The 115,343-nt window shown below is 44.2% G+C and carries 95 protein-coding genes, 1 tRNA gene and 1 other RNA gene (1 of these 97 cut by a window edge); 68 read left to right on the top strand and 29 right to left on the bottom strand.

All coding sequences use genetic code 11. The features are described 5' to 3' along the window. The 3 genes from J7I42_RS25720 to J7I42_RS25710 form a co-directional block, all read left to right on the top strand. Positions 1 to 1,181: the 3' portion of a RagB/SusD family nutrient uptake outer membrane protein gene (locus J7I42_RS25720; RefSeq protein ID WP_209141752.1), read on the top strand. It extends 451 nt beyond the left edge of the window; the window shows 1,181 of its 1,632 coding nt (coding positions 452-1,632); its start codon lies off the left edge, out of view; it ends in the stop codon at positions 1,179 to 1,181. 17 nt (positions 1,182 to 1,198) lie between these two features. Then, positions 1,199 to 2,323, top strand: a complete 1,125-nt coding sequence (locus J7I42_RS25715) for a SusE domain-containing protein (RefSeq protein ID WP_209141751.1) — start codon at positions 1,199 to 1,201, stop codon at positions 2,321 to 2,323. Positions 2,324 to 2,385: 62 nt separating this feature from the next. Next, entirely contained in the window at positions 2,386 to 3,546 is a 1,161-nt protein-coding gene (locus tag J7I42_RS25710) for a glycoside hydrolase family 76 protein (protein WP_209141750.1), read from the top strand. Between the two features lie 291 nt (positions 3,547 to 3,837). On the opposite strand, the gene J7I42_RS25705 is transcribed toward J7I42_RS25710, so the two are convergent. Further along, the gene (locus tag J7I42_RS25705; protein WP_209141749.1) at positions 3,838 to 4,701 is read right to left on the bottom strand and encodes an alpha/beta fold hydrolase; all 864 of its coding nucleotides are present in this window, start codon (positions 4,699 to 4,701) and stop codon (positions 3,838 to 3,840) included. A gap of 277 nt (positions 4,702 to 4,978) precedes the next feature. Here J7I42_RS25705 and J7I42_RS25700 point away from each other — a divergent pair, with 277 nt between their 5' ends. The 5 genes from J7I42_RS25700 (at position 4,979) to J7I42_RS25680 (ending at position 9,189) form a co-directional block, all read left to right on the top strand. Next, positions 4,979 to 5,884 carry an NmrA/HSCARG family protein gene (locus J7I42_RS25700; protein ID WP_209141748.1) on the top strand — a complete coding sequence of 302 codons (906 nt, stop codon included), beginning with the start codon at positions 4,979 to 4,981 and terminating at the stop codon, positions 5,882 to 5,884. Between the two features lie 125 nt (positions 5,885 to 6,009). Next, on the top strand, positions 6,010 to 6,594 hold the full coding sequence (locus J7I42_RS25695; RefSeq protein WP_209141747.1) for a Crp/Fnr family transcriptional regulator: 585 nt from the start codon (positions 6,010 to 6,012) through the stop codon (positions 6,592 to 6,594). A 246-nt stretch (positions 6,595 to 6,840) separates the two neighbouring features. Beyond that, positions 6,841 to 7,692 (top strand): SDR family NAD(P)-dependent oxidoreductase, encoded by an 852-nt coding sequence (locus J7I42_RS25690; RefSeq protein ID WP_209141746.1) that lies wholly within the window; start codon positions 6,841 to 6,843, stop codon positions 7,690 to 7,692. A 55-nt stretch (positions 7,693 to 7,747) separates the two neighbouring features. After that, on the top strand, positions 7,748 to 8,668 hold the full coding sequence (locus tag J7I42_RS25685; RefSeq protein ID WP_209141745.1) for a helix-turn-helix domain-containing protein: 921 nt from the start codon (positions 7,748 to 7,750) through the stop codon (positions 8,666 to 8,668). A 212-nt stretch (positions 8,669 to 8,880) separates the two neighbouring features. After that, on the top strand, positions 8,881 to 9,189 hold the full coding sequence (locus J7I42_RS25680; RefSeq protein ID WP_209141744.1) for a YdhR family protein: 309 nt from the start codon (positions 8,881 to 8,883) through the stop codon (positions 9,187 to 9,189). Positions 9,190 to 9,316: 127 nt separating this feature from the next. Here the strand turns inward: J7I42_RS25680 and trhA are convergent, their stop codons facing one another. Next, positions 9,317 to 9,943 (bottom strand): PAQR family membrane homeostasis protein TrhA, encoded by a 627-nt coding sequence (trhA, locus tag J7I42_RS25675; RefSeq protein ID WP_209141743.1) that lies wholly within the window; start codon positions 9,941 to 9,943, stop codon positions 9,317 to 9,319. A 148-nt stretch (positions 9,944 to 10,091) separates the two neighbouring features. Continuing rightward, positions 10,092 to 10,988, bottom strand: a complete 897-nt coding sequence (locus J7I42_RS25670) for a helix-turn-helix domain-containing protein (protein ID WP_209141742.1) — start codon at positions 10,986 to 10,988, stop codon at positions 10,092 to 10,094. Between the two features lie 226 nt (positions 10,989 to 11,214). On the opposite strand from J7I42_RS25670, the gene J7I42_RS25665 reads away from it, so the two are divergent. The 6 genes from J7I42_RS25665 (at position 11,215) to J7I42_RS25640 (ending at position 16,741) form a co-directional block, all read left to right on the top strand. After that, positions 11,215 to 13,497, top strand: coding sequence for a xanthine dehydrogenase family protein molybdopterin-binding subunit (locus J7I42_RS25665; RefSeq protein ID WP_209141741.1), 2,283 nt, complete (start codon positions 11,215 to 11,217; stop codon positions 13,495 to 13,497). A 25-nt stretch (positions 13,498 to 13,522) separates the two neighbouring features. Further along, entirely contained in the window at positions 13,523 to 13,987 is a 465-nt protein-coding gene (locus tag J7I42_RS25660; protein ID WP_209141740.1) for a (2Fe-2S)-binding protein, read from the top strand. Between the two features lie 38 nt (positions 13,988 to 14,025). Next, a complete protein-coding gene (locus J7I42_RS25655; RefSeq protein WP_209141739.1) occupies positions 14,026 to 14,667 on the top strand; it encodes a c-type cytochrome in 642 nt (213 codons plus the stop codon). A gap of 109 nt (positions 14,668 to 14,776) precedes the next feature. Beyond that, on the top strand, positions 14,777 to 15,628 hold the full coding sequence (locus J7I42_RS25650; protein ID WP_209141738.1) for an aldo/keto reductase: 852 nt from the start codon (positions 14,777 to 14,779) through the stop codon (positions 15,626 to 15,628). A 115-nt stretch (positions 15,629 to 15,743) separates the two neighbouring features. Beyond that, the gene (locus J7I42_RS25645) at positions 15,744 to 16,238 is read left to right on the top strand and encodes a nuclear transport factor 2 family protein (RefSeq protein WP_209141737.1); all 495 of its coding nucleotides are present in this window, start codon (positions 15,744 to 15,746) and stop codon (positions 16,236 to 16,238) included. A 44-nt stretch (positions 16,239 to 16,282) separates the two neighbouring features. Further along, positions 16,283 to 16,741: a (R)-mandelonitrile lyase gene (locus J7I42_RS25640; RefSeq protein ID WP_236065581.1), complete on the top strand. Its 459-nt coding sequence runs from the start codon at positions 16,283 to 16,285 to the stop codon at positions 16,739 to 16,741. Positions 16,742 to 16,953: 212 nt separating this feature from the next. Here the strand turns inward: J7I42_RS25640 and J7I42_RS25635 are convergent. The 4 genes from J7I42_RS25635 to J7I42_RS25620 form a co-directional block, all read right to left on the bottom strand. Further along, positions 16,954 to 17,026 (bottom strand) — tRNA-Lys (locus J7I42_RS25635). Between the two features lie 342 nt (positions 17,027 to 17,368). After that, complete coding sequence (locus J7I42_RS25630; RefSeq protein WP_209141736.1) at positions 17,369 to 18,175, bottom strand: hypothetical protein; 807 nt, start codon at positions 18,173 to 18,175, stop codon at positions 17,369 to 17,371. A gap of 195 nt (positions 18,176 to 18,370) precedes the next feature. After that, a complete protein-coding gene (locus J7I42_RS25625) occupies positions 18,371 to 20,281 on the bottom strand; it encodes a T9SS type A sorting domain-containing protein (RefSeq protein WP_209141735.1) in 1,911 nt (636 codons plus the stop codon). A 344-nt stretch (positions 20,282 to 20,625) separates the two neighbouring features. Beyond that, on the bottom strand, positions 20,626 to 24,237 hold the full coding sequence (locus tag J7I42_RS25620; RefSeq protein WP_209141734.1) for a T9SS type B sorting domain-containing protein: 3,612 nt from the start codon (positions 24,235 to 24,237) through the stop codon (positions 20,626 to 20,628). 211 nt (positions 24,238 to 24,448) lie between these two features. Here J7I42_RS25620 and J7I42_RS25615 point away from each other — a divergent pair, with 211 nt between their 5' ends. The 4 genes from J7I42_RS25615 to J7I42_RS25600 all read left to right on the top strand — a co-directional run bounded on the left by J7I42_RS25615 (position 24,449) and on the right by J7I42_RS25600 (position 27,666). Then, positions 24,449 to 25,138, top strand: a complete 690-nt coding sequence (locus J7I42_RS25615; RefSeq protein ID WP_209141733.1) for a hypothetical protein — start codon at positions 24,449 to 24,451, stop codon at positions 25,136 to 25,138. Positions 25,139 to 25,140: 2 nt separating this feature from the next. Further along, complete coding sequence (locus J7I42_RS25610) at positions 25,141 to 25,833, top strand: hypothetical protein (protein ID WP_209141732.1); 693 nt, start codon at positions 25,141 to 25,143, stop codon at positions 25,831 to 25,833. A 102-nt stretch (positions 25,834 to 25,935) separates the two neighbouring features. Then, positions 25,936 to 26,733, top strand: a complete 798-nt coding sequence (locus J7I42_RS25605; RefSeq protein WP_209141731.1) for an SDR family oxidoreductase — start codon at positions 25,936 to 25,938, stop codon at positions 26,731 to 26,733. 18 nt (positions 26,734 to 26,751) lie between these two features. Then, complete coding sequence (locus J7I42_RS25600) at positions 26,752 to 27,666, top strand: helix-turn-helix domain-containing protein (RefSeq protein WP_209141730.1); 915 nt, start codon at positions 26,752 to 26,754, stop codon at positions 27,664 to 27,666. Positions 27,667 to 27,760: 94 nt separating this feature from the next. Here the strand turns inward: J7I42_RS25600 and J7I42_RS25595 are convergent, their stop codons facing one another. Further along, entirely contained in the window at positions 27,761 to 28,078 is a 318-nt protein-coding gene (locus tag J7I42_RS25595) for a peptidase associated/transthyretin-like domain-containing protein (RefSeq protein WP_209141729.1), read from the bottom strand. A 501-nt stretch (positions 28,079 to 28,579) separates the two neighbouring features. On the opposite strand from J7I42_RS25595, the gene J7I42_RS25590 reads away from it, so the two are divergent. Next, positions 28,580 to 30,706, top strand: coding sequence for a M43 family zinc metalloprotease (locus tag J7I42_RS25590; protein WP_209141728.1), 2,127 nt, complete (start codon positions 28,580 to 28,582; stop codon positions 30,704 to 30,706). Between the two features lie 155 nt (positions 30,707 to 30,861). Here the strand turns inward: J7I42_RS25590 and J7I42_RS25585 are convergent, their stop codons facing one another. Next, positions 30,862 to 32,322, bottom strand: coding sequence for an ATP-binding cassette domain-containing protein (locus J7I42_RS25585; RefSeq protein ID WP_209141727.1), 1,461 nt, complete (start codon positions 32,320 to 32,322; stop codon positions 30,862 to 30,864). A 738-nt stretch (positions 32,323 to 33,060) separates the two neighbouring features. On the opposite strand from J7I42_RS25585, the gene J7I42_RS25580 reads away from it, so the two are divergent. The 4 genes from J7I42_RS25580 to J7I42_RS25565 are packed head-to-tail and all read left to right on the top strand — an operon-like array spanning position 33,061 to position 38,820. Continuing rightward, complete coding sequence (locus J7I42_RS25580) at positions 33,061 to 34,968, top strand: DNA topoisomerase IV subunit B (RefSeq protein WP_209141726.1); 1,908 nt, start codon at positions 33,061 to 33,063, stop codon at positions 34,966 to 34,968. Positions 34,969 to 35,024: 56 nt separating this feature from the next. Further along, a complete protein-coding gene (locus J7I42_RS25575; RefSeq protein ID WP_209141725.1) occupies positions 35,025 to 35,870 on the top strand; it encodes a DUF1835 domain-containing protein in 846 nt (281 codons plus the stop codon). A 7-nt stretch (positions 35,871 to 35,877) separates the two neighbouring features. Next, positions 35,878 to 36,246, top strand: coding sequence for a DUF4260 domain-containing protein (locus J7I42_RS25570; protein WP_209141724.1), 369 nt, complete (start codon positions 35,878 to 35,880; stop codon positions 36,244 to 36,246). Positions 36,247 to 36,297: 51 nt separating this feature from the next. Beyond that, positions 36,298 to 38,820 (top strand): DNA gyrase/topoisomerase IV subunit A, encoded by a 2,523-nt coding sequence (locus tag J7I42_RS25565; protein ID WP_209141723.1) that lies wholly within the window; start codon positions 36,298 to 36,300, stop codon positions 38,818 to 38,820. Between the two features lie 247 nt (positions 38,821 to 39,067). Here J7I42_RS25565 and J7I42_RS25560 read toward each other — a convergent pair whose 3' ends face one another. The 3 genes from J7I42_RS25560 to accD form a co-directional block, all read right to left on the bottom strand. After that, positions 39,068 to 40,060, bottom strand: coding sequence for a hypothetical protein (locus J7I42_RS25560; RefSeq protein ID WP_209141722.1), 993 nt, complete (start codon positions 40,058 to 40,060; stop codon positions 39,068 to 39,070). A gap of 357 nt (positions 40,061 to 40,417) precedes the next feature. Beyond that, positions 40,418 to 40,855 carry an SsrA-binding protein SmpB gene (smpB, locus tag J7I42_RS25555; RefSeq protein ID WP_209141721.1) on the bottom strand — a complete coding sequence of 146 codons (438 nt, stop codon included), beginning with the start codon at positions 40,853 to 40,855 and terminating at the stop codon, positions 40,418 to 40,420. A 130-nt stretch (positions 40,856 to 40,985) separates the two neighbouring features. Continuing rightward, positions 40,986 to 41,897, bottom strand: coding sequence for an acetyl-CoA carboxylase, carboxyltransferase subunit beta (gene accD, locus J7I42_RS25550; RefSeq protein WP_209141720.1), 912 nt, complete (start codon positions 41,895 to 41,897; stop codon positions 40,986 to 40,988). Positions 41,898 to 42,359: 462 nt separating this feature from the next. Between accD and J7I42_RS25545 the strand changes: the two genes are divergently transcribed. The 8 genes from J7I42_RS25545 (at position 42,360) to J7I42_RS25510 (ending at position 55,584) form a co-directional block, all read left to right on the top strand. After that, complete coding sequence (locus tag J7I42_RS25545) at positions 42,360 to 43,076, top strand: succinate dehydrogenase cytochrome b subunit (RefSeq protein WP_209141719.1); 717 nt, start codon at positions 42,360 to 42,362, stop codon at positions 43,074 to 43,076. 93 nt (positions 43,077 to 43,169) lie between these two features. Next, positions 43,170 to 45,176: a fumarate reductase/succinate dehydrogenase flavoprotein subunit gene (locus J7I42_RS25540; RefSeq protein ID WP_209141718.1), complete on the top strand. Its 2,007-nt coding sequence runs from the start codon at positions 43,170 to 43,172 to the stop codon at positions 45,174 to 45,176. A 32-nt stretch (positions 45,177 to 45,208) separates the two neighbouring features. Further along, positions 45,209 to 45,973, top strand: coding sequence for a succinate dehydrogenase/fumarate reductase iron-sulfur subunit (locus tag J7I42_RS25535; protein ID WP_236065580.1), 765 nt, complete (start codon positions 45,209 to 45,211; stop codon positions 45,971 to 45,973). A 183-nt stretch (positions 45,974 to 46,156) separates the two neighbouring features. After that, positions 46,157 to 47,671, top strand: coding sequence for a hypothetical protein (locus tag J7I42_RS25530; protein ID WP_209141717.1), 1,515 nt, complete (start codon positions 46,157 to 46,159; stop codon positions 47,669 to 47,671). Positions 47,672 to 47,872: 201 nt separating this feature from the next. Then, positions 47,873 to 49,378, top strand: a complete 1,506-nt coding sequence (locus J7I42_RS25525; RefSeq protein WP_209141716.1) for a hypothetical protein — start codon at positions 47,873 to 47,875, stop codon at positions 49,376 to 49,378. 85 nt (positions 49,379 to 49,463) lie between these two features. Next, the gene (locus tag J7I42_RS25520) at positions 49,464 to 51,086 is read left to right on the top strand and encodes an ABC-F family ATP-binding cassette domain-containing protein (RefSeq protein ID WP_209141715.1); all 1,623 of its coding nucleotides are present in this window, start codon (positions 49,464 to 49,466) and stop codon (positions 51,084 to 51,086) included. Between the two features lie 119 nt (positions 51,087 to 51,205). Beyond that, positions 51,206 to 51,928 (top strand): class I SAM-dependent methyltransferase, encoded by a 723-nt coding sequence (locus J7I42_RS25515; protein ID WP_209141714.1) that lies wholly within the window; start codon positions 51,206 to 51,208, stop codon positions 51,926 to 51,928. 146 nt (positions 51,929 to 52,074) lie between these two features. Beyond that, positions 52,075 to 55,584, top strand: coding sequence for a hypothetical protein (locus J7I42_RS25510; RefSeq protein WP_209141713.1), 3,510 nt, complete (start codon positions 52,075 to 52,077; stop codon positions 55,582 to 55,584). A 72-nt stretch (positions 55,585 to 55,656) separates the two neighbouring features. On the opposite strand, the gene J7I42_RS25505 is transcribed toward J7I42_RS25510, so the two are convergent. Further along, positions 55,657 to 56,634 (bottom strand): coiled-coil domain-containing protein, encoded by a 978-nt coding sequence (locus J7I42_RS25505; RefSeq protein ID WP_209141712.1) that lies wholly within the window; start codon positions 56,632 to 56,634, stop codon positions 55,657 to 55,659. A 258-nt stretch (positions 56,635 to 56,892) separates the two neighbouring features. Between J7I42_RS25505 and holA the strand changes: the two genes are divergently transcribed. Next, positions 56,893 to 57,891, top strand: coding sequence for a DNA polymerase III subunit delta (gene holA / locus J7I42_RS25500; protein ID WP_209141711.1), 999 nt, complete (start codon positions 56,893 to 56,895; stop codon positions 57,889 to 57,891). Positions 57,892 to 58,117: 226 nt separating this feature from the next. Here the strand turns inward: holA and J7I42_RS25495 are convergent, their stop codons facing one another. Continuing rightward, positions 58,118 to 59,128: a bifunctional riboflavin kinase/FAD synthetase gene (locus J7I42_RS25495; protein ID WP_209141710.1), complete on the bottom strand. Its 1,011-nt coding sequence runs from the start codon at positions 59,126 to 59,128 to the stop codon at positions 58,118 to 58,120. 13 nt (positions 59,129 to 59,141) lie between these two features. Here J7I42_RS25495 and J7I42_RS35460 point away from each other — a divergent pair, with 13 nt between their 5' ends. Beyond that, positions 59,142 to 59,264, top strand: coding sequence for a hypothetical protein (locus J7I42_RS35460; protein WP_262898157.1), 123 nt, complete (start codon positions 59,142 to 59,144; stop codon positions 59,262 to 59,264). A 132-nt stretch (positions 59,265 to 59,396) separates the two neighbouring features. Next, positions 59,397 to 60,560: an AIR synthase related protein gene (locus J7I42_RS25490; RefSeq protein WP_209141709.1), complete on the top strand. Its 1,164-nt coding sequence runs from the start codon at positions 59,397 to 59,399 to the stop codon at positions 60,558 to 60,560. A 112-nt stretch (positions 60,561 to 60,672) separates the two neighbouring features. Here J7I42_RS25490 and J7I42_RS25485 read toward each other — a convergent pair whose 3' ends face one another. From J7I42_RS25485 to J7I42_RS25475, 3 genes are all read right to left on the bottom strand, one after another. Beyond that, positions 60,673 to 61,422, bottom strand: a complete 750-nt coding sequence (locus J7I42_RS25485) for a DeoR/GlpR family DNA-binding transcription regulator (RefSeq protein ID WP_209141708.1) — start codon at positions 61,420 to 61,422, stop codon at positions 60,673 to 60,675. 196 nt (positions 61,423 to 61,618) lie between these two features. After that, positions 61,619 to 63,775, bottom strand: coding sequence for a M56/M15 family metallopeptidase (locus tag J7I42_RS25480; RefSeq protein WP_209141707.1), 2,157 nt, complete (start codon positions 63,773 to 63,775; stop codon positions 61,619 to 61,621). Then, a complete protein-coding gene (locus tag J7I42_RS25475) occupies positions 63,772 to 64,110 on the bottom strand; it encodes a BlaI/MecI/CopY family transcriptional regulator (RefSeq protein ID WP_378572491.1) in 339 nt (112 codons plus the stop codon). Before J7I42_RS25475 ends, J7I42_RS25480 begins: the two co-directional genes overlap by 4 nt. A gap of 473 nt (positions 64,111 to 64,583) precedes the next feature. On the opposite strand from J7I42_RS25475, the gene J7I42_RS25470 reads away from it, so the two are divergent. From J7I42_RS25470 to J7I42_RS25450, 5 genes are all read left to right on the top strand, one after another. After that, on the top strand, positions 64,584 to 65,441 hold the full coding sequence (locus tag J7I42_RS25470) for a sigma-70 family RNA polymerase sigma factor (protein ID WP_014217201.1): 858 nt from the start codon (positions 64,584 to 64,586) through the stop codon (positions 65,439 to 65,441). Positions 65,442 to 65,547: 106 nt separating this feature from the next. Then, positions 65,548 to 66,456 carry a DUF4249 family protein gene (locus J7I42_RS25465; protein ID WP_209141705.1) on the top strand — a complete coding sequence of 303 codons (909 nt, stop codon included), beginning with the start codon at positions 65,548 to 65,550 and terminating at the stop codon, positions 66,454 to 66,456. A 108-nt stretch (positions 66,457 to 66,564) separates the two neighbouring features. Further along, entirely contained in the window at positions 66,565 to 67,503 is a 939-nt protein-coding gene (trxB, locus tag J7I42_RS25460; protein WP_209141704.1) for a thioredoxin-disulfide reductase, read from the top strand. Between the two features lie 198 nt (positions 67,504 to 67,701). Then, entirely contained in the window at positions 67,702 to 68,061 is a 360-nt protein-coding gene (locus J7I42_RS25455) for a dihydroneopterin aldolase (protein WP_209141703.1), read from the top strand. Beyond that, the gene (locus J7I42_RS25450) at positions 68,054 to 68,818 is read left to right on the top strand and encodes a tetratricopeptide repeat protein (RefSeq protein WP_209141702.1); all 765 of its coding nucleotides are present in this window, start codon (positions 68,054 to 68,056) and stop codon (positions 68,816 to 68,818) included. The genes J7I42_RS25455 and J7I42_RS25450 overlap by 8 nt, the downstream gene beginning before the upstream one ends. Here J7I42_RS25450 and J7I42_RS25445 read toward each other — a convergent pair whose 3' ends face one another. Next, the gene (locus J7I42_RS25445; RefSeq protein WP_209141701.1) at positions 68,819 to 70,177 is read right to left on the bottom strand and encodes an MATE family efflux transporter; all 1,359 of its coding nucleotides are present in this window, start codon (positions 70,175 to 70,177) and stop codon (positions 68,819 to 68,821) included. Positions 70,178 to 70,285: 108 nt separating this feature from the next. Here J7I42_RS25445 and J7I42_RS25440 point away from each other — a divergent pair, with 108 nt between their 5' ends. The 13 genes from J7I42_RS25440 (at position 70,286) to J7I42_RS25380 (ending at position 82,970) form a co-directional block, all read left to right on the top strand. Continuing rightward, positions 70,286 to 71,137: a DUF3822 family protein gene (locus J7I42_RS25440; protein WP_209141700.1), complete on the top strand. Its 852-nt coding sequence runs from the start codon at positions 70,286 to 70,288 to the stop codon at positions 71,135 to 71,137. Then, positions 71,128 to 71,676, top strand: coding sequence for an RsmD family RNA methyltransferase (locus J7I42_RS25435; protein ID WP_209141699.1), 549 nt, complete (start codon positions 71,128 to 71,130; stop codon positions 71,674 to 71,676). The genes J7I42_RS25440 and J7I42_RS25435 overlap by 10 nt, the downstream gene beginning before the upstream one ends. Before the next feature lie 169 nt (positions 71,677 to 71,845). Beyond that, positions 71,846 to 72,475 carry a dethiobiotin synthase gene (bioD, locus tag J7I42_RS25430; RefSeq protein WP_209141698.1) on the top strand — a complete coding sequence of 210 codons (630 nt, stop codon included), beginning with the start codon at positions 71,846 to 71,848 and terminating at the stop codon, positions 72,473 to 72,475. Next, on the top strand, positions 72,472 to 73,041 hold the full coding sequence (locus tag J7I42_RS25425; protein WP_209141697.1) for a 5-formyltetrahydrofolate cyclo-ligase: 570 nt from the start codon (positions 72,472 to 72,474) through the stop codon (positions 73,039 to 73,041). Before bioD ends, J7I42_RS25425 begins: the two co-directional genes overlap by 4 nt. Further along, positions 73,031 to 74,107 (top strand): tetraacyldisaccharide 4'-kinase, encoded by a 1,077-nt coding sequence (gene lpxK, locus J7I42_RS25420; RefSeq protein ID WP_209141696.1) that lies wholly within the window; start codon positions 73,031 to 73,033, stop codon positions 74,105 to 74,107. The genes J7I42_RS25425 and lpxK overlap by 11 nt, the downstream gene beginning before the upstream one ends. Positions 74,108 to 74,116: 9 nt before the next feature. Further along, the gene (gene rnr / locus J7I42_RS25415; protein WP_209141695.1) at positions 74,117 to 76,159 is read left to right on the top strand and encodes a ribonuclease R; all 2,043 of its coding nucleotides are present in this window, start codon (positions 74,117 to 74,119) and stop codon (positions 76,157 to 76,159) included. 163 nt (positions 76,160 to 76,322) lie between these two features. Further along, the gene (locus J7I42_RS25410) at positions 76,323 to 76,694 is read left to right on the top strand and encodes a four helix bundle protein (RefSeq protein WP_209141694.1); all 372 of its coding nucleotides are present in this window, start codon (positions 76,323 to 76,325) and stop codon (positions 76,692 to 76,694) included. Between the two features lie 74 nt (positions 76,695 to 76,768). Then, positions 76,769 to 77,734, top strand: a complete 966-nt coding sequence (locus J7I42_RS25405) for a polyprenyl synthetase family protein (RefSeq protein WP_209141693.1) — start codon at positions 76,769 to 76,771, stop codon at positions 77,732 to 77,734. Between the two features lie 238 nt (positions 77,735 to 77,972). Further along, entirely contained in the window at positions 77,973 to 79,745 is a 1,773-nt protein-coding gene (locus J7I42_RS25400) for an APC family permease (RefSeq protein ID WP_209141692.1), read from the top strand. Continuing rightward, positions 79,708 to 80,382 (top strand): HD domain-containing protein, encoded by a 675-nt coding sequence (locus J7I42_RS25395; protein WP_209141691.1) that lies wholly within the window; start codon positions 79,708 to 79,710, stop codon positions 80,380 to 80,382. The genes J7I42_RS25400 and J7I42_RS25395 overlap by 38 nt, the downstream gene beginning before the upstream one ends. Before the next feature lie 222 nt (positions 80,383 to 80,604). Next, positions 80,605 to 81,636 carry a Smr/MutS family protein gene (locus J7I42_RS25390; protein ID WP_209141690.1) on the top strand — a complete coding sequence of 344 codons (1,032 nt, stop codon included), beginning with the start codon at positions 80,605 to 80,607 and terminating at the stop codon, positions 81,634 to 81,636. A gap of 15 nt (positions 81,637 to 81,651) precedes the next feature. Beyond that, positions 81,652 to 82,123: RNase P RNA component class A (gene rnpB / locus J7I42_RS25385), an RNA gene on the top strand. Positions 82,124 to 82,559: 436 nt separating this feature from the next. Continuing rightward, entirely contained in the window at positions 82,560 to 82,970 is a 411-nt protein-coding gene (locus J7I42_RS25380; RefSeq protein ID WP_209141689.1) for an OB-fold protein, read from the top strand. A 180-nt stretch (positions 82,971 to 83,150) separates the two neighbouring features. Here J7I42_RS25380 and J7I42_RS25375 read toward each other — a convergent pair whose 3' ends face one another. Together J7I42_RS25375 and J7I42_RS25370 are read right to left on the bottom strand one after the other, a co-directional pair. Next, positions 83,151 to 83,738: a porin family protein gene (locus J7I42_RS25375; protein ID WP_209141688.1), complete on the bottom strand. Its 588-nt coding sequence runs from the start codon at positions 83,736 to 83,738 to the stop codon at positions 83,151 to 83,153. Between the two features lie 197 nt (positions 83,739 to 83,935). Beyond that, the gene (locus J7I42_RS25370) at positions 83,936 to 84,403 is read right to left on the bottom strand and encodes a hypothetical protein (protein WP_209141687.1); all 468 of its coding nucleotides are present in this window, start codon (positions 84,401 to 84,403) and stop codon (positions 83,936 to 83,938) included. Positions 84,404 to 84,919: 516 nt separating this feature from the next. Between J7I42_RS25370 and J7I42_RS25365 the strand changes: the two genes are divergently transcribed. Together J7I42_RS25365 and J7I42_RS25360 are read left to right on the top strand one after the other, a co-directional pair. Continuing rightward, a complete protein-coding gene (locus J7I42_RS25365; RefSeq protein WP_209141686.1) occupies positions 84,920 to 86,497 on the top strand; it encodes a sodium:solute symporter in 1,578 nt (525 codons plus the stop codon). A gap of 146 nt (positions 86,498 to 86,643) precedes the next feature. Continuing rightward, positions 86,644 to 87,612: a dihydrodipicolinate synthase family protein gene (locus J7I42_RS25360; RefSeq protein WP_209141685.1), complete on the top strand. Its 969-nt coding sequence runs from the start codon at positions 86,644 to 86,646 to the stop codon at positions 87,610 to 87,612. Positions 87,613 to 87,923: 311 nt separating this feature from the next. On the opposite strand, the gene J7I42_RS25355 is transcribed toward J7I42_RS25360, so the two are convergent. Then, entirely contained in the window at positions 87,924 to 88,316 is a 393-nt protein-coding gene (locus J7I42_RS25355; protein WP_209141684.1) for a hypothetical protein, read from the bottom strand. A 213-nt stretch (positions 88,317 to 88,529) separates the two neighbouring features. On the opposite strand from J7I42_RS25355, the gene J7I42_RS25350 reads away from it, so the two are divergent. Continuing rightward, on the top strand, positions 88,530 to 88,958 hold the full coding sequence (locus J7I42_RS25350; protein WP_209141683.1) for a hypothetical protein: 429 nt from the start codon (positions 88,530 to 88,532) through the stop codon (positions 88,956 to 88,958). A 298-nt stretch (positions 88,959 to 89,256) separates the two neighbouring features. Here the strand turns inward: J7I42_RS25350 and J7I42_RS25345 are convergent, their stop codons facing one another. Continuing rightward, positions 89,257 to 89,805 carry a nuclear transport factor 2-like protein gene (locus J7I42_RS25345; RefSeq protein ID WP_209141682.1) on the bottom strand — a complete coding sequence of 183 codons (549 nt, stop codon included), beginning with the start codon at positions 89,803 to 89,805 and terminating at the stop codon, positions 89,257 to 89,259. 277 nt (positions 89,806 to 90,082) lie between these two features. On the opposite strand from J7I42_RS25345, the gene J7I42_RS25340 reads away from it, so the two are divergent. Then, positions 90,083 to 90,718, top strand: a complete 636-nt coding sequence (locus tag J7I42_RS25340) for a hypothetical protein (protein WP_209141681.1) — start codon at positions 90,083 to 90,085, stop codon at positions 90,716 to 90,718. Between the two features lie 408 nt (positions 90,719 to 91,126). Here J7I42_RS25340 and gcvP read toward each other — a convergent pair whose 3' ends face one another. Then, the gene (gene gcvP / locus J7I42_RS25335) at positions 91,127 to 94,057 is read right to left on the bottom strand and encodes an aminomethyl-transferring glycine dehydrogenase (protein ID WP_209141680.1); all 2,931 of its coding nucleotides are present in this window, start codon (positions 94,055 to 94,057) and stop codon (positions 91,127 to 91,129) included. Between the two features lie 262 nt (positions 94,058 to 94,319). On the opposite strand from gcvP, the gene J7I42_RS25330 reads away from it, so the two are divergent. Further along, on the top strand, positions 94,320 to 95,108 hold the full coding sequence (locus J7I42_RS25330) for a DUF3667 domain-containing protein (RefSeq protein WP_209141679.1): 789 nt from the start codon (positions 94,320 to 94,322) through the stop codon (positions 95,106 to 95,108). On the opposite strand, the gene J7I42_RS25325 is transcribed toward J7I42_RS25330, so the two are convergent. Together J7I42_RS25325 and J7I42_RS25320 are read right to left on the bottom strand one after the other, a co-directional pair. After that, complete coding sequence (locus J7I42_RS25325) at positions 95,109 to 96,047, bottom strand: sterol desaturase family protein (protein ID WP_209141678.1); 939 nt, start codon at positions 96,045 to 96,047, stop codon at positions 95,109 to 95,111. A gap of 90 nt (positions 96,048 to 96,137) precedes the next feature. After that, positions 96,138 to 97,037: a sterol desaturase family protein gene (locus J7I42_RS25320; RefSeq protein ID WP_236065587.1), complete on the bottom strand. Its 900-nt coding sequence runs from the start codon at positions 97,035 to 97,037 to the stop codon at positions 96,138 to 96,140. A 191-nt stretch (positions 97,038 to 97,228) separates the two neighbouring features. Here J7I42_RS25320 and J7I42_RS25315 point away from each other — a divergent pair, with 191 nt between their 5' ends. The 3 genes from J7I42_RS25315 to J7I42_RS25305 all read left to right on the top strand — a co-directional run bounded on the left by J7I42_RS25315 (position 97,229) and on the right by J7I42_RS25305 (position 100,726). Next, positions 97,229 to 97,741: a YkgJ family cysteine cluster protein gene (locus tag J7I42_RS25315; RefSeq protein WP_209141676.1), complete on the top strand. Its 513-nt coding sequence runs from the start codon at positions 97,229 to 97,231 to the stop codon at positions 97,739 to 97,741. 144 nt (positions 97,742 to 97,885) lie between these two features. Next, the gene (locus J7I42_RS25310; RefSeq protein WP_209141675.1) at positions 97,886 to 100,135 is read left to right on the top strand and encodes a cation:proton antiporter domain-containing protein; all 2,250 of its coding nucleotides are present in this window, start codon (positions 97,886 to 97,888) and stop codon (positions 100,133 to 100,135) included. A gap of 315 nt (positions 100,136 to 100,450) precedes the next feature. Then, the gene (locus tag J7I42_RS25305) at positions 100,451 to 100,726 is read left to right on the top strand and encodes a DUF4242 domain-containing protein (protein WP_209141674.1); all 276 of its coding nucleotides are present in this window, start codon (positions 100,451 to 100,453) and stop codon (positions 100,724 to 100,726) included. Positions 100,727 to 100,831: 105 nt separating this feature from the next. On the opposite strand, the gene J7I42_RS25300 is transcribed toward J7I42_RS25305, so the two are convergent. Then, entirely contained in the window at positions 100,832 to 101,452 is a 621-nt protein-coding gene (locus J7I42_RS25300; RefSeq protein ID WP_209141673.1) for a hypothetical protein, read from the bottom strand. 243 nt (positions 101,453 to 101,695) lie between these two features. On the opposite strand from J7I42_RS25300, the gene J7I42_RS25295 reads away from it, so the two are divergent. Further along, entirely contained in the window at positions 101,696 to 102,088 is a 393-nt protein-coding gene (locus J7I42_RS25295; protein ID WP_209141672.1) for a hypothetical protein, read from the top strand. On the opposite strand, the gene cysM is transcribed toward J7I42_RS25295, so the two are convergent. Further along, positions 102,085 to 102,957 carry a cysteine synthase CysM gene (gene cysM / locus J7I42_RS25290; RefSeq protein ID WP_209141671.1) on the bottom strand — a complete coding sequence of 291 codons (873 nt, stop codon included), beginning with the start codon at positions 102,955 to 102,957 and terminating at the stop codon, positions 102,085 to 102,087. The two genes, J7I42_RS25295 and cysM, sit on opposite strands and share 4 nt — an antisense overlap. A gap of 254 nt (positions 102,958 to 103,211) precedes the next feature. Here cysM and J7I42_RS25285 point away from each other — a divergent pair, with 254 nt between their 5' ends. Then, positions 103,212 to 104,468: an MFS transporter gene (locus J7I42_RS25285; protein ID WP_209141670.1), complete on the top strand. Its 1,257-nt coding sequence runs from the start codon at positions 103,212 to 103,214 to the stop codon at positions 104,466 to 104,468. A 99-nt stretch (positions 104,469 to 104,567) separates the two neighbouring features. On the opposite strand, the gene J7I42_RS25280 is transcribed toward J7I42_RS25285, so the two are convergent. Both J7I42_RS25280 and folK read right to left on the bottom strand, forming a co-directional pair. Then, positions 104,568 to 105,200, bottom strand: a complete 633-nt coding sequence (locus J7I42_RS25280; RefSeq protein ID WP_209141669.1) for a deoxynucleoside kinase — start codon at positions 105,198 to 105,200, stop codon at positions 104,568 to 104,570. A gap of 59 nt (positions 105,201 to 105,259) precedes the next feature. Next, complete coding sequence (gene folK / locus J7I42_RS25275; protein WP_209141668.1) at positions 105,260 to 105,748, bottom strand: 2-amino-4-hydroxy-6-hydroxymethyldihydropteridine diphosphokinase; 489 nt, start codon at positions 105,746 to 105,748, stop codon at positions 105,260 to 105,262. A 59-nt stretch (positions 105,749 to 105,807) separates the two neighbouring features. Between folK and sppA the strand changes: the two genes are divergently transcribed. The 6 genes from sppA to J7I42_RS25245 all read left to right on the top strand — a co-directional run bounded on the left by sppA (position 105,808) and on the right by J7I42_RS25245 (position 115,282). Further along, positions 105,808 to 107,565: a signal peptide peptidase SppA gene (gene sppA / locus J7I42_RS25270; protein ID WP_209141667.1), complete on the top strand. Its 1,758-nt coding sequence runs from the start codon at positions 105,808 to 105,810 to the stop codon at positions 107,563 to 107,565. Positions 107,566 to 108,032: 467 nt separating this feature from the next. After that, on the top strand, positions 108,033 to 109,130 hold the full coding sequence (locus J7I42_RS25265; RefSeq protein WP_209141666.1) for an ABC transporter permease: 1,098 nt from the start codon (positions 108,033 to 108,035) through the stop codon (positions 109,128 to 109,130). Between the two features lie 99 nt (positions 109,131 to 109,229). Next, positions 109,230 to 109,724: an SRPBCC family protein gene (locus J7I42_RS25260; protein ID WP_209141665.1), complete on the top strand. Its 495-nt coding sequence runs from the start codon at positions 109,230 to 109,232 to the stop codon at positions 109,722 to 109,724. A 31-nt stretch (positions 109,725 to 109,755) separates the two neighbouring features. Further along, positions 109,756 to 110,265 carry a DUF2911 domain-containing protein gene (locus J7I42_RS25255; protein ID WP_209141664.1) on the top strand — a complete coding sequence of 170 codons (510 nt, stop codon included), beginning with the start codon at positions 109,756 to 109,758 and terminating at the stop codon, positions 110,263 to 110,265. Between the two features lie 525 nt (positions 110,266 to 110,790). Next, on the top strand, positions 110,791 to 113,958 hold the full coding sequence (locus J7I42_RS25250) for a SusC/RagA family TonB-linked outer membrane protein (protein WP_209141663.1): 3,168 nt from the start codon (positions 110,791 to 110,793) through the stop codon (positions 113,956 to 113,958). 16 nt (positions 113,959 to 113,974) lie between these two features. Beyond that, positions 113,975 to 115,282: a RagB/SusD family nutrient uptake outer membrane protein gene (locus J7I42_RS25245; RefSeq protein ID WP_209141662.1), complete on the top strand. Its 1,308-nt coding sequence runs from the start codon at positions 113,975 to 113,977 to the stop codon at positions 115,280 to 115,282. Positions 115,283 to 115,343: the final 61 nt, after the last annotated feature.

Genomic DNA, 115,343 nt, shown 5'->3' with positions numbered 1-115,343 from the left:
ATGGCGATGTTCCCCATTTTACAGAGGACCTCAAGCTCACTGAATCAAAAGCAGTGGTGCGAAAATCACAGGGGGAGATCATGGCCTGGATTCACCAGGAGCTGGATGAAGTGGCGGCAGTTTTACCCAAACGCGAAGAGTACGCAGCGGCAGACAATGGAAGGATAACCAATGGAGCCGCCGTTGCACTGAATGCCCGCGCGTATCTGTTTGAAAATAACTGGGGCAAAGTGGCGGAATATTGCGATAAATTGATCAACAGCACTACCTATGGAACCTATACTTTGTTTCCCAACTATGAGCAATTATTCTGGGTAAAAAATGAATACAACCCTGAAATTATTTTAAGCCGTCAGTATGTACCGGTAAACAAAACATGGGGAAACCTGGTTGACTATGCGCCGCTTTCGGCCAATGCCCGCCTTTGCCTGGCAGCACCTACACAGGAACTGGTGAATACTTATCTGATGAAAAATGGTAAGAAGTGGACTACAGCTGATCCTGACTATACAGACCGCGATCCACGCATGGGTGCAACCATTGTGTACGACGGTTCTACATGGGTCGACAGGACCGGTAACGCTTATCCTATAGTCATTCACCCTGATGGAAAGACCCCAGCTAATAAAATATCAGATAAATATACCGGCGAAGGGACTGCACAAACATCAACAGGTTATTACTACCGTAAGTTCTGCGATCCTGATCCCGCATCTTATACTGGTGGCAGCTGGGAATCGAACCTGAACCTGCCTTTGATCCGTTTTGCCGATGTATTGCTGATGTATGCCGAAGCAAAGAACGAACTGAATGAAATGAATAGTACTGTTTGGGAGCAAACGATAAAGAAATTACGGCAACGAGCTGGCTTCGATAACACGCCTGAAGCAATGGACCTGCCTGGCACCGATCAGGTTGTCTTACGCGAAGTGATCCGCAATGAACGGCGCGTGGAGCTGGCACTGGAAGGGGTACGCATATTTGATATCCGCCGCTGGAAAACAGCAGAATCGGTACTGACACAGGAACGGCATGGCGCGAAATTCGATAAAAGCAGCGGCAGTTATGATTATATAAAGATCCCTGCCGGAAGCTTTAACCGCAATCGCGATTATCTCTGGGCCATTCCAAGAGCAGAACGATTGCTTAATTCAAATCTCACTCAAAACCCCGGTTACTAATTATTAATCAGCACAAAATGAAAATAAATATATCATCAATAGCTTTCTTTATCCTGTTATTGGCAGCCGCTGCCGGATGCAAGAAGGATAACAAATTCAAAGAAGTTACCGTAACTGAAGTAAGCACCCTGTATTCCCCTGACGATGGACGTAATATAGTGCTCCAATCTGCAGGCTCAGCCTCGCTGTATTTTGAATGGGAAAAGGCGGTAGCTGAAGATAATGGCGTAGTATATTATGATGTATTATTTGATAAGCCAGATGGCGATTTTTCCCATCCTGTATTTGTAGTGGCCGCCGATAACAACGGTACCAGCACGGGCGCGAGTATTACACATAAAATATTGAACAATATCGGTAAACTGGCCGGTATAGCCTCTGCGGAAGAAGGAAAACTGAAATGGACGATAGCTTCTTCGCGGGGATTGTCACAGGTGATCTCTCAGAAGGTTCGTACCATAAACATTACCAGGACAAATGGCATTGATGCACCCGACGTACTGTTTCTTACGGGCGAGGGTACGGAGGGCGGTACTACTTTAACGCAGGCATTAACGATGAAGGCGCTGCCAGGTGGAAACGAGTTTGAGATCTATACCAAACTAATTGCCGGTAAAAAATATGCTTTTGTTGATTCAAAGACCAACGTCTTCAGAACATTCTCGGTTAATGCGAATGGTACCAGCTTCAAAGAATCAACAGATGGCGCCACGGTTGCCAAAGACGGGATCTATAAGATCAAAATGGATTTTAGTACGTCATCCATTACCATCTCAGAGATCACCAAACTGGACTTTTTCATGTGCACACCTCAAAAGCGGGAAACACTTACCTACCAGGGCAAAGGCGTTTGGCGGGTGAATGACATCGTTCCTGACTTTACAGCGAGTTGGGGCAGCGACGACCGGTATTTCTTCTGGATAACCATTGGTGGAACAGAGCAAAAACTGGGCAGTTCCAATAAAGACAACCAGCCACCGACAACTACAACCGGCTCCTTCTTTTACTTGAACTTCTATGCCACAGATAAAAATCAATGGGATTATTCGTTCAAATTCCCGAACAGGTCAGTGAAGAAATGCAGCATCACTGTTTCATTCAGCTCAGATGCTACTAACTATTCCCATGAAATAATATACTAATGAACAATAAGAGTAATAGCAGGTATGGCCTTCTGCTCAGGTATTCAATAAAAAAATTGCAAATGCATAAAATCTTGCTCATTGCCGGCGCAGCACTCATACTTGCATGCGGCAAAATAAAAGACGTATATAACGATAGCAGTATAAAATATAATATCGACTGGACTACCGCTGCGGATAGCAGCAGCACCAGCTTCGTTAATGTGTATTGGAATACTACCAAACATCATTTTAATAACGACAATTTTGGCGCGGTAAATCAATTTGATTACTGGCCGGAAGCACACGGGCTGGATGTGTTGGTAGACGCTTATAAGCGTACCGGGAACGCGCTGTATAAAGACCGCATTAATGACTTTTACGAAGGGGTAAAAGCAAAGAATGGCGGCAGCTTCTATAACAATTACTATGACGATATGGGTTGGCATGGCATGGCGCACCTGCGCGCCTTTGAAGCCACCGGTGATGCTCGTTATGAGGCGTCAGCAAAGCAATTATGGCAATGGATCATTGCTGGGTGGAATGATAGTGACGGGGGCGGAGTGCCCTGGAATCATGAAAATACGGATGCCGGGCGCAGTAAAGGCATTCCCGCCAATGGACCCGCGGCCATTATAGCTGCACGCAGATGGCAGAAATATGGCACAGCAGAAGTAATAGGCGGGCTCAATGATCTTCAATGGCTCGATAAAATTTATAACTGGATGAAAGAGCACCGCGTGGTACAGCAATCGGGCCGGGTATATGAAAAATTGAATGATACCAAGGGCGATTGGACCTACAATGCAGGTACCTACATGGGAGCGGCGCTGGAATATTATAACATTACAGGTAATAAGGTGTACTTAAATGATGCTATTAAAACGGCAGATTGGACAACCAGCACCCTGATCAATGCTAATAACAAAGTACTAAGCGATTGGGCAGAACAACAGGACCATGACGTTAACCTGTTTAAAGGCATTTTTGTTCGCTACCTGACTTTACTGATCAGGCATAAAGACCTGCCTGAAACAAACAGAAAACGATATGTTTATTTTTTAAAGAACAGCGCCCAGATCTTATGGACAGCAGGCGCTGCTAAAAGTCCGGTTGTTTTATTCGGTTACCATTGGTGGCAGGCGCCCACCGAATCAAAGGTTGCTTTGCGCACCCAGTTAAGCGCCTGTATGTTGATGGAGTCGTTGGCATTACTGAAAGCGGAAGGATTTATAGAGCAATAAGATCATGAGAACTCCCCATAAGCCCCGACGATACCGTTGGGGCTTTTTTTTTATGTCGTTCACGGCAAATAGATGAGCCAGAAGAGAACAGCTGTTGTATCATTATCGAACAAATGCTGCCAGTAAAATGGTATAAATTTTTGAGTATTAGGACCTGTCTTGAATAAAAAAAGAGGCTACCAATTTTTGATAGCCTCATTTTTGTGTCCCTTAAGATACAGATTTCAAACTTTTTTCTATCGGATTTGAAACTTTTGGCCAATACGATTGCATAGCCAGTTTAGGAATTGCTTATTTGGTGTTCGTGCCTGCAGCATCCAAAAAAGCGGGAATGATCAAGGAAAGCAAAGATCTCTGATGCATGATGGAAATATGCGAAGTGCCTGGGAGTATCGCAAGTTGAGAAGCGGGAAGCCCCATCATGTCGCCAAGTCCGTGCCCGCCCAGTAGTTTATACATTTTTACAGCATGCTCAGGCTGGATAATATCAGCATCACCAATCATGACCAGGGCGGGTGCTTTGATACGCTTAATATCTTCGGCACTCCAGTCTTGCTTTTTCGAATTTAAAGTCTTCAGTTTATCAACCAGTAGTGCGAAATCCTGTTTTCTAGGCGCAAGACTGTCGTATTCCCGCTTGAAAGGCGACCCCTCCAGCATAGCAGGGGTTAGTTGGCTCATGCCTGCTGTAAGTTCCGGAAAAACGCCTTCAACAGTATAGCTGACAGATGTTAAAATCAATTTGTGAACATTCTCCGGGTGCCGGATAGCCAATTGTAAAGCAGCACCTGCCCCCAGGCTATAGCCGAAGACGTCGGCACTTGGCACCTGGAGGTATTTAAGTAATGCAGATGCATCATCAGCAAGTGCCTCGCAGCTGATAGCACGGTCTATATCTGCTGTTCTTCCATGACCCTGCATCTCTACTGCAATTACCGGCCGGTCTTTTGAAAGAAAGGGAATAAGCTCCCCAAAGGAAGTACCGATACCGGAAAAAGCCCCATGTAATAGAAGCAGCGGAGTGCCGGTTTTAGTACCATATACCTCATAATACATTTTCAGGCCATTAACAGGAGCATATCCCTTTTTTATGGGTTCTTCAGCCGAAACAGCGCCTGCCGACAGGCAGAAAATAACGGTAACAATAAATTTCAACTTAATTAGCTTTTGCATGCGATAGGTGTTAAAGGATGTTTAATTGATTTGCATGGCGAAGCTAAGTCAGCAAAGTTGCGGGCAGCGGGTGTGAAAACGACTTTAAGAGGGGTAAAAGTTACTATTACCGGAAACGTTTCCGTAAGCCTTCCGGATCCGGTTTGGTCTCAAATGAGGCGTAGTGACTTAAGTCGGGGCGCGTTTTATTTATTATCATTTGTCATCGTCCGCGTTAACCTCAGCTGGTAGTTTTGTATCTCAAACAAAGATTTGAGATATGACATCTGATATTAGAAAAGTGATCGCCGTAATTGGCGCTACAGGCCAGCAAGGTGGCGCTGTAGTACATGCCTTGCAAGCCAGTGGCGAATTTAAAGTGCGCGCTTTAACACGCAACCCAAACAAACACAGGGCGATTGCCCAGGAAGTCGTGGAGGCAGATCTGAACAGGCCTGATACCCTTAAAGCAGCCTTTCAGGGGGTATATGGTGTTTTCCTGGTTACTAATTTCTGGGAAAAAGGAACCGATGAAGGGAAGCAGGCAACAGCAGCTGTTCGTGCAGCCCGGGATGCCGGCGTTAAACATTTTATTTGGTCAACACTGCCGGATGTAGAAGCAATCAGCAAGGGCCTGTTCCGTGTTCCTCATTTTACTGGAAAGGCGAAAGTAGACCAGATCATTAAGGATGCCGGATTTGATTATCACACCTTCGTTATAGCCCCATTTTTTTACCAGAACTTTATGGGAGCGCTCGCACCTCAAAAACAGGAAAACGGAAGCGTTGGTTGGGCACTCCCTTTGGATCCAACAGTACGTGGCATTCATATGGGAGACATTACAGAGCTTGGTAAAATAGTAGCTGGTGCATTTGCAAAACCAACTGACGCCGGGAATGGAGCGTACCTGCCCCTGGTAGGCGAGCTAATGAGCTTTAACGAAATCGTAGATACACTCAATCAACAGGGACATGCATTTTCTTTCACGCAGGTGCCTTCAGACATTTTTACTAATCTCTTTGAAGGGGCCGACGAGATAGTCGCAACATTCAGTTATTTCCAGGCACATACCTACCTGGGTTCAGATGCATCCAAAGAGATCGCACTGGCAAACAGTATAGCTGGATCATCGATGACCAATTTTGCAGATTGGGCTCGGGTGAATTTGCCGGCACAACGACAATAAGGAGTCGAAAGCGCATTCAAATCAATACCGGTTAGGAAAATCCGTTTCCTAACCGGTTTTCCGTTCATAGAATCAATCAGTTGATTAAATTATATCTTTGTACTATAATTTTATTCGTAGAATGAATGTACGAAGCGCTTATAAACCATATAAACAGCTACAGTATAACACAGCTTAGTGAAAACGACATAGCTGCAATTAAAGACTCTTTCAGACCAGGGAAAATAAAGAAAAAGGAATTTCTGTTAAAAGAAGGAGAAGTCTGTAACATCACTGCCTTTATTATCAACGGAGCGCTGCGGCAATACTCGGTTGATGAAAAAGGAGCAGAACATATTGTTGGTCTGTTTATTGAAAATTGGTGGGCAAGTGACCGGGAAAGCTGGACGACGCTTATGCCATCCCATTATAATATTGATGCCTGGGAGGATACAGACGTATTGCTTCTTACAAGAGACACCTACTTTGAACGGATAAAATCCATACCCGCTTTTATTGAAATGAATTTAAAGTTACAGGAAAATAATTCTTTCTCCGTACAGAAGCGGGTCCATGCATTGATCAGTTTGCCGGCAGAAAAACGATATATCAATCTCATCAATGATTATCCGCAGTTCCTGCAGCGTTTTCCACAGCATATCATTGCTTCTTATCTTGGTATTACCAAAGAAACACTCAGCCGGGTACGGCGTCAGTTAAGCAATAAATAAACATGAAAGCCCTGGACAGATTCGAACTTCCTAAATAATTTGAAACTATTAGCTAATATGATTGAGTAACCACAATCGCCTTCTTACTAATTTTAAAATAGCGGGCGCGTTTCAATAGTGGCCGGGCGCACGATATCTTTCACTTTGATTGCAATAAATCCGTAGTTAGACTACAAATCTTCTCAATTAGACTACATCCGGTAAGTGGCGTCTCCTGATTTTTGTCCTATCAAAAATTGAAATGAAATGAGCAAGAAAAATCAAGGAAATAGTAAAGTTTGGTTTATTACCGGAGCTTCGCGTGGATTTGGAAACGTTTGGGCGCAGGCCGCCCTGGAACGTGGTGATAAAGTCGCCGCTACAGCACGTAGTGTAAATAGTTTAGCCGGCCTTAATGAAAAGTATGGCGAAAATGTATTGACCCTGGAATTAGACGTGACCAAACCTGGCCAGGCAGAAACAGCCATAACCCAGGCACATGCCCATTTCGGCAGGTTGGATATTGTGTTGAACAATGCCGGTTATTCACTGGTAGGTACCATAGAGGAGGCGAGTGCGGAAGATGTTAAAGCGATGTATGAAACCAACGTTTTCGGGGCAGTCAGAGTTATCCAGGCTGCTTTGCCATTGCTTCGAAAGCAAGGTAGCGGACATATACTTGGCACTTCCAGCAACCTGGGCCACGTGACGCTGCCTGTAATTGGCTACTATTGCTCGTCAAAATGGGCTTTTGAGGCTATACACGAAAGCCTGTCTGCGGAGATTAAAGATTTTGGGATCAAAGTGACCATTATTGAACCGGGCGCATATGCTACGGAATTTGGCAGTCCCGAATCTTTGAAATTTGCAGCCGGAATGGAAATATACTCGGATTTTAAAACGCAATTTTTCGGAAGATTAACAGATATGGAAAGAGGCGATCCGAATGCCACACCACAAGCGCTCTTTAAGGTCGTAGACTCTGAAAACCCGCCGTTACGGTTCAATCTGGGTAGTCAAAATCTGCCATGGGTACGTGCAGCTTACGAAGAACGTTTGGCCCTTTGGGAAAAATGGGACGCCGTTTCTAATTCTGCCCAGGCTTTATTTAAATCATAACTGAACATAACCGGTAATGATTAGAGTTACCGGTTATGATTATATTTGTTTTCAAATGAAAAAAGTCCAAAAAAGCCTTCACAAATTTGAGACTTTGTCCGATGCACATCGGGCATTTGGTATGCCTCAGCCAAAGCATCCCCTGATTAGTTTGATCAAAGGAGCACCATCCTGGTCGGAACTACACCAGCCGTCTCAACCGCATGTGCTCGGATTTTATAAAATTTCTTACAAACCAAAACTTGCCGGTAAATTAAAATATGGGCAGGGTTATTATGACTTCGATGAAGGAGGCTTGCTGTTCGCTGCGCCCGGCCAGGTAATAAGCGGTGCAGAAAACGAGGAAGCAATATGTTCTGAGTATACTTTGCTGATTCATCCTGATTTCTTTTTTGGTTATCCCATAGCTAAGAACATCAGTCAGTATGGATTCTTTTCTTATGCAGTGAACGAAACGCTGCACCTTTCCGAAAATGAAAAAGACTCAATCATTTCAGTTTTCAGGATCATGGAAGAGGAATTGAACGGCCGCATAGATGACTTCAGCCAGGATGTGGTTATTTCTCAGATCGAGTTATTGCTGAATTACGCTAATCGCTACTATAATCGCCAATTCATTACCCGTAAGACCGTCAGTCATGATCTTCTGCAAAAACTAGAAGACCTGCTGGCCGGTTATTTCAACAATGAATATTCTCTAAGCAATGGCATTCCGACCGTTCAGTATCTTGCCGAAAACTTACATTTGTCACCCAGTTATTTAAGCGATATGCTCCGAGTGCTTACTGGACAAAGTGCACAGCAACACATCCATGATAAACTGATTGAAAAGGCAAAGGAAAAACTTTCTACAACTACCTCATCTGTGAGTGAAATAGCTTATGCATTAGGTTTCGAACATCCGCAGTCATTCAGTAAGTTATTTAAAACAAAGACCAACCTTTCTCCTCTTGAGTTCAGGCGGTCTTTTAACTGAATAGCATTAAATTGTTACATGGCATTCGTTGGAATGATAAATGATTTTTATTACTAAGGCTTGACGGTGATCAAAACAACGCTAAAAAAAGCGCTCCCCCGACTGAACTAAAATAATGGCGTAAATTGAGACTAAAATGTTGGTACGCCTGAGGGAAGCTACTGACATCGATCGGTTGCACCCCTTGGGTGGTAATAAAAAAAATTTAAACAATGCACGCACAAATTATCACTTATCAATTAAACGATATTTCACAAGCGGAATATCTTAAGCAAATGGTTGAGCCAGATGCACCTATATTAGCGAATGTAAAGGGGCTTATTTCAAAGGTTTGGTTAACAGACAAAGAAAAAAACTCTTTTGGAGGATTTTATCTATGGGAAAGTAAAACTGCTATGGAAGAGTTTATGCACTCTGACCTTGTAAAGGCAGTGGTGAGCAGACCGTTTGTAAAAAATGTATCCTCCGTAGACTATGAAGTAAACGAAAAGGCATCTTTAATAACTCGTGGATTGAAATAAAAGCAATTTTTTTACGGAATTGCGTGTGAGCACTACAAACCTGGTGAAATTGAAAAAGTGAAAGATGGAATTTGGTTCTATTACTTAGAATATGCTACAATAGTTATAGAACCTGCGCCCTCTTTCCTCAAATCGTTAGTAATACAGCTATGTAATGACAAATAGCTGCTGCGAGTACAAAGCTGTGCCATACGGCATGTGTGTAGGTGTACTTGTCCCACAAATAAAAAAAAGAGCCCACGGTATATAGTACGCCGCCGAGGATGATAAATATCAATACATCACCTGGCATGGCGTTAAAGAATTTACCCCCGCCGACCAACATGATCCACCCCATTGCGAGGTATACTATTGTCGAAATAACGTCGAACCTGCCTGTCCAACGAATTTTAATAAAAACGCCTACCACCGCGAGACTCCATAAAATCACCAGGAGACTTATCCCAAAAGAATTATTCAGGAACACCAATAAGAAAGGAGTATACGTTCCTGCAATGAAGAAATAAATACTGATATGATCCAACTTCATAAAAAGCAGTCTGATAGCGGGGTCCCTGGTTATATGGAATATAGTGGAAGCTGAAAAGAGCATTAAAAAGCAAAACCCGTAAATGCCTGACCCTACGATGCCGGGTACATTATTATTGGTTGTGGCAATTGCAGTTAGAACAGGAATTGCACTTATTCCGAATAACATGCCGAAGCCATGTATCAGGCCGTTAACGACATCCTGCTTGCGCGTATAGCTTTCCATAATGTCAAATATTTATATCTCTATCCTGCAATTTATTTGCCGGGTTGGTTACCTCAGGTAATTTGGCTCCATTTGACGACCATAAAGCGACAGGATTGGTCATTAGCCGCACTCTTGATGTCTAGTATTTTCGTCCAAAATAAAAGTCCTAGTTATACTTTCTATACTCGTTTGGCGACACTCCGGTTCTCTGCTTAAATAAACGGGTAAAGTGCTGAGGATATTTAAATCCCAGATCAAAGGCAATTTCGTTTACTGTTATGCCTGGGTCAAAGATTTTTTCTTTTGCAACTTCAATAATTTTTGACTGAATATATTCCTGCGCTGTCTTGCCGGTTTCTTTCTTTATCAGGTCTCCAAAATAATTGGCTGATATATTCAATTCGCCAGCGAAATAAGCAACCGCAGGCAAGCCGATTGTTTGTGGTTTGTCAGAATGAAAATAATCGTTCAAAAGTTGCTCGAACTTTTCCAGTGTTCCTTTATGTACATTATCACGGGTGATAAACTGCCGGTCGTAAAAACGAACACAATAATCCAGGAAGAGCTCGATATTTGATACAATCAGCCTTTTACTGTGTTTATCTACTGCGTGCTCCAACTCATATTCAATTTTGGAAAAACAATCCAAAACAATACTTCTTTCACGCTCAGACAAATGAAGCGCTTCATTTGATTGATAGCCAAAAAATGAAAAGTCCTGAATACGTTTTCCCAGTGGAGTTCCATGTAACAATTCTGCATGAAATATCAGTGCATATCCTTTGGGTTGATAAATTTCTCCATTGCTATTGATGCCTGCTACCTGTCCCGGAGCCAGGAAAACCAATGTGCCCTCCTGATAATCGTACGTATGCCTACCGTAAGCCATATCACCACATTTCACCTCTTTTAGGAATATGGTATAAAAGCCGAAATACATTTTTGAGCCACTTCTTGGATTGGCTTTAGACAAATCTACCACACTGACTAACGGGTGCAATGTTTCATTATTATTAAATGCATTGTACTGGCCTATAGTCTCAAAACGACGCATATTATCCATAAATATCCGGTTTAATACATCCTAAAATTACCGCTTTATCAATGGTTTAAAATGTTCAGGAGCGCGAAATCCGGAATATTGGTAGATAAAACCGGAATATAGATACCAGTAGTGCAGGAAAAACAAGGAACTTAGAATATAAGGCGATCTAAACAGTTTCACTGGAAAGCCAACGGCAGAAATATTGCAGTGATTATCTTTTGTTTAAACGAAAAACCACTAAAAAATGGAACAATCCAGGTCAATTCCCAGCAGGCGTTCCTTTCTAAAATCTTCCTTACTTGCAGGTGGCGGTCTTTTGATCAGCTTCACCTGGTTTCCCGGAGCAGGAATCGCAGACCCTTCAAAAATGAACGATCTGCCGGAGCAATGGAATGAATTGAATGGGTATATAAAAATCACTCCGGACAATATCATAAAAATCCTTAATCCAAACCCGGAATTTGGGCAGAACGTGATGACCTCACTTCCTATGATCATTGCCGAGGAGTTGGAAGCAGACTGGCAACAGATAGTGGTAGAAATGGGGCCGCACGATAATGTAAAATTAGGGCCACAATTTACTGGGGGAAGCAATTCTGTGCGGATGTATTGGAAACCACTTCGCGAAGCAGGGGCCGCAGCACGCCAAATGTTGATCGAAGCAGCAGCTCAAACGTGGAATGTGCCTGTGGAAGAAGTGACCACTAAAGCAGGAATGCTATATCATGAAAAAACCGGTAAATCGGGAACGTATGGTTCCTTTGCATCAAAAGCTTCAGGCATTCCCATTCCCAAAAACATTACACTAAAAAAGGTAAAGGATTTTAAAGTAGTACGAAACTCCCAGAAAAATGTAGAGAGTTTGAAAATCGTTTCTGGTAAACCTCTCTTTGGACTGGATTATAAACACGAAGGGATGCTGATTGCCATGATCCAACATCCCCCAGCCTTCGGGATGAAACTTAAAACGTTTGATGCAGGGGAAGCCTTGAAAATGCCAGGCATTAAAGATGTTTTTAGGCAACAATTATATGAAGATGGTTATGAGCAGGCCGGTTTTGATACACGAACATTTAATGATCTGTTAGTGGTGGTGGGAAATACCACCTGGGAAGTGATGAATGCCCGTAAAAAACTAAAAGTAACGTGGGATCCTATCGAAGACTCTAAAGAAACTATAGCCGCCCGGGGTGGCAAGAAAGAGGTGGTAATTCCGGGCGGACTTGAAAGCACCAGCACGCATTTGGAAAAAATGCAGGAATATGCAAAGAAACCTGCTCAACAGCTAAGAAGAGACGGTGACCCGGAAACTGCCTTTAAAAACGCGGCTCAAGTCATCGAACGCACTTATAATGCACCGTTTTTGGCGCACAACTGCATGGAGCCAATGAATTTTTTCGCATATGTTACAGATGAAAAGGCTTTAGTGGTGGGTCCATTGCAGGCACCAGGTTGGACAGAACCTACTCTATCGAAGATTTTACAATTACCTGCTGACAAAATAGAAATTCAAATGACGCGTATGGGTGGAGGCTTTGGCCGCCGGGCATATGCACATTATCTGATAGAAGCGGCCCTGATCTCTAAAAAAGTAAAAGCCCCAGTCAAACTAATATATACACGTGAAGATGATATGACTTATGGCATTTATCGCCCCATGTATACGGCAACTTACCGGGCTGCTTTGGATGCAAACAAAAATTTGATCGCCTTTCATGTTAAGGGCGGTGGTATTCCTGAACATGCCATTCATGCCAATAGATTTCCTGCCGGGGCAGTTGACAATTATCTGGCTGAAGGTTGGGAAATACCCTCCAATATTACAATTGGTGCATTCCGGGCGCCGCGATCAAATTTCAATGCCGCAGCAGAACAATCATTTTTAGATGAACTGGCGGAAGTAATGGGTAAAGATCCAATCGATCTCAGATTGGAATTGTTGAAGAAAGCCAAAGAAAACCCGGTAGGCCAAAACAATGAATATGATGCCGACAGATATGCTGGTGTATTGAATCTGGTTAAAGAAAAATCAGGTTGGAATAATACTGAAAACAAAAAATACAGTCGGGGTGTGGCCGCTTATTTCTGTCATAATTCGTATGCGGCCCATGTGGTTGACATCGTTATGCAAAACGGCCGTCCTTATGTTGAACGGGTCTTTAGCGCAATTGATTGTGGTATTGTTGTAAACCCTGATGCAGCGACTAACATGGTCGAAGGAGCTGTTGTTGATGGCATCGGCAATTCATTTTATGGAAAGCTAAGCCATAAAGATGGCGCAGCAGAGCAAAACAACTTTAACCGGTACAGGATGATCCGGCATAGTGAAGTGCCAAAGAAAATAGAAGTACATTTTGTTCAAAACGATATCGATCCTACCGGTTTGGGCGAGCCGCCGTTTCCGCCGGTGTTTGGCGCTTTGGCTAATGCACTGTATAGGGGTACCAATAAAAGGTATTACAACCAGCCGTACTTTGACGAGTTTTTAAAGCAAGCTGGTAAGCCGGAAAATAAAAGGTCATTTTAATTATGCTTACTGTCAATTTTCAACTATGATCAAATTAAATATCAATAATAAAAATTACGAACTCGATATAGATCCTGATACGCCGTTGCTATGGGTACTCAGGGATACAATTGGGCTTGTAGGAACAAAATACGGATGTGGCGTGGCGCAATGTGGCGCCTGCGTAGTTCATTTGAATGGCGAAGCTGTTCGTTCCTGCGTGACAAAAATCAGCAGGGCTGCGGGACAAAACGTAATAACGATAGAAGGGCTCTCGGAAAACAATGACCATCCTTTGCAAAAGGCTTGGGTGGAATTGGATGTTGTTCAGTGTGGATACTGTCAGGCGGGCCAGATCATGTCAGCGGCAGTACTGCTAAGAGAAAATAAGAACCCGACAGATAAGGATATAGAGTTAGCAATGGAGGGAAATATCTGTCGATGTGGCACCTACCTGCGGATCAAAAAGGCAATTCATTTGGCAGCCGAAATTCAGCGCAATGGTTCTTAGTAAGAATAACATTTTCTGAGAGTTAAAATTAGATCAGCATGGAAATCAAACCTGGGAAAAAAAGGCTTAATATTCGATATGCAAAATTTGCAATTATTATAATATTTATTGTAAGCGTAAGTGGGCTGTTAGCCAGCGGGTTCAGGAGTAATACAAGTCATGAAAAGGCATGGGTCGTAGAAGTTAATAATAAAGATAGCATCGCATCTGTAGACGCCTTTATGAAGGTATACCAGGTGCTAAAAAGTCCCCGATGTATGAATTGCCATCCTGCCGGTGATATACCGCTACAAGGAGATGACAGCCATTTACACACCATGTCACCAATAAGAGGGAAAGACGGTAAAGGAGTTTACGCAATGAAATGTTCAAATTGCCATCAACCTACCAATTCCGCCGGATTAAACACACCGCCCGGTAATCCCAAATGGGGGCTGCCGCCCGATGATATGAAAATGATTTTTGAAGGAAAATCACCTCGTGAACTTGCATTACAAATTATGGACTACAAGCGTAATGGGCATAAAAATAAAGCGCAATTATTAGAACACGCCAGGGACACCCTGGTAAAGGCCGGATGGAATATGGGCGCGGGCCGCAAACCGCCCCCATTGTCGTATAAGGAATTTGTAGCAGCATGGGACAAGTGGATTAATAATGGCGGAGTAGCGCCTAAATAACACAATATATCTTATCTCCTGTACCCGGAACATTGGTAGAGAAATCCGTAATGTATATACTATAGGGCAGGAATATTGACCGCACCTTTGCATAACTAAATAAATAAGTATGCAAAACGTGACATTGAACAATGGCGTAGTAATGCCCATTCTGGGGTTCGGAGTTTTCCAGGTAACTGACCTGGCAGAATGCGAACGGAGCGTATTAGATGCAATAACTACAGGCTACCGCTTAATTGATACTGCTCAGTCTTATGGCAACGAAGAAGCAGTAGGAAAGGCCATTAAAAAAAGTGGTGTACCAAGAGAGGACCTGTTTATTACTACAAAACTTTGGATACAATCAAATGGCTATGACGGAACAAAGAAGGCTTTTGAAAATTCGCTAAAGCGATTACAATTAGATTACCTCGACTTGTATCTTATTCATCAGCCATTCGGAGATGTATATGGAGAATGGAGAGCAATACAGGATTTGTATAAAGAGGGTCGGATAAGAGCAATAGGTGTAAGCAACTTTCATCCCGACAGGCTTATTGATTTGATTATTCACAATGAAATTGTTCCGGCAGTCAATCAAATAGAAACCCACCCATTTCATCAACAAATTGAAACACAAAAATTCTTACAGGAAAATAATGTTCGAATAGAATCGTGGGGGCCATTTGCGGAAGGCAAAAACAACATTTTTGGAAATGATATACTTCTTTCAATTGGAAAGAGACACAATAAATCAATTGCGCAGGTTATTCTTCGTTGGCTTACTCAAAGAGGTGTAATTACGATTCCAAAATCAGTTCGCAAAGAAAGGATGGAAGAGAACATCAACATTTTTGATTTTGAGTTGAGTTTGGATGACATGGAAGCCATAAAAACACTTGATACAAAAGCCAGCCTTTTCTTTGATCACCGTGATCCCGCCATGGTAAAATGGTTAGGCGAAAGAAAACTGAATGTTTAAATCTTCACTTGTATGATAAACATAAGTATAAACTAAAACGCAGTCTCATTGGCGGAGTAAGAGGCCAGGATAATCGTAATGGATGAAATACTGAAAAAACAAAAATATAAACAACATGAAAGCAAAAATCATCGGACTGTTTCTAGTGGTTATGAGTGTGCAATTGTCCTACGCACAACAGCCACCAACCGAAACAATTAAAACTGTTACGAATAACACGCCAGAACAACAGGCAATCATCAACCTTTCAAAACAGAAATGGAATTGGATGGCTGAAAAAAATGTAGATTCTTTAAATCTGCTCTTTGATAACAAATCGATGTTTATTCACATGGGAGGAACATGGGGAAAAGCCCAGGAATTGAATACTATTAAAAGTGGGGGTATCTGGTACAAGAAAGCTGAGGTTTACGCTGTCGTAGTAAATATGTTTGGTAACACTGCTATCCTACTGAATGATATTGACCTGGTGGCAGTAGTGGGTGGAAACGAAGTGACCAACCCTTTTATGGTGACCGAGGTGTATATTAAAGAGGGCGGCAAATGGAAGATGGGCTCACTCACCTTCTCACATCTTCGTAGACCCGTTAAAATGAATAATAATAACTAACGACCGAATCGATGTTTACTCTCATGCAATTAAAAATAAATAAGATGAGACTAATATTTTGCTTAATGATTGTATTAATTGTCGCCATATCTAATCTGGCAGAGGCACAGGATACGTCCATTTTCCCCAAAGGAGGAAAAGCGCCTGCAGATCGTTTTACAGGCACTGTTTGGATTTATCCATTGATACAACCACAAGACTCGCTGGATTGTGTCAGTTCAAGTGTAACGTTTGAACCAGGAGCAAGAACCAATTGGCATATGCATCCAGGTGGCCAGGCTTTGCTCGTTATAGAAGGAAAAGGGTATTATCAGGAAAGAGGTACGCGAATGAGAACAATACAAAAAGGAGATGTAGTAAAATGTCCTCCCGGAGTGGAACATTGGCATGGTGCTTCGCCTGATACTAAACTTACTCATATTGCTATTGTGACCAATGCTGAAAAAGGTAATTCGGTGTGGCTGCAAAAGGTGACAGATAAGCAGTACCATGGCCTTGAATAAATACAAACTTGTACATGAACTCAACTGAATTCTTAGGTGTGAATGAAAAACAAGCTGTAGTCTTTGACAAACAAGCAATTAGGGTATTTTGCTTTTGAATGGAAGTTGAAATACTCACAGAAAAATATTTTTCACTCGAACTCTATGAAACGCAGGCTCACAATGGATTTGACAATAAAAAAAACCAGCTTTTGCAAGCTGGTTCTATCCTGTGTCCCCGCAGAGACTCGAACTCTGGACCCATTGATTAAGAGTCAATTGCTCTACCAACTGAGCTACGGAGACAATTTTATTTCTACCCGTTAGGTTAGAAAGGATTGCAAAAATAAGGGGTTAATTCTTTCCAGCCAACACTAATGGTTGAAAAATAAGCAAAATATCAATTTTAAGTCGCTGATTTGCAGTATAAACGACATTAAGGGGCTTCCTGGAGACCTTCCAGTCTCTGCGGGGACACAAAATATAAGCATCCGCCAGCTGGCGGATGCTTTTTTTATTGGTAAAACCTTTGTAGAATTTCGTTTCAGCGAGTTCGAGTGTAAATTGAAATGACCCATATCTCATTACACGTCGCCAATGTCCAGCCCGCTTCAGCAAATGAACCCCTTTTTCATTTATCAACCCAGCTCATTCTTTGGGTATCAACACATACTTTCTGGTACTTTCCCCCATGTTAATTTTACAATTTGTAACATATCCCGCACGATTATAGGAATACTCGTAGGTTGTTGGTGGCGTACTAACCAAATTCAGATCCTGGTAGTGGAAGCTGTACTTACGAAAATTATTTTTTGACATAACAAGACCAATCATGGGACTTTGTGTTATGTAAGCGGCGTTAGGACCCAGAATATTCTTTTTATCATCATAGTCGGACCATTGCTCTGTAAGGTAGGGGACAGATGTGGTATCATAAGTTAAAACCCGCTCTGTTATATTTCCCCTGTCGTCAAGCGTCACTACTACTTTAGACCCAACTTTGGCTGGAATGGAGTGGGTTTGAACGATGGTTCGACCGCTATAAGCATACTCATCAGAATAAAGCAATTCGCTGGTATTCAACTTATATGCTTTAGACTGTACAAGCTGCCCCTGACTGTTATAAGTATATTCGGTTCTTGTGTCGGTAAATGGCATGCTGGCGGTTGTGGTATTAATCAGTTCTGTTTTAGCCAACTGTGCGTTGTTGTTATAACTATAGCTGGTAGTTTGGTGCGTCCATATCCGCAGCGTAACAGGATCATTAGACGTTGAAGTTGTTACCTGCCAGTTGTTATTATATTCATAAGAATATCTAAGCTGGTCACCAACATATATTTCTTTCACCACATATTCTCTGTTATCGGGCTCATCATCATGTTTTCCGCAAGCATTAATGAATAATGCCAATGAACAGCAAAGCAGTAATCGGTAAAAGGGTTTAAAGTAATTCATAACGGTTTTGGTTAGTGTAACAAATATAAAAAATATCGGTACCCAAAGTATGTTAAACGAATGCTATTTCAGCTAAAGTTGACATGATCGGTGATGATTTCGTTGCATATATTAGACTATTTACTTATGACTGACCCTTGAAATGCAAAAAGCCCTCCGGAATTTATCGGGAGGGCTTTTCTTATTCAGAAAGTCTTATTGTTTCACAAACCGCGTGTTAATTGAAATGTGGCCATCGGTAGCCTTCAGCGTATATACACCAACCGGTAGTGTGCTTATGTCCAATGTGGTATTCAGGGCATTGCCATTGGAGGTAAGAATGCTCCTCTTTACCAACTGGCCATTTAGATCAAATACCTGCAAACTGGTATTACCATTAAATCCACCGGGTATTTGAACCTGTAGTACATTCTTAACAGGGTTGGGGAATATTTGCAAATTGGAAGTTGATCCGGCAGCGTATTTAATGATAAGGATCTTACTAAAGGTAACACTGCCATCAAGATCCTGTACCCGTAAACGGTAATAGTTGTCGGCAGTGGTAAACGGACTTTGATCAGCAAATGAATAGTTTCTGGCAGTAAAGCTGTTGCCGGTAGCTGCAACAGTTCCAATGGCTTTAAAGGTTTTACCATCGTTGCTGCGTTCAACTACAAACTGCGATACATTCTCTTCCATGCTGGTAGTCCATTGTAATACTACGCTGCTGGTTTGTTTTTGGCCATAAAACTGGGTAAGTATCATGGGTAGCGTAGAATTATCGTTCTGGAAAGCGGCTATAGCGAGATCGGGAGGTCCACCGCTGGTGCCAGCCAGGTAAATACGGTCACCGTTCAGTGCAACCACCAGGGCTCTATCATCATCAGTCAAAGCTATATTAGCGGCTGCTTTTCCATCTCCATCAAAAGTTACATCGAGTTGGCCGGCAGCCGTAAAACGCATTGTCATTAAACCGAGTTTTTTATCACCATTTGAAGTAGGGAAAATGTCAACGCTGCCACCGATCACAATTTTACCATCGCTTTGCAGGGCTACGCTGTTGCAATCATCATCCGAGTTTAGACCTGTATAATTTGCAATTGCTTTACCACCTGAACCAAAGGTGCCATCTAATGAACCATCAGTAGCTATCCGTAATACAACCACATCGCTATTGGCGCCACGCGCACCACCCGGTTTTGTGATGCCGGCCACTAACAATTGACCATCGGGTTGAACGGCCATGCCACGCGCCTCATCATACGTACCGGTACCAATATCGAAAGTAGCAATACCACCCGAACCAAAGTTGCCATCGAGCGCACCGCTGGATGTATAACGTACTACCGTGAAATCTCCATTGCCTGTGTGGGTGTTTTCAAAACTTGAATTGCTGGTTCCGGCTATGGTGATGGCGCCGGTAGTGTTATTGATCGAAATGCCTTGTGCAATATCGTAACTATTGATGTTTGTTTTTACAATGCCGCCGCTACCAAATGAACCATCCAGTGAACCATCAGGTTTATATCGTACTACTGCATAATCTGAATTGCCGGAGGCATTGAAGCTAAAGCCTGTCACCACAATTTTGCCGTCATTTTGTATGGCCACATTGCGTGCTTCGTCATTACCAGGCCCCAGGTTGGTGGTAACTTTTCCATCTGTTCCAAAGCTATTGTCAAAGCTGCCATCTTCATTGAAACGCATTACACAAAAATCTTTATTGGTGGGCCAGTTCCAGCCTGCCACTACTATTTTGCCATCAGGTTGCAGAGCCATCCCATACCCGCGTGCGGAGTTACCTCCCGGCCCATCCTCTGAACGTACCCTGACTACACCGCCGGTGCCAAAGGAATTATCCAATATGCCGGCCTTAGTATACCGGACAACGAGAAAATAATCGTCGTTTTGAGTATAACCGGCCACTAATATTTTGCCATCTGAGGTAAAGGCCATAGCCGTTCCAAAATCATATACGTCCGGTAAACCAGAGGGATTATCGATCCTGAATCCGGGGCCGATCCCGTTTGTGCCTGAAGCATTGAATTGAATGTCCAGGCTTCCAACCTGGGCACTAACGTACAGGCATAAAAAGGCCATTGTGAGAGTAGAAGTAAGCTTCTTCATAAATGTTTATTGTGTGTCTTAGTATAAGCAAAGGCACATAGAAATTGGAAGGTTGTTGTTCAAAGGAATGTGGGGTAAGCAAACAGGATGACAGGAAAATTGGAGCCCTTTAAAATCAATTAAAGGAAAATTATAATGGATCTATAAATTGTTTCGGGGGAAATTGGAGCCTTATAATGGTAGGAAATTCACAGGAGGATTCTTTTCAGGGCGCTATATTAGAAAGAAAAATCCAGATTTGAAAGCTTTAGGAGCTATTAATCGTCAAAATGCCCAATAACAAAGCCCCGGTCCCGGCTCAGCCGGGATCAGGGCTTTGTTATTACATTTTATTTGTATCTCTTTTACGGCGTTACGATAACTGTTCCTTTAAATGTTTGAACAGTTCCATCAAGATATTCTACTGCCGCAAAGTAAACATAGGTGCCAAAATCAACCTTTTTCCCATTCTGTCTGCCATCCCAGCCAAACTTACGGTCATTGGCCGGTGAGTTGAGCGACTCAAAGATCTTTTGTCCATACCGGTTAAAGACCGACAGGTTCTTTACTTTCTGGATATCCAACCCACCCATTACATAGAAATAATCATTTCGTCCGTCACCATTGGGCGAAAACGCATTGGGCATTGCAACGCCGGTCTTCACAAAAGTTTGAATGTATATGGTTGCCGTATCCTTACAGTAGTGATTATTGGTAACAGTTACCAGGTATTTTATAGAGGACGATGCGGTGGCAACTGGTTCGGCACAGGTGTCGCAGGAAAGTCCTGATGCCGGCTTCCAAAGATACGAAGCCGCGGTACCCCCTTTAACAGTTGTGCGCAATGGCACGTTGCCTGGTCGCGCCAGGGTAATTATTGCGGGCGTGGGTTCAATGGTAAAGGCTTCATATTTCAGACTGCTCTGGTTATTGGTATAATTGGTTTCCTTAAAAGGCTGCGTTTTTGAATCGTTCACCAGGGCTGTCACCTGGCTGGTGCCTGGCGCCGTTACTACATGGGTAAATTCACGGCATTCACCAAATACAGGTGCCGGTGTAGCATAATTGGGAGATAATAATTTGGTGGCGGCATCATCCGGTGATCCATTGTAAAACGATACCGGTATCTGTTTGTAAACAGTGTCATAACCATTACCCATACATACCTTGAATTTTACCTGGATATGTGCTTCGTCAAAACATTCTGCCGATAACAATTCTACTGTCATATCGGGTGGAAAGATATGTACATACTCCTGCGCTTTTAAAACGCAACCGTACTGGTTGGTCACTTGCAGACTCACCAGTCCACTGTCGAGCATAGTAGCTACCGGGCTGGGGCAGGTAGTACAGCTGAGCGTATAGCTACTGCTGTTATCCCATAAGTATGATACAGGTGTAAAGCCGGGTACCTCATAATAGAGATTGAAAGGGGCTTTACGGAACACGGTTGTATCATTGGGCAACACCGTCAATACCGGTGGAATGTAATTATGACTATGGGTATTGTTGTTATAATCAGATTCATTTAACCCGCTTGCTGGTGGATATGCCTGCCGGTCTTTATTCACCACGGCAAACACATTGCCTGACGTAGTGCCCGGGATATATTGCTCATAATTACTGCAGGTGCCGGTGCTGATCGTTGGCGTAAGAAAACTATTGCCCAGCTTCACGGCCGCCGGATCTGTTGGCAACCGGTCATAGAAATCCACTTGCAGATTTGCTGGTATGTTTCCTTGCGGATAAGCATTACAAAGAGAGAAATCCACATGCAGACCGTCTGTGCTGGAACATTGCAGGTCGTTCAGGGTTACGGTGTAGTCGTCAACTATGGGAATATGTATTTTCACCGCTGCATCACTATAGCAGGCATTATCTGTGTAGATGCGCACTTTTGCCGTAGCAAGCGTATCCTGCCGGTATAAGGCAGTAAACGTAGTATTGATACAATTGGTACAACTGAGGTAAGGAGAAGCATCCCAGGTGGCAGTAGTGATGGCACCCCCACTGATAACAATGGGCTCCAGCGCCTGTTGCTGCTGTGGTTGTAATGTATATTCATTCGGGGTAACCGTGGCCCGGAAGCTGAATCCCTTTTTGATATTGATGTTATTATTAAAAGTTACTTCCGGCAAACCTGTATTGGGAAGTGCCAATGGCAGGGTAGTGCCGTTGTCATTCATCACTGACACCAGCGTGTCCAGGTATTCACGGCCAACGATCACAGTAGTATTATACAGATAAGATGCACATTTCCCGGGAAGGTCATTGGGAAGCAGGAAAGGAGTACCCAACAACTTTCCTCTGCCGGTGCGGGGATCGTCATCATAAAATGAAAGGGGCGTATTCTTGGGGATGGTCACATAACCCCGGTTCTCAAACCAAAGCTCCACCTTTACTTTATCCTGCTGATAACAGGAAACACTTTCTATATGGATCACGCCATCGGCAGTGGGGTCATCCACCACAATGGTAACCGGGTTGGAAGTATCTTCACAACTTCCATTGGTAGCATACAGTCTTACTTTATAAGTGCCGGGGTTCTTGAACAGATAATCCAGTTGTTCATCGGTGCTCACCACCTGTTCAGTCATGCCTTTGTCGTTGCTCATGAGCCATTTCCAGGCAGTTGCATTGCGGGAACGATTGGTAAATACAATGTGATCGGTTTGGATCCCGTCTTTGGAAGCTATCTTACGTTTGTCGGGATAGAACCTTGCCACAACGCCGCAGCTTACCTGAAAGGCATCTGTTGTGGAAGCGCGGCAGCCACTCGCGTTATCGGTTACCCGTAATTCCAGTTTGTAGGTCTTCTTCTGCAATACTGTTATAGTGAGCGTTGGGCCAGTACCGGCCGGGGTGCCATCTACCAGCCATTGCAGGGTTTGCCCTGCAATGGTAGCAGCCGTAAATGTTACCACATCGCCTACTACAGGATATTCTATATTGCGGGTGAAACTGGCTGTAATGGCAGCGCCACAGGGGTCATTACAAACGGTACTGTTCACCATTTGCGGTAAGGCGGTTGCAATAAAATTTTGCATCCTTTCAGCCTGTCCCGGTGTAAAGCCCATTACACAGCCTGCTCCGGAACCATAATCCATAAAATTATCAGGGAGGTCGTTTACATCTGTCGTAAAACCCGACAGGGTATCGGTGCTACAGGAGTTCTGTGGGGCACTACAACCTCCGCCGGCGATAGTACGTTCAGGAGGGGTGTCGCACACCATATCGCCGTCGGTAAGACAGTCATTGTTTCTACAGTCCCTTGCAGCAAAAGTATGTGCAAGACTAAGATAATGCCCCATCTCATGCGCTACCAGGTCTACGCCCAAACCAGATACCACCACATCGCCACCAGCACTGGCATAACCGCCCATGGTAAGACGGGTCCAGCTGCCGCAACTAAAATCCTGCATGAATTCAGATCTGATGGCAGATACCACCCAGATGTTGATGTAACGGTTCCGGTCCCACGCACCGAGTCCAATGAGTTCGTCACCTTCCATGTCATAGTCAAAATCTGAGAGATAGGAGTGGGTACGAACTATGCCGTTGGTACGGCCACCATCGGGGGCGGTTTTGGCTAGACAGAACTGGATCCGGGTATCGGTTCGTCCGCCGGCAAAAGTACCCGAAGCACTATACGCATCATTGAGCGCCTGTATGGCTTGGATAACAGCTGCATCCGTATAAGCGTTGGGATCTTCATTGATGATATGAACCACTACTGGTAATATAACAACGGCGGGTGGAGCGGCCGCAACATGCAAATAATGTTTCTTTGTAATAAGCTGGTTTATAGCATTCTCCCTTGCCGCGAAGGCGGGATTCTTTCTTAATTGCGCCAATAGCCTGTCTGTGCCACAAGGTCGTACAGCTATCGGCATGCCTTCCTGGGCATGAGAAATAAAAGGAAACATAAAAAAAAGAACACATGAGAAGATCAGGCCTTTCCAAGTAGAAATAGTCATATCAATGGGTATGGTTAGATTGCATGAACCCTTCAGCCAATACCATTCCAATTTTACAGCTATGGGTTTTTGTTACAGAAAAGACCATTCCTTTATTGTGACCGCTTTAAAACCTTTCTGTATATAATAAATTTTTTATTTACAATTGATGCGAATTGTTTGGTTTCTTACCGCCTTTTTGTTTCTTGTGGATAAATTCAATATTTATTCTATGGAAATCCTGAAAAAGATCACAGAGGAACTGTTCGGAAATGAGTTTCAGTGTTTAATTAATCCTAAAGGGATCACCTTGACTGCAAAGGATAATTCAAAGGCTTTTTGTTTTGGGCTCATCGATTATGACGACAGTTTTATTGTCAGAGAAAATATATATGCAATAAAAAGTTTTGAAGAAGTAGACGCCATCTTGCAACCCCTGCTGACAAAATACGACATGCCTCAAAGTGATTTTGAAATGGCTATATATAATGTTGATTTTATTGGCACTATAAAAAAAGGCATGCCCATGAAGGACATCCCTGGTGTGGATGCCGGTTTTATTGTGGAAGGCACCACTATTAATAAGACAGATGCTACGCAAATACGTAAGGTATTGACCCAGTTTGAAAAGGCAATTGCCTACCTGGAAGCTGATTTTATGGACCGGTACAAAACAATAGAACAGGTATATGAAGCCCAGCAACAAATGACTCCGGACGAGGGCGGTGAGTTTTTCAATACCCCCGCTCCAATCAGGTATTTGGCCCTTGCTTCCTTGTGTAACCCCTCAGCAGAATTAGATAGCGAGTTTGAGGAAACTATTAAAGACTATCAGGAAATTGAAAAAAAGTACGATCAGTTTAAAGACCATGGTAAAGCAACAATGGAATTACACCGGTATTTTAAACGCGAGCTGGTTTAAAGATGGAGATATTTAAAAAAGTATCGGAAGAATTGTTTGGGAATGAGTTTCTGTGCATGATATCTTCTAATGGAATTACCCTGGTTGCTAAGGACAATTCAAAGGCTTTCTGTTTTGGATTAGTAAGTGATGCCGGTTTTTTTCGGATCAGGGAAATGGTATATGCTATAAAAAGATTTGAAGTGGTAGAAGCTATTCTGCAACCATTGTTGGAAAAATATGAAATACCTCAGTGCGATCGTGAAATGAAAGAATATGGGATTGATTTTAATGGTACCATAAGAAAGAGAATGTCATTAAAAGACATACCTGTTGTAAATAGTTTACTTTATGGGATGGCCCCTATTGATGGAGCCGATGAGGAACAAATACGTACCGTCCTGACCGTATTAAAAAAAGCGATAGGATACCTTGAAACCGAATTCATAGACAGATACAAAACAGTACGTCGGGTATACTATGGTCAGGAAGAAATGACAACAAATGAACTCGACCGTTTTTTTACAAGTCCATATGCCATAAGGAAGTTGGTTATAGAAGCCTTGTGTTACCCAGCAAAAGATCCCGATAGCATCTTTGAAAAGTTGTTAACAGATTATGAGGAGGTTGAAACAGAGTTACCCGGAATGTACAAAGAGCACTATTTAGTAACATTGGAATTGCTCAGGTATTTCAGGGAGCAGAAAAAGGTATAAATCATTATACCCTGCAATCATTTTGGATACAACTACCCTCAAATTGGACACATTCTCCCGGCCACCTTGTTGGACTTTTGTAATACAAAATTGAATTACAAAATGAAAACGATCTTTATTACAGGCGCTTCAACAGGTTTGGGCAAGGCAACAGCAAAATTATTCGCATCAAGGGGTTGGCAGGTCATTGCCACCATGCGTAATCCGGCCAATGAAAAGGAATTGAATGGGATCAATAACATTACATTATTGCCATTGGATGTTACCAACCCGGCCCAGATAAAAGAGACCACCCAAAAGGCCATGGCCATGGCCAATATCGATGTAGTGTTCAACAATGCCGGTTATGGTTTAATGGGTCCCTTTGAACCAATGACCGATGAACAAATGGTACGTCAAATTGAAACGAACCTGCTGGGGGTAATGCGGGTTACCCATGCATTTATTCCTTATTTCAGAGAAAAACACAGCGGTACTTTTATAACCACTACTTCTATTGGCGGGTTTGTGGCTTATCCTTTCAGCGCCTTATACCATGCAACAAAATGGGGGTTGGAAGGCTGGAGCGAAAGCATGACGTTTGAACTGAAAAAGATCGGGGTTACCATTAAAACAGTGGCTCCCGGTGGAATTCAAACCGATTACCTGAGCCGGTCGGCTGAGTATACCAAACACCCTGTTTATGATAAATGGGTCAATCAATTATTCTCAAAAGTAGACCCGGCCCAGTTTTCATCCGCTGAACAGGTTGCCGAAGTCGTATATGAAGCCGCCACAGATGGTAAAGACACCTTGAGATATTTTGCGGGGGAAGATGCAAAAGCCTTGTATGCGCAACGGTTGCAGGTGGGTGATGAGGCCTTTAGAAAGGGGATGGAACAAGCGCTTTTTGCCGAATGAACCCTTTAACTTTATACAGTGAAAAAGGAAGATAACAGTCCGCAAAAATATAATGCTATCACTGCTTTACACCGGGTGCTGGAGTTGCCAAAACCCCTGCACCCGTTGATAAGCCTTATAGACAATACGGCCATTAAGGTTGAAAAAGACCGCCTGCCCGCGGCTTTCATTTTTGATTTCTATAAAATATCCTTTAAGGAAAAAATGCAGGGGCGGATAAAATATGGTCAGAACTATTACGATTTTGAAGAAGGAAGCCTGGTATTTACTGCTCCCGGTCAGGTGATGGCCGTTGCCGATGATACCGAATATATGGGCAAGACCTTACTCTTTCATCCCGAATTTATCAGGAATTATCCATTGGGGCAACAGATCAAAAATTACGGTTTCTTTTCGTACACTATTCACGAAGCCTTGCATTTGTCGGAGAAAGAAAAAGAGGTGATTGAGGGCATCTTCAGCAATATGAACAGTGAGCTGGATACCAATATTGACGATTTTAGCCAGGATATTATGGTATCGCAGATAGAACTGTTGTTAAACTATAGCAATCGTTTTTACAAACGCCAATTTATAACCCGCAAAGCGGTGAATAACGACTTGCTGGCAAAATTAGATGATTGCCTGAATGATCATTTTAATGATCAAACGGCTGTAATGAAAGGCTTGCCTTCTGTACAGGAGCTTGCCACGAAATTACATGTGTCACCCGGTTATTTAAGTGATATGCTACGGTCACTTACAGGACAGAATACGCAGCAACACATTCACAATAAAATAATTGAAAAGGCAAAGGAAATTTTAAGTCATAGTAATCTGTCGGTGGCTGAAATAGCTTATCAATTAGGATTTGAACGCCCGCAATCGTTTAATAAACTATTCAAGCAAAAAACAACTTTATCACCGTTGGAGTACAGGAAGTCATTTAATTGATGCAGTATTAGCGTGAAATAAAAAAAATGTCTACCGGCTAACAGTAGACATTTCTTCTGTAATGCTAATATCTTCAACTAAATGCTGAAAAGCGTTATTGCTCCAGTTTTATTTCGCCGATATCAGTTGCCTGCCCATCAGTTACAGTTACACCATCTTTAGCGGCGTTTTTATACGGTGGCTTGGCTTCAATAATTACGCGGTAAGTGCCTGGTTTCGCATCCATGATCTCAAACGTTCCCTTATTGATCTCTGCTTTTAAAGTGTCGGTAGCCGACAGCGCCCATGCTCTTACAGCAGCATCTGCCGGATTCACTGTTCCTTTTACAGAACCCACTCTAACAGCATTGAAAGCGAATAATCCGGCGGCAGCGAAAGCTATTGCTGCCATACTCATCTTGGCATTTTTCATAACTCAAAAAAATTATAGGTTAAACAAAATGGTTACAATTTCTTCAGCTACAAGACCTATAATCAAGGATGGAAAGATGATTTATCATCGGTGAACGTGTAAGGGATGACAAGTACTATGCCAGAACAAAGGAATAGGTATAATAAATTATTTTAACATTCTTTATAGGGGCGGTGGCATAATTTATTTTTTAACTATTTGTAGAATTATGTCAACAGTCACTATCTTCGTTTGTATACCCTGGTTAGTAATTGAAGGAGCAATAGCCCAAAATCATCAATTTATTGTTACCCGCACTATTTGTTTATAACCCCCGGTTTGAGTTAATAATTTATTATCAATTATAAAAGAGAAATAATACGCAGGTAAAAACAGGCGTTTTATGAGTGGTCCCGGAAATAGGGGTGATTTACCGATAAAACTTTGGCTTACATCTATTTTTAAAACAGAAAACCAACATTTTTTAAGGATATTACGTAAGTAATTGGAACAACCAGTATGATGAGAAAAATTTTAGCCTGTTTTGTATGCATTATGGGAATGATCGCTTCGGGCATGGCCCAGGAAAGATGCGGATCTATGACATTGATGGAGAAAACCTTCAAACGTAATCCTTCCCTGAGAACGAAATTTCAGTTACAAAACCAACAATTACAGGAAGCCGCGGTGAAAATAAAAGCCCAGGCTCAGCAGTTACGGGTAGAAGCTACTACCATTTATATCCCTGTTGTATTTCATATTGTATTGAGGAACCCATTGCTGGTTACCGATGCCCAGGTCCAGGCCCAGATTGACCGGTTGAACACAGACTATGCAGGCCTGAACGGCGATTCTACCCTTATTCCAGCCTGGTTTAAAGGTGTTTATGCCAAACCTAATATCCAGTTCAGATTGGCCCAGCGGAACGCAAACGACGAACCTTCCGATGGTATAGAGCGGGTAACTACATCCATTAATAATTTCAGCATAGACGATACCCGGGTTAAATATACTTCCCTCGGCGGCGCTGACTCCTGGGACCATAACCGTTTTTTTAATGTATGGATCACCGACCTGAGTCAAACTTACCTGGGTTATTCCACCTTCCCTAATTATGGAAAAGCTGCGGAAGATGGGGTAGTTATCAAGTATACCACCTTACCGGGTAATCCCGGGGTGTATGGTTTAGGCCGGACCCTGGTGCATGAAACAGGCCACTACTTTAATCTGATCCACATCTGGGGCGATGATACGGGTTGCAATGGCTCCGACTACTGCGCAGATACTCCGGAGCAGGGTAACTATACTTCTGGCTGTTTGCGCGATTCCATCCATATTGATAACTGCAGTGGCGTGGGAACGAAAGGAGTTATGTACCAGAATTTTATGGATTATACCGATGATGCCTGTATGGTCATGTTCACCCTCGACCAGAAAGCACGCATGGAAACCTGTATAAGCGATGACCGCCCTTCGTTACTTACCTCTAATGGCGCTGACCCCGTTGTGGCCTATAACCTCGATGCGGCTGCTAAAAGCATCAATGTGCCATTACAACGTATTTGCACCTCCACCTTTTCACCGGTTATTACCTTAAAAAACACGGGTGCACAAACCTTAACGGCGCTTACTATTAAGGCAACCCTCGAAAACGGGGCTACTTCTACCACTACCTGGACAGGATCACTGGCTTCATTAAAAGAAACCAAAGTAACATTGAGTGCGGTAACCGTACCGTCAGAAGGTACGCATACCCTGAATGTAGTGATCTCGAACCCCAATGGCGGCACGGATGAAAATGTAGCAAATAACCTTATTACATTAGCCTTCCAGTATTATCAGGCGCTAACCCCGCCTTTTAAAGAAAGCTTCGAGAACACCGCATTCCCTCCTGTAGGGTGGGATATTGTGAATGCGGATAAAGATGTAACCTGGGAAAGAACTACTGTGGCTGCTAAAACCGGGAACGCTTCTGTTGTATTGCGCAACTTTGATTATAAGGCCAATGGTATGAAAGACTACCTGCGCCTGCCCATGATTAATATACCAACGGCCGATTCAGCCTTCATGACCTTTCAGGTGGCTGCAGCAGCTGTAACCGATACCGGTACCGCAAACAATCCATTCGATACGCTGGAAGTACTGGTAAGCAAGGATTGTGGCGCTACTTTCACCAGTTTGTACAAGAAGGGTGGTAAAGACCTGCTTACCAAATTAAAACCTGATTCGGTTTCATTTAAACCAACTTCAACCGAATGGCGTAAAGATTCGGTAAATCTAACGCCGTACATCAACGCCGGACAAATATTACTGGCTTTTGCCAATACCAATCAGCACGAGAATAATGTATATCTCGACGATATTAATGTGTATTCATTAGCTATAAGCTCGGTGGTAAAGGAAAAAGGATTTATTATTTCGCCAAATCCTACTACCGGCAAGTTTACCATATACTTTTATCCTTACCCCAACTATGTGAAAGGAATAAACGTATTTAACAGTCAGGGGAGCCGGGTGGCTTCGGCCCAGTTGAATGCTGCTGGCGGTAGCGGGTATACATTCGATTTAACCGGTATGCAAAGGGGCGTTTATATGGTGCAGATAGTGCTGGGCGATAAAGTGATCACCCGAAAGGTGATGAAACTATAGGCAGTTAGCAATTGATATAAAAGTGCCGCGCTTCCGTAAGGATGTCGTGGCACTTTCTTTTTATATAGTGTATCGTAGGACGTTGACCAGTTGATCAGTTGACCAGGAATAAAAGTTGATAGAGTTGGACGTCTGCCTTCCCTCTTGGCCATTGCCTATTTCCCATTACCTACTGCTCTCACCGTCATCTTCCCACTCTCCAAAAACGCAGCCTTTGTAATACAATCCGGCAGGTCTTTACTATAATGACTCACATACAGCAGGGTAGTATTGAATGTTTTGCACAACTGGTTGATCAACGTTTTAAAATAACTGATCTGTTCATCATCGAGCCCCTGGGTGGGTTCATCCAATATTAACAGGGGCGGGTTCTTTACCAAAGCCCTGGCCAGTAACACCATACGTTGCTGGCCTAATGAGAGCTGAAAAAGCGGTCGGCGCTGCAGGTTTTGTAATTGCAGTAAGGTTATCCAGTTTTGTACCTGCTCCTGTTGGGCTGTTGAAATTTGTCTGAACAACCCGATGGTATCAAATAAGCCGGAGGCAATTACATCAAAACAGGAGGTGCCACGGTCAAAATACAAATGCAGTTCGGGCGAAACAAAACCAATGCGGCGTTTGATGTCCCAAATACTTTCCCCACTGCCCCGGCGCTGATCAAATAAATACAGCTCGTTGGCATAGGCCTGGGGGTTATCGGCCGTTACCAGGCTTAACAACGTGCTTTTGCCGGCACCGTTAGGGCCTGAAATGCTCCAGCATTCGCCCTTTTTAACTTCCCAGTTTATGTTTTGCAGAATAGTTCTTTCTCCATATTTAATAGTCACATCCACCATTTTCACCGCTGTGGTAAAATGATTGTTTTCACCTGCACCTTTTAATTTTTGTATGATCTCCACAGGCAGGGGGTGAACAGCTGCGGTGGTTTGCTGCGGGGTAGCTGATCTTTTACCCGCCGAAACCAGTTGGCCATTTTCCAGCACGGCCACATGCGTGATACAGTTGGGCAGGTCCTGTGGCGGAGTGATCAGGATAATGGAAATACCGCTGGCCACAATCGAGTCCAGAATGCGATGGAGGCTCTGCCGGCCTTCCACATCCAACCCAACAAATGGATTGTCCATTATAAGTACGGCCGGGTCAAGAAACAGGGCTTTGGCCAGTTGCAGCCGTTTGTTCTCCCCATTCGATAACTGGATCAGCGGCTCGGCCAACACATGGGTCAGGTGCAGTTGTTCTATCCAGTTGGTGCCGGGCTTGCCGTTTAAAAATGGCTGCAACACCTCCTGCACGGTAATGGCATCCTCCGAATCGGAGGAGTTATACCGTTGCTGATAATAGAAATCGCTGGTATTGGAGCGGTTCTTAAAGTGGTGTTGCTGTTCTATAAGCAAAATGCGGTTGGCATGGGTGTGATTGGGCAGGTGGAACGCAATAGTACCATTGTGAAAAGCGCTTCCTGCAAGTGCCTGGGCCAGGGTGGTTTTCCCACTTCCCGATTTGCCTACAATGGCCCATTGTTCGCCGGACTGAATGGTTAAATGGATGTTTTTTAAGATCTCAATGGCATTAAAGGTCACCGAAACATCGGTTAGTTGGGCCAGTGCTGTACTCATATAAATCAAAATTAAACGGGAATCGACTGCAACTTAATGGGTTAATTCGAAAATACAGCCAATAAATCATAGTAATTGATGATACGGAGGTCTGGTAAAGCAGAACTGTTCACCTATCAAAAGGGTAGTTGGAACTATCTCTTATTCAGTGTATTAGTATAGATATCCCGTACATATCCCGTATATGACCCGTAGATATCCCGAAGATGTCCCGTTCCTTAATAGATACGGGATATCTGTGGAATATGATGCTAAATACTGTAAGTCAAATGTTTAACATACTACAATCCAACCTGGATAGGGGATATATATCCTGTGGGGATCAGGTAAGTGTAGCTGCCCTTATAGCAATAGCCGGAGAGGGTATTGTGACTTTCTTTTTAAAATTTTCCACAATAGTTAATAACTCAATAAAAAAACGGTTGCCCTCATTTGGCTATATTTGCCCGTTCAGGCGTTTTTTGGTGTACGATTTGTAGATTGTGGGCCGGTTTGGCTGAAAAGAGGGGCGGGAATTACCACAATTAAAAAGTTACACCATTTATTTTCAATGTTTTATGGATTATCTGCGGATTGTCCGGATCAACTGATCTGAGGCTTGCGGGATGCCGAAACATGGAAAAAAATTAATATTAGAAGGATGGCTGGCTCAAATCCGGAACCATTGACCCGAGCATCCTGGCGAGTCCCGACTTGTCGGGAATGAACATTTTACGAAAAAGACATATCCGTATAAACATGGCAAAGACAGAAAAAAACGACTTGTTTGATTATACCGAAGACTCGATTAAATCGCTTGACTGGCGGGAGCACATCCGCCTTCGGCCGGGTATGTATATCGGTAAGCTGGGCGATGGTTCCAGTCCCGATGACGGTATTTACGTGTTGATCAAAGAGGTGATCGATAACTGTATCGATGAATATACCATGGGTCATGGTAAACAGGTAGATATTTCCATCAACGAAAAATCGGTTACTGTGCGCGATTACGGTCGTGGTATTCCGTTGGGTAAAGTGGTGGAAGTAGTGAGCAAGATCAACACCGGCGCCAAATATGACAGTAAAGCGTTCCAGAAAAGCGTGGGTTTGAATGGGGTGGGTACCAAAGCGGTGAATGCTTTGAGCACCTACTTTAAAGTAACAGCTTACCGCGAGGGCAAGGAAAAAACAGCCGAGTTTGAGCGCGGCGTACTTACCAAAGAACACAAGGAAAACAAAACTACCGAAGGTAACGGTACCATGGTTACTTTCATTCCCGATGAAACGGTATTCAAGAACTTCCATTATATACATGAATACCTCGATAGCCAGCTGTGGAACTACTGTTACCTGAATGCCGGGTTGGTAATGAACTTCAACGGCAAAAAGTACGTTAGTAAGAACGGCCTGCTCGATCTGTTACAGCGTAAAACAAACGAGGATGAGCTGCGCTATCCCATCATTCACCTCAAAGGCGAAGATATTGAAGTAGCCCTTACGCACGAGAACCAATACGGGGAGGAATATTATTCATTTGTAAACGGTCAGTATACAACACAGGGGGGGACCCACCTGGCGGCCTTCCGTGAGGCGGTGGTTAAAACTCTGCGTGATTTTTATAAAAAAGATTATGATGCGGCCGACATCAGGGCCAGCATTTGCGCTGCCGTTTCGGTGCGTGTGCAGGAGCCGGTGTTTGAATCGCAAACAAAAACCAAACTGGGTTCACAGGTAGTGTATGAAGGCGGCCCCTCCATGAAGAACTTTGTGGGTGAGTTTATGTCGAAAGAGCTCGATAACTACCTGCACCGGAACCCAACGGTAGCTGATTCCCTGAAAAAGCGGATTGAGCAAAGCGAACGCGAACGTAAGGAACTGGCCGGTATTAAAAAGCTGGCTAACGAACGCGCCAAAAAAGCGAACCTGCACAACCGTAAATTGCGCGATTGCCGCTATCACCATAACGATGAGCCTACTGGCCGCGATAAGGAATCGATCATGGAGAAGGCAAAGGAAAGCACCATCTTTATTACTGAGGGTGACTCGGCCAGCGGGTCCATTACCAAATCGCGTAATGTGGAAACACAGGCCGTGTTCAGTTTACGGGGTAAACCGTTGAACTGTTTTGCCCTCACCAAAAAAGTGGTGTATGAGAATGAGGAATTCAACCTGTTACAACACGCCCTGAATATTGAAGAAGGTTACGAAGGCCTGCGCTATAACAACATTGTTATTGCAACAGATGCCGATGTGGATGGCATGCACATCCGCCTGTTGATGATGACCTTCTTCCTGCAGTTCTTCCCAGACCTGGTGAAGAATGGTCACGTATACATTCTGGAAACGCCTTTATTCCGCGTACGCGATAAAAAGCAAACTTTCTATTGTTACGATGAGGCGGAAAAACAGGTAGCTATTAAAAAGCTGGGCGGCAAGCCGGAGATCACCCGCTTTAAAGGACTGGGTGAAATTTCACCGGAAGAGTTTGCCCGCTTTATTGGACCCGAAATGCGCAAACAACCAGTGATCATTGAACAGGGCGACCACGTTCAGCAATTACTGGAATACTATATGGGTAAGAACACCCAGGAGCGGCAGGAGTTTATTATCGATAACCTGCGCGTAGAATTAGATCTGGCAGATGAAGCTGCTGCAACTGAGAAATAGTTACAGGTTTCAGGTTCCAGGGGTTTCTATTTTAGACCGAATAAAGTTTTTAGAACATGATTCATATAGTTTTTAACGAGCCGGATGTTGAAGTGTTGAAGAAAGCCATCGAGCTCGATGAAACATTACAGGGCGATGTGCTCCTGATAAAAGACGATTATGCGGTTGGTCCCATTAAGGATATCTACGAAGAGGAAGGGATAGAGGCCCGTAAACAATGGTGGCGTGAGGTGTTGGCCGGTGGCGATTACGACGGGAAAGTAGATATGTTCGAGGTGGATGATATGCAGATCGTGGTTGATCTGATTGTAAAACTGGCGTTGGCCCCCGATGAAAAAGTATACATCTGGGCAGCCCAGAATAAACATGATGTAAGCGGTTATTACTGGCTTATGAGCCAGTTAAAAGATTTTCAGGGAAAACTGTATATTCTGTACCTGAATAACCTGCCTTTCATCAATGAAAAAGGGTTGATCTTTTATCCTGAATGGCTGAGCCAGATCCCACCCAAAGAGTTTTTGAAGGCCAAGAAATTAGCCCGCCCAATAACACTCAGCGAATTTGAGGTGGACCCCGATGAATGGACCCGGCTGCAAAATGAAGACAAGGGCGTTCGTTTACTGGAAGGGGGTAAAAAACTGGGGCAGAAAGAGTATGATTTTTACGACGAAGAATTAAAGAAATATATCACCAACGACTGGCAAAAAGCCAATAAGATCATTAACAACTTCCTGAACAAGAGTAAGCAAACAACAGGCGATGCGTACGCCTTGTGGCGCCTGAAGCAACTGATTGCTGGTGGCAATTATGATGTACAGGGAGAACTGAAAGGGATGAAAGATTTTGAAGTGAAAGGCAAATCGGCACAGGCCGCAGCTGTTACGGAAGGAACACCGCAATAGAAACCCTATGAAAAGAATAGTTGCACTCGAAGAAGCAGCAATGTTTGGCTTGAGTATTTTTCTTTTTGGTAAATTATCTTTTGCCTGGTGGTGGTACCTGGTGCTGATCCTTACCCCTGATATTAGTGCGTTGGGGTATTTAGTAAACACCCGTGTTGGCGCTATGACGTACAACTTCTTTCATCATAAGGCAGTTGCCATAGTAATGTATGTTGCGGGGTTGTATTTGAATAACGAAGTGGTGCAATTGATTGGTTTGATCTTATTGGGTCATTCCAGTTTGGATAGGATGTTAGGATATGGATTGAAATATCCGGATAGTTTTCAAAACACACATTTGGGATTAATAGGGAAGCATAAGGAAGATTATAAATAAGAATCAAAAATAGTTTGTCGAAGATTTTGAATCAATAGTATTAAACTAATTATGGCAAAAAGTAAAGACAATAGTTTTTTACAACAAGGCGATTCTGGGGTAGCTGGCCAATATAAAACCTGGTTCCTTGACTACGCCTCGTATGTGATCCTTGAAAGAGCCGTGCCGGCTGTGGAAGACGGATTAAAACCCGTACAACGCCGTATCCTGTATGCAATGAAAGAGATGGATGATGGCCGTTTTAACAAAGTGGCCAACATCATTGGGCAAAGTATGCAATACCATCCCCATGGCGACGCCAGTATTGGCGATGCGTTGGTGAACATGGGACAGAAAGACCTGCTCATTGAGACCCAGGGTAACTGGGGTGATGTGCGTACGGGTGATGATGCTGCCGCTGCCCGTTATATTGAAGCAAGGCTGAGCCGCTTTGCGCTGGAAGTTGCCTTTAATGCCAAAACCACCGAATGGGCCGTAAGTTATGATGGTCGTAAAAACGAACCGGTAGCACTGCCCATGAAATTCCCCTTACTGCTGGCCCATGGCGCAGAAGGTATTGCGGTTGGTTTGGCCACCAAAATATTACCACACAACTTTTGTGAGATCATAGAAGCCGCCATCAAATACCTGCGGGGTAAGAAATTCGAGCTGGTGCCCGATTTTCAAACCGCCGGGATGATAGACGTTACCAACTACAACGAAGGTAAACGCGGCGGTAAAGTGCGGGTACGCGCGCATATTGAGGAAGTAGACAAGAAAACACTGGCCATTCGCGACGTTCCATATGGGGTTACCACCACCCAGTTGATGGATTCTATTGTGAAAGCAAACGACCAGGGCAAGATCAAGATCAAAAAAGTAACGGACAACACCGCTGCTGAAGTAGAAGTATTGATCGACCTGGCGCCGGGTATTTCGCCAGACATTACCATCGACGCCCTGTATGCGTTCACTGATTGTGAAGTGAGCATTTCGCCCAATGCCTGCGTGATCGTTGATAAAAAGCCAACCTTCATCAGCATTCATGAACTGCTGCGCATTTCGGCTGAAAATACCAAAGAGCTGTTGAAGCGCGAGTTGGAAATAAAGCTGGCCGAGCTGCAGGAGAAATGGCATTATACTTCACTCGAAAAGATCTTCTTTGAAGAAAAGATCTATAAAGAACTGGAGAAACGCTATGCTACCTGGGAAAAAGTACTGGATGGCATTACAGAGGCGTTCAAACCTTTCCGCAAACAACTTCGCCGCGATATTACCCGGGAAGATATTGTAAAGCTGACCGAGAAGCCGGTTCGCCGTATCTACAAACTGGATATTGACGAGCTGGATGCACAGATAAAAGGCCTTGATAAAGAGATCAAACAGGTTAAACACGATCTGAATAACCTGGTTGATTTTGCTGTAGCCTATTACGAAAACCTGCTGCAGAAATATGGCAAGGGCCGGGAGCGTAAAACCGAGATCAAACTGTTTGAAGCCATTCAGGCCAAACAGGTGGCCATCGCCAATACCAAGATCTACGTGAACCGGGCCGATGGTTTCATTGGTAGCGGTTTAAAGAAAGATGAGTTTGTTGCCGATTGTTCTTCACTCGATGATATTATTGCTTTTACCCGTTCAGGTAAAATGAAAATAGTGAAGGTGTCGGATAAAGCCTTTATTGGCAAAGACATCATACACGTTGCAGTTTTCCAGAAGAACGATGAGCGCACCACCTATAACATGATCTATGTTGATGGTAAAACCGGCATTACTTACGCCAAGCGTTTTAATGTAGTAGGTATTACCCGCGATAAAGAATATGACCTCACCAACAAAGGTGCTGAGAAAGCCAAGGTGCATTACTTCAGCGCCAACCCTAATGGGGAAGCGGAAGTAGTGAAAGTGGCACTGGACCCCAACAGTACGGCACGTAAAAAAGAGTTTGATTTTTACTTTGAAGAACTGGAGATCAAGGCCCGTCAAAGTCTCGGTAACCAGGTAACCAAGTTCAGGGTTAAATCGGTTAAATTCAAAGAAGCTGGTAAATCAACCCTCGGTGGTAAAAAGCTGTGGTTCGATGATCAGTTCGGCCGGTTGAATACAGAGTCGAAAGGGGAGTACCTCGGTAGTTTCCAACCCGATGACAAGATCTTCGTGGTTTATAAGGATGGCAACTATGAGATCACCGATCAGGAGTTGACGCAGAAGTTCGATACCGAAAAAGTGATCGAGATCGAGAAGTTCAATCCGGAGAAAACAGTTACTGCCATTTACCTCGATAACGATAAACAGCAGTTTAACGTAAAAAGGTTTAAGGTGGAGACCACAACCTTACGTAACAAATTCATGTTGATCAAGGAAGGTGATGGCAATTACCTGGATGCAGTGACCACGCATCCTGAACCAATTGTGCAGATCAAGACAGGCCGGGGCGCCCAGGTGCGTACCCAGAAGATCAAGATTGCCGATATGGTGGAGGTAATGGGCTGGAAAGCGGTGGGTACAAAACTGGCCGACTTCAGTAAGAGCACCGAATTTGAATGGACAATGAAAGAACAAAAAGAAGATCCGGAACAACCGGAACTGTTCTAAATACAAGGCTATGGGCAATGGGCAATAGGAAAAGCCCGTTGGCCAAGGCGGGCCTTCTCTAAAGCTTTAGCCATCCGCGGACTGCGAGCAGGGGACGGGGAGAATGAAAAAGACTGAAATTAAAAGGTATATAAAGTAAAACGCTGAACGTATAACCAACGTTCAGCGTTTTACTTTATATATTAGCCTTCGGCTTTCAGCTGTATTTTCCCATTGCCTACTGCCCATTGCCCATTGCCATAAGGAGCTAATGTCGCGAGATTCGTTTTTTGATCCGCACCGTAGCGTTCTGGGTAAAAGAACTCGAAAGGAAAACCTCAAAACGGGAAATGCCATCGGTAACTACCATTAAAGCGGTATTGGGTGGGATGCGGCCGAGGTTTTCTGCAAACAAACTCACCTCATTTACATCCTTGCTGTTATCGAGTGTAAGGTAAATATTCACGGCCCGGGCGGTAAGCTCCTGGTGTGTTATAACCGGTTGGCCGTTGAGGAAAACGGTTACGGTATCGCCGTCAATTTCACCATTGTCGTACAGGCTGATCCGAATGGAATCGCTGCCTATTTCCAGTTCCTTTGTATAAATGATCTTTCTGCGGCTGAATTGAGCCACCAGGTTGCGTTCACTATATGCGTCGATAGCGCTGTCGGTGATCTTTACCGGGGCAATACTGGCTGTACCGGCTGCAGGGACACTGTTTACAACCGGAATGTTGTTCTTTACCACCACATCTTCCCGTTGCGGCATCCAGTACCGTTTTCCTACAATACTGCTGCTCAGCATGCTATCAAGGTTTTTGGTAGCCACGTCCATGGTAAAGTTCACCCGCATTTCGGGGCAGGTATATTTGTATTTATCAATGGTCAAAAACGAGCCATTCATGGTGCTTTTTACCTGGCTTACCCGCAAAGTGCCTTCAAAATCCATCATACATTCTGCCCCGGTCTGTGTATTGCGGGAGCCATAGAACAACATGGGTAAATTTTTAATACTTACCTGCCGGGTATCCTTATCGTAGGTGCCACGAACAAAAAAGCTTTGGTAGGTATCTTTAAAATAATAGCCAAAAACGCCTTCTACCTGGCTGCCCTTTTGTTTTAAAACCAATTCAGTAAGATAGTTATTGTAAACGCCTTGCCCTACAATATCAGCTTTACCATACCAGGAGCCCGATATTGATTGGGAAAAAGCAACCCCGCCGGTCACCAATAATAAGAGAACCAAAATAATGCGTAGCATATGTTAATTTAAGTAGAAAAATCAAGCCATACAATAAAATTCTTTAATACGAAATACGCCCGTTAAGTGTATGCCAGTGTATGGGTACTTAACGCTTTTCTAAGCGGCCTATGGCTTGTTCCTGGGTGGGTGTTTTTTCAATGGATATTGTTCGGAAGGATACGATTAAAGGTGTGCTATAACAAGTATATGATGCCTCGGTACAAAAATATATCGCAGTTTTCAATTCTCAGAGCAATTGGGAAACTGTGTGGAAAAGTTAGTAGTGGTTTAGTATTTATACTATGGGGCGTCTGTGGTTAATGGGGGGCAGTCGGCAGACCGGCGTCAACTGGTCAACTGGTTACCTGGTCAACTCTACTTCAAATAACGCTTCATCTCCCTATCCGTATCTCTAGCCTTAATTGTCTCGCGTTTGTCGTAATTCTTCTTCCCTTTGCCAAGGCCAATTTCCATTTTCACAAATCCACGCTCATTAAAGAAAATACGCAGGGGAATTATAGTGAAACCTTTCTCTTTGATCTTGGCTTCCAGTTTACGCAACTCCTTTTTTGTTAAAAGCAATTTGCGTTCCCGGGTAGCGTCGTGAAAGTACAGTGAGCTATGGGAATACTGGCCAATGTGCAGGCTTTTGATCCACAATTCGCCTTTATGAAAAATGCAATAGCTGTCGTTGAAGCTGGCACGTCCGTCGCGCAGTGCTTTCACTTCCGAGCCAATCAATACCATGCCCGCATCGTATTTGTCTTCGATGAAATAATCGTGATAAGCCGAGCGGTTCCTGATATCTGCCATTGGAATTCGAGGTAGGAAGTAAGAAGTATGAAGTAGGATGTAGAAATCTGTCATTCGGAAACATCGACAATTGTCGGCTGCCCGGAATTAGTACATTTCTTACTTCCTACCTCTTACTTCTTACTTCGTATTAATTTTTAAACATGGATAAAACGGTAGCCAGTTTTTCCTTCAATTCTTTCCGTGGAACAATAAAGTCCAGGAAGCCATGTTCCAGTAAGAACTCGCTTCGTTGAAATCCTTCCGGTAAATCTTTTTTAATAGTTTCCTTAATTACCCGCGGACCGGCAAAACCGATCAGGGCGCCTGGTTCGGCAATATTCAGATCACCGAGCATTCCAAACGAAGCCGAGATACCACCAAACGATGGATCGGTTTGTAAGGAGATATAAGGAATTTTTGCATCTGTTAACTGCGATAATTTGCCAGATACCTTCGCCAGCTGCATCAGCGAATAGGCGCTTTCCATCATCCGGGCGCCACCTGATTTACAAATGATCATCAGGGGTATTTTCTCTTCTATGCAAACGTCAATAGCGCGGGCTATCCGTTCACCCATTACACTACCCAGGGAGCCGCCGATGAACTCAAAATCCATACAGCCTACCACAAATGGTATTCCTTTTAAATTCCCTTTCCCAATACGAATGGAGTCGGTAATATCGGTCTTTGACCAAATTTCTTCCAGACGTTTTCCATAATTCTTCAAATCGGTAAAGTGCAAATGGTCTTTGGAACGGATGTTCTCAAAGAGCACCTCGAATTTATTGTCGTCAAAAAGAATTTCAAAATATTCGGCACTACCGATCCGGTGGTGGTGGGTGCATTTAGGGCAAACAAATAAGTTCTCCCTGAGTTCGGTCATGGTGCATATATAGCCACACTCGGGGCATTTGCTCCATAAACCTTCCGGTGTTTCTTTCTTTTCAGCGGTACTGGTTGTGATACCTTTCTTAATGCGTTTGAACCAGCTTCTCTTGGTTTCTTCACCGGTACCGTCTTCGCCTGCTAAGTTGGCTTCAAAATCCTCTTCCTGTTTCATTAAGTAGATTTAAAAGGGGCTAAAGATAGGGAATTTAACAAAATGAGTCCGAATCTCAATCTTTTATACCACCGTAACGTTAAAACCGCCTAAGTATTTTACTTTATGAAAATCATTATTTCTGGGTGAAAGAACTGGTTAGAAAGGAGTGTTTTACAGGAAAATTTTAACAGGGTGTTGATTTTTAAGCTTGCTGCGTTAAATTTGCGGCAAATTTAATGGCTGCTTACAGCGATGGATTTTAAAAAGCTCTTTGTTCTTTAACCTATCTCAATCTAATGCAGGTGTGTTATACCCTTTCAAAAAGTATGATCAATACCTGCGCCCTTAACCTTTTTTCAGATGAAACGTCCTTGGCAAATTTCATTATAGATAGAGGGCAATGATAATTTTGTCGGGCGCGATCACTGTTTGCTGGCAGGCTTGCAGTGTGGACTATCGTATCAATTAATTCATTTTCGCATGAAATGGTCTGAGTTCTTCACGTCTTCGGTAGGTAAAAAGTTAGTAATGGCATTTACCGGGCTGTTCCTGATCTCGTTTCTGATTGTTCACGCCGGGATCAATGCCTGTATTTGGGCCGATCTGGTTGATTCAAATGACAACGGTGAAATGTTTAACAAAGCGGCCCATTTTATGGGTGCGTCCTATGTTATCCGCATTATGGAAATTGGCCTGTTCTTAGGTTTTTTCCTGCACATCATCCAGGGCTATATGCTCGAGTTTAAAAACCGCGCCCGCCGCAAACAAGGTTATCAGGTAGCTATGGGCAGCAAAGGCAGCGCCTGGTACAGAAAATCAATGGGTTTGCTGGGCACCCTCATTCTGCTCTTCCTTATTATTCATATTCAAGACTTCTGGATCCCTTCCCGTATTACTTATGCCACTACACTGGGCGAAGTAACTTACAATAATGGCGCTCCCATTCACGATGTATTCACCAAAATGTTAGTGGTATTTTCATCGGGCTGGGTGGTAGTTATTTACCTGTTGGGATGTTTTTCATTGTGCTGGCACCTGTTGCATGGTTTCCAGAGTTCATTCAGAACTGTGGGCGTGCATAACAAGAAATACGTTGCCATGGCTAAAGGCGCAGGTATCTTTTTCTCTATTTTCATCTCAGTTGTATTTGCATTGATGCCCATCAGTATCTATTATGGTTGGGTGAACAATAATTAAGAACAATAGTTAAGACGTTCATTCATTCAACCATTGACCTCCCGATCACGATCGGTGTTCGTTCACGAAATTTAAAAACAAGAAATTTTAGATATGCTTAATTCAAAAATTCCCGCCGGGCAGTTAGATCTGAAGTGGACTGATTATAAGGGACATTGCAAACTGGTAAACCCTGCTAATAAACGCAAGCTGGAAGTGATCATCGTGGGAACCGGACTGGCCGGTGCTTCTGCTGCTGCCTCCTTAGGCGAACTGGGATATAAAGTAAAAGCATTTTGTTTTCAGGATTCTCCCCGCCGTGCGCACTCCATTGCCGCACAGGGTGGTATTAATGCTGCAAAGAACTATCAAAACGACGGTGACTCCGTTTTCCGTTTGTTCTACGATACTATTAAAGGTGGTGACTACCGCGCCCGTGAGGCCAACGTACACCGCCTGGCTGAAGTGAGCGCTAACATTATTGACCAGTGTGTGGCCCAGGGTGTTCCCCTTGCCCGCGAATATGGTGGCTTGCTCAGCAACCGTTCATTTGGTGGTACACAGGTACAACGTACTTTCTATGCCGCCGGCCAAACCGGTCAGCAGCTGTTGATTGGCGCTTACCAGGCCCTCGAACGCCAGGTAGCCTTGGGTAACGTAACCATGTATACCCGTCACGAAATGCTGGACGTGGTATTGATCAAGGACAAAGACAAAGCCGGTAATGAAGTAGGCGAAGCCAAATGCCGCGGTATCGTTGTTCGTAATCTGATCACTGGTGAGCTGGAACGCCATTTCGGACATGCCGTATTGTTATGTTCCGGTGGTTATGGTAACGTATTTTATTTAAGTACGAACGCCATGGGTAGCAACGTAACCGCTGCCTGGAAAGCACACCGCAAAGGCGCTTATTTTGGCAACCCCTGCTATACCCAAATTCACCCCACCTGTATTCCTGTGAGTGGTGATCACCAGTCGAAACTGACGCTGATGTCTGAATCACTGCGTAACGATGGCCGTATTTGGGTGCCCAAAAAACAGGGTGATAACCGCAAACCAAACGAGATCCCTGAAGAAGAAAGAGATTATTACCTCGAAAGAAGATATCCCGCCTTCGGTAACCTGGTACCACGCGACGTGGCCAGCCGCGCTGCCAAAGAGCGTTGCGATGCCGGTTATGGCGTAGGTTCATCCAAACAGGCCGTTTACCTCGATTACGCCAACGCCATCGAGCGTTATGGTAAGATCGAGTGCGGTAAGCTGGGTATCAGCAATCCTTCTGCTGAAGTGATCCGCAAACATGGTCTGGATGTGGTAAAAGAGAAATACGGTAACCTGTTCGATATGTATGAAAAGATTACCGGTGAAAACCCATACGAAGTACCTATGCGTATTTACCCTGCGGTGCACTACACCATGGGTGGTTTGTGGGTTGACTATGAACTGATGACAACCGTGCCTGGTTTGTATGCACTGGGTGAAGCCAACTTCAGCGATCACGGTGCTAACCGCCTGGGTGCCTCTGCCCTGATGCAGGGGCTGGCCGATGGTTACTTTGTAATTCCTTATACCATTGGTAACTACCTGGCTGATGAAATCTCTACCAAAGCCATTTCATTGGACCATCCGGAATTCGTAAAAACAGAAAAAGATGTTCGCGACCGCATAGAAAAACTGATGAACATCAAAGGATCGCAATCAGTAGAAAGTTTCCATAAACGTCTTGGAAAGATCATGTGGGATAAATGCGGTATGGCCCGTAATGAGAAAGGGCTGCAGGAAGCCATCGTTGAAATTCAACAGCTGAAAAAAGAATTCTGGAGCGATGTGCGTATCCCCGGTGGTATCAGTGAAATGAACCCCGAGCTGGATAAAGCCAACCGCGTCGCTGACTTTATTGAGCTGGGTGAATTGATGTGTAAAGATGCGCTTAACCGCAAGGAAAGCTGTGGTGGCCACTTCCGTGAAGAGTCACAAACCGATGAAGGCGAAGCTGCTCGTAACGATGCCCAGTTCAGCTATGTATCTGCCTGGGAATTCAAAGGCGAAAGCGACTGGCAATTGCACCCGGAAGCGTTGAATTTTGAAGTAGCAAAACCAACTCAGCGCAGTTATAAATAAATTTTAAATTCCCTAATTAACACGTTTATATAATGGAGCACTATAATATGAATCTTACGCTGAAAGTCTGGAGACAAAAGAGTAGCAAGGAGCAAGGCAGATTTGAGACTTACCAGGTAAGCGACATTTCCTCAGAAATGTCTTTTTTGGAAATGATTGATGTGCTGAATGAGCGACTGATAAAAGAAGGAAAAGACCCTATTGCATTTGACCACGATTGCCGCGAAGGCATTTGCGGTGCATGCTCCATGTACATTAATGGCCGCCCCCATGGTCCCTGGCAAGCAAATACAACCTGCCAGTTGCACATGCGTGCCTATAAAGATGGCGATACCATTGTAGTAGAACCCTGGCGTGCAAACAGCTTCCCGGTTATAAAAGACTTGGTTGTTGACCGCACCGCATTCGATCGCATAGTACAGGCTGGTGGATATATTTCTGTAAATACCGGGAATGCCGTTGATGCCAACGCCATGCTCATCGAGAAAGATAAAGCTGATGCTGCATTCGCTGCTGCTGCCTGTATTGGTTGCGGTGCCTGCGTAGCCGCCTGTAAGAACAGTTCAGCTATGTTATTCCTTTCGGCTAAAGTATCGCACCTGGCATTGTTGCCACAGGGTGAACCTGAACGCAAATCACGCGTATTGAACATGGTTCAGCAAATGGATAAAGAAGGATTTGGTTCCTGCACCTTTACCGAAGCTTGCGAAGCGGTTTGTCCGAAAGAGATCTCTGTTACAAATATTTCGCGCCTCAATAAAGAATATATAATCGCCGGTTTAACCGAAGAAAAATAGGTTCTAACAAGAAAGGTTGATAGGGTTGATAGGCTGCCATGTAGTGTATACATGTCAGCTTATCAGCCTTATTTTTTTTCCTGCTTGCAACGAATCTGTCCTGTTAACTGGTCAAACAAACCGTTAAACCTGTACTTTACTATTTTTGTATCCTTTTTTAATTAAATACCAATAGCCATCCATATGACGGGTCTTAAGCGGAAAGATATCTACCTGTTGAGCTTTTTGTTCCTTGTTGTGCTCCTTATATTTTATCCTCTTTTTTTTACTGAATATGCTTACACAGACGAAACTGATCAGCTCTGGAATTACAGGCCTGGAAGCAATTATCGGATGTTTGGGATTCAGGGGAGATGGATCACGGAATGGATGGTCTCCAAATCGTTTGCAGCAATTGATTCCATTCGCGAAATAACCTTCATCAGGATATTTTCCCTGGCCATGTGGTTGGTTTGTATACCGGTATGGTATGTTATAATAAAACGGGTAGTGGCCAAGGATGCTGTTTATGAATACCTGCCTTTTTTTACCTGCCTGTTCCTGGTTACCAGTTTGCAATTTTCAATAATAGTGCAATGGGCCTCCTGTGTTGAAATGGCCATTGCCAATACGGCGGGGTTATTATCTGGCGCCATCTGGTACCTGGCTATCAGGGATAAAGAAAATTTTTGGTCTGTACCTGTACGCCCGGCCCTTGGTGCTATCGTGGCTGGACTGATATCGTTGTTTGCTTATCAAAGCGGGGTTGGCTGCTTTGTGATCCCGTTTTTGTTGCATTATATCTGCGCATTTTCCACCCGTAAAGACGCGGTGTTCATAAAAGGAATAGCGTTCTATTTTGCGCTGTATGCCCTTTATTTCGTTTTATTCAAGCTTTCACTGGTGATCGCACATCTTGGCAGCGATCCCAGGTCTGGTATTACTAAAGACCCGTTGGGTAAAATAACCTATTTTATTGCGCAACCACTTGAACGGTCTTTCTGGTTCAACATTATCGTGAATGAGGATCGTAAATTGTCCTGGTTCGTTGGCAAGGCAATGATGTTGGCTTGGATGGTCCTGGCCTTTATCCGGTTTGGGAAAAAGAACAGGGGATTGGCGGTGAAACATATTGCATTTGCAGGGATGGCATTGGTACTATCCTTTCTGGTGTCTATGGTGGTAAAGGAAAATTATCCCTCCAACAGGACCATGGTTGCGCTCGACTTGTGCGTATTTATCATTTGCGCCGAAATGGTTTTGTATCTCGTAAAAAACAAACAGGCACGCCTGGCAATTGCCGGGATCGTTGCAGGTATATTAATTGTAAGCAGCTGGTATAACTTCAATAAGGTGTTTTTACAACCTGTGCACAAAGAATACATGGCAGTTAAAAACTACGTACACCAGCATTATAATAAGAACATCACCACGGTATACTTCATTATGTCGTCGAGAGAGGCGTTCAAAAAAGAGTTCCATATTCAAGCGACCATGGATGAATTTGGAGTGCCGTCCACTTCCTCTGCTTTTATATGGGTGCCCGAACCGTTGACCCGGCAACTGGTATATGAAAAAACAGGGAACCGGGAAACTGCCAAACAGTTGACCATAAAATACTGGAAGGATGAAGCCGCATTTACCAACTCTGGCGAACGGGTTACCGACAGCACCCTGGTGGTGAACATGCCAGCACTGATAGAGGCCATAAATCCATAAAACAACATTTAAGTAGTACATTAGAAATGAATTAGACCCTTCTTAAAATATTATTGGTTTTCGCTGAAATTAAAAGAATTCCTGCTATTACATAGGGGTAGGTCATAATTAGTGGTTTTATATACGCAACATCATTGTTAACCAGAAGGCGATTGTTAATCAGACATTAACGAAAGTAGTCCGTATTAAAGCTTGCTAAGTATGCACCGTAAAGATTTGTACCTGGTAGGGATTCTCTTGCTTTGTTTACTTTTCATTTTTCTTCCACTTTTTCACAGTGATTACATTTTTATGGATGAGGCCTTACAGTTGTGGGGATATAAGGCTGTTCCTGGCTTTTATATGTTCATAGATGAAGGCCGGTTTTTAACAGAAGCGTTGCAGCGCTGGCTGTTCAATATGATCGATTCCATACATGGCATCATGTACATGCGATTGTTCTCGCTCTTTGGCTGGATGCTGTGTTTACCGATTTGGTATGTTATCATTAACAGGGAAGTGAAAAATGTGCCGCAGTATAAATACCTGCCTTTTTTTACCTGTTTATACCTGATAACCAACCCCTCTTTTTTACTGTCCGTTCAATGGGCTACCTGTTTACAGTTTTGGATCTCACACACTGCATCGGTGCTGGCGGGGGCCATTGTTATAAACAGTCTTCGTTCTGAGGATTTTAAAATTAAAAAGTACCTGGGGGCCGGTATTCTTGCCTTGCTATTAGGCGTTCCAATCCTCTTTTTGTACCAGGGCTCATGGGCTTGTTTTCTGATCCCCTTTTTACTGTTTTTCATTAACCCCTTAAATAAAAATAAAGACAAGGTACTGTTAAGGGGGGCGATCATCCATTTTGCCGTGTATACCGCTTACTTTGTTATATATAAAGCCAGCTTTCTTATCATGGCTGATATCCCGGAAGACCCCCGCAACAAAGTGTATTTAAATCCATTTATAAAGCTGGCGTTCTTTTTGGCCCGGCCATTGGAAAGAAGCTTCCGGTTTACCCTGCTCACTGAAGAAAGAAGCCTTTTTTCGTTGGCATTCTATATACTGTCGGTAGTAAGCCTGGCGTTGCTGACATTTAAAAGGTTTGGCAAAGAAAAAAGGTGGCAAGCTGTTAAACACCTGACTATTGTACTGTTTGGTTTTGGGGTTATATCTTATTTACCCGGTTTGCTGATAGAGGAAAACTATGCTTCGAACAGAACAATGTTTGCATTGAACCTGGTCGTGTTCATCTTTAGTTTTGAAATGGCATTGTATTACATAAAAAACACGCGGATATTGCAGATAGGCGGCCTGGCCATTTTTGTATTTTTTGTTTGGTGCGCCCGCTTTAATTCTTACCAGGGATTTATACGCCCGCAGGTGGCAGAAACGGCGGCATTTCAAGATTACTACCGCCAACATTATACCCCGAAAATGACAACCATTCATTTTATTCAGCCGCCCGAGGATATTTTGGCCAACAAATACCATATTAATTACTCCATGGATGAATATGGCGTGCCCAGCAGTTTCTTTGTTTGGGTGCCAAATCACCTTAGTAAAGAGCTGGTGTACGAAATAACCGGCAACAGGGAGGCTTGCAGAAATCTCTATGTAAAGCAATGGCCCAGTAAAGAGGAGTACGACCGTGCGGGCGAAAAGGTGGATAGTACTGTATTAGTGGTTGATGCTAAGGCAATTATCGATAAAATTGTTCCTTAAGGGTAATCTGGTACTATAAAAATTCATAATTCCCAATTCCCCATTGTTTATCGTACCTTTGCCGCTTCAAAATTTTTGCGCACGTATGATTACAGTGAATAATGTTACCCTATCGTTCGGAAAACGGGTTTTATTCGATGAGGTAAACCTTTCCTTTAGTAAAGGCAATTGCTACGGTGTAATTGGCGCCAATGGCGCCGGAAAGTCTACTTTCCTTAAAATTTTATCGGGTGAAATTGAGCCTAATAAAGGGACGGTTGATATAACACCCGGCGAACGTATGGCTGTGTTGAAGCAGAACCATTTTGAGTTTGACGAATGTACCGTTTTGAATACGGTAATGATGGGGCATAAGAAGTTGTGGGAAGTAATGCATGAGCGTGATGCCATTTATGCCAAGGCCGATTTTACCGAAGAAGACGGTATTCGTGCTGGTGAGCTGGAAGGTGAGTTTGGCGAAATGGGTGGCTATACCGCTGAAAGCGATGCAGCCAGCATGCTCAGTGAACTGGGGGTTAAAGATGAAGTGCACCAGTTGCTGATGAAAGATATCAGTGGGGCTATGAAGGTTCGGGTACTGTTGGTTCAGGCATTGTTTGGTAACCCCGACATCCTGATCCTCGATGAGCCTACCAACAACCTCGATGTGGTGACCATTTCCTGGCTTGAGAACTTCCTGGCAGAATATGAGAACATCGTAATTGTAGTATCGCACGACCGTCACTTCCTCGATGCCGTATGTACGCATGTGGCCGACGTTGACCGTCAAAAGATTAAGATCTACACCGGTAACTATACCTTCTGGTACGAAAGTAGCCAGTTGGCTGCCCGTCAGTTGGGTGATAAGAACAAGAAGATGGAAGAAAAGCGTAAAGACCTGATGGAGTTCATCGCCCGGTTTAGCGCCAATGCCTCCAAATCAAAACAGGCTACTTCCCGTAAGAAAGCGCTCGAAAAACTGGTTATTGAAGACATCACGCCTTCAAACAGAAAATACCCCGGTATCATTTTCAAACAACAACGCGAAGTTGGTAACCAGATCCTGAATGTAGAAAAGCTGTCAAAATCTGTAGAAGGTAAACCGCTTTTCAAAGACATCAGCTTTACCTTGAACAAGGGTGATAAAGTTGCTATTGTTGCTGATGACCATATGGCCATCACCGCCTTCTTTGAGATCATCAATGGAGAACAAACTGCAGATAGCGGCAAATACGAATGGGGTGGGACCGTAACAAAGGCCTATTTGCCAAACGATAACTCAAAATATTTTGCCGAACAGGGCAACCTGAACCTGATGGATTGGTTACGTCAATATGTGCCGCCACATGTAACTGATGTGGATGAGCCGTTCCTGCGTGGCTTCCTGGGTAAAATGTTATTCACCGGCGACGAGATCATGAAGAAAACAGGCGTTTTGAGTGGAGGTGAAAAAGTACGGTGTATGGTTAGCCGTATGATGTTGCAGGACCCCAATGTGGTGATCCTCGATGAGCCTACCAACCACCTTGACCTGGAGTCGATCCAGTCGTTCAACGAAAGCATGACCAACTTTACCGGTATTGTTATGCTGTCATCGCATGACCATACCTTTATGCAAACCGTTGCCAACCGCGTCATTGAACTTACATCAACCGGAGCCATCGACAAACTGATGAGCTTTGATGAATACCTCGAAAAAAAACAGGCTAATAAATTAGTGTTGGCCTAACTATAAAGTGGTAATATTTTTCAACCCCTTCCGGCTTTTCGGGAGGGGTTTTTATTTTATATCCCTTATCTTTAGTGAACTCGATAATTAGGAATCAGACACCTATCTAACGTACACATATGAGCACAACTGGCTGGGGGAATTTCTGGCAAGATCAACGGCAGTCGTTTTATGCGGTCATGAAAATGGCTACCAGTTATTTTGTTTCGAAGTTTGAGAAACAATATTCACTGAAGCCAACCGACGAAATTTTCGATTATGGGTGTGGTCCCGGTTTTGTGGCCGATTCCCTGGCCGGCAGGGATAGTAAGATCACAGGGGCCGATATCAATGATTTCTTTATCGCCGAATGCCGTAAAAATCATCCCGGTGGCCAATTCATGGTCATCACTACCAACACCGCCGACAATAAAAAGATCCTGGAAGAACAGTTGAGCGGCAGGCAATTCGATTACATCCTGCTTTTAAGCATCATACAATACTTTAAAAGTTCGAACGACCTCGATGAGGTGATCGACCTGCTTCGCGGGTATTTAAAAGCGTCCGGTAAACTCATTATTGCCGATGTGCTGGATGAAAACACCTCTTCCATCAAAGATGCTTTTTCGCTCCTTATGCATTGTATTAGAAAGGGTAGAATAGGGGCCTTTGTTGGATTCATCTCTTACCTGATGTTCTCAGATTACCGGAAAATTTCAAAGCAGAACAAACTGCTCCTTTTTTCCGAAGAAACCATTCGCGCCATCGCCGCCAGCAATGGCCTGCGCTGCGAAAAGGTAAATGGGCTCACCCTCCAAAAGTCCCGGTCAAACTACGTTTTAAGTCATGCTGCCGTAAAATGATCGATTCAACCTGGTTACAGATCGATAAAATTCCAGTTCATGCAATAAATGCTAACTTTAAGCGCTATGGTTACCAAACCACATCTTTTCAACAGGAACCGTAAGCCCTCTCTTGAAAAGGTGCCATAAAAAATCTAACTAGGTTGTTGATCGGGAAGAACCTGATACTGTGCTTTTGTTTTTGTATTGGCTGGCTGCTGGCTGTTGCCCAGTCTCCGCGTTCCGGTACGCCAGGGTCGAACCTGCGTAAAAAGGTGGTTTCCGCCAAACAACCCGCCATACAACTCGATAGCCTGAGCCTGGTACCCGGTACCGTTCGCATCGCTGGTATTCCCGATAGCCTGTACGAGATTGACTTTGTAAATGCCCGCCTCACCTGGAAACAGTTGCCCCCGCTCGATAGTGTGATCATTCATTACCGGGTTTTCAGGACCCGCCTGAACGCCGCGGTGAGCCGTATGCAGTATGACAGCATCATGAACAATTTTATGGGGCAGCCCTTTGTGCCCGATTACGTGGGAATAGGAGGGGCAGGCGATGGCTTTTTCAACTTCGGGAATATCAATTACAACGGTAGCTTTGGCCGCGGTATTTCCTTTGGTAATAGCCAGGATGCCGTGTTTACCAGTAACCTGAACCTACAGCTGAGCGGTTACCTGGCCGATAGTATTGAAATTGTGGCCGCCATTACCGATAACAACATTCCCATACAACCCGATGGCACCACGCAACAGCTGAATGAGTTTGACCGCATTTTTCTACAGTTTAAGAAAAAGAACTGGCAGCTAAGCCTGGGCGATATCGACATCAGACAGCAACAAAGCTATTTCCTCAGTTTTTATAAACGCCTGCAGGGGGTGGCGTTTGAAACCACTGCCGCTATTACCGATAGCATTATAAACAAGACCATGGTCAGCGGGTCCATTGCTAAAGGTAAATTCACCCGTAATACCTTAACAGTACAGGAAGGCAATCAGGGACCTTATCGTTTACAGGGGGCCAATAACGAATTTTATTTTGTGGTGTTGGCCAATACAGAGCGGGTATACATTGATGGCGTATTAATGCAGCGTGGGGAAGACAGGGACTATGTGATCAATTACAATACGGCGGAAATTTCGTTCACCCCCAAACAGATGGTCACCAAAGACAAGCGGATAGTAGTGGAGTTTGAATACGCCGACCGCAATTACCTGAACTCGAATATTTATGTGACCAATGAAACCGATTTTAACCGGAAGGTAAAATTAAAGCTGGGCTATTTTAGTAATTCCGATGCTAAAAGCTCGCCCATCAATCAAAGCCTGGATGCCGATCAAAAGAACTTTTTAAGGAACCTGGGCGACAGTATAAACCAGGCGTACTATCCTTATGCGGCCATAGATACATTTAAGACTGGCACTATTCAGTATAAAAAGATCGATACTGTTTACAACGGTGGGAACCATGACTCCGTGTTTGTATATTCCACCAATCCCGACGACGCCAAATACTCCCTTTCGTTTGTTGAAGTTGGCGTTAATCAGGGAAACTACATTCCCGATCTCAATGGGGCCAATGGAAAAGTATATCGTTGGGTACAACCGGTGAATGGCGTAAAGCAGGGTAACTTTGAACCGGCTATGTTTTTGGTAACCCCCAAAAAGCAGCAGGTGGCCAACATGGGGGTTGAATACAACATCACAAAGAATATGGTGTTGAATACCGAAGTAGCTACCAGTAATTATGATGTAAACACGTTTTCAAATATTGATAAAGACAATGACCGGGGCTATGCGGCCAAAGTAGATTTCAAGAATACCATTCCTGTTAAAGGGTCGAAAAAAGAAATGAAATTCACCACCGACCTGGGGTATGAGTATGTAGATTCCCGGTTTAAACCACTGGAACGGTTAAGAAATATTGAGTTTACCCGCGACTGGGGGCTTCCGCTTTTATTGACCACCCCGGTAAATGAGAATATAGTAACTGCCGGTATGCAGTTGTCGGACAAAAAAAATAATTCATTGCGGTATCAGTTCACTGAATACAACCGCGGCTCTTCATTTACCGGATTGCGACACAGCGTTACACACGTTCAGGATATTAAAGGGTGGATGTTCAACAACCAGTTCACGATCTCTAATATTGATGCTACCGATAGCAAGGGGTATTTCTGGAGGCCTACCATCTCTATCTCCCGGCAGTTCCCCAAACTAAAACATTACATCATAGGCGGAGCTTATGCAGTGGAGCATAATGCTATTCGCGATAAGCTCGACAATACCATGGAGCCGCAAAGTTTTTCTTTTACCAATGCGTCTGCCTATTTAAAATCAAACCCCAGCAATCCCAATCACTGGGGCGTAAACTGGTTTACCCGTACCAATTCATATCCCTTATTTGAAAGTTTGGTAAAAACCGACCGTAGCCAGAACGTAACCCTGACGGGTGATCTGACCAAAGACCCGCGGCACCAGTTCCGGTTTACGAGCACTTATCGTAAACTGCAGGTACTTGATAGTACGTTGACTGGTCAGTTGCCGGAAGAAAGTTTGTTAGGGCGGGCCGAGTACCAGGTAAATGTAATGAACGGCTTAATGACGGGAAACCTGTTGTATGAAGTAGGGGCGGGGCAGGAGCAAAAACGGGATTATTCCTACCTGGAAGTTCCGGCCGGACAGGGCCAGTACACCTGGATAGATTATAACAGCGATGGTATCCAGCAGTTAAATGAATTTGAAGTAGCCCTGTTCCAGGACCAGGCAAAATTCATTCGCATTTTTACCCCTTCCAATGTATATGTAAAAGCCAGCTACAATACCTTTAATTACAGCATTAACCTGAATCCACGGGCCGCTATTAACCTGGCCAAAGCAACTGGTGTGCGCAAGTTCATCTCAAAAATAAACCTGCAGTCATCGCTGCAGATCAATAAAAAAGAGGTGGCAGATCAGTTGGTGCAGTTCAACCCATTCAAGGCGCCCCTGAACGACACCTCACTGCTTACGCTTAACAAAAGCTTTGTGAACACGTTCTCGTTTAACCGCTTTAGCCCTAAATGGGGGTTCGATGTTACCAATTCGCGTAATGATGCCAAATCGTTGCTTACCTATGGTTATGAAAGCCATAAGCTGGATGAATGGACGGTACGCACCCGCTGGAATATTTCCAAAATGTTTGCATTGGAGTTAACCGGTAAGTCGGGCCTTAATCAACTGATCACTTCCAATGCCAAGTTTGATAACCGCAATTACCTCATAAAACAATATTCGGCCGAACCCAGGTTCACCCTTACAAAGGGTACCAATTTTAGAATGGGGGTGGGATATAAGTACAGCGATAAAAACAATGAGCAGGGCAGCCAGGAAAAAATGAAGTCAAATTCACTGACCAGCGATGTGAAGTATAATATTTTACAAAGCACTTCTATAAATGCCAAGTTCACTTATTCAGAAATCTCTTTTACTTCGTACGATGGGGTGCCCAATCCAAATTCATCATCAGGATATATCATACTGGAAGGGTTACAGCCAGGAAAGAACTATTTATGGACGCTGGACCTTACCAAAAGATTGATGAATAACCTGGAGTTCAGTATGCAATATGAAGGACGTAAACCGGGCACATCCAGGATCGTTCATATAGGAAGGGCTTCTATCAGAGCATTATTATAATGAAGATGATACAGGGACAAAAAATAACCCCGACGGTTACCGTCGGGGTTATTCTTTGTATATAGTGGAAGATTATCCGAAGATGCCACCTTTTTTCAGTGAACGGGTAGCTTCGCCGATCTTGAAACCATTGTGGTATACTTCGATCTTGTAGTTACCTTGTTTGAAAGGGCTGTTTTGTTTCCAGGCAAACTCAACGTGTTTGTTTTTGCCAGCTTCGAAGTCAACAGGAACTTTAGCAGTGAACAGTTTTTCACCTTCTTCACGTGTAGTGAATTTGCCAGAACCTAAAGCTTCAACAGCTACTGGTTGGCCATCAGGACCAGTGATGCAAACATATACATCAGTAGAACCAGATTGAGCGATGCGGTTTGCAACGTCCATAGCAATTACCAGTTTGTCAACTTTCTTTGCTGAGGTTGTTTCTGATTCTTTACCACCTTTTTTCTCGTTAACAGGAGTAACAGAGATGTTAGAAGCATTCAGCGTAGAAGCGATGTCTACCTTAGTTGCTAACTCTTCTTTCTGTTGAGTGGTAGTTTGCAGATCAGTAGTGAGTTTTTCTTTATCAGCAGTTAACTGAGTTTTTTCAGTAGTCAACTGTTGATTTTCCTGAGTTAAACGAGCTACTTCTGCTTCCAGGTTAGCGATCTTGTCGTTCAGTTCGCCAATCAAAGATTGTGCTTTCTTCTTTTCGGCTTCAGACAGACGTTGTTTTTTCAGGATGCCACCGATCTGACCTTTTAATTTAGAGATCTCGCTTGTTCTGTCGTTCAGTTTTCCTTCCAGTTCATTGTTATAACCGGTTAAAGAATCCAAACGGGTTAAAGCGGCATCAAAGCTTTTTTGTAATTCATTCTTTGATGAATCTACAGCCACATATTGTGTTTGCAGTTGAGTGATCTTTTGATCAGACTTGTTTTTATCCCATAAAAAATATCCCCAGGTACCGAGAATACCAACGGCCAGTAAGCCGATGATCAGGTTCTTAGAATCACGTTTTGGGGGTGCACCTTGTGGACTAGCGGATGGATAATTGGTTGTACTCATAATAAGTGTATGTTTATTTTGAAAGGTTATAAAATCGGGTTCAGTATTCGTTTTTATTATGGGTTAGCTCGTTGTTATTGGGTTTCGCATATGGGTTTGACCAAAACCATGCCAGAATTTGGTATTTAACCTTTCTACAGGTCGGCAAAGAACGCTGAGGAGTAGTATCGTATTGTGTTACAGTTGTGTATAATTCGCTATATGTCACGGGCTTTTTTGTGGTAATATTGCAAAGTTTAAACCACGATTTATTAGAACATGTCTGTAGAAAAAATTATATCTGACTGGAAAAAGAAGCTCTATAAACCTGTTTACTGGCTTGAAGGGGAAGAAGATTATTTTATTGACAAAATAGTGAATTACGCCGAGCATAATATTTTAACGGAGGCTGAGGCTGGTTTTAATTTGACAGTGTTCTATGGTCGTGATGCTGATTGGACCCAGGTGATCAATGCCTGTAAGCGATACCCGATGTTTTCTGAACGTCAGGTAGTGATTTTGAAAGAAGCACAACATATGCGTGATATCGACAAATTAGAGTCATACATCGGGCAACCACTGACATCCACCGTGTTTATTGTAGCATACAAAGAAAAAAAGGTTGATGGACGTACACAGTTGGCAAAATTGCTGAAGACAAAAGCTGAGTTATTCACTACAAAGAAAATGTACGATAACCAACTACCCGATTGGACTAATGAGTTGGTTAAAAGCAAGGGCTATACCATTTCACAAAAAGGGTTATTGTTATTAGTTGACCACATAGGCAATGATCTTAGCCGTATAGATAATGAAATTGATAAAATGCTGGTGAACCTGGGCAGCAGGACCAACATTACCGAAGATGATATTGAAAAATATGTGGGGGTAAGCAAGGAATACAATCCTTTTGAATTGCAATCTGCCATGGCCGCTAAAGACCTGTCAAAGGCCATGCGTATTATTCAATACTTTGAAGCCAATCCCAAAGCGGCGCCTATTCAATTGGTATTGCCTACACTGTACAACCTGTTTAGTAAAACCTACATGATCTTTGGTCAGGCCAGCAAAGATGAAAAAACTATTGCTGCCAATATTGGGGTGAATGCGTGGTTTGTAAAAGATTATTTACTGGTGGCCCGTAATTATGGATATAACGGCGTTGAAAAAGCGCTGTTGCTGCTCCATCATTATAACCTTAGAAGTATTGGGGTGCATGATACCGGCTCGTCCGACGCTTCGTTGTTAAAGGAAATGGTGGCGAAGATGGTGAATTAGGAAAGGGAATGGGGAATAGGCAATGGTCGGCAATCGGTCCGCCAGCGGGCGGATGAATCGGCAATGGGTTCGCGAATTTCGAGCCCCGCTTCAGTCGGCAATCCGCAATCGGCAGCGGGCACATCCTTCCTCGCGCCAACTGCGATGACCTAATAACTCAAGAACTAAATAACTGGCAAACTGGTTATTGGGCATTTCCGGATCAACTGGTCAACTGATCAACTCGTTAACCCAACCCCAACACCCTCAACGTATCCTCCTTATCCTTTGCCAATTGCTCCACCAAGGCCTCCAGCCCATTGAATTTTACTTCGCTGCGAAGGTATTTTTTTATGTACACCCGCATGGTGGCACCGTATATATTCTCATTAAAATCAAACAGGTTTACTTCAATCACCCGGTCGGTACCGCCAATGGTTGGCCGTACTCCGATACTCATCATGCCGTTCAAAATTGTCTGCCTTCTGCCTTCTGCCGTCTGCGCACTGCCTACTGCCTTTTCCCCATTGCCTACTGCCCATTGCCTATTGCCTTCTTCCATGATCTCCGCCTGCACGGCATAAATGCCATTGCCCGGAACCAACTTTTCTTCATTTTCTATACGCAGGTTGGCGGTAGGGTAGCCCAACGTACGGCCCAGTTTGTTGCCATCTACTACGGTACCTTCAAAAAAGAAATCGTAACCCAGCAGGGTATTGGCCACATCGGTATTGCCCTGTAAGATGGCTTCGCGAATGCGGGTGGAGCTTACCGTATTATCATTGATCAGATGAGCCGGTATTTCCATCAGGCTAAAACCAAGCCGTTTGCTGTATTCTTCCAGCAGTTTATAGTCGCCTTTGCGGTTTTTGCCAAAACGGTGGTCGTACCCGATGATGACGGTGTGAGGATGAAATTTCTCCACCAGGAATTGCTCAATATATTCTTCGGGGGTCTGCTGTGCAAACGCATCGGTGAACGGCACCACCACCAGGTGGTCAATGCCATTTTTATCGAGCAGCTCAATTTTTTCATCAATGGTGTTGATGAGCTGAATGCCGGGCTGGCCGCTCACGATCACTTTCCGGGGGTGGGGGTGGAAGGTGATGATCACCGTTTCCCCGCCAATTTGAGCGGCTTCACGTTTCAATTGCTCCAGAATGGTTTTGTGGCCGGTATGCACCCCGTCGAATGTGCCTATCGTAACTACAGCCTTGTTAAAGGCCGGAATGTTATCTGTAGAAAAGTAAACTTTCATAAACGAGGTGCGAATGTACGCCAAGGAAGCCGAAGTAGGAAGTAATGAGGTAGGAGGTAAAGTTGACCAGTTACCAGTTGACCAGGACAGGACGAAAGAAGTTGATACGTTGATAGGGGTGATAAAGGAAGTCTGAGATAGGAATTCCGGCTTGCAGAATTGCCTGTAATTATCAGGATCCTGGCAATTCGGGCTTTTCTTACCTCGTACTTCCTACTTCTTACCTCTTTTTGTACCTTTGCCGATTCATATAAGATAAATATCAGTAATGAGTTTATATTCACAACGGGGTGTTTCTGCCCAGAAAGAAGAAGTTCACAAGGCTACAGAAAAGTTAGATAAAGGTTTGTATCCCCATGCTTTCTGCAAAATATACCCCGATTATCTTACCGGCCAGCAGGATTGGGTGAATGTGATGCATGCCGATGGCGCCGGTACCAAAAGCATTCTGGCTTATTTGTACTGGAAAGAGACCGGCGACCTATCTGTTTGGAAAGGCATTGCTCAGGACGCCGTGGTAATGAACCTCGATGACCTGTTGTGTGTAGGCATAACTGATAATTTGTTATTTTCTTCAACAATTGACCGTAATAAAACAGTAGTATCGGGCGATGTGCTGGAAACCGTGATCAACGGCACCCAGGAGTTGTTCGATTCATTGAAACAGTTTGGGGTAAACATCCATTACCTGGGTGGTGAAACCGCCGATGTAGGGGACGTGGTACGTACCATTGCCGTTAATGGTACCATGACGGCCCGCTGGCCCAAAAACCGGCTGGTGACCAACGAAAAGATCCAGGCGGGGGATGTAATTGTGGGCTTTAGCAGTTTTGGACAAACCATTTATGAAACCGAATACAACAGCGGTATTGGCAGCAATGGCCTCACCAGCGCCCGCCACGACGTATTAAGCAAGTTTTACGCAGAAAAATTCAAAGAATCTTACGAGAACAGTCTCGCCAGCGAAGTAGTATACATTGGCCCCTATCTGCTTACCGATACGGTTGGCCGGGAGCAATACCAGGTTGGTAAATTGCTGTTGTCGCCCACCCGTACTTATGCTCCTTTATTGCAGGTGCTGTTTGAACAACATTTTGAGGCCATTCACGGCCTTATTCATTGCAGTGGTGGCGGTCAAACAAAATGTATGAAATACCTGCCCGGCAACTTCCGGGTTATTAAGGACAATTTATTTGAACCACCTATCATCTTCCAGCTCATTCAGGAAGCTTCAGGCTCCGATAACCGCGAAATGTACCAGGTATTCAACATGGGCCACCGTTTGGAGGTATTTACCGATGCAGCTTCTGCTCCCAAATTCATTGAGGAAGCTAAAAAGCTGGGTATTGAAGCGCAGATCGTTGGCCGCGTTGAAGCCAGTGATAAAAAAGAGCTGGTATTGAAGGTTGGGGACGAGCAGATTGTTTATTAGGGGAAGGGCAGAGGGCTGAAAAACCTCTGCGCGGTCCTCTTATGCTCTTCAGCTGCCACATCCGCCAGCAGGCGGAGATGGCAACAAGAACTCAGAACCTAATAACTTTCAACTAAATAACTTCTATCCCCGCATCCCTGTAGGGTTTTAATACCGGATCATCGGGCGACAGCTCGGTGATAAGCATATGTATTTTACCGATATCGCAAATGTGTATCGGTTGAATGCTGTTGATCTTTTCGGCAATGCTGAGGCATACCACTTTTTGCGATGATTCCACCATCGCTTTTTTTAATTGCACCACATCCCAGTCGCTATCGGTAATGCCATCCTTCAGGCTAATGGCGTTAATGCCTAAAAAACACAGATCGGCGCGGATGCGTTTGATTTGGGTAATTGCCTCACCACCGGTAGTGATCTTGCTATTTTTGGAAACTTTGTCGCCAATAGCGATCACATCAACCGATGGGTGTTGCATGTATTCGAGAATGGCGGGTATGCTGCCCGAAACAAAGGTGGCTTTTAACCGGGGCGGTAATGCCCGGGCCATCTCAATTATAGTAGTGCCACCGGTAGTTAGTACGAACATGCCATCATGTATAAGCGACGCTGCCTTACGGGCAATGGTCTTTTTATGATCGTGTGAGTATACCTGGGAGCTGGTATAGTGTACCTGGCTAAAAGAATGCGACAGGGCCCCGCCATGTACTTTTATGATCTTGCCTTCATCGGCCAGCTCCTGCAGATCGCGGCGGATGGTATCTTCGGATACATTCATATCCCTGCTGAGGTTACTGGACGTCACTTTATTGTGCAGGTTCACCTGGTGTAAAATATAGGCTTGTCGTTCTTTCTTTAACATGATGGTAATGGGTATATACCTGTATTTGATTCCAGGGGAAAGCTATATAAAATCCTGTATAAATTTTGTAAAAATTTGATAAACCGGTTAGGTATCAATTCACACAATGTGGTATTAAAATAAAGAGCTATTTGCCCCGAAAGGAAATAGCTCTTTATTTTAATATGGAATTACTTATTTGATCAGCCTGGCATTATTAACACTTTCCCTGCTTCTTCCAAAGAAAGCCGTTAGGTAACAGCATTTGCCGGTCACTGATTCCAGCGCTGGCAGGCACAACAGCTTCAACAGGCTTATTTGCTGTAGCTGATTTTTTTTCAAGGCGAAAACTTACCTGAAAATAATAAGGGCTCAGTTGGGGAGTGCAACCAGATAGATCGGGTTTTCTTTCAGCGGCCTTTTTCATTACCGACTGGTATTCTTTCGTCAGCTCTTCGTTCGATAATTGTTCAGTGGCAGCATTACCAGTCTCACGTGCATAACTGACGATCACCAATTTTGTTACCTGGCTGTTGGCTTCAGCCGGCGCCTGCTCATATGTTTTAAAATTGTTTAGCTCGCCATTCCTGTTAACCATTACAGAAAAATATACTACGCCTTCCGCATTTTGAGCCAGTGCCTGTTTGGGATACCAGGTGTTGCGGTTGAAATGTTTTATCAGTTTGTTAAGCGTGGAATCATTGAAGAGCTGTTGCGGAGGGGGGGCGGCAACGGGTAAGCTATTGCTGTTTGACGATACAGGGGCCGTAGTTGTGATGGCTGGTTTTACCGTTTTTTCAACGCGTTCGTTCCGATCAGGTGTATGGTCTATCACCGAAGGGTTCACCATGGCTACCGGTTTGTTTTTATAGTTCACAATACCTTCCAGGATTTTTTTGGCAACGGTTTCCTGGTTGCCGCTGTTGCTGAAATAGGCGAGGTCTTTTTCGTTGTTGATAAAGCCGCATTCAATCAACACGGCAGGGCAGGGTGTTTGTTCCAGCACCCAAACATTTTGCTTGCGTTGTTTTATTGTTTCATTAATAGCGTATACTTTGCTTAACTCCTGTAAAACCACTGACCCCAGTTGTTTTGATTGCTTGGCGCGTTCATCGTCTTTATTGGAAACAAAGAGCTCAAAACCGGTTTGGGAAGTAACGGTTTGTTCACCCGTAGATGAAACATGGATGGAAATGAACAGGTCAGGGTTGATCTTTTGGGCGAGTGCGGTACGGGCTTTCAAACCATCATGAATGACAGTAGTACCGCCAGGCAGATTTTCATCGGACCGGGTCATTACTACATTCACATTGTAAGCCGATGCCAACTGCTGGATCTTCTGGCAAATTTGCAGGGCCAGGTCTTTTTCTTTCACTTTACCATCGAGGCTGGCGGCACCCGGGTCTATACCTCCATGGCCGGCGTCGACTATAATGGTTATTGGCTTTTGGGCTATAACTGGTTTCCCATCTTCTTCGGCCGACCGTTGGGCGCGGAACGCTATAGCGCAAAAAACTAATGCCAGTACAGGCAACGCCATTAAACGACTGCGATAACTGTACCGGGCGGATTGGTTGTTAGTGATCATGGCAATACGTCTTTTGATATGGTTTTGGAAAAATTGGTTGGTAATGGGCAGGTTATTGGCCTTCAGTGTTTGCAGTACCAGCAACTCAGCATACGCATATCGGTCGTTGCCCGAAATAGCGTATTGATCGGCCAGGAACTCATGAATGGCCTTCAGCTCTTTTTTAAGGATATAGAAAAAAGGATTGAACCAGAAAAAGGCGGTAATGAGTTCGGTGAAAATAATATCGGTAGAGTGTTTTTGCTGTACATGGAACAGTTCATGACGAAAGATCTGTTGCCCGTCCCGGCTGTTAAATACCAGCTCGTTGTTCCAGAAAATTGACCGCAAGAAGGAAAAAGGCGTACCTGGTTCCCCGGTGGTGAAGAATTTCAACCCGCCAATGCGTTCAAACGAGTATTGTTTTGAAATACGCCTGATGTACAACAGGGACCTTATAAACGCAAAAAGTAACACCAGAACCCCTATCACATATAACAAATAAAGCCCATTTTCCAGGGTGAACAGCCTGGCTGCCCAGCCAGGGCCTTCCCCCATTAATTCTTCTTCTCCATCCTTAACGGTAAGTACGGCCAGTGTTTGGTATACAGCCTGGTTTACAGGGCTTTGCGGTTGATTCAACACGGGTATCCTGATCAGGGGCAATAATACTGAAAGTAGTAGGGTCCCTTGCAGATAGAACCGGTTATAATGGTGAAACCGTTTATTGCGTAAAAAAAGCCAGTAATAGCCCAGCAGAATGCCGGAGCAGAGCATTACTTTCCCCAGGTACAGCAAAAAGGTCATTGATTGTGGTTTTTGGCGTTTTTGATTTGTTCCAGCAATGCTTCCAGTTCTTCCTGGCTAAGCTTGTTTTCGTTCACAAAGTGTGAGAGTAATTTGGCAGGGGAGCCTTCAAAATATCCTTTTACCAGCTGGTTGATGCTTTTTTTGCCATACTCGCTTTTACTAACCGCTGGTTTGTACAGGTTATTGCGACCCTGTACTTCATAATTCACAAACCCCTTCTCAATCAATATTTTAAGAATGGTTGCTACGGTATTGGAATGCGCTTTGGGTTCGGGCATTTTATCCATGATGTCTTTTAGAAAACCATGTTTCAACTCCCAAAGTATTTGCATTACCTGTTCTTCGGCTTTTGTAAGGGACTTCATTATAACTAACCTTTTAGTTGTGTAACCAAATGTATAACTAATTTGTTAGTTGCCGGATGTTTTCTTTTATTTTCTGCAAATAATTTTGTTAACAGGTTTCGTTAGCCCCGTTTTGCAACTAATTATTAGGAAAATATAGATGCGACTGGCGTTTGCGGGATTTGCAATAAGAATAAATATGTATTCGTGACTAATTATTAATCAATTATTGCATAATATAGCTGCGATTTTATCCACAAAAGCTATGAGGTTTGAAGATTGAGTGTTACTTTTGCAGACAGTACCGGATGGATTAACACGTTATTAGCACCTGACTTGCAACCTCCCCCGAACATAGTCAGTCTTGCAAATGTTAGTATAGTACCCTTAAACAAAACAAAAAAGAAAGGCGATTTAATATCGACGATAAAAGTCATTTATATTAAAGTAGATAAGTAGATATGAGACAGCTCAAAATTGCAACCCAGATTACGAATCGTGATTCGCAGGCAGTAGAAAAGTATCTTCAGGAAATTTCTAAAATTCCGATGATCACTCCCGAAGAGGAGACTGTACTGGCCCAAAGGATCAAGATGGGTGATCAGAAGGCATTGGATAAGTTAGTGCAGGCCAACTTGCGTTTTGTGGTATCTGTTGCTAAGCAGTATCAGCACCAGGGTCTTTCTCTTAGCGATCTGATCAACGAGGGCAACCTCGGTTTGATAAAAGCAGCCCAGCGTTTCGATGAAACCAAGGGTTTTAAATTTATCTCATACGCCGTATGGTGGATCCGCCAGTCCATTTTACAAGCGTTGGCAGAGCAGGGCAGATTAGTCCGCCTGCCTCAAAACAAAATTGGCACCTATAACAAGGCTAACAAAGCGTACATGGCTTTTGAGCAGGAACATGAACGGGAGCCCAGTACGGAAGAATTGGCCGAGTTGCTTGAAATGAGTGAGACCGAGATCAATAACATTTTCCAAAGCAATACCCGTCACACGTCGCTCGATGCTCCGGTACACGAAGCTGAAGACGTGGCTATGGGTGACCTGTTGGAAGGTGGCGACGACACGGATGACGATGTAATGAAAGATTCATTACGTAACGAGATCCGCCGCGTATTGAAATCGCTCAGTCCACGTGAAGCCGAGATCGTAAATGCTTACTTTGGCCTCGATGGCGAAAATGGGGTGACCATTGAGCAGATCGGACAAAAGTATGACCTTACGAAAGAACGTATCCGTCAAATTAAAGAAAGAGCTATCAAACGTTTACAGAAAGCTCGTTACAGCAATGCATTGAAAGCATATTTAGGTTAGTGTAAGTACTATAAAGAAACAAACCCCGGTTGGCCTGCCTTCCGGGGTTTTTTTATGGGCCAAAAGCCTTATATTTATTCAAACATTCATATATCTGGTTCGTTATATGAATGCCAACAGTGGTTTTATGTATATGCGCATCGGGTTAGTAGTTATAGTGCTGGGGATGATCATGTCTTCCTGCGAAAAAACGATCACATTCAGGCCCAATGATTCGGATACTGTAGTGGTGGTAGATGCCTCTATTGAAAATGGCAAAGCACCCGTTGTTGTTCTATCCCAAAGTTTTAATTATTTCAACCAGATCAGTACCGAATTACTGGCAAGTTCCTTCGTTCATAATGCCGAGGTCACCATTTCAAATGGTACCAAAACCCACCGGTTAAAGGAAATAAAGGTCCCTGTGGCTGGTGGCTACACCCTGTACTATTACACAACTGATTCTTCCAACTTAAATACGGCGGTTGCCGGGGAGGTTGGTAAGGAATACAGCCTGAGCGTAAAAACTGATGATGGAGAATATACAGCCACCACCACCATTCCACCACTCGCCAAAAGAATTGATTCTCTGTGGTGGGAAAATGCTCCCAACAATCCCAATCCGGCAAAAGTTATCCTGATGGGGCGGTTTGTTGATCCGCAAGGCCGCGGCAATTATACCCGGTATTACACCCAGGTTGATGGATTGCCTTTTTTACCTGGCTTAAACTCGGTATATGACGATCAGTTGACCGATGGGGTTACCTATAGTATGCAAATTGAAAAGGGAGTTGACCGGAACAATCAATTTAACCTGGAGAATTATGCGTTTTTCGAACACGGTGATTCCGTGGTTATAAAATATTGCAATATCGATAAGGCCACTTACGATTTCTGGCGCACTATGGAATACGGTTATACCAATATTGGCAACCCGTTTGCCTCGCCTAATAAAGTGATCAGCAACATCCATGGCGGCGGTTTAGGTTATTTTGGCGGGTATGCCGCGCAGTATAAGACCATTGTGATACCATAATAGTGCTACGTTATTCACACCTAATTCAGGTAGCTGAGTCTTTATCATTTTTGTAACTCATTTTCAGGTAATTTTGTCAAATTTTCTCTCAGAATACAGCAAAGAATTATGGAAAGCGAAAAAATACATTGCCTGATCATAGGTAGCGGACCGGCAGGATATACTGCAGCAGTTTATGCCGCAAGAGCAAACATGAAACCGGTATTATACCAGGGTATTCAACCTGGCGGTCAGTTAACGATCACAACAGAAGTAGAGAACTACCCCGGTTACCCCGATGGTGTACAGGGGCCAGAAATGATGGTACATTTTGAAAAACAAGCTGCCCGTATGGGAGCAGACATTCGATTTGGCCTGGCTACAAAAGTTGATTTTTCAGCCCAGCCTTTCAAAGTTTGGATTGACGAAGAGAAACTGGTTGAAGCAGACTCGGTGATCATTGCAACCGGAGCTTCGGCCAAATGGTTGAATTTGGAAAGCGAGCAACGCCTGAACGGTTTTGGCGTAAGCGCCTGTGCCGTGTGTGATGGTTTCTTTTTCCGCGGAAAGGAAGTAGCCATTGTTGGCGCCGGAGATACAGCAGCTGAAGAAGCCCTGTATTTGTCGAAATTATGTTCCAACGTGCACATGTTCATCCGCCGCGACGAAATGCGGGCATCTAAAGTAATGCAGGAAAGAGTTCAGCGTACTCCGAACATTAAAGTTTACTGGAATACAAATACCGAAGAAATAGTGGGAGAGAATAAGGTGGAAGCGGTTCGGGTAAAGAACGTAAAAACCGGTGAGCTGACAACCATTCCCATCAGCGGCTTTTTTGTAGCCATTGGTCATCAGCCTAATTCCGACATCTTTAAAGGATGGCTCGACATGGATGAGGCAGGTTATTTGAAAACCATTCCTGGTACATCAAAAACCAATATTGAAGGCGTATTTGCCGCTGGTGATGTGCAGGATAAAATTTACCGCCAGGCTGTTACCGCCGCGGGCAGTGGCTGTATGGCCGCTCTGGACGCAGAACGCTATTTATCGGCCAAAGGGCTGGTTTAAAGCCAAACGCTGAAAGATTAACGCTCAACGCGCAACGCGAATACAGCGTACATATAACAAATAGCAGGCACAAAATCTGTAATCGCAGAACGCTGAACACTTGACGCAAAGTTTACCAATCGGGAACCAGCGTTACATGTTCAGCGTTTAGCGTTTTGCGTATTTTGTGGCATTGTTTTAGCAAAACAAAATAAGTTTATGGTTGTTATTGAATTAAATCAGGTTAAGCTTCGTGCATTTCATGGAATTTATGAGGGGGAGAAACTAACCGGCAGTGAGTATGAAATAAATGTGAAGGTTGCGTATGAAGAGGGCGACACCACATTTGACGATTTAAAAAATACGATCAATTACGTTGAAATACTCGATATTGTAAAGCAACGTATGCGGATCCCGACAGGTCTTTTAGAAAAGGTGGCAGATAGTATAATCCGCAAGATCAGGCACCAGTATCCATTTAGCAAAGAGATCAGTATTTCGATCTATAAATTAGATGCCCCGGTAGAAAATTTCCAGGGAAAATTAGGCGTTACATTACATAAGAAATTTGATGGTTAAAATAGGAAGTACAATAGGGCTGCTGCTATTTTGGTTAATCCTGCCATACGAAAACAAGGCACAGGATATCAATGGACTGTTGAAGGATGCACAACAGCTGGAAAACGCCTTTAAAGAGCCCGAAGCACTTCAAAAATACCTCGATGTAATTCGTTCCCAACCCAATAATTTAACTGCGCTCATTAAAGTAAGTGAGCTGTACAGCATTTTAGGAAAACACCAGGGAACAAAAGATAAACAAAAAGAATATTACAGGAACGCACGCGTATATGCGCAAAAAGCGCTGGTAGTAAATCCTGGTAGCTCTGATGCCAATGTGGTAATGGCCCTGGCTATGGGCCGTATGGCGCTTATCTCCTCAGGCGATGACAAAATAAAAGCAGTTAAGGATGTAAAAACGTATTCTGAAAAGGGCGTTCAGCTCGATCCCAATAATTACAAAGCTTATCATGTGCTGGCCAAATGGCATTATGAGGTAAGCGACCTGAATTCCGTAGAGAAATGGCTGGTAAAAGTAGCCTACGAAGCATTACCAAAAGCCAGTCTCGATGATGCCATTAAATTTTACGAAAAAAGCCGTCAGCTCAATCCCGCTTTTTTATTGAACTACCTCGAACTGGCCAAATCATACCACCGTAAAGAAAATGATAAAAAGGCGGTGGAACTACTGGAGACCATGCTCAAAATGCCGGTTAAAATGAGCGAAGATAACAACATAAAAGCCAAAGGCAAAAAGCTTTTGGAAGAGTATAAGTAACTAGATCACTTTATTCTTCCACTTCCCACTACGCATATACATAAAAGAAGGCAGGAATAAACATGTCCAATACAGCCACTCACTCATCCAGCCAAAGGTTATTGATAAATAGAATTTATCTAATGTGAGGTAAATGTACAGGCAATAGAAAACAATGGCGAATATTTCAGCCATCATGCTAACCCGGGTGTTGCCCGAACCGATTACAGCATTCAGGTATACTACTGCTACCGACATCATTAAAATAGCTGCCGACATTACCCGTACCACCGGAATAGCCTGGGCCACAAACTCCCCCGACTGGCCATAAACTGAAAACAGCAATCCGGGAAACAAATTAAGAAAGATGAATATCACAAAGGCCGAACCCAGGCTCAGCCTGATCATTTTACGGATCAATGGCCAAACCAGTTCCTGTTTGCCCTGGCCAATAATATTGCTTACCATGGCATTGGTTGTGGAACCAAATGCCCAGATAACAATCCCTGCCAGACCCAGGATGTTTCGCATGGTATTGGAAACGGCCAGGGCGATCTCCCCATGTGCATCTATGAGCAGGAAAAAATACTCCCAGCTCAGCAAACTGATGCCGTGTTGAAAGATCAGCGGTGCCGACATGGAAAAAATGAGCCGTGCATTGTACCCATCCCACCGGAAATTTTTGAATAAATGCAATTGCTGACTGATGCCTTTTTTCCAGATCACCAGGTAAACCACCAGCAGTCCGGTTATTTCGGCGATTATGGAAGAAAGGGCGGCCCCGTTCAACCCCATTTCGGTAAACCCTCCATGGCCAAAGATCAGCAGATAATCGAGCAGGATATTGGTAACCGCTTCGGCCAGGGCACCACCTACCAGGTATTTGCTTTGGTTGGTGCCAACCAGCAGGGCATTACGCATTTGATAAATGTACAGGAACGGCAGCCCCCAGATACGGATCTTGCAAAAATCAATAGCTTGTTGCAGGCGCCCGGGTTCCTTTATAAAGTATCCAAACAAATGTGGCGTAACCGTATAGGTGAGCAGGATGCCCAGCAAAGAGGTGGTAAGCCCTATAAATACAGCCTGGCTGAACAGTTTGCCAATTTCCTCAGGCCGGTTTTCACCAGCCCGACGGGCTATCAGCGCCTGCAGCCCATTGTTCAACCCATAACCAATGGCAGAAAAAATAAGGTAATACACGCCCGTAAGCCCCGCAATGGCCAGTGCTTCCTTGCTATAGTGACCTAAAAAAATATTATTGGTAACAAAATTGATTTGTGGTATTAAAATGGAGAAGCTTATCGGTGCTGCCATTTTAATGATCTGCCGGGTGGTGAGTTGTACCTGGAATGCTGTATTTTTAGATAAGGTGCTCATAAAGGGGCAGCAAAGTTACAGGTTTCAGGGGAACCGTATTTCCAGAGTCCTGAAACTTGTAACCTGTAACCTGAAACTTTTTTAGTAACATTGCAGCTTTTGATAACTATGCTTAAGGCAAACTTTGATATTGTTCCTGAAATGCAGGATCCCGAAGAGCTTCGAAACAGCCAGCTGTTGATTGAAGTGGGTGAAAAAATGTTCAGCTTTGTTATTTACAACAAGGAGCAACGCCGTTTTGTAGGGCTTAGGCAATACAACCTCGATTATACGCCAGGCAAAACCATGCTGGAAAACCTGCTGGAAATTGTGACCAACGACGAATTGTTGCAAACGCAGTATAAAGAAGCCTTTATTATTTACAATTATACCGACAGTAACTTTTTGCCGGAAAAGGTCTTTCATATTGAACTGAACCAGCCGGTAACAGAGGTCTTATACGGGAACGCCAAAAAGGGCCTGTTGTTGAGCGAAAAGGTGATTGGCTATAAAATGTATAATATTTACCGGGTGCCTCGCGAGATACATGCCCTGTTGCAGCGGAAATTCTCTTCAGGCAATTACTGGCACTATTATACGCTGATGTTGTACGATCAACAATCACAGCCCTTGGCAGGTGAGCAGGTAATTAAAATGGTGATGCGGGCCGATCAGTTCCTGGTAGCTGTTTTCAATGGGGAGACCATTCAACTGATACAATCCTATTCATACCAAACACCGGATGATGTATCGTACTACCTGCTGGGTATTTGTAACAAGTTTAATATTAGCCAGGAAAAGGTAACGCTGATTGTTTCCGGTTTACTCGATGAGCAATCGCGGTTGTACCAGGAGCTACTGAAATATTTTCTGCACGTTCAGTGGGACCGCATGCCGGATACCATTAAGCTTGACCGGGCATTTTCGGCATTTCCCACCCATTACTTTTCACCGCTTTTGAAAATGGCACTATGCGTATAATAGGAGGGGAGTTAGGAGGAAGAAAGATCAATCCGCCAGGTAAAATGCCGCATACCCGGCCAACCACGGATATAGCGAAGGAAGGTCTTTTCAATATCATCCAGAACAATCTTGATATAACTACCTTACATACACTCGATCTGTTTGGTGGTACCGGCAGCATAAGCTACGAACTTAAATCGCGTGGCGCAGCCGGGTGTACCATTGTAGAGAAAGATCCTGCGATGTACGAGTTTATAAAGAAAACGTCCACTACACTGCAACTGGAGAATTTCAACGTGGTAAAAATGGATGTTTTCAAATTCATCGGGCAGTGCACCAGCAAATTCAACTTTATTTTTGCCGGTCCGCCCTATGCATTGGGTACCATCGATGACTTGCCGAAACTGATAGTAGAAAGACAACTGCTGCAACCCGGCGGCTGGTTTGTATTGGAACATACCCCCCGCAATAATTATGAAGGGTACCCTTTGTTTGCCACTTCCCGCAATTACGGAACCACTATATTCAGCATTTTTGTAAATAAAGAAGGAAACTAGGTCCATTAACAAACTGAAGTAGGAGGTAAGCACCAGGAAGTAAGAAAAACTCCGAACTTCGTGCCTCGTAATACAACCTGAATAAACTGCCAGCAATTAATTTTGAGCTAAGAAATTAGGGGATGGCCCTATTTCTTACCTCTTACTTCTTACCTCAGAATCTAAAAAAATGGAGAAGATATTCGTTACCGGAATAGGCACAGGCATAGGAAAAACATTTGTTTCGGCCATCGTTGCCCAGGCCTTAGGCGCAGATTACTGGAAACCGATACAGGCTGGTTTTGAAGACGGCACCGATAGTGAGTGGGTATCGCAGTGGTTAAAGGAGAGTGGTTCGGTTATACACCCGGAAGTATACCGGCTTACAAAACCCGCCTCGCCACATATTGCTGCCCGCGAGGAAGGCATAACGATTGATATTCAAACAATTTGCAGGCATATTCCAAATATAAATCGTACTTTACTCATCGAAGGCGCAGGAGGATTATTGGTACCATTAAATAGTACTACCTTTGTGGCTGATCTGATCAAAGCGTTAGACGCTAAAGTGATCCTGGTTAGCCGTAATTACCTGGGGAGCATAAATCATTCATTATTAACAGCGCGGGTGTGCCGCGAAATGCAAATACCGGTAATTGGGTGGGTCTTCAATGACCAATACCTTGATTATGAAGATGAGATAGTACAATGGAGCAACTTTCCCAGGATAGCATCAATTCCCTACTCTGATAATGTTAACGGGACATTTATCAACACTCAGGCAGCTGCTATCAGAAAGCAGCTGAAAGAATTATTATGATAAAAAATACCGTTAGAAAAGAGTTTTTACAGCGCAGGATGAACTTGCTCGAAGAAGAGCTGAAACAACAAACCGCATTAATAGCATCCAACTTCAGAAAACTGGTCCTTCCCCCGGTAAATTATCTGTTGTCGTACCATCCCATGATAAGCCGTCATGAGTTTGACGTGTCGGTTTGTGAAGAAATTCTTAAAGAACAGAATTTGATCATGCGGGTGGGCTGGCCTAAAGTTCACGTTGACCTGCTGGATATGGAAGCAGTGCTTGTTGAAAAAGATGGGCTTTTTATAAAAAACAAATTCAATATTTTGGAACCCATTGGCGGCGTTGTTATTACGCCCCAAAAACTCGATGTCATTTTTGTTCCCCTGGTAGCATTTACAAAACATGGGTACCGGGTTGGCTACGGTAAAGGCTATTACGACAGGTTTTTGTCCCAGTGCCGGCCTGATGCCATAAAGATCGGTTTCTCATTTTTCGACGCGGTAGAATACATTGAGGACATCGATGAATTTGATGTACCTTTAAATTTTTGCATTACACCGCATCGTATATATGAATTTTAATGCTCCGTTGCTGCGCCCCTTCCGCATACTGCTGTTCCCCTTTTCCCTGGTATATGGCGCCGCAATATGGTTACGTAATCGATTGTATGACAAAGGGATCCTTCGGTCAACTGGTTTTAACCTGCCAATTATCTGCATCGGCAATCTATCTGTAGGCGGTACTGGTAAAAGCCCTATGGTGGAATGGCTCGTAAAACACCTGCACACCAATATGGAAGTGGCCATTTTAAGCCGGGGTTATAAACGCCGTACCAAAGGGTATGCACTGGCTGGTGAAAATACCACTGCGCTGGACATTGGCGATGAACCCATGCAATTTCATCAAAAATTTCCCTTTGTATCCGTTGCCGTGGGAGAGGAAAGGATTGTGGCCATTCCGCAATTATTGCACGACCGCCCCAAAACAAAGGTGATCATCCTCGACGATGCTTTTCAACACCGGGCCATTAAGGCGGGCTTGAATATTGTATTAACTAATTACGATAACCTGTTTACCCGCGACTGGATGCTTCCCACCGGCGACCTGCGCGATGAACGCCGGTCGTATAAACGGGCCGATGTGATTGTGGTGACCAAATGCCCGGCGACATTATCGGTGGAAGAAAAAGGGGCGTTTAAACAGGAAATAAAACCGCTGCCCAACCAGCAGTTGTTTTTTACCACCATACGATATGGATTGCCGTATCACATTATCAGCAAAAAAGAAGTAGCACTGGATACTTCTACCGAAGTATTACTGATAAGCGGTATCGCCAATCCATTGCCATTGAAAAAATATTTACAGGATGCTACAAAAACCTACTACGAGATATTATACGGCGACCACCACATATTTCGCATCGACGACTGGAAGGATATCGTAAAACGGTTTAATAACATCCCCACAGAAAATAAAATTATACTTACTACTGAAAAAGATGCCGTTCGCCTCATAAAATTTGGACAGGCCTTGCAAGATTACCCCATCTACGTAATACCCATTGAAATCCAATTCCTTTTTGATGAGGGGCATCAGTTTACTGATATTATCAGTAAATTCATTACTGATTTCAGTATCACGAATTAAAATGTTTGAATGAGCAGGAAACAAGCTAAGAAGAAAAAGAAGAAAGACGCTTCCTCGCAGCACGCCCTTAAAGGTGTTTTAGATATTACCCGGTCAGGCATCGGGTATGTAATTGTCGATAATCTTCCCAATGATATACTCGTACGCCCGGCAGATTTTAATACCGCCCTCCACGGCGATACCGTACGGGTACGCATATTAGGCGGCTCCGGTAAAAAAAGCGGGCGTCAACAAGGGCAAATCGTTGATGTGCTGCAACGTAAACAAATGGAATTCCTCGGCAAAATTGAAATAGGCAAATCAGCCGCATTCTTTACCGCGGATACAGAAAAGCCCATGCCGGATTTTTTCATTCCGGAAACGGCTTTAAATGGCGCCAAAGATGGCGATCGCGTTATTGTTCGCATTACAGAATGGGAAAAACAGAAAAAGCCAGTGGGCGCTGTTATTCAGATAATGGAAGCCGGTAATGAGGGTGACATGGCCATGAAGGAGATCCTGATGGAAAACGGATTCCCCTTATTTTTCCCTGAAGGTGTATTGGAAGAAGCAGAAAGGATCCCCGATACTATTTCTCCCGACGAGATCAAAATAAGAAAAGATGTGCGCGATGTGCTCACCTTCACCATTGATCCGGTTGATGCCAGGGACTTTGATGACGCCCTGAGTATTCGCCTACTCAAAAACGGTATGTACGAAATAGGCGTGCACATTGCTGATGTAAGCCATTTTGTTGAACCCGATACCGCACTGGACAAAGAAGCATACGATCGCGCTACCTCCGTGTACCTGCCCGATCGTGTGGCGCCCATGTTGCCCGAACGCATCTCGAATGAGCTGTGTTCTTTACGGCCTCATGAAGATAAACTGACCTTCTCTGCCATTTTTCAAATAACAGATGCTGGTGAAGTAAATCAATACTGGCTGGGTAAAACGGTGATCCATAGTAACCACCGGTTCACCTATGAAGAAGTGCAGGAGATCATTGAAAAAGGAGAGGGATTGTACCAGGGTGAAATTCTGTTATTGAATAAACTCGCCCAGCAGTTCCGCGCAAAACGGTTCAGTAAAGGCGCTATTAATTTCTCCTCGCAGGAAGTACGCTTCAAACTCGATGAAACCGGTAAACCCATTGGCATCATTGTAAAAGAAAGCAAGGAAGCACATCAGCTGATTGAAGAGTTTATGCTGCTGGCCAACCGCGTGGTTGCGGAAAATATAGGCCGGGTCAAAGTAAATAAAAAAGACCTTCCCTTCCCATATCGCGTACACGATACGCCCGATGAAATGAAGTTGATGCCCTTTGTTGAATTTGCCAAAAAGTACGGACATACCTTCGATACCAAAACGCCGGAAGGCATTGCGGCATCCTTCAATCAGATGTTGCAGGATGTACAGGGTAAACCCGAACAGCATGTGCTGGAGCAATTGGGTATTCGCACGATGGCCAAAGCCATTTATACTACCGAAAATATCGGTCACTATGGTTTAGGATTTAAACACTATTGTCATTTTACCTCACCTATACGCCGTTACCCCGACGTACTGGTGCACCGCATCCTGCATGATGTGTTAAAAGGAGATGTGGAACCTGAGAAAAAGCTGGAAGCGAAGTGCCGGCACTGTAGTGAAAAAGAACGTTCGGCCATGGAAGCAGAACGCGCCTCCAATAAATACAAACAGGTGGAATACATGAAGGAATTCCTGGGGGAAGAATTTGAAGGGGTGATCAGTGGTGTGGCTTCCTTTGGATTCTGGGTAGAAACTATTGAACACAAATGCGAAGGGCTGGTAAGCATTAACAGCTTGCTGGAGTATGATGATTTTCGCCATGTAGAAAGCGATTACAGCCTGGTAGGTTTGCGCAGCGGTCGCAAATTTGCGATGGGCGATAAGGTGCGGATAAAAGTAGTGGCTGCCAACTTATCCAAACGCCAGCTCGACTACGAATGGGTTATTGCGTCGGGATTGAAAAGCAGTCGTGAAGAAGAGAAGAAGCCTGTTTCAAAAAGTAAATATATTCCGGCTAAGAAGAAAGGAAGTAGGAAGTAGGAAGTAGGAAGTAGGAAGTAGGAGGTAGGAAGTAAGAGGTAGGAAGTAGGGGGTAGGAAGTAAGAGGTAGGAAGTAAGAGGTAGGAAGTAGGGGGTAGGAAGTAAGAGGTAGGAAGTAGGAAGACTCTGATTAGGTGGCATTTTATATTATAAAATGTTATCTATGGCAATAAAAACATTTTTGGATTTAGAAGTATATCAGCTGGCGCATAAATTTGCAATGGTGATATTTGAATTGACTAAATCCTTTCCGTACGAAGAAAGATTTTCATTGACAGATCAAATTAGACGATCTCCCAGGTCAATTGCGGTTAATACCGCGGAAGGTTGGGGAAAACGGGTTTATGTGGGGAATTTTAAACGTCATTTAGTTGACGGAATTAGATCGTTGGAAGAGTCAAAGTCATGGCTTCTTTTCGCCAAAGACTGTAATTATATTACAATTGACATTTATAAAAAATTGCTATCTGAAGCAGAAGTATTAGGATCGAAACTTCAACGTTTACACGATAACTGGCAAGACTTCAATTCGTAGTAATCGTACTTCATACATCCTACATCCTACTTCTTACTTCATTTTATAAACCGTATTCTACTATTTAAAAGCATATGCAGAGTTTCGAAAGCCTTTCTAAACAATTTACCAACTATTTCAACGTAAGACACTTTCCGAAAGAGCCCGCTACATTATACGACGCTGATGAATATTTTTTAAGCCTGGGTGGCAAACGCGTACGCCCGGTGATGTGTTTAATGGGCAATGAATTGTTTGATGAGATCAGCAAAGATGCATGGCCAGTGGCTGCAGCCATAGAGCTGTTTCACAACTTCACACTCATTCACGACGATATTATGGACAAGGCGCCCCTGCGCCGCAATCAGCCAACAGTCCATGCTAAATATGGCGAATCTACTGCCTTGCTTTCAGGCGATGTGATGCTTATTGTAGCGTATGATTACCTGAACAAAGTAAGCACCGATTACCTGCACAAGATCATTCAACTGTTTAACAAAACAGCCAAAGAAGTTTGCGAAGGACAGCAACTGGATATGGATTTTGAAAAACAGGAAGTGGTGAAAATGGATGAGTACATCCGCATGATTGAATTAAAGACCTCCGTTTTACTGGCTGCCAGTCTGCGAATGGGCGCTATTTTAGGTGGGGCCGGACAACACAACCAGGAACACATCTACGCTTTTGGCCGCAACCTGGGTATTGCGTTTCAGATACAGGACGATTACCTGGATGCCTATGGCGATCCCGCAAAGTTTGGTAAACAACCGGGCGGCGATATTATGGCCAATAAAAAGACCTTCTTAATGATCAAGGCATTGGAATCGGCAAATGCTGCACAATTAAAGGAGTTGAAACGACTGATGCAGGAAAACCCTGAAGATAAAGTCGCCCGCGTATTATCGGTTTTTGATGATTGTGGGGTGAACAAATGGGCAGCCGGTCTTAAGGAAAAATACATGACCGAAGCCTTTGAGCACCTGGAAGAAATGGCCGTGGTGTCGGGTAGAAAAGAACCGTTAATGGAGTTAGCGCATTTTCTGGTACAAAGGGAACACTAGCATGTTGAATTAGGAAGTAGGAAGTAGGATGTAGGATGTTTCCGCTATTCATAGCTTATAATTAAGTTCACCTTCCTGATTGATAACAACCCAAATAGGGGAACGAAGAATAGGTATGAAATATAACTTTCGAACTTTTCTTACTTCTTACCTCGTACTTCAGATCCTTCATATAACCAATAAATATACTAACAAGCATTAGGTATTTTTAGTAATTTCCCCGTTTAAATAACCCATCATGTCAAACTCATTGTTTCGCACAAAAAAAATTGAATCGATTTTAAAAGAAGGAGGCGATGATGGGCATGGATCTTCAGGCTTAAAACGGGTATTGACGGTACGGGACCTTACCTTTTTTGGCATTGCAGCCATTATTGGGGCAGGAAGTTTCAGCAGTTTGGGGGATGCTTGTTTTAAAGGTGGTCCCGGAGTGGTAGTATTGTTTATTATCTGCGGTATTGCCTGCGCGTTTACTGCTTTTTGTTATTCAGAATTTGCCAGCCGTATTCCGGTAGCCGGAAGCGCCTATACATACGCATATGCCTCCTTTGGCGAGTTATTTGCCTGGATCATTGGGTGGGCATTGATCATGGAATATTCCATCGGCAATATTTATGTGGCATTCTCCTGGAGCGATTATTTTACCTCCTTTCTACATAAGGTGGATATACATATGCCTGATTACCTCACCTGCAGTTACCAGGAAGCAAAAAAGGCATTTCTTAACTATAGTTCACAAACCGGCGCCGAACAATTGGAGTTTATGAAGAACCAGGCCAATGCAGAATTGTTGAATGCCTGGAACAATCCGCCGAGGTTAGGTTCCCTGAAGATCATTTTTGATTTGCCTGCGCTGATCATCAATGTACTGATCACAGCGTTGGTGTATGTAGGTATAAAAGAATCGAGGAATTTCAGCAACGCCATGGTGATACTGAAACTGGCGGTAGTAGCCCTGGTGATCATTGTGGGTGCATATTATATTGATCCTGCCAATTGGCTGCCTGTAAATGATGCAGGCACAAAAGCATTTATGCCAAACGGTTTTGGGGGTGTAATGGCTGCCGTATCAGGGGTATTCTTTGCCTATATTGGTTTTGATGCGGTAAGTGTACTGGCTGAAGAAAGTAAAAATCCCCAGCGCGATCTGCCAAGGGGTATGACCTATTCACTGGTGATCTGTACGGTTGTGTATATCTTACTGGCGCTTGTGTTGACGGGTGTTGTAAACTACAAACAATTTGAAAACGTGGGCGACCCGCTTGCCAAGATCTTTGAAGTGAAGCACGTAGGCTGGATGCAATTGCTGGTTTCTGTATGCGCCGTAATAGCCATGACCAGTGTGTTGCTGGTGTTTCAGATGGGGCAGCCTCGCATCTGGATGAGCATGAGCCGCGACGGTTTATTACCACCTGTGTTTCAAAAAATTCATAAGAAATACAAAACGCCTTCTTTTGCCACTATTCTTACCGGTATGGTGGTGGGTGTTCCTATTTTATTTACCGATAAAACATTTGTACTGGATTTTACCAGCATCGCCACCTTGTTTGCGTTTGTACTGGTGTGCGGTGGTGTGCTGTTAATACCCCGGAAAGAAAAAGTAGCTGGCCGGTTTAATATGCCGCATATCAATGCGCAATTTATTTTCCCGCTGTTGATACTGGCAGCCCTTATCATTCTGGGTGTGTGGGCCCCCAATTATTTTTCCGACATGTTCAATTTCGATTTTTCAGGCGATGCGGATTATGCAGCGAACAAAGTAAGTTTTATGGACCTGGCCATTCCCAAGATCTCACTAATCATTTTCTGGTTGTCTGCCATTGTGCTGGGGATAGTTACCCTGGTTAAAAAATATTCCTTAATTCCCCTGATGGGTGTAACTACCTGTTTGTACCTGCTTACCGGTATGACCAAAAGCAACTGGGCCTGGTTCTTAGGCTGGTTGTTGCTGGGGCTGATCATTTATATTTTTTATGGTTATAAAAAGAGCAGACTCGCCAACGCAGGATAGTATTCGTGCGGTGTGGGAGCAACTGGCTGGCAGGTATTGCAGCGACCTTTCATTGATTGACCAGTTTTTTAACGAGATAGCAAAAAAGTATACCACTACCAGCAGGCATTACCATAATCTGCAACATATACAGGCGTTATTGGCCTTTTGCGAAAGCTATTACGGCCAATTGAAGGATGCGGACGTAGTGGCCTTTGCGGTATTTTACCATGATATCATATACAATGTGCTGCGAAAAGATAATGAACCCCGTAGCGCCCAGGTGGCAGTGAAACGATTACAGGCGTTAGCGGTCCCAGCCGAAAAAATAGAACAGGTTAAATTATATATTGAAGCCACCCAAACGCATGCGATTACTGCGGCTGTTACCCATTTTGCCGATCTGCAATTATTTCTCGATTTTGATATGTCTGTACTGGGGGCCGAATGGGAAAAGTATGAAGCTTATACCCACCAGGTTCGGCGCGAATACCGCATTTACCCCGATAAATTGTATTACCCCGGCCGGAAACAGTTTTTACAGCACTGTCTGCAAACTGAATACATTTTTCAAACCCCCTTTTTTCGTGAGCGGTATGAGGCTAAGGCCAGGGAAAATATGGCGCGCGAGCTGGAGGTAATGAGCGAAAGGCAATAGGCAATGGGGAACGGGCAATAGGCAATGCCCGCCCCACTGAACGTCGATCGGGCGGGGCAATAGGCGTTTTCTCCCCTCGGAGAGCCAGTCCCGCTTTGCGGGAGGTTGGGGGTGGGTTTGCCCGTTCAGGTAATCTGGAATCCGGAACATGGAACATAGAACTAGAACTCTTCGTACCTTTGCATCCTTATATATAAAAAAGCACCAATTAAATTATTACCCATGAAATTTGAGGTTGGCGATAAGGTTGTGGTGAATAAAACGAATGAGGAAGGGGAAGTGATCGAAATCATTAACGACAAAATGGTAATGGTTGAGGTACGGGGCGTAAAATTTCCCGCCTACGTAGATCAGCTGGATTTTCCATATTTCAAACGTTTTACCGAACAGAAGCTATTTTCCCCAAAGAAGGAGAAAAAGTTCATTGATGATGTACCACGCGAAAAGAAAAAGATCACCCAGCGGGTGGTAGATGGGGTATGGCTCACCTTTATTCCCATAAGCGTGAATGATGAATTTGGCGATGACATTGTAACCGAATTAAAAGTTCACCTGGTAAACAGGACCGAGCTGGATTATAAATTCACCTATAAACTGACTTATGGAGGGAATGAGGATTTTGAGCTGGTAAATTCGATCCGGGCGTTTGAAGATTTTTACCTGCACGATGTGCCGTTCGAAAACCTGAATGACAATCCGGCTTTTGGTTTTGAGTTTTCATTGGTTACGCCTCTTAAGCTAAAGGCCGATTATTTTGAGCATACCTTGAAGCTGAAGCCCAAACAGGTATTCACGCGTATTGAGGAAGTGCGGAAGAAAGGGGAAGCTACGTTCTCTTATAAATTGTTCGAAGAATACCCGCCGCGCCCGTACGAAGAAGAAAAATCAACAGGGCTCGATCTGGGAAGCCTGGCAAAAGCAGGGTTTAAGATCTATGATGCCAGCAAGGTCCGTCAAAACCTGGAGGCTGCAAAATCAGAGCTCGACCTGCATATAGAAGCGCTTACGCCTGCCTGGGAATCGATGAGCAACCTGGAGATCCTGGACCTTCAGTTAAAGACTTTTGAAAAGTATTTCGATCTGGCAGTAGTGCACCACCTTCCCTGGATGATCGTTATTCACGGTGTGGGAACTGGCAAGTTGCGCGATGAAATTCATGAAATACTTAAGCTGCGTAAAGAGGTGAAAAGCTTTACCAACCGTTACCATCCGGCATATGGATATGGCGCTACGGAAATATATTTTGGGTATTAATTACCTTCGCATTTAACTACAAACCGGGCTATCGCGCTTCCCCCGGCTTAGCCGGGGGGAGTGAGGAAAGTCTGGACAGCATAGGGCAATGTACCGGTGAACAGCCGGGTCTTTTTCGACTGGCTTGCCAGGAGGAAGGGAACAGACAGTGCCACAGAAAATTACAGCTTTCATCCCGACCCTGGTCGGGACTAGTCCCGACTTAGGTCGGGAGAGTGATGGTGAAAACGTGGGGTAAGAGCCCACGGCTCTGACAGGTGACTGCCGGGGCGGGTAAACCTTGCATGCTGAAATGCCATGTATACCAGCGTTGAAGGGCGGCTCGTCCGATTTCTCCTGTCTCGGCTGAGCCGAGACGGGAGGATACGTTGGGTGGGTAGGCAGAATGATCCGGTCAGTAATGGCCGGGCAAGATAAATGATAGCCTCCCGATCTCGGCCTGGCCTCGATCGGGATACAAAATCCGGCTTACAGGTTTGTAGTTATTTTTATTCTGATAATTCTTTACTATAATGCTCCGGTTTAAAGTCAGCACACGCTGTAACCAGTTTATGAAGTAGGATGTAAGAAGTAGGAGGTATGAATTTCGGGATTTTCTTACTTCTTACTTCCTACTTCTTATTTCCTACATCCTACTGCTGACTTTTCCCCATTCGTAATGTTTTACTTATTGATAACTACACCTGTATATATAAGTAGCCCCCGGCCAGATAAATCAGGCACCATTTTTGAAATTTTCTAACCGCTTCCATTACAACGCACGTGCTGCGTATTCGTTCAAAAATTACTTTGTTACCTTATCCAACATATATGGCCTGAAGATCTTTACGGCCATCATCAAACGTTTTTTATTTCCAAACCTTTGTAATTCCTCCCCTTTACGGCAAATCGTAGGGCCTGATTTGTAACCATAAATTCGCCTTATGAGGAACATTGTATTCACGCTGGGATGCGCATTTGTAGCATTTCTTGCGGGTGTGTTAGTTTACCTGTATAATCAACCACAACGCCCGCTTGTCTCCGAAACAGGTATTCCCGTTACTGCCATTGAATTATATGCTCAATTCTCTTCCGATCATTTGCAAGCCAACCAGGTTTATTTAAATAAAGTATTGGAAGTAAGCGGTCAGGTGCTTGCCATAAAAAATACGCCTTATGCGGCAAGGATCGTTGTGTTGAACACGGGTGATCCCATGTATGGTATTGCCTGTACATTAAACAAACTGCAATCAAAAAACAGGTTGGTAAAGCCTGGCGAAAAGATAATCATCAAAGGTATCTGCAGCGGCTATGTAAGTAATGTAATGCTTACAAATAGCAGTCTTGTCAATTAAATTCAAAGTCTTGTTGTCCGTACCCAAAAATGCCAGTGCAAAAGGAGGGCGTCACATGAGAGGAGGCGACCCGCCTTTGCCTGGCAACTATTGCGAATGTGCTATTGAAAAAAGCCATGGCTAAATAATGGCGCATGTTCATGTCAGATCTCATTAATACATCAGCGCATTATCATAGTATCACTTTATGCGTACGGCTATGCCAATTTGTATATGGCTGGATTTCCATTCGTAGCGGTCATCAACATTGTTGATATCGGTAAGCCCTTTAACGTAGCGGGCATAAAAACCAACTTTATCAAGGTTTACCTGCACGCCTGCATTGACACTTAATTCGGTTTTATCAAATGCTTTCCGGCCCTCTTTTAACAGGTCTTCATCTTCATATATCAAATAACCGAATTGAGGTCCGGCCGTAACACTGATCACTTTATTAACGTTATAACGCGCCAGTACAGGTACGCTTATATATGCCAGGTTGATCTTGTCACTGGCAGCGCTTCGGCCCGTGTTGTTGTAATACGTTAAGAAATCGCTTCCCTTTTTATAAGGGTTCCAGGTGTATAACAACTCTGGTTGAATGGCCCAGTGTTTTGAGAAATTGAGTGTTGTAAAACCTCCGATCTGAAAGCCCGCTGAATATTTGTCATTAACACCCTCGCCTTTAAGGGAAGAATAGTTCAGATCTGCTTTGATCCCAAAGTGAACGCCTTGTGCGTTGGCTACAAAAGTTAACAACAGGGCGGCGCATACCAATGTATATTTCATCTTAATACGGAATTTGTTTAAAGGGCTTCAAATGTATCTACCAGTTGGTTTTGATAAAAGTTATAATCTATCAATTGCCGAAAATAATAGACAAAAAACCCAATTGTTCCGATAGTAACAATAATTAACCGGTCGGTTAACGAGTAATTAACTTATGTAGAGGCGAAAAAAATCCCGACGTACTGTCGGGATGTTGGTCACATGTTTTCAGTGTTGCCTGAGTTGAAATTATGTCGTCGCAGGGGCTTCATATAATAGTCTTTCTGAGCCTTTGCTATATCCTTGTCTCTTTCTGCTTCCAGTTCATGGATCAATTGTTTCCGCTCCTTTCTTTTTAAACTTTTATCATGTTTTACCAGGTCTATCCGCTCATTGTAGTCATCCTTTATAGCCTGGATCTGCAGATCAAGTTTTGATGGCCGGGCATAATGATTCCCGCCATTAAAATTAAACCCGAAACCTATGGGTGGGTAGGCAAAATAGGGCGGAGGGCCATAGTAAGGATAAGCCGGGAAATAAGGGCCAACGCCAAACCCAATGCCTATGGAAACATGTGGTGGCGGCGGAGGGGGGAAATAATAGCGACCGCCGTGGTAATGTACTTGTGCTGTAACGCCGGTTGCCAGCAACAGCAATGAACCCGGGATCAGTAGTAGCTTTTTCATAGATCTACCATTTATAAATGCTACTAAAAGTTACGATAAAAAAACGGATGCGGTTGGGAAAGGGCTGTTTTTTCTTCCGGGTTGGATTTTTCACCGTTGAAGGAATGTAGTTTTTCGACAGGAACTTTGTCAGTTGCCCCTTTTTTAACTCACTTGTATAACGTTATACAGAAAACGAAAAGGAAAGACCGGCGTTTTTGACGAAAGCGTAGTTTTTTTGTGCAAGCGTAATTTAAAGGAAAGCTGTTAAATGAAGGGCGCATACAGGTACTGAAAATTAAAAACCCATTAAAGCCAATTTAGGGGAAATTGATAGTGCACGGGTGTTTGTGCAGGGCTTGTACCATTATAGTCAAAAAACTCGTCTTCGGCAGTAGGCACACGCGTACGCTTGCGCCAGATAGAGAGAAAATTGACTCTCAATTGTCTGTTGTCTTTCATACACTTATTTTTTCAGTCGTATTGGTTCCTGCCGATTTATTTATACATTTACCTCAAGGGATAGATTGCTTGTTTATGAATCATTTACCAACGGTCGATTTAACGATAATAATCCTGTACTTCGCCGCTATGATCGCGGTGGGGATATTCCTGAGCAGAAAGAATAAGGGATCAGAACAGTATACCGTTGCTTCCGGCGCCATACCGGGCTGGGCGCTGGGCATGTCGTTTTATGCTACTTTTTTGAGCGCCATTACTTTTTTGGGTGATCCCGGTAAATCCTTTGGCGCCAACTGGAATTCTTTTGTTTTCAGTTTATCCATGCCTTTCGCCGCATTTATCGCTTCCCGGTTCTTTGTTCCATTTTACCGTAACAGTGAGGCAATCAGTGCCTATACGCACCTTGAAGAACGGTTTGGCGCCTGGGCGCGCACCTATGCCATGATCTGTTTTGTGTTGATACAGCTGGCACGGATGGGTACCATTTTTTATTCTATTGCCCTGACGCTGAAAGCCCTTACCGGTTATTCCATGCCGGCCATTATGATCACCACCGGTATTTGCATCATTCTATATACCATGATGGGTGGCATGAAAGCCGTTATCTGGACCGAAGTGGTGCAGGCCATTATTAAAACACTGGGCGCCTTGTTGATCCTGTATCTCATTGTTTCCCATCTAAATGGTGGATTTGATTATATTATTGAGACCGGAAAGGCGAACGACAAATTCAGCCTTGGCAGTTTCCGGGTGTCGGGGTTTTCCATGTCTACCTTTTGGGTGATCTTCCTGTATGGTTTTTTTATCAACCTGAATAATTTCGGCATCGATCAGAATTACATTCAGCGTTACCATACCGCGCGAAACAGTCGCGATGCCAGCCGTAGTATCTGGATGTGTGTGTTGTTTTATGTACCGGTGAGTATGCTGTTCTTTTTTATCGGCACTTCATTATTTGCCTATTACCATCAACATCCCGAACTCGTGCTGCCCTTGCAGCAACAGGTGGCGGCGGAAAAAAATATTGCGTTAAGTGCCCTTACTCCGGCCGATTACGGGGACCGGGTATTGCCTTATTTCATGCGCAATGAAGTACCGCGTGGTTTACTGGGTCTCATAATTGCAGCTATTCTTTCGGCGGCCATGAGCACCATGAGCAGTGGCATGAACAGTTCGGCCACCGTTTTTCTGAAAGATATTTACCTGCGGTACTTTAACAAGGATGCTTCGCCTAAAGCGCAGATGCGGGTATTGTATGCGGCCACAGGTGTAATGGGGGTGCTGGCCATTAGTTTCGGAATTGGCATGATAGGCGTTAAAAGCCTGCTGGATGCCTGGTGGAAACTGGCGGGTATTTTCTCGGGTGGCATTTTAGGGCTGTTTTTATTGGGTCTGCTGGCCCGTAGGGCGAAAAATATTGAGGCGGTCATTGCCGTGATCATAGGCGTGCTGGTGATCCTCTGGATCACTTTTTCGCGCCAGTTACCTGATAATTATGCCTGGCTGCGCACCAACCTGCACGCCAATATGACCATTGTTATAGGCACCCTGACCATATTTTTAACCGGCAAGCTGCTGGCGGGACTGCGGTCCCGGTCCTTTGACTCCGCTCCGGACAGACCCGTTCAGGAATCCGGCGGAGACATAAAATAAGATTATACCCTCATTTTCAAGGGGCTGTCAAAGTGATATTAAATAATAGATTTTATAACATAATTGTCTACAGTACAATATTTAATTTTTTAATTTTAAAGGGCGGCAAAGCCTGCATTTTATCACAACAACCAAAAATAAACGGGATGGAAAAAAGATTTGTTCCGGTAATGATAACGCCGTTCAATCTGAAGGCAAAGATCGATTACGATATGGTGGAGCGGTTGGTAGATTTTTACCTGGCTGCCGGAGTGAGTGGTTTTTTTGCCAACTGCCTGAGCAGCGAAATGTACAGCATCAGTGAAGATGAGCGGCTTGAATTAACTGCTCACATTGTGCGGTATGTGAATGGCAGGGTCCCTGTGGTGGCTACCGGTTCATTCGGGCTTACCATTGAAGACAAAGCCGAATTCAGTAAAAAGATCTATGATACCGGTATTGATGCCGTAGTATTGATCACCGGGCATTATGCCAATGTGGATGATAATGATGAGGTGTTATTGAAGCGGTTTGATAAAATGTTCTCCTTAACGCCAAACATTCCCATGGGTACTTATGAGTGCCCGGCTCCTTATAAACGTATTTTATCGGCCGATGTGTTTAAGACCCTGTTACAAACAGGCCGGTTAAAATACCATAAGGATACCAGCATAGATCTGGAAAAAGTAAAAGAAAAACTGCAGATAGCCAATGTGCCGGGCTTCGACTTTTTTGATGCCCATACGCCAAATGCCATGTACAGTTTGCAAATGGGTGCCCGCGGTATGTCCTCTATAAGCGGTAATTTTTATCCCGAAGCACTGGTATGGATGTGTAATAACGCCAATGACCCTGCTAAACAGGCGGATGTTCAATGGCTGCAAAGTGAACTGACGCGGGTTGATCCGCTTATTCACCAGGCATATCCCATGAGTGCCAAATACTTCCTGCAACTACGCGGTTTACCGGTGCGTACCATTAGCCGGGCATATGTGCAGGAACTTACACCCGATCAAAAAAATGTGCTCAAAGGAATATATGAGAGCTTTACGCAGTGGTGCAGCCGGTTGAATATAACGCCGGTAGATATCCGCTCGATCATGGAGCCAAGAATTTTACCAGATCCTGCTATTTAATAGTGAGTGGTGAGTTGTCAGTGGTCAGTTGTGAGTGGATGACCGATTTTCAAGCTCACTGATTAATCTCGGCCTCACAATATTTATAAAGATAATGCCCTTATAGAGAAGTTGCTTTCTCTATAAGGGCATTATTTTAAGCCATAGCGAGGTTTGAGGTTTGTAGCGAAGCTGCCCCTGAGAAACCACTCTCACAACTCACCACTCACAATAAAAAGCCCCACCTCCAGCGGCGGGGCATTTGTCCACATAACCTAAATAACCAATGCTTGCTTCCGGTTTGAAAGAAGTAGGATGCGACTTAGAAGGGGCTATCGCTTATAATAATCCTTCTTGGTCTGCAATATTTCATTATCCCTTTGATGTTTCAAGTCGTGTACAGCTTGCCGTCTTTGTTTACGGCTGAGGCTTTCGTCATGACGGGCTGACCAGATCTTATCCTTGTAATCGTTATTGATATCCTGTATTTCGAGGTCAAGTTTGGATGGCCTTGAATTACGATAATATCCCGGTCCTGGAGGATAAGCATACCATGGATTATACCAGTAAGGTGCATAAGGGTAATATCCATATCCATAGCCAGCACCCAATCCTACACCGACAGAAACATGGGTCCTTGGGTGCGGTGCAACACGCACCACTTTTTGGGCCGACGCACTAAGTGTTAAGCCCAACGCACAGATTACTATTAATGCCGTTTTCATCTTTCTTGATTTTAAATTCACTTAATAGACTTCAAAAAGTACGCTAGGTATAACGCCCAAAAAAAACGATAACTTTTCAATAACAAAATGGCCCTTAACAAATTATGTTACCCATCAGGGAAACCTGAAGAGAATATTGACGTATATATCTTTTCTTTAATAAATTTGTGGGCGATTAGTAGTCTACCAGCTTAACATAATTTGGATTTTTTTATGAAAGATCAGCAGTTAAGTGGCACCTGGACAGGGGCGTATACCTATGGAAATGAATATGATGAGCCGCTAAAAGGAAAAAAAGTCACTTTTGAGATGGAACTTACAGTTGTAAATGGGATCATAAAAGGAATATGTACCGATTCCGAATCCGTTACTCAGTTTCAGGAACCTGCAACTATTGAAGGATCGTTAACTGACAATACGATCAAATTTGTAAAACGGTATCCGCATTACTGGCAGCATGAAAAGTCAGGCCCGCGCTTTCTGCCAAAATTACCTTCGCAGGAGATCAGTTATTCAGGACAGTTGGTTAGTAATGGGTTTGAAGGAAATTGGGAGATCATTACGGTGCTCGAAGACGCACACGGGAAAATGGTTACTTATAAGGGAGTTGGTGAGTGGGTTATGGGCAAGCTGAACAAATGAGTGCTACCAGCTTACCAAACGCAGCTGATAAGTGGCAACATAATGCTGTGAAAATGGTGAAGAGATAGTAGTCTAATGGTCTGGAGATTGCCTTGGAGGGGTCAAAGGGTGCTCTGGGGACGCTAGTCCGTATGACCACTCTTTGACCACCCTTAGACAACTCTTAGACCATTCCCAGACAACTCCCTGTAACTTTACCCACAACTTGTCTCGTCGTAGAATAGCTATACAGTTAGTTTTCTAACAAATTGACTTGATCCTTAATTATTAGTCTCTACAGTCGCGAGTCACTCACCACTCACTTCTTCTTTGCAGTAGCTGCCATGATAGGGGCGCGGTCAACATATTGGATGATCTCGTCTACCAGATTATCATTGTTATAATGCATATCGAGGTGGACCCAGAAAGTGAGGGATTGTTTGTTTTTATAGGTGGCGTGTACCTGGTGCCAGTTCAATAACCAGATGCCTTTTTGTTCTATGCTTTGTGGCTGATGTACATTCATCGGCAACCAGATCTCTTTACTTGTTACAATAGAATCAACTACGTTCATACGGCGGTCTTTCCAGTATTTAGTAACGGCCGCTTTCCCTGCAAGGCTATCACCCGAAGACCAGCGCAGGATCACATTATCGGCCATACCGCTGACCCAGCCATCGATATCCCCGCTGGCAAACTTTGCCAGGCTGGCCTTTCCCATATCGATATACTTTTGGTCGGCAAACTCTACCGGGCCAGGTGTTTTTGTTGTGTCACCGGCCATCGCTGTTTGGGTGGTTTTTTCAGGTTCATTTTTACACGCTGCTATTACCATCAGACAGATTGTTCCCCAAAGGATCTTTTTCATAAATGAATGCTTTATGGTTAATAAATGGGAGTAGATCTTTTTTGTAGAGCGGGATTGGTGTGGATTACCAGGATGCAGGTCAGGCTAAAGTAGGTATATTATTAAAGGTGGTCAAAAAAAATATACCATAAACTGCTTTAAAAGAACACTTTATGATTTGAATCATAAAAAATGGGGCTGGAATATACTAAAATAAACGATTAATAGCTTGCATCTGCGTTTTTTATTAATTATATTCACATACAACCAATTCGGAACCCTTTTAAATCCCAACCGTATGAACCTCCCAAAAAACCTCACGATTTACACCTGGGTTTTATTATCTGCCTGCGCTTCTGCAGATAAAACCAAGCTCCCCTCCATTGGTAATAATGTTGCTGTTAACGCTACTCCACCTGCTGATGAAGCATTTAAAAAACAACCGGCAGGGTCTATTCTTAATTTTTTAAGATGGTATCGTTCCAATGTGAAGGAGCTTAAAAAGAATGCGCTGGTGAAGCATTCTTCCAATCCCGATTCTGCTAAGTATTATGTTGTAGATGCCGAGGGTACCGAAAAATTCCTTGGCGCCTTACAACAAAGCGGGTTTGTTACTGATTCTTACATTAACAGATGGCGCGCTTATTTTAGAAAATGTAACGACAACCTTAGAAAAACACCAACAACCGAAGCTCCTGTGGAGGGGCTCGATTTTGACCTGGTAATGTTGTCGAAAGAGTATGAAGAAGACCTGAATGGCATTGAAAAGTCAACGGTTGAAAATGTGAAAGTGGCTGATGATAAGGGAAGTATTACCGTTGGTTTACCCACCACTGGCAGATTAAAGTACTGGATCGCCAAGCAGGATGGGAAGTGGCTGATTGAAGATATAAAAGATATGCGCAGTGCCCTTGACCAGGCGCAGAATGATTAATGTTCGCAGTTCGTATGCAATTAGAGCCGTTCCAACCCGGGGCGGCTTTTTTTTGTGACCAGGTCAAGTATTCAGCCGAGCCCCAAGGGGCCCTGGCAGGGAGCTTACCCGGACCTCACAGGGACTTTATCCCTGTGAGGTCCTTGTGAGGTCCCTGTTTGGTCCGGGTGAAATCCGGGGATCATCCTATACAAATCCCTAAAATCTGCCATAGTAATCCCATCAAAATCCCATTGCCTATGGCATTCGGATGGGATTCCGATGGCATTATGATCGGTGAAATGGCCTGTTTTAGTATATCTGGAGTGAATCTGACCAGGATTTGACAAGTATCTGTCTTGGGTGTAAATGAAAAGAGGGTGTCAAAATTATTTTTGACACCCTCTTTTTAACTAATATGTTGAAGGATTATGCTTCTGCTTCTACATAGGAACTAACGGGTTCGCAGGTACAGATCAGGTTCCTGTCGCCAAACGTGTTGTTTACTCTTGCCACACTTGGCCAGAATTTATTTTCACGAATGTAAGCTAATGGAAATGCTGCCTGTTCGCGGGTATAACCATGTTTCCAGTCAGAGCTGATAACCACGTGTTGTGTATGTGGTGCATTTTTCAATGCATTATCCTTTTTATCGGCTTTGCCTTCTTCAATAGCACGGATCTCTTCGCGAATGCTTAACATAGCATCGCAGAAGCGGTCCAGTTCGGCTTTGTCCTCGCTTTCGGTAGGCTCGATCATAATGGTGCCTGGTACCGGGAAACTGAGGGTAGGTGCGTGGAAGCCATAGTCCATTAAACGTTTGGCTACGTCTTCTGCTTCAATTTCAGCGCTTTTCTTGAATGGGCGCAGGTCAACTATAAATTCGTGCGCGCATTCGCCATTATGGTTGGTATACAGAATATCGTATTGTCCTTCCAAACGGGCACGCATATAATTTGCGTTCAGGATGGCGTATTCAGTGGCTTTGCGAACGCCTACGGCGCCCAGCATTCTGATATATGCATAACTGATGAGCAGGATTGATGCACTGCCATAAGGCGCTGCACTAACTGCATGATGGATAGGGGCAGAATTTTCAGCCACCAGCTGGCCATTGCCAATTGATGATTGCCGGTTGCCAAGTGACACGTGGCCGGGTAAGAACTTAGCCAGGTGTTCTTTTACGCAAATGGGGCCCATTCCAGGTCCGCCGCCACCGTGTGGAATAGCGAATGTTTTATGCAGGTTCAGGTGGCATACATCAGCGCCGATCAAACCAGGAGCGGTTAAACCTACCTGGGCGTTCATATTGGCACCATCCATATATACCTGTCCACCATGTTGGTGAATGATCTGGGTGATCTCTTTTACGGTTTCTTCATAAACGCCATAAGTACTGGGGTAGGTGATCATAATACCTGCCAGGTTCTGGCTATGTTGTGTTGCTTTTGCTTTCAGGTCTTCTACATCAATATAACCGTTCTCCAACGCTTTCACCACTACTACTTTCATTCCCACCATTACAGCACTTGCGGGGTTGGTGCCGTGGGCTGAAATAGGAATGAGCATTACATTACGGTGTGATTCATTACGGCTGGCGTGGTAAGCGCGGATCACTAATAATCCGGCGTATTCACCCTGGGCGCCGCTGTTGGGCTGCAGGCTGCAGGCGTCAAAGGCGGTAATATCGCAGAGGTAGCTGCTCAGCTCATCGGTGATCTGTTTGTAACCTTCGGTTTGATCGGCCGGTGCAAAGGGGTGCATTTTGCTCCAGTGCTGCCAGCTTAAAGGGATCATTTCACTGGCGGCGTTCAATTTCATGGTACAGCTGCCCAGTGAGATCATGGAGGTGTTCAGTGACAGGTCTTTGTTTTCGAGACGCTTGATGTACCGCATCATTTCCGTTTCACTGTGGTGAGTATTGAATACCGGGTGAGTGAGGAAATTGCTGGTACGCGTTAAGGCGTTGGGAATATTGTACAATACGGCATCTTCACTTACGCTAAAGCTGGCCACGCTGTGTCCGTTTGGCTGATCGAGAAGTAAGAGGATATCCAGTACTTCGCTAAGGGTAGTGGTTTCATCGAGTGAAATACCCACCAGGTTGTTGCCATAATAGCGGAAGTTGATCTGAGCGGCTTCTGCCTTTTGACGAACAGCTTCTGCATTCGGGGCTTTAAATACGATGGTATCGAAGAAATTCTTGTGCAACAGTTCATACCCTTCCGCTTCCAGTTCTTCGGCCAGGGCATTGGTCAGCACGGTCACTCTTTTAGCGATCTTTATCAAACCATCAGGGCCATGAAATACAGCATACATGGAAGCCATATTGGCCAGCAGGGCCTGGGCTGTACAAATGTTACTGGTGGCTTTTTCGCGTTTGATGTGCTGTTCACGGGTTTGCAATGCCATGCGCAGGGCGCGGTTGTTCTGGGCATCGATGCTCACTCCAATGATACGGCCTGGGATGTTACGTTTGAATTCGTCTTTGGCTGAGAAGAAAGCGGCGTGCGGGCCACCAAAACCCAATGGAACGCCAAAACGTTGGGCAGAACCAAAGGCTACGTCGGCTCCCAGTTCACCAGGTGGTGTTAACAGGGTGAGCGCCAGCAGGTCGGTAGCCATAGCTACATAGCCGCCTGTGTGGTGAACTTTATTGATAAAGTCGCGATAGTCTTCTATAGCGCCTTTGTCGTTTGGATACTGTACCAGTGCGCCGAAATAGGTTTCGTCAATGTTGGCAGTACGGTAATCGCCAAACACTATTTCAATGCCAACGGGCACCCCACGGGTTACCAGTACATCTTTTGTTTGGGGATAGGTATCGTTGTCAACAAAGAATTTGGGGCGTACGATGTGCTCATGGTCCTTGTTCAGGGAATTGAAGAACATCGTCATGGCTTCGGCTGCGGCAGTCGCCTCATCGAGCAGGGACGCGTTGGTAAGCGGTAAGGCGGTAAGATCGCTTACCATGGTTTGAAAATTCAACAGGCTTTCCAACCGGCCCTGTGAGATCTCGGCCTGGTAGGGTGTGTATTGGGTATACCAACCTGGGTTTTCGAAAATATTACGCAAAATAACGCTGGGCGTTATGGTGTCGTAATAACCCTGGCCGATATAGTTTTTGTATACTTTATTTTTTAACGAGATGTCTTTGATCAGTTGCAGGTATTCATACTCACTCATGGAAGGCGGAATGGGGAGCGATTCGTTCATTCGGATACCGGCTGGTACTGTTTTATCGATCAGTGCATCGAGGCTGGTTTCACCAATGACCTGCAGCATTTGGCGGGTTTCAGATTCAGTGGGTCCAATGTGTCGACGGATGAATTCAGTATTCTGTTGTTCAAAAAGATTCATATTCCCGTTTATGTTTGTAGTTTGTTGTTACTAAGATCTGGGGTGTTGCTTTTAATTAAGCCCGCAAAGTTAATATTAAACAGTCGAACTAACACCTGTTTGCGATAAAGGGTGGGGAAAATGTGCAAATGTGCCCCGGCCTGGATCGCAATAAAAAAACAGGACTGGGTTTAAATAGTTCAATGGGGTATCGTACAGCGCCTTACTATGGTTGGTGGTTTTTATTAATATGTTGATAATCAAACATTTCTTATCTTACTGTATGCATCCGACTAACTGTTTAAACTGCGGTTCAAACCTTGAATCCTATAAGTTTTGTCCGGCCTGTGGCCAGAAGGCCACCACGCACCGGTTAAGTTTTCATGATCTGTGGCATGATCTACTGCATTACTTTACCCATGCGGATAAAAGCATCTTTCGACTGGTGGGTGCGCTGGCGGTACGGCCGGGTGTGGTAGCCAGGGAATATGTGGATGGTAAACGGGCCAAATATTTTAAACCGGTCAACCTCTTTCTGGTGGTGGGTAGCCTGCTGGTTTTAATACTCGGTATTTTTCACCTGCAAAACGAAGAAGCCATCACAGATTGGCAGCGGCAGGCAGCTGCAATCAGGGATGTTAATCAGCAGAAACTGGCATTGGAAAGGGTCGAACGACTTCAGGATGTTTATCATTATGGCGCCAAATATTCCAATGTACTGAACATGCTGGTATCGCCACTTACTGCATTGATCTTCTGGCTTTTTTACAAAAAAGCGCGGTATTCTTATATCGAGCATCTGGTAGCCAGTATGTTTTTTATTTCATTTGTCATGCTGTTCAATACCCTGTTGATAGTGCCCTGGCAAAGCAAGATAAACGTTTCGGTAAGCTGGATATTCTTTTTGATACCGGATGTAATTTATCGTTCGTTTGCTTATCGCCAGTTCATGGGCAGGAGGGGTATTGGCCCTTTGTTGAAAGCCATGGGTGTTATGCTGGTAGCGGTGTTTGTCTGGCTGGTAATTTCCAATTTCCTGATACAGCTGTATATTATAACGGGATTTAAATAACTATCGCTTCATAGCGATAAAGGCTTCTTCCTGTAAAACAGAAGCAGGTTGCCCATCTTCTTCGGCACGCATTTCCTCGCTTGTTTGGCGGCTGCCATCATGGCTCCAGCCGGGAGGGCCAAACAGGTAATTCCATTTTTCTTTAAAGCCAATGTCTTTACGGGCCACGTCTTTCCACATGGCTATCCATTCATGAAAGATGATGGTCAACGGGGTTTCCTTTTCAATTGATTTTGTTAAACCGTATTTGATGGGTTGGTATTCCCTGTCGGTCAATTCAGGTTGAAAGGTGCCGAACATTTTATCCCAGATGATCAGGAACATACCCATATTCTTATCCAGGTATTTGGCGTTGGAAGCATGGTGCACCCGGTGATGGGAGGGCGTTACCAGGAAGTATTCCAGAAAGCCCATTTTATTGATCAGTTTAGTATGCACAAAAATGCCCCAGATCTGCGTGGCTGAATAAATGAAAATGATGTCTATCGGCTTAAAACCCATCAATGCCAGGGGAATAAAGTACAGGAATCTATATAGGGGTTGAAATACCGAAGAGCGGAAACCTACGGTAAAATTAAAATGTTCCGATGAGTGATGCGTAACATGTACAGCCCAGAAGAAACGCACTTCATGATCGAAGCGGTGCAGCCAGTAATACATAAAGTCTTCCAGCAGCAGCAACATTACCCAATATACCACAACATGGCTAAAAGAGAACATATGATGCCGGTAAAAATAATCGAGTATCACCACATAAATACCGCGGAACAGCAGATCGAGCGCGCCATTCATCAGCATCAGGTAAACATTGGCGGCGGTATCCTTCCAGCTATATAGTTTGCGGTGTTGATAGTTACTTAACAGCAATTCTAACCCGATAATGATCGCGTAAATAGGCGTACTGGTAAGAATCAATATTTGTTCACGCAGGGAGTTCATGTAAGCGGGGCAAAAATAAAGTAAGTGATCGAATTATCATAGTTCGACCACCCAGGTATTTTATTGTTTAACCTCAGGAATAAAGTATTTTCAATTCATTAACGATTGCTCCGGGGTATTTTTTTTAATATGTTCCTGCAGCCGCATTTGTTTACTTGTCATGCTATGGCCATCGTGACTCCAGCCCGGGGGACCAAAGAGATACATTAACCGTTGTTTAAAAGTGATGTTTTTCCGGCGCATGTCGCGCATAATGTCTTTCCATTCATGAAAAATGAGAGTAGGTATGGACTCATTTTCCAGTTCATGGGTAATACCATACCGGATGGGTTCATATTGTTGCGGCGGTAATTCCTTTTGAAACGTGCCGAATAATTTATCCCAAAAGATGAACACGGTGCCCATGTTCTTATCGAGGTATTTAGGATTGGAAGCATGATGTACGCGATGATGGGAAGGGGTCACGAAAATGTATTCCAGCCAGCCCAGTTTTTTTACTTTCTCGGTGTGGGTGAGGATGGCCCATACCTGTCCAACTGAATAAATAAAGAAGATATCTATCGGGGGAAAACCAGCCAGTGCAATGGGAATAAAAAACAGAAAACTATAGAAGGGTTCCAGTACGCCGGTGCGAAAGCCTACCGTGAAATTATAATGGTCACTGGTATGATGGTTTACATGCACCGCCCAGAATAACCGGCAATAATGGCCCAATCGGTGCAGCCAGTAATGCATCATATCAATGAACAATAAAAGGATTATCCAATAGGCTATGGAGTGCGGCCATTTATATAAGCTAACGCTGAAAAAGAAGGTGAGTACGATGAGGCTGATGCCCCGCATGGCGAGGTCGGTTAAACCGGTTAAGATGCTGAGTAGAAAATTATGAAAGGTATTTTTCCAGGTATATGATTTTATGCCCTCCAGATGACTGATCAGTAATTCGGTCCCAATGATCAGTACATACAGTGGGGTTGTCAAAAGCAACATTATCTGGTCGTACAATCCATGCATAGGAATTAAAAGACAAAAACCAAACCATTACGGTGTGGATGGTTTAACTTGCAGATGAATACGTTGCGTATTGAAGGGTAGTTGGCTGAACGTTAAAAAAAAGCCATTTTAACCGTTAAAGTAACGCCTTAAGGTATTTTTTAACAATTGAATCGTATAATACGCCCATGGCAGCACATAGTGAAAATAATGGATCCATAACGGGGTTGGAAGATGGTAACTGGAAAAAGAAAAGTGCTGAGCATCAAAAGCAGTACAGCAATCTGCTAAAGCGGGCAGATAAGAATAAAGTGTTGAAAAAATTACCCGATCTGCATGAGGAAGCATTTTCAAAAGTAGACTGCCTGCAATGCGCCGCCTGTTGTAAAAATTATTCGCCCCGTTTTAAGACGCCTGATATAAAACGTATCAGCAAACACCTTAAAATGAAGGAAAGCGTATTTATAGAAACTTATTTGCGTTTGGATGAAGAAGGGGATTATGTGGTAAAACAAACGCCCTGCGCGTTTTTAGGCGCAGATAATTATTGCAGTATTTATGACGTTCGTCCGTCTGATTGTGAGCGATTCCCATATACCGATGAAGATGTAGTGTTGAAACGGGTGCCCCTTACGTTGAAGAATTCGACTTTTTGTCCTGCCGTTTATTATGTGTTGGAGAGGTTGTTGGAGGTGAAGTAGTGAGTTGTGAATGGTGAGTGGTGAGTGGGCTCGCGAAATTGCAGCATGCTGAAAAATCGGGAACCCACTCACAACTGACCACTGACATTTACAGTTTCAGAAATCGAGAATTCCAATTTAAGATATATCCTCTAAAGAAACCTGATGTCCCATTTACCAACGCTCATACAAGATCTCGCCCTGATACTGGCAATTGCCAGTGTAACCACCCTGTTATTTAAAAAACTAAAACAACCTGTTGTGCTGGGGTACATCCTGGCTGGTATCCTGGTTGGGCCCAATTTCTCTTTACTGCCTTCTATCAGTGACCTGGAAGGGGTGAAGGTTTGGGCTGATATTGGGGTAATATTCCTGTTGTTCAGCCTGGGGCTTGAATTCAGTTTTAAAAAACTGGTGAATATAGGCGGCACAGCCGGGGTTACCGGTATTTTCGAGGTCGTTTGTATGGTGGGGTTAGGCTATGTCACCGGAAAACTGATGGGCTGGCCATTTATGGATTGTATTTTCCTGGGCGGCATCATTGCTATTTCGTCTACAACGATCATCATCCGGTCTTTTGATGAACTGGGGGTAAAGACTAGAAAGTTCGCCAGTGTGGTAATGGGCGTGCTGGTGGTAGAAGACCTGGTGGCAGTGTTGCTGATGGTATTGTTATCTACCCTGGCGGTAAGCCGCGAGTTTGCGGGTATGGAAATGTTGTATTCAGTATTAAAGCTCGCTTTCTTTTTATTTCTCTGGTTTCTCTCTGGGATCTTCCTGATTCCCGGATTTCTTAAATGGGGCCGGAAAATAATGAATGAGGAAACCATGCTCGTTATTTCACTGGGCCTGTGTTTGCTGATGGTGGTAGCGGCCACCTATGCCGGATTTTCGGCCCCGCTGGGCGCCTTTATCATGGGGTCCATATTGGCTGAAACACCCCAGGCTGAAAAGATCGAACACCTGGTTCAACCCGTAAAGAATTTATTTGGTGCGGTATTTTTTGTATCTGTGGGGTTGTTGATAGAACCGGACATGTTGATGAAATACATAGGGCCGGTATTTATCCTGTCATTTGTGGTGATTTTGGGTAAAACGGTGAATATTACGTTTGGCGCATTGTTATCGGGCCAACCGTTAAAACAATCGCTGCAGGCTGGAATGAGTATGGCGCAAATAGGGGAGTTCTCATTTATTATTGCCACACTGGGGCTATCGCTCCAGGTAACCAGCGATTATTTATACCCGATAGCGGTGGGCGTATCGGTGATCACCACTTTTACCACGCCCTATATGATCCGGCTGGCCGACCCGTTATTCACCTGGCTGGCGCCCCGCCTGCCCATAAGATGGCGAATGGCCATTAATCAGTACAGCACCGGTGCTCAAACCATCCAGGCTGAAAGCGAATGGCGGATCGTATTGCGGTCGTACCTGTTACTGATGGCCACCAATTCAGTGATCGTTATTGCCCTGGTGTTTTTATCAGGTACTTATTTGTTGCCCTTTGTAAAAGGGAGTGTGCATGGGGAAATATTGGCCAGTATACTGACTTTTGTGATAACCCTGGTAGCCACTGCGCCCTTCCTGTGGGCATTGTCAATTCGTAAAATGCATTCCCTCTCTTACCGGAATTTATGGCTCGATAAAAAATACAATCATGGTCCGCTGGTAATGCTGGAAGTGGTACGGAACCTGTTGATGGTGGTAATGGTGGGTTTTATGGTTGACCTGCTGTTTGGTACTATAATCGCCTTTGTGGCCATCCTGCCAGTGATTGTGGTTGTGTTGCTGGTGTTCTCCCGGAGGTTGAATTCTTTCTATGCGCGTATTGAAAAACGGTTTTTAACGAATTTAAATCAGCGGGAGCAGATGCAATCCTCTGCATCGGGGGACCTGACGCCCTGGGACGCGCATATGGCTTATTTTACCATGCCGCCCGAGTCGACGGTTGTGGGCAAAACATTGGTAGAGCTGGCCTGGCGGGAACAATATGGCATCAACATCGCTTACATTGAACGCGGTTCCTTTACTATTACGGCACCAGCCCGCACAGATGTGTTATATCCGTTCGACAAGATCGCAGTGATTGGTACGGATGTGCAATTGGAGCAGTTCCGTTCTATTCTTGAATCTGCTATTCTGCCGGCTAAAAACGTAGAAGAAGAGATCACCCTAAACAAGATTATTGTTGATGAACACATAGCTGTGCGTGGAAAGACCCTGCGTGCATCGGGCATTCGCGAAGCCACCAATGGATTGGTAGTGGGCATCGAGCGCAATGGCGAACGCATTTTGAATCCGGATTCCACCACGGTCTTTGAATGGGACGATATTGTTTGGATTGTAGGTGAACGCAAAAAGATAGAGGAGTTGAAGGTATCGGGGATTCAGAAGATGGGGAATGGGCAATAGGCAGAGGGCAGACGGCAGACGGCAAATGGCAGACCGGACCTTCGCTTCGCTCAGGTCCGTTGATGGGCAGAGGGCAGAGGGCAAATGGCAGACCGGACCTTCGCTGCGCTCAGGTCCGTTGATGGGCAGACGGCAGACGGCAAATGGCAGACCGGACCTTCGCTGCGCTCAGGTCCGTTAATGGGCAGAAGGCAGAGGGCAAATGGCAGACTGGACCTTCGCTTCGCTCAGGTCCGTTAATGGGCAAATGAATCCTGTCTTCGGTCAGTTTTTCGCGTGGCGGCAATACAGTAACTTTATAGGAAACAAATTGCAATGCCAAAATACGTTATAGAAAGGGAAATGCCGGGGGCTGGTAATCTTTCACCTGAACAACTACACGAAGCAGCACAAACCTCCTGCGGGGTCTTATTCGAGCTGGGTCCTCAGATCCAATGGGTCCATAGTTATGTAACTGATGACAAACTCTATTGCATTTATAATGCACCCGATGAGGCCGCAATTATTCAACATGCAAAACAGGCCGGCTTTCCTGCCAATAAAATAAGCAGGGTCAGGGCGATCATTGATCCTACTACTTCGGAGGTTTGATTGACGTGAAACGTGAGACGTGAAACGGCCCTCCTACGCTAAAGCTTCGGCGGGCGAGGTCGGCAATCTTGGAACCATAACCCAGGATCCTGAGCCTGGCATAGTTCATTTACTTTTTACTTCCTCTTTAACTTTTACAGTTGGGGCCTGTATTTTGGGCGGCTTGCCATTACTATTATTTGCAGTATGCGTATTACTATGCGGAATGCTGTTTTTTTTAGCTTGCACTATTTGATTGTTCCCCATTTTAAACGCAACATACAACAGGCAACCCGTTACTATAAACTGTATTACCGTTAGTGAATTGGATAATACATGCATAGCCGGACTAATAGCTTTTTTCAATTGTGTTTCACTGAGCGCCGACAGGGGTGGGAATACAGCCGCATCGCCAAAGTACACCATTTCTGAAATGATCACCTGTTTATTGATGGTGGCAATCAACAATATGAGCATTGACCCTGCTACTAACATGATCACATTCGACGCCTTACGGGTAAATTGATGCCTGATCTCTTTTATCAGGAAAATAAAAAAGGCAAAGAATACAAAAAGCGGCAATACTATTTTCCAGGATGAAATGGTAAAGTAGGTTTCATGCAGGCGAATATCGAAATGATTGCTTAGGAAAGTCCAGCCAAATACAAATATGGTGACCAATACAGTGGCATTCAGAATTAATCCCAACCAGATCAATTCAATGAGTAACGGCTTAAATTTTTGCATAGGTTAATCAGGCTTATCCTAAATATACAAAAATTGTGCTTTTTTTAGCGGCAGGGGGATTTGACTTAGCTTAATGTCTGATAGCTATCGTGTTAATGAAACTTTTATAATATATTGTAGACTCATCGATCAAGGATAATTGTAATGACGATACAAGAAGCACATTCGATAGCAACAGATTTTGTTGAAAGACATAACAAAATGAGGTCTGCAAATTCCGATGTTAGATGGCGGGTAGGTCGTATGATAGAATTTACAGAATGCTATTATTTTGATCACATCTATACCCATGCAGATGGGAGGGATTGGGACGTGGCGCCTGTAGCCAGCAGCCAAACAGGGTTTGTTGTATCAAAATATGATGGATATGCACGAACAGTTACACGTATTGATTTGATCTTGTTAAAGGAGGAGGAAAGGAGAATGGATGAACTCTACGAACTGGCGCTGAATGTAAAAGAGAAAAAAGCAGGCCTGGATATAATAAAAAGCAGGTACGGCCTCAATACCAAACAATTATTGATTTTCCTGAAGGTTATCCAAAAGGAAACTTTCGACCGGTTAACGGTCACCGCTAAACTGGAAGAAATAATAAAAAATATCCGGCAACATAAATACCCCGGTGAATCGTATTAACCAAACAGATCGCTGCTCAGGTACCGGTCTCCACGGTCGCAAACGATAAACACAATAACCCCTTCTTTGATCTCTTTGGCCAGTCTGAAAGCGGCAGAAGCGGCGCCGCCACTGCTCATACCGGCAAAAACGCCTTCCACTTTTGCCAGTTGGCGGGTAGTAAGTGTAGCCTCCTGCTGCGATACATCTATGATGCGGTCAACGCGGCTGGGATCAAAGATCTTAGGCAGGTATTCCTTAGGCCAGCGGCGAATACCGGGGATAGATGACTCTTCAGTTGGCTGACAACCTATTATTTGAATGTTTGGATCTTTCTCTTTAAAGAACATAGAACAACCCATAATGGTACCGGTAGTGCCCATAGAACTTACAAAGTGAGTAATACCTCCATTCGTATCACGCCATATTTCGGGACCGGTGGTTTTAATATGGGCTTTATAATTATCGGGATTAGAAAACTGGTTCAGGATCACAAATTCGCCGGTAGCTGCTTTTTCTTCGGCATAATCACGGCATTTTTCAATATTCTCCAGTAACGTTACTCTGGCGCCATAGGCTTCCATGGTGAGCGTTCTTTCGCGGGTTGAGGTGGATGGCATTACCAGTTCAATATCAAGATTGAACAACCGGGCAACCATAGCCAGGGCAATGCCGGTGTTACCACTGGTAGCCTCAATAAGTTTTGAACCTGGTTTTATTTCCCCTCGCTCTAATGCCGATTTGATCATGTTCAATGCGGGCCTGTCTTTCACACTTCCGCCGGGATTATTCCCTTCCAGCTTTGCATAAATAGTCACATTTGGATTGGGATTCAGCTGCTTGATCTCTACCATCGGGGTATTGCCTACCAGGTCTATGATGCTTGCCATTGTATTAATTTAACAGGAACTTGAAATTACCACTTTTATAATTTATTCTATCGCTGCGGTAGAATATAATGTAATTCTAATGTCTTAATTGGTGCAAAATTATATACGTGGAGTACTACTATACAATTTCAAGACTGAAATGGTTCATTCAATTGATTTTATATTTTCCTGTTGCTTTCCACTGGCACATATAAACAATAACAGTTACTTTTGCCAACGATTTACATGTTTGTTGAACATCAAATTGTTATAGCATGTCAGCCGATCCGGTAGCCGATAATCCTTCAAGCCCCTTTGTTTCTGTTCGGATAAAAGAGTTTCGCCTGTATATTATTCAACGGTTCTTTTTCATAATGGCCATGCGTATGATTGCTACCGTGGTAGGCTGGAAGATGTATGAGCTTACCAAAAATCCGCTGGCAATTGCATTTATCGGATTGTCCGAAGCCGTACCTGCCGTTATCCTGGCCTTGTATTCAGGCCACGTGGTTGACAAAAGCGACAAACGCACCCTTCTGTTCAAGACCATCTTACTATATTTCATAAGCTCTTCGGCGCTTCTGTTCATAACCATGCACAATACTGAAGTAAGCATGGGCAAGAAGTTTGTTCAGTTTGCCATTTACTTTGTTATTTTTTGTACGGGTGTTATTCGTGCTTTTTCAGGACCGGCCACCAGCTCTATTCTGGCCCAGCTGGTGCCAAAAAGTGTGTTGCCCAATGCGGTTACCTGGAGCTCCACTACCTGGTTATCGGCCTCTGTACTGGGGCATGCTTCTGCCGGTTTTTTGGTGGCTTATTATGGTTATACGGGTACTTTTATTCTGATCATGGTATATATAACCATTGCCGCTACGGCCCTGTTCCAGATAGAACGAAAACCCATTGCTCATACCAATAGGGGGCAGGATGCCTGGGAAAGTGTGAAAGAAGGATTACGTTATGTTTTCTCTACCAAAGAATTACTGGACGCTATTACGCTCGATATGTTTGCGGTATTGTTTGGCGGCACCGTAGCCATGATCCCATTTTTTGCAGGTGATATTTTGCATGTGGGCGCCATTGGTTTTGGCTGGTTGAATGCGGCGGCCGATATCGGTTCCATGAGCGTTATATTAACCCTTACGTTTTATCCCTTGCGCAAAAAGCAAGGCATGGTGCTGTTGTTTGTGGTAGCTGGTTTTGGCCTCAGCATTATCACCTTTGGGTTATCCAAGATCTATGCCCTTTCCTTCATGGCCTTATTACTGAGCGGCGCGTTAGATGGGATCAGTGTGGTGGTAAGAGGGACCATTCTGCAATTAAAAACGCCTGATAATATGCGCGGGCGTGTGTCTTCCGTAAACTCCATGTTTATCAATTCCTCTAACGAGATCGGTTATTTTGAAAGCGGGGTGGCTGCCAAGTTATTAGGCATTGTTCCCTCCGTGATATTTGGCGGCGCCATGACCTTACTGGTGGTGACCGTGATGTGGTTTAAAGCGCCTACGCTTAGGAAGTTTGAATACTGAGTTAACAGTTCTCTGTAGGTTTGTAGGTTATTAAGTTTGTTAGTTTTTGAGTTCGTTAGTTTATTGTTGCCGCGTCGCGGTTCTCTGCCCTCTGCCTTTCTACGGTAAAGTGAAATAGTGCTGCCCCGGGTCATAATCCTGTTCAAGCGCATCGATGATCACCTGCACATGTTTGGGATTGCCCAGAAAATCGGCATTACTGGCATCAATGAACAGTGTTTTAATGTTGTGCTGTTTTATATAGTGCGTATAGGTTTGCTGAATATTCAACAGGTATTCGTCGGGAATATGTTGTTCGTAAGAACGGTTGCGTTTTTTTATATTTTGCTGTAAGCGTTCAACCGGCGCATGCAGGTAGATCAGCAGCTCGGGTTGGACCAACTGCTGGTGAATGATCTCAAACAATTTTTGATACAGCCGGTATTCTTCTTCCGGCAAATTGATCTTGGCAAACAACAGGCATTTGGTAAACAGGTAATCTGTAATAGTAGTACTTTGAAACAGATCACTGGTATGGATCAGTTCCTTCAGTTGTTTATAGCGTTCGGCCATGAAGAACAACTCCAGCGGGAACGCATATTGCTGCGGGTTTTCATAGAATTTGGGCAGGAAGGGATTATCGGCAAATTCTTCCAGGATCAACCGGGCATTGTAATGCCGGGCCAGTAAATGGGCCAGGGTTGTTTTTCCTGCACCAATATTTCCTTCTATAGTAATGAAATGATATTTCATGGGTGGTTCTTAAAACGTGAAACGTGAAACGGCCCTCCTACGGCGGACGAGGCAAACTATCAACTCCCGGTAAACTGCTCAACTCCCAGATCATCCCTGCATTCCGCCAACAACCGGGCAATTGTTTTATGAAAAACAGGGTGTATCAGATCAGGGGCGATCTCATTCAGCGGCACCAGCACAAAACGGCGGTTTTGCAACTGTGGGTGGGGGATGGTAAGATGAGGTTCATGCATTACCAGGTCGTTATAAAAAATGATGTCGATATCGATCACCCGGGGCCCGTTCTTTTCCATTCTGCGGCGTCCCATTTCCTCTTCTACCGATAATATGATGGTTATAAGCTCCTGTGGGGTTAACGAAGTGGTTAATAGCAACGCCTGGTTCAAAAACGCAGCCTGATCGGTTTTGCCCCAGGCAGCCGTTTCGTACACGGCCGATTGTTGTATTACCGGCCCGCAGGTAGCCGATAACAGGGCAATAGCCTGGTGCAGGTTTTGCAACCGGTTGCCCATATTGCCGCCTATCAGTAAAAAGACTTTATTCATATATTGCATTCCCTCGAAGGGTCAAATATCTTTGAATTTCGTTTAAAATAAATTTGTTAATGAAGAGCTTTTTTAAAATATTCCTGGCTTCGTTATTGGCATTCTTCGTGTTATGCCTCATTCTCTTCTTCATTTTTGTGGGTGTAATAACCGGTTTAACCTCCTCGGAAAAGGTAACCACAGGGGCAAAAGCAGTATTGGTGCTTGACCTGGGCCGTAATTACCCCGAAATTGGTGTGGAAAATCCGTTATCCCGTTTTTCCGATAAGGAAGATGGTGACGTTCCCTCCCTATATGACGTATTACGCATGATCCGGCATGCAAAGACAGATACTGCTGTAAAAGGTATTTACATCAAATGTGGCAGTAATGCCAACGGTATGGGCGCCAGTCAGGAGATCCGCAATGCGTTGGCTGACTTTAAAACCACCGGCAAGTTTATATACGCCTATGGCGATGTAATTACCCAGGGCGGTTATGCAGTAGGCAATATTGCCGACAGGATCTATTGTAACCCCAAGGGCGGGGTCGACTGGCGGGGATATGCCGTACAACTTGCCTTTTTGAAAGGGCTGTTGCAAAAGCTGGAAATAGAACCCCAGATCTTTTATGCGGGCAAATTCAAAAGCGCTACCGAACCCTTCCGCGAAACACAAATGACCGATGCCAATCGCCTGCAGTTATCGGTTATGCTGGGCGATTTTTATGGCCGCTTATTACAACAAACCGCAGAAACGCGTAAGCTTGACACCGCTACGTTGCATCAATATGCAAACGAATACAAGATCCAGTATGCAGCAGATGCAGTGACCTATAAATTGATCGATGGATTGAAATACGACGATGAAGTAAAGAATGAGATCGCTGCCAAACTGGGTGGTGTAAAGCTCGACAAGATCAATTTTATTACCCTGCAGAAATATGCCAAAGCGGTGGATTTTAAACGCGATGGCAAAGAGAAGATCGCCGTTATTTATGCGCAGGGTGATATCATCGATGGCAAGGGCGACCGGGATATGATCGGCAGCATTACTTACCGCGACCTTTTTCGCAAGGCCCGCCTCGATAACAACATAAAAGCAATTGTAGTGCGCATCAATTCTGGCGGCGGCAGCGCCCTGGCCAGTGAAAATATGTGGCGCGAACTTACCCTGGCCCGCAAAGGCGGAAAACCTGTGGTGGTTAGCTTTGGCGATGTGGCCGCTTCCGGTGCCTATTATTTATCGTGCAATGCCGACAGTATTTTTGCTCAAACCAATACTATTACCGGTTCCATTGGGGTTTTTACGATGTTGCCAAATCTGGAGAAATTCTTCAATAACAAACTGGGTGTCACCTTCGACGGTGTAAAAACAGCTCCTCAGGCCGATATGCTGGTTGCCACCAAGCCATTAACACCGGCGCAGAGGACCTATCTGCAAAACAGCGTTGATTCCATTTATTTAACGTTCAAGCAAAGAGTGGCCGAAGGCCGTAAAAAAGAAGTGAGTTATATCGATAGCATAGGGCAGGGCCGCGTATGGAGCGGTTCCCGCGCACTGCAACTGGGACTGGTTGACCGCCTAGGTGGGTTGGATGACGCCATTGCCTGTGCCGCCCGGATGGCCAAAATAAGTGATTACCGGTTACGCGAATATCCCGAAACGCACAATTTGCTGGATATGATCCTCGGCAAATATGAAAATGATAATACCCAATCGGCCATACAAAAAGAACTGGGTGAAGACGGTATGAGGACCTATCAAACCATGAAACGGGTAAAACAAATGGTAGGGGTAACGCAGGCGAGGATACCTTTCGATATGTCAATTCAGTAATCCCCCGCCCCCTTAAAGAAAGGGCATATAAGATACTAAGGTGGGTCGCTTTTACAAAGCGGCTCACCTTTTTGTTTTGAAGCAAGGCAGACGGCAGACGGCAGACGGCAGACGGCAGACGGCAGACGGCAAACGGCAAACGGCAGACGGCAGACAGCAGACGGCAGACGGCAAACGGCAGACGGCAAACGGCAAACGGCAGACGGCAGACGGCAGACAGCAAACGGCAGACAGCAGACGGCAAACGGCAGACGGCAAACGGCAGACGGCAAACGGCAGACGGCAGACAGGGAAAACAAAAGGTATTGGGGCTCCTACACTGCTGCCGCGGATTCGGCACGCGAGGCAGAAAAATGAGGCGGCGCAAGGTTGTTTAATAATTTCAAAAGGCGCGAACTGTTTGCCGTCTGCCGTTTGCCGTCTGCCGTTTCACGATTACCTTTGCCCCCTAATTTTTGAGATAAACTATGTCGGGTCAATACAACCAATGGACGGCCATGTGGGCTATTTGCAGGGCCACACTGCGGGCCATATTTAAAAGTCCCCAGGCCATTTTTTTTAGCCTGTTCTTTCCCATTGTACTTATAATGGTTTTTGGCGCATTGACTGGCGGAGGCGGAAAGGCCTATGATGTGGCTTTTGACGCCAAAAGCGATACCACCAGCAATGTTTATTTTGCTATTAAGACCATCCCGGCTTTTGACATTCACCAGGGAAGCGAAGCGGAATTGCTCGACCGGTTAAAGAAGGGCCGTATTACTGCGCTGATCGAAGTAAAACCGTTGACCGCAAATGCTTCCGGACCAAAGTATGATATTCATTTAAAGACCACCTCGGCCAGTCAGCGTGACCTGCCCGCTGTTCAAGCTCTTTTGAATAGTTTTGTTAATGAGGTAACGGCCAATTCAATGCCCAATAAGATCGCAACCGTTTCGGTTGAAGAAATGCCGGGCCGTCAGTACCGTATGATCGATTTTTATTTACCTGGAATGCTGGGTTTTTCCCTCATCGGTTCTGCCGTTTTTGGAGTGGCATTCGTTTTCTTTACCCTGCGCGAAACCCTGGTGTTGAAACGGATGTTTGCCACACCGGTACGCAAAACATTTATTGTATTGGGTGAGAGCCTGGCCCGTGTGGCGTTTCAACTCACTACTTCTATCATATTGATCTTATTCGGTACCTTCTTTTATCATTTTACCCTGGCTCATGGGTTTGTGACCTTTCTGGAATTACTGGTTCTAAGCTTCCTGGGGGTAACCGTATTCATGGGTTTTGGTTTTATTATCAGCAGCGTGGCCAAGAACCAGAATGTGATCCCCATTTATGCCAATCTGTTCATGTTCCCGCAGTATTTTTTATCGGGCACCTTTTTCCCGAAAGGGTTACTGCCCGAAAGTATGCAGGTCATCATCAATTACCTTCCTTTAACAGCGTTGAACGATGCCATGCGTAAAGTCTCTTTCGAAGGCATGCATTTGCTGGGCGTAGGCAAGGAGATCACTATTTTAATTGTGTGGTGTTTGTTAGCCTATAGCATTCTGATCAGAATATTCCGTTGGGAGTAAAAAAGGCGGCAGAAGGCAGATGGCAGATGGCAGACGTCAGAAGCTCCTGCGGGGCAACAAAAACTTAAAATTTAGAACTCAAAACTCAAGAACTATAAAATGAGAATAGTGAAACTGGCCATCATCAGTGTGGTGGTGTTATTTTTGGTCACGTATCTTTTTTCTTTGATCATTCCCTCCCAGATCCGGATCTCAAGGGCAATGAACATTTCAGTATCTAACGACAGTTTGCGCGCCCTGGTGACTGACCTGCGTCAGTGGAAGCAATGGAATGAGCTGGTGAACAACCCTGCTCTTACCAATCAGCAATATGCTGAAAAATCATATTCGAGCGATCAGTTAAAAGTAACCAGTGAGCCTTCAACCGGGGATACCCTTTTTACTGCCTGGCGTCAGCAAAATGCGCGGGTGCTTGCCAGTGGGTTTACCTGGGAGGGCACGGGTGATCAACTGGTTTTACAGTGGTATTTTGATGTAAAATTAAAGTGGTACCCCTGGGAAAAATTTAGTAGCATAGTTTTTGATAAGCAATTGGGGCCGCCTATGGAGAAATCGCTGGGCAATTTGAAAAAGTTGCTCGAAAAAAATCCATAAAGGCTTACATTTCATCTTAAAAAGAAATAGTATGAAAAAATTGTTGCTTTTGTCTGCCATAGCTTTGGTGGCAATAGGCGTACAGGCCCAGGGTGATAAATCACAAAGACCCAGCCCGCCTGCTAAAGTATCAGAAACTACCAGTAACGGGGTCACTATCTCTATTGATTATAGTCAGCCTTCCGTGAAAGGCCGTACAATCGGGACCGATATTGCGCCGTATGGTAAAGTATGGAGAACCGGCGCCAACGAAGCTACCGTGTTTGAAGTGAACAAAGACGTAAAGGTGGAAGGCAAAAGCCTGCCTGCCGGAAAATATGGTTTGTACAGCATTCCCGGTAAAGAAGAGTGGGTGATCATCTTTAGTAAGACCTGGAACACCTGGGGAACCAATTACAAGGAAGCAGACGATGCTTTACGCGTAAATGTAAAACCCGGTAAAGCGCCCAGTGCTACTGAACGTATGACCTTCACTGTTGATAAAAGTGGTAAGGTGTCATTATTGTGGGGTAATGAAGAAGTAGATTTCAAAGTTCAATAAGGTTAAGCGTATATAAGAGTAAAGTAAGCAAAGAGCTGTCCTGAGCGTTAGCAAGGGATGGCTCTTTGCTTTTTTGTTAGAGGGTCATTTGCCCGTTTTTTCTACTACCACTGTCGTATTCTTTACAAGTTCTGCATGGTTTAGCCGGAAAAGGAAGTATTACTAATTACTATAATCCTAAACCCGCATAAACACGCAGGAGTGTGCTTTTTGTTTTGGTAATTTGCGTTTTAATGCTGAATTTGGTGTTAACTAACTGTTGCGGTATGCTTTACACCATTAGAAAGGCAATTGATCTGAGAGGAATTGATCGCTGGATTGGTACCTGCCACCATCCTGTTATTACTACCGGAGATACATACATCCCAATTAATCCAACACATCTTTTTTTATCGTTACTGCCAGGTTTTTGAAACCGCTGGCAGCATCCGCCCCTATACACAACTACCCGAAATAATTGAACGAGCATAAACCTGTCCTTCAAACGATTCCTAGTATTTAATTATTAATTCGAAAAAAAGGATTATGACCCAACTTTCATTAAAGAGTAGTCGATCAGTAAAAGCAGTTGGCTTATTACTGTTCTGCCAGCTGATTGTGAGCCTGACGTTTGCTCAGGTTCATATTAGTGGAAAGGTAACCGGTAAGGAGAATCAGCCGTTAACCGGTATTTCCGTTACGGTTAAAAACACCAATTTTGGTACTGCTACCGATCCATCGGGCAATTACAGCATCAATGCGGCGCTAAAACCAGGCAGTTATTCGCTTGAATTTTCGGGAGTGGGTTTTAAAAGCGCCTCACAAAGCCTGCAGGTTGGCAGTGCTGAAAATTATACGGTGAACTATACCATGTCTGAGGATGCGTTGGGTTTGGAAGAAGTAGTAGTAACGGGTACTTCGGAAGGAACTACCCGTAAACAGATTGGTAGTTATATCAGCACCGTAAAGGCCGATCAGTTGAATAAAGGCGCGACGGGTAATGTACTGGCGGCATTGCAAGGAAAGACCGCAGGTGCCCAGATCGTACAAAACTCGGGCGACCCGGCCGGGGGCATTTCGGTTCGGCTGCGTGGGGTCAGCTCTTTGAACGGTTCATCGGAACCCCTGTATATTGTTGATGGGGTGATCATCAATAATTCTACTAACCGGGTTACCAATACCCAAAATACGTATGATGCCGGTAGTGCCGGACCGAGTAATACTCAGGGGAATACGTTTACAGGAACGCCAGGCCAAAGCCGAATGGTGGATATTAATCCGGCTGATATTGATCATATTGAAGTGCTGAACGGCGCTGCGGCATCTGCCATTTATGGTTCCCGCGCCAATAGCGGGGTGGTGCAGATCTTTACTAAAAGGGGCAGTGCCGGTTTACCCACCGTAAGTTTTTCAACCGGTATCATGACAAGCCACCTGCGCAAAAAACTGGATGTGAACGAAGCTCCGGTGAAATTCGGTGGTCCGCCGGATGGGCCGAATGCATTTACACAAGACCTGATTTCCACTACAGGTACACCAGCTGCGTTGCCTACCAATACAACGCCCGTTACCCGGTACGATTACCAGGATTATATTTTTCAAACCGGTTTGGGCACCGATAACAATGTATCAGTGGCTGGCGGAAAAGATAAAACCAAATACTTTGCCTCTGCTTCTTATTTCTATAACGAAGGGATTATCAAGAACACAGATTTTAAGCGTTTCAGCTACCGCGTTAACCTCGACCAGGAACTGGCTAAATGGGCCAATATAAGTGTCGGGTTAAATTACATAAACAGTGCTGCCGATGAAAAGCCCGATGGCAACTCGTTCTTTTCACCCATGAATTCGGTTACCATCATTGGGAATTTTCACAATATCTGGCAGCGGGATGCGCTGGGTAATTTGCAAAGAGTAGGTGAAAGGCTTCGCATAAATCCCGTATCGGTAATAGAAGATTTTAAACAAAAACAGGAAACCAACCGGCTTATAGCCAGCGCCAAATTGAAAGTAAAGCCTGCAAAGGGATTAAGCTTCGATTATACAATGGGTATTGATAACTACGGTCAGCGTGGTACCACCTATATGCCGCCTTATGCATATGTAGCCAATACGGCCTTCTATGGTGGTGGATCACCCAACATTGACCCTGCTTTGAATGGGTATGCCAGTAATGGCGCCAATACCTTCTTCCAGATAAACCATGAAATAAACGGCACCTACCAGACAAATATAAACGATGACTGGGCATCTACCACCCAGGTAGGTTATGCGGTTCAATACGAAAAAAATAACCTGAGCATATTGCAAGGCAGGGGTATGACGCCTTTTGTAGAAACGGTTAACAGCGCCAGTACGCAACTGCCAGGCACTGATTACCGGTCAGAGTTTTCTATTGCAGGCGGCTATCTGCAACAGAATTTTAAATTCAAAGACCAGTTATTTATTACAGGCGCCGTGCGGGTTGATGGATCATCAGTATTTGGTAAAGACGAACGCAGCCAGGTGTATGTAAAAGCAAGCGGAAGCTATCTGTTGTCTGGCACCGATTGGTGGGGTAAACTGCCCCTGTCAAAATGGTGGGATGTAGCCAAACTCCGGCTTGCGTATGGGGAATCGGGAAACATGACAGGGATTGGTCCTTACGACCGGTTTAATACTTTGCCTATAAGTTCTTTTTTGGGCAGAACTGCATTATATAGCAAATCAAGCCTTTCCAATACCAAGATAAGTCCTGAACGGCAAAAGGAATTTGAAGTGGGTACCGACCTGTCTTTTTTTGCGAACCGGCTCGGTTTGCAGTTCAACTATTATAATAAAAAAGTAGATCACTTACTACTCAACCGCAATATTGCACCCACCAATGGGTACTCAAGCCTGTTGGATAATTTTGGGGCTCTGGAGAATAAAGGTTTCGAAATAGTATTAACAGGTACACCGGTGAGAAATAAAGACTGGAGTTGGGATGTTACTGGCATTTATAATCACAATCGCAATAAAGTGGTAAAGGTTGGACAGGCTGTTTCTTTAAGCACCAATGCCGGCGCTCCTATCTGGTTAATTGAAGGACAACCCGTGGGTATTTTTTACGGAACATTTTTCGCTACCGATGCCAATGGCAATCAGATAAAAAATGCTTCAGGATTCCCGTTGACAGAAAGAGGGGCCAAGCAAACCGATCCGCTGCAGTATACACCACAACGTGATGCCAACGGGTTGCCTACCGGAGATGCTTTACTAAAAGTAATTGGCGACCCCAATCCTGATTATACCGCTACTTTGGTAAATGAAGTAAGCTATAAAAAAATCGGGTTACGCGTTCAGTTCGATGCCGTGCAGGGTGTTGATGTATGGAATGCCGATTTCAGAACAAGACAAGGGGTAGGCAATGGTAAAGTAGCGGAGCAGGAACACCTGGGGCTATTACCCCGTGGTTATATCAACAGTGTGTACCAGATAGAACAATGGCGCGTGGATGATGGTTCGTTTGTGAAACTTCGTGAAATAAGTTTGAGCTATCGTTTAGGGAAATTTAAGATCTTTAATGACCTCACCTTTAGCCTTAGTGGCCGTAACCTTATCTCCTGGGATGACTATAAGGGATATGACCCCGAAGTGAATGCCGGTGGCCAAAGTACCTTGTTACGGAATATTGATTTTGGGACTGTGCCTATTCCCCGCACGTTCAGTTTCAATATTGCTGCTAAGTTTTAACACCCAAAACTATTTTATGAAGTATACAACAATAAAATATACAACCTGTTTTGCAATGGCTGCGTTGATGCTGCTGTCTGTTGCCTGTAAAAAAGATTATGCCGATCCCAACAATGCTGCGGTAGAAAACGTGGTTAAATCATCAATCGGATTAACTGGGATGGTAATAGGTTTACAAAAGAACTATACAGCTACCCGTGCGGGTTCCATATACAACCTCATTACCACTGATGGGTTTGTTTCAAAACAATTGGTCATCCTTAACCAGGGTAATACTGCCGAATACCAGCTTTACCAGGGTGGCCCGTACGTATTGAACACCAATTCCATTGCGATATCATTTTGGACAAACTGCAATAAGGTGATCTATGATGCCAATACCGTGCTTGCTTTTACTCCCCAATTGGGTGATAAAAATTATGCCAGTGGGTTGATTGCCTATGCCAGTATATTTAAAGCTTTAGCTATTTCCAATATGGCTATGTTCTGGCAACAGATCCCCGATACCTCCACGCCTGGCGTTCCTGTCAATTTCGTCCCCAATACGGAAGGGTATACCAGGGCATTGAATGTGATCAACAATGCCATTGCTACAGTCACTGTAGATACGATCAGCGGATCATTCCTTTCGAATGTACCCGCTGGAATTAATATTGTGAACACCTTGCATGCATTAAAAGCGCGCTTCTCCCTGTATACCGGAAATTATGCGCAGGCACTGGCAGAAGCAAATATGGTAGATCTTACCAAAAGATCAACTTTCAATTACGACGTGGTAACGCTGAACCCTATATTTGAAACGGCCACTTCTACCAATAACGTTTATCAACCCATTGATTCTACCATGGGATTGCCGCCGGCATTGGCGCCCGACCTGGCAGATAAACGCGAGCCTTTCTATATCACTATCTCTACCGGTTCAGGTAACCGTTTTCGCCTCAGTAACTTTTTTGCCACTTCTACCGGCTCTATACCAGTTTATTTACCCGGTGAAATGACCTTAATAAAAGCAGAAGCCTATGCCCGGCAGAATGATCTGGTAAATGCACAGATCGAATTAAACAAGGTGATCACCAAACAACCTGCTGCAGACCCATTTGGCGTTGGGGCAGGCTTGCCGGCAGATCTTACGCCTTATACCCAGGCGCAACTGCTCGATCAGATCTACCGTCACCGTACCATTGAATTATATTTATCGGGTTTGCATGAATTTGACAGCCGACGGTTCAACCGGCCTAATGCGGAACGCACCCGGAATTACCTGCCTTATCCAAATGTTGAACATAATGGTAATCCCAACACACCCGATGATCCTACTTTTTAATATTTTAATATAACGGATCAATTTTTTATGCAACCCTGCTGTTTTTCGGCAGGGTTTTTTT

This window comes from Niastella soli, assembly GCF_017742245.1.
GTDB lineage: Bacteria > Bacteroidota > Bacteroidia > Chitinophagales > Chitinophagaceae > Niastella > Niastella soli.
This window is presented reverse-complemented; position numbering and strand designations above follow the sequence as displayed.

Excerpts from the sequence above, each read along its gene's own strand:
- J7I42_RS25715 (WP_209141751.1), top strand. The coding sequence starts at position 1,199 with ATGAAAATAAATATATCATCAATAGCTTTCTTTATCCTGTTATTGGCA.
- J7I42_RS25710 (WP_209141750.1), top strand. The coding sequence starts at position 2,386 with ATGCATAAAATCTTGCTCATTGCCGGCGCAGCACTCATACTTGCATGC.
- J7I42_RS25700 (WP_209141748.1), top strand. The coding sequence starts at position 4,979 with ATGACATCTGATATTAGAAAAGTGATCGCCGTAATTGGCGCTACAGGC.
- J7I42_RS25695 (WP_209141747.1), top strand. The coding sequence starts at position 6,010 with ATGTACGAAGCGCTTATAAACCATATAAACAGCTACAGTATAACACAG.
- J7I42_RS25690 (WP_209141746.1), top strand. The coding sequence starts at position 6,841 with ATGAGCAAGAAAAATCAAGGAAATAGTAAAGTTTGGTTTATTACCGGA.
- J7I42_RS25685 (WP_209141745.1), top strand. The coding sequence starts at position 7,748 with ATGAAAAAAGTCCAAAAAAGCCTTCACAAATTTGAGACTTTGTCCGAT.
- J7I42_RS25680 (WP_209141744.1), top strand. The coding sequence starts at position 8,881 with ATGCACGCACAAATTATCACTTATCAATTAAACGATATTTCACAAGCG.
- trhA (WP_209141743.1), bottom strand. The coding sequence starts at position 9,943 with ATGGAAAGCTATACGCGCAAGCAGGATGTCGTTAACGGCCTGATACAT.
- J7I42_RS25670 (WP_209141742.1), bottom strand. The coding sequence starts at position 10,988 with ATGGATAATATGCGTCGTTTTGAGACTATAGGCCAGTACAATGCATTT.
- J7I42_RS25665 (WP_209141741.1), top strand. The coding sequence starts at position 11,215 with ATGGAACAATCCAGGTCAATTCCCAGCAGGCGTTCCTTTCTAAAATCT.
- J7I42_RS25660 (WP_209141740.1), top strand. The coding sequence starts at position 13,523 with ATGATCAAATTAAATATCAATAATAAAAATTACGAACTCGATATAGAT.
- J7I42_RS25655 (WP_209141739.1), top strand. The coding sequence starts at position 14,026 with ATGGAAATCAAACCTGGGAAAAAAAGGCTTAATATTCGATATGCAAAA.
- J7I42_RS25650 (WP_209141738.1), top strand. The coding sequence starts at position 14,777 with ATGCAAAACGTGACATTGAACAATGGCGTAGTAATGCCCATTCTGGGG.
- J7I42_RS25645 (WP_209141737.1), top strand. The coding sequence starts at position 15,744 with ATGAAAGCAAAAATCATCGGACTGTTTCTAGTGGTTATGAGTGTGCAA.
- J7I42_RS25640 (WP_236065581.1), top strand. The coding sequence starts at position 16,283 with ATGAGACTAATATTTTGCTTAATGATTGTATTAATTGTCGCCATATCT.
- J7I42_RS25630 (WP_209141736.1), bottom strand. The coding sequence starts at position 18,175 with ATGAATTACTTTAAACCCTTTTACCGATTACTGCTTTGCTGTTCATTG.
- J7I42_RS25625 (WP_209141735.1), bottom strand. The coding sequence starts at position 20,281 with ATGAAGAAGCTTACTTCTACTCTCACAATGGCCTTTTTATGCCTGTAC.
- J7I42_RS25620 (WP_209141734.1), bottom strand. The coding sequence starts at position 24,237 with ATGACTATTTCTACTTGGAAAGGCCTGATCTTCTCATGTGTTCTTTTT.
- J7I42_RS25615 (WP_209141733.1), top strand. The coding sequence starts at position 24,449 with ATGGAAATCCTGAAAAAGATCACAGAGGAACTGTTCGGAAATGAGTTT.
- J7I42_RS25610 (WP_209141732.1), top strand. The coding sequence starts at position 25,141 with ATGGAGATATTTAAAAAAGTATCGGAAGAATTGTTTGGGAATGAGTTT.
- J7I42_RS25605 (WP_209141731.1), top strand. The coding sequence starts at position 25,936 with ATGAAAACGATCTTTATTACAGGCGCTTCAACAGGTTTGGGCAAGGCA.
- J7I42_RS25595 (WP_209141729.1), bottom strand. The coding sequence starts at position 28,078 with ATGAAAAATGCCAAGATGAGTATGGCAGCAATAGCTTTCGCTGCCGCC.
- J7I42_RS25590 (WP_209141728.1), top strand. The coding sequence starts at position 28,580 with ATGAGAAAAATTTTAGCCTGTTTTGTATGCATTATGGGAATGATCGCT.
- J7I42_RS25585 (WP_209141727.1), bottom strand. The coding sequence starts at position 32,322 with ATGAGTACAGCACTGGCCCAACTAACCGATGTTTCGGTGACCTTTAAT.
- J7I42_RS25580 (WP_209141726.1), top strand. The coding sequence starts at position 33,061 with ATGGCAAAGACAGAAAAAAACGACTTGTTTGATTATACCGAAGACTCG.
- J7I42_RS25575 (WP_209141725.1), top strand. The coding sequence starts at position 35,025 with ATGATTCATATAGTTTTTAACGAGCCGGATGTTGAAGTGTTGAAGAAA.
- J7I42_RS25570 (WP_209141724.1), top strand. The coding sequence starts at position 35,878 with ATGAAAAGAATAGTTGCACTCGAAGAAGCAGCAATGTTTGGCTTGAGT.
- J7I42_RS25565 (WP_209141723.1), top strand. The coding sequence starts at position 36,298 with ATGGCAAAAAGTAAAGACAATAGTTTTTTACAACAAGGCGATTCTGGG.
- J7I42_RS25560 (WP_209141722.1), bottom strand. The coding sequence starts at position 40,060 with ATGCTACGCATTATTTTGGTTCTCTTATTATTGGTGACCGGCGGGGTT.
- smpB (WP_209141721.1), bottom strand. The coding sequence starts at position 40,855 with ATGGCAGATATCAGGAACCGCTCGGCTTATCACGATTATTTCATCGAA.
- accD (WP_209141720.1), bottom strand. The coding sequence starts at position 41,897 with ATGAAACAGGAAGAGGATTTTGAAGCCAACTTAGCAGGCGAAGACGGT.
- J7I42_RS25545 (WP_209141719.1), top strand. The coding sequence starts at position 42,360 with ATGAAATGGTCTGAGTTCTTCACGTCTTCGGTAGGTAAAAAGTTAGTA.
- J7I42_RS25540 (WP_209141718.1), top strand. The coding sequence starts at position 43,170 with ATGCTTAATTCAAAAATTCCCGCCGGGCAGTTAGATCTGAAGTGGACT.
- J7I42_RS25535 (WP_236065580.1), top strand. The coding sequence starts at position 45,209 with ATGGAGCACTATAATATGAATCTTACGCTGAAAGTCTGGAGACAAAAG.
- J7I42_RS25530 (WP_209141717.1), top strand. The coding sequence starts at position 46,157 with ATGACGGGTCTTAAGCGGAAAGATATCTACCTGTTGAGCTTTTTGTTC.
- J7I42_RS25525 (WP_209141716.1), top strand. The coding sequence starts at position 47,873 with ATGCACCGTAAAGATTTGTACCTGGTAGGGATTCTCTTGCTTTGTTTA.
- J7I42_RS25520 (WP_209141715.1), top strand. The coding sequence starts at position 49,464 with ATGATTACAGTGAATAATGTTACCCTATCGTTCGGAAAACGGGTTTTA.
- J7I42_RS25515 (WP_209141714.1), top strand. The coding sequence starts at position 51,206 with ATGAGCACAACTGGCTGGGGGAATTTCTGGCAAGATCAACGGCAGTCG.
- J7I42_RS25505 (WP_209141712.1), bottom strand. The coding sequence starts at position 56,634 with ATGAGTACAACCAATTATCCATCCGCTAGTCCACAAGGTGCACCCCCA.
- holA (WP_209141711.1), top strand. The coding sequence starts at position 56,893 with ATGTCTGTAGAAAAAATTATATCTGACTGGAAAAAGAAGCTCTATAAA.
- J7I42_RS25495 (WP_209141710.1), bottom strand. The coding sequence starts at position 59,128 with ATGAAAGTTTACTTTTCTACAGATAACATTCCGGCCTTTAACAAGGCT.
- J7I42_RS35460 (WP_262898157.1), top strand. The coding sequence starts at position 59,142 with ATGTACGCCAAGGAAGCCGAAGTAGGAAGTAATGAGGTAGGAGGTAAA.
- J7I42_RS25490 (WP_209141709.1), top strand. The coding sequence starts at position 59,397 with ATGAGTTTATATTCACAACGGGGTGTTTCTGCCCAGAAAGAAGAAGTT.
- J7I42_RS25485 (WP_209141708.1), bottom strand. The coding sequence starts at position 61,422 with ATGTTAAAGAAAGAACGACAAGCCTATATTTTACACCAGGTGAACCTG.
- J7I42_RS25480 (WP_209141707.1), bottom strand. The coding sequence starts at position 63,775 with ATGACCTTTTTGCTGTACCTGGGGAAAGTAATGCTCTGCTCCGGCATT.
- J7I42_RS25475 (WP_378572491.1), bottom strand. The coding sequence starts at position 64,110 with ATGCAAATACTTTGGGAGTTGAAACATGGTTTTCTAAAAGACATCATG.
- J7I42_RS25470 (WP_014217201.1), top strand. The coding sequence starts at position 64,584 with ATGAGACAGCTCAAAATTGCAACCCAGATTACGAATCGTGATTCGCAG.
- J7I42_RS25465 (WP_209141705.1), top strand. The coding sequence starts at position 65,548 with ATGAATGCCAACAGTGGTTTTATGTATATGCGCATCGGGTTAGTAGTT.
- trxB (WP_209141704.1), top strand. The coding sequence starts at position 66,565 with ATGGAAAGCGAAAAAATACATTGCCTGATCATAGGTAGCGGACCGGCA.
- J7I42_RS25455 (WP_209141703.1), top strand. The coding sequence starts at position 67,702 with ATGGTTGTTATTGAATTAAATCAGGTTAAGCTTCGTGCATTTCATGGA.
- J7I42_RS25450 (WP_209141702.1), top strand. The coding sequence starts at position 68,054 with ATGGTTAAAATAGGAAGTACAATAGGGCTGCTGCTATTTTGGTTAATC.
- J7I42_RS25445 (WP_209141701.1), bottom strand. The coding sequence starts at position 70,177 with ATGAGCACCTTATCTAAAAATACAGCATTCCAGGTACAACTCACCACC.
- J7I42_RS25440 (WP_209141700.1), top strand. The coding sequence starts at position 70,286 with ATGCTTAAGGCAAACTTTGATATTGTTCCTGAAATGCAGGATCCCGAA.
- J7I42_RS25435 (WP_209141699.1), top strand. The coding sequence starts at position 71,128 with ATGCGTATAATAGGAGGGGAGTTAGGAGGAAGAAAGATCAATCCGCCA.
- bioD (WP_209141698.1), top strand. The coding sequence starts at position 71,846 with ATGGAGAAGATATTCGTTACCGGAATAGGCACAGGCATAGGAAAAACA.
- J7I42_RS25425 (WP_209141697.1), top strand. The coding sequence starts at position 72,472 with ATGATAAAAAATACCGTTAGAAAAGAGTTTTTACAGCGCAGGATGAAC.
- lpxK (WP_209141696.1), top strand. The coding sequence starts at position 73,031 with ATGAATTTTAATGCTCCGTTGCTGCGCCCCTTCCGCATACTGCTGTTC.
- rnr (WP_209141695.1), top strand. The coding sequence starts at position 74,117 with ATGAGCAGGAAACAAGCTAAGAAGAAAAAGAAGAAAGACGCTTCCTCG.
- J7I42_RS25410 (WP_209141694.1), top strand. The coding sequence starts at position 76,323 with ATGGCAATAAAAACATTTTTGGATTTAGAAGTATATCAGCTGGCGCAT.
- J7I42_RS25405 (WP_209141693.1), top strand. The coding sequence starts at position 76,769 with ATGCAGAGTTTCGAAAGCCTTTCTAAACAATTTACCAACTATTTCAAC.
- J7I42_RS25400 (WP_209141692.1), top strand. The coding sequence starts at position 77,973 with ATGTCAAACTCATTGTTTCGCACAAAAAAAATTGAATCGATTTTAAAA.
- J7I42_RS25395 (WP_209141691.1), top strand. The coding sequence starts at position 79,708 with ATGGTTATAAAAAGAGCAGACTCGCCAACGCAGGATAGTATTCGTGCG.
- J7I42_RS25390 (WP_209141690.1), top strand. The coding sequence starts at position 80,605 with ATGAAATTTGAGGTTGGCGATAAGGTTGTGGTGAATAAAACGAATGAG.
- J7I42_RS25380 (WP_209141689.1), top strand. The coding sequence starts at position 82,560 with ATGAGGAACATTGTATTCACGCTGGGATGCGCATTTGTAGCATTTCTT.
- J7I42_RS25375 (WP_209141688.1), bottom strand. The coding sequence starts at position 83,738 with ATGAAATATACATTGGTATGCGCCGCCCTGTTGTTAACTTTTGTAGCC.
- J7I42_RS25370 (WP_209141687.1), bottom strand. The coding sequence starts at position 84,403 with ATGAAAAAGCTACTACTGATCCCGGGTTCATTGCTGTTGCTGGCAACC.
- J7I42_RS25365 (WP_209141686.1), top strand. The coding sequence starts at position 84,920 with ATGAATCATTTACCAACGGTCGATTTAACGATAATAATCCTGTACTTC.
- J7I42_RS25360 (WP_209141685.1), top strand. The coding sequence starts at position 86,644 with ATGGAAAAAAGATTTGTTCCGGTAATGATAACGCCGTTCAATCTGAAG.
- J7I42_RS25355 (WP_209141684.1), bottom strand. The coding sequence starts at position 88,316 with ATGAAAACGGCATTAATAGTAATCTGTGCGTTGGGCTTAACACTTAGT.
- J7I42_RS25350 (WP_209141683.1), top strand. The coding sequence starts at position 88,530 with ATGAAAGATCAGCAGTTAAGTGGCACCTGGACAGGGGCGTATACCTAT.
- J7I42_RS25345 (WP_209141682.1), bottom strand. The coding sequence starts at position 89,805 with ATGAAAAAGATCCTTTGGGGAACAATCTGTCTGATGGTAATAGCAGCG.
- J7I42_RS25340 (WP_209141681.1), top strand. The coding sequence starts at position 90,083 with ATGAACCTCCCAAAAAACCTCACGATTTACACCTGGGTTTTATTATCT.
- gcvP (WP_209141680.1), bottom strand. The coding sequence starts at position 94,057 with ATGAATCTTTTTGAACAACAGAATACTGAATTCATCCGTCGACACATT.
- J7I42_RS25330 (WP_209141679.1), top strand. The coding sequence starts at position 94,320 with ATGCATCCGACTAACTGTTTAAACTGCGGTTCAAACCTTGAATCCTAT.
- J7I42_RS25325 (WP_209141678.1), bottom strand. The coding sequence starts at position 96,047 with ATGAACTCCCTGCGTGAACAAATATTGATTCTTACCAGTACGCCTATT.
- J7I42_RS25320 (WP_236065587.1), bottom strand. The coding sequence starts at position 97,037 with ATGTTGCTTTTGACAACCCCACTGTATGTACTGATCATTGGGACCGAA.
- J7I42_RS25315 (WP_209141676.1), top strand. The coding sequence starts at position 97,229 with ATGGCAGCACATAGTGAAAATAATGGATCCATAACGGGGTTGGAAGAT.
- J7I42_RS25310 (WP_209141675.1), top strand. The coding sequence starts at position 97,886 with ATGTCCCATTTACCAACGCTCATACAAGATCTCGCCCTGATACTGGCA.
- J7I42_RS25305 (WP_209141674.1), top strand. The coding sequence starts at position 100,451 with ATGCCAAAATACGTTATAGAAAGGGAAATGCCGGGGGCTGGTAATCTT.
- J7I42_RS25300 (WP_209141673.1), bottom strand. The coding sequence starts at position 101,452 with ATGCAAAAATTTAAGCCGTTACTCATTGAATTGATCTGGTTGGGATTA.
- J7I42_RS25295 (WP_209141672.1), top strand. The coding sequence starts at position 101,696 with ATGATAGAATTTACAGAATGCTATTATTTTGATCACATCTATACCCAT.
- cysM (WP_209141671.1), bottom strand. The coding sequence starts at position 102,957 with ATGGCAAGCATCATAGACCTGGTAGGCAATACCCCGATGGTAGAGATC.
- J7I42_RS25285 (WP_209141670.1), top strand. The coding sequence starts at position 103,212 with ATGTCAGCCGATCCGGTAGCCGATAATCCTTCAAGCCCCTTTGTTTCT.
- J7I42_RS25280 (WP_209141669.1), bottom strand. The coding sequence starts at position 105,200 with ATGAAATATCATTTCATTACTATAGAAGGAAATATTGGTGCAGGAAAA.
- folK (WP_209141668.1), bottom strand. The coding sequence starts at position 105,748 with ATGAATAAAGTCTTTTTACTGATAGGCGGCAATATGGGCAACCGGTTG.
- sppA (WP_209141667.1), top strand. The coding sequence starts at position 105,808 with ATGAAGAGCTTTTTTAAAATATTCCTGGCTTCGTTATTGGCATTCTTC.
- J7I42_RS25265 (WP_209141666.1), top strand. The coding sequence starts at position 108,033 with ATGTCGGGTCAATACAACCAATGGACGGCCATGTGGGCTATTTGCAGG.
- J7I42_RS25260 (WP_209141665.1), top strand. The coding sequence starts at position 109,230 with ATGAGAATAGTGAAACTGGCCATCATCAGTGTGGTGGTGTTATTTTTG.
- J7I42_RS25255 (WP_209141664.1), top strand. The coding sequence starts at position 109,756 with ATGAAAAAATTGTTGCTTTTGTCTGCCATAGCTTTGGTGGCAATAGGC.
- J7I42_RS25250 (WP_209141663.1), top strand. The coding sequence starts at position 110,791 with ATGACCCAACTTTCATTAAAGAGTAGTCGATCAGTAAAAGCAGTTGGC.
- J7I42_RS25245 (WP_209141662.1), top strand. The coding sequence starts at position 113,975 with ATGAAGTATACAACAATAAAATATACAACCTGTTTTGCAATGGCTGCG.